The 92,361-nt window shown below is 71.5% G+C and carries 83 protein-coding genes and 2 pseudogenes; 48 read left to right on the top strand and 37 right to left on the bottom strand.

Annotation, left to right across the window (positions count from 1 at the left end; translation table 11 throughout):
- Both ACWBNA_RS18700 and ACWBNA_RS18695 read left to right on the top strand, forming a co-directional pair.
- Positions 1–535 (top strand): annotated as a pseudogene (locus tag ACWBNA_RS18700) (hypothetical protein); the annotation flags it as partial.
- A gap of 44 nt (positions 536–579) precedes the next feature.
- Positions 580–1,266: a maleylpyruvate isomerase N-terminal domain-containing protein gene (locus ACWBNA_RS18695; protein ID WP_482705506.1), complete on the top strand. Its 687-nt coding sequence runs from the start codon at positions 580–582 to the stop codon at positions 1,264–1,266.
- Here the strand turns inward: ACWBNA_RS18695 and ACWBNA_RS18690 are convergent.
- The 6 genes from ACWBNA_RS18690 to ACWBNA_RS18665 form a co-directional block, all read right to left on the bottom strand.
- Complete coding sequence (locus tag ACWBNA_RS18690) at positions 1,259–2,404, bottom strand: hypothetical protein (RefSeq protein ID WP_482705505.1); 1,146 nt, start codon at positions 2,402–2,404, stop codon at positions 1,259–1,261. The two genes, ACWBNA_RS18695 and ACWBNA_RS18690, sit on opposite strands and share 8 nt — an antisense overlap.
- Before the next feature lie 364 nt (positions 2,405–2,768).
- Positions 2,769–3,011 (bottom strand): hypothetical protein, encoded by a 243-nt coding sequence (locus tag ACWBNA_RS18685; protein WP_482705513.1) that lies wholly within the window; start codon positions 3,009–3,011, stop codon positions 2,769–2,771.
- Between the two features lie 317 nt (positions 3,012–3,328).
- Complete coding sequence (locus tag ACWBNA_RS18680) at positions 3,329–4,693, bottom strand: FAD-dependent oxidoreductase (RefSeq protein ID WP_482705504.1); 1,365 nt, start codon at positions 4,691–4,693, stop codon at positions 3,329–3,331.
- A gap of 132 nt (positions 4,694–4,825) precedes the next feature.
- The gene (locus ACWBNA_RS18675) at positions 4,826–7,618 is read right to left on the bottom strand and encodes a SpoIIE family protein phosphatase (RefSeq protein WP_482705503.1); all 2,793 of its coding nucleotides are present in this window, start codon (positions 7,616–7,618) and stop codon (positions 4,826–4,828) included.
- Positions 7,619–7,729: 111 nt separating this feature from the next.
- On the bottom strand, positions 7,730–10,261 hold the full coding sequence (locus ACWBNA_RS18670; protein ID WP_482705502.1) for a SpoIIE family protein phosphatase: 2,532 nt from the start codon (positions 10,259–10,261) through the stop codon (positions 7,730–7,732).
- A gap of 121 nt (positions 10,262–10,382) precedes the next feature.
- Positions 10,383–10,946 carry an AMIN-like domain-containing (lipo)protein gene (locus ACWBNA_RS18665; RefSeq protein ID WP_482705501.1) on the bottom strand — a complete coding sequence of 188 codons (564 nt, stop codon included), beginning with the start codon at positions 10,944–10,946 and terminating at the stop codon, positions 10,383–10,385.
- A gap of 143 nt (positions 10,947–11,089) precedes the next feature.
- On the opposite strand from ACWBNA_RS18665, the pseudogene ACWBNA_RS18660 reads away from it, so the two are divergent.
- Together ACWBNA_RS18660 and ACWBNA_RS18655 are read left to right on the top strand one after the other, a co-directional pair.
- A pseudogene (locus ACWBNA_RS18660) lies at positions 11,090–11,242 on the top strand (endo-1,4-beta-xylanase); the annotation flags it as partial.
- 158 nt (positions 11,243–11,400) lie between these two features.
- The gene (locus ACWBNA_RS18655; protein ID WP_482705500.1) at positions 11,401–11,928 is read left to right on the top strand and encodes a hypothetical protein; all 528 of its coding nucleotides are present in this window, start codon (positions 11,401–11,403) and stop codon (positions 11,926–11,928) included.
- 12 nt (positions 11,929–11,940) lie between these two features.
- On the opposite strand, the gene ACWBNA_RS18650 is transcribed toward ACWBNA_RS18655, so the two are convergent.
- Positions 11,941–12,504 (bottom strand): hemerythrin domain-containing protein, encoded by a 564-nt coding sequence (locus tag ACWBNA_RS18650; protein ID WP_482705499.1) that lies wholly within the window; start codon positions 12,502–12,504, stop codon positions 11,941–11,943.
- Positions 12,505–12,654: 150 nt separating this feature from the next.
- Here ACWBNA_RS18650 and ACWBNA_RS18645 point away from each other — a divergent pair, with 150 nt between their 5' ends.
- Positions 12,655–13,863 (top strand): amidohydrolase, encoded by a 1,209-nt coding sequence (locus ACWBNA_RS18645; protein WP_482705498.1) that lies wholly within the window; start codon positions 12,655–12,657, stop codon positions 13,861–13,863.
- A 21-nt stretch (positions 13,864–13,884) separates the two neighbouring features.
- On the opposite strand, the gene ACWBNA_RS18640 is transcribed toward ACWBNA_RS18645, so the two are convergent.
- Genes ACWBNA_RS18640 through ACWBNA_RS18630 form a run of 3 tightly spaced genes read right to left on the bottom strand, consistent with a single transcriptional unit; the run spans position 13,885 to position 15,595 of the window.
- Positions 13,885–14,613 carry a metallophosphoesterase family protein gene (locus tag ACWBNA_RS18640; RefSeq protein WP_482705497.1) on the bottom strand — a complete coding sequence of 243 codons (729 nt, stop codon included), beginning with the start codon at positions 14,611–14,613 and terminating at the stop codon, positions 13,885–13,887.
- Entirely contained in the window at positions 14,610–14,906 is a 297-nt protein-coding gene (locus ACWBNA_RS18635) for a BON domain-containing protein (RefSeq protein WP_482705496.1), read from the bottom strand. The genes ACWBNA_RS18640 and ACWBNA_RS18635 overlap by 4 nt, the downstream gene beginning before the upstream one ends.
- Positions 14,903–15,595, bottom strand: a complete 693-nt coding sequence (locus ACWBNA_RS18630; RefSeq protein WP_482705495.1) for a hypothetical protein — start codon at positions 15,593–15,595, stop codon at positions 14,903–14,905. The genes ACWBNA_RS18635 and ACWBNA_RS18630 overlap by 4 nt, the downstream gene beginning before the upstream one ends.
- A gap of 119 nt (positions 15,596–15,714) precedes the next feature.
- On the opposite strand from ACWBNA_RS18630, the gene ACWBNA_RS18625 reads away from it, so the two are divergent.
- Positions 15,715–16,026 (top strand): hypothetical protein, encoded by a 312-nt coding sequence (locus tag ACWBNA_RS18625; protein ID WP_482705494.1) that lies wholly within the window; start codon positions 15,715–15,717, stop codon positions 16,024–16,026.
- A gap of 13 nt (positions 16,027–16,039) precedes the next feature.
- On the opposite strand, the gene ACWBNA_RS18620 is transcribed toward ACWBNA_RS18625, so the two are convergent.
- Entirely contained in the window at positions 16,040–16,540 is a 501-nt protein-coding gene (locus tag ACWBNA_RS18620; RefSeq protein WP_482705493.1) for a DUF1360 domain-containing protein, read from the bottom strand.
- Positions 16,541–16,732: 192 nt separating this feature from the next.
- Here ACWBNA_RS18620 and ACWBNA_RS18615 point away from each other — a divergent pair, with 192 nt between their 5' ends.
- Entirely contained in the window at positions 16,733–18,391 is a 1,659-nt protein-coding gene (locus ACWBNA_RS18615; protein WP_482705492.1) for a catalase, read from the top strand.
- A gap of 57 nt (positions 18,392–18,448) precedes the next feature.
- Here ACWBNA_RS18615 and ACWBNA_RS18610 read toward each other — a convergent pair whose 3' ends face one another.
- Positions 18,449–18,820, bottom strand: coding sequence for a hypothetical protein (locus tag ACWBNA_RS18610; RefSeq protein WP_482705491.1), 372 nt, complete (start codon positions 18,818–18,820; stop codon positions 18,449–18,451).
- A 146-nt stretch (positions 18,821–18,966) separates the two neighbouring features.
- Positions 18,967–19,500, bottom strand: a complete 534-nt coding sequence (locus tag ACWBNA_RS18605) for a DoxX family protein (RefSeq protein ID WP_482705490.1) — start codon at positions 19,498–19,500, stop codon at positions 18,967–18,969.
- Positions 19,501–19,697: 197 nt separating this feature from the next.
- Here ACWBNA_RS18605 and ACWBNA_RS18600 point away from each other — a divergent pair, with 197 nt between their 5' ends.
- The 6 genes from ACWBNA_RS18600 to ACWBNA_RS18575 all read left to right on the top strand — a co-directional run bounded on the left by ACWBNA_RS18600 (position 19,698) and on the right by ACWBNA_RS18575 (position 25,515).
- Entirely contained in the window at positions 19,698–20,111 is a 414-nt protein-coding gene (locus tag ACWBNA_RS18600) for an SRPBCC family protein (protein ID WP_482705489.1), read from the top strand.
- Between the two features lie 207 nt (positions 20,112–20,318).
- A complete protein-coding gene (locus ACWBNA_RS18595; RefSeq protein ID WP_482705488.1) occupies positions 20,319–22,286 on the top strand; it encodes a DUF1996 domain-containing protein in 1,968 nt (655 codons plus the stop codon).
- A gap of 73 nt (positions 22,287–22,359) precedes the next feature.
- Positions 22,360–22,635, top strand: a complete 276-nt coding sequence (locus ACWBNA_RS18590) for a hypothetical protein (protein WP_482705487.1) — start codon at positions 22,360–22,362, stop codon at positions 22,633–22,635.
- 83 nt (positions 22,636–22,718) lie between these two features.
- Positions 22,719–23,372: an SAM-dependent methyltransferase gene (locus tag ACWBNA_RS18585; protein ID WP_482705486.1), complete on the top strand. Its 654-nt coding sequence runs from the start codon at positions 22,719–22,721 to the stop codon at positions 23,370–23,372.
- A 91-nt stretch (positions 23,373–23,463) separates the two neighbouring features.
- Positions 23,464–23,637 (top strand): CsbD family protein, encoded by a 174-nt coding sequence (locus ACWBNA_RS18580; protein ID WP_482705485.1) that lies wholly within the window; start codon positions 23,464–23,466, stop codon positions 23,635–23,637.
- Positions 23,638–23,790: 153 nt separating this feature from the next.
- Positions 23,791–25,515 (top strand): hypothetical protein, encoded by a 1,725-nt coding sequence (locus ACWBNA_RS18575; RefSeq protein ID WP_482705484.1) that lies wholly within the window; start codon positions 23,791–23,793, stop codon positions 25,513–25,515.
- Positions 25,516–25,783: 268 nt separating this feature from the next.
- Here ACWBNA_RS18575 and ACWBNA_RS18570 read toward each other — a convergent pair whose 3' ends face one another.
- From ACWBNA_RS18570 to ACWBNA_RS18530, 9 genes are all read right to left on the bottom strand, one after another.
- Positions 25,784–26,425: a cutinase family protein gene (locus ACWBNA_RS18570; protein ID WP_482705483.1), complete on the bottom strand. Its 642-nt coding sequence runs from the start codon at positions 26,423–26,425 to the stop codon at positions 25,784–25,786.
- A 149-nt stretch (positions 26,426–26,574) separates the two neighbouring features.
- The gene (locus ACWBNA_RS18565; RefSeq protein ID WP_482705482.1) at positions 26,575–27,804 is read right to left on the bottom strand and encodes a PucR family transcriptional regulator; all 1,230 of its coding nucleotides are present in this window, start codon (positions 27,802–27,804) and stop codon (positions 26,575–26,577) included.
- A 122-nt stretch (positions 27,805–27,926) separates the two neighbouring features.
- Entirely contained in the window at positions 27,927–28,871 is a 945-nt protein-coding gene (locus ACWBNA_RS18560) for an alpha/beta hydrolase (protein ID WP_482705481.1), read from the bottom strand.
- 21 nt (positions 28,872–28,892) lie between these two features.
- Positions 28,893–33,059, bottom strand: a complete 4,167-nt coding sequence (locus ACWBNA_RS18555; RefSeq protein WP_482705480.1) for an acyltransferase domain-containing protein — start codon at positions 33,057–33,059, stop codon at positions 28,893–28,895.
- Positions 33,056–34,813 carry a fatty acyl-AMP ligase gene (locus ACWBNA_RS18550; protein ID WP_482705479.1) on the bottom strand — a complete coding sequence of 586 codons (1,758 nt, stop codon included), beginning with the start codon at positions 34,811–34,813 and terminating at the stop codon, positions 33,056–33,058. Before ACWBNA_RS18550 ends, ACWBNA_RS18555 begins: the two co-directional genes overlap by 4 nt.
- 73 nt (positions 34,814–34,886) lie before the next feature.
- Positions 34,887–36,458 (bottom strand): acyl-CoA carboxylase subunit beta, encoded by a 1,572-nt coding sequence (locus ACWBNA_RS18545; RefSeq protein ID WP_482705512.1) that lies wholly within the window; start codon positions 36,456–36,458, stop codon positions 34,887–34,889.
- A 236-nt stretch (positions 36,459–36,694) separates the two neighbouring features.
- Positions 36,695–37,144: a hypothetical protein gene (locus tag ACWBNA_RS18540; RefSeq protein ID WP_482705478.1), complete on the bottom strand. Its 450-nt coding sequence runs from the start codon at positions 37,142–37,144 to the stop codon at positions 36,695–36,697.
- 153 nt (positions 37,145–37,297) lie between these two features.
- Entirely contained in the window at positions 37,298–38,224 is a 927-nt protein-coding gene (locus tag ACWBNA_RS18535) for a GNAT family N-acetyltransferase (protein ID WP_482705477.1), read from the bottom strand.
- A 162-nt stretch (positions 38,225–38,386) separates the two neighbouring features.
- Positions 38,387–39,184 carry a carbonic anhydrase gene (locus ACWBNA_RS18530; protein WP_482705476.1) on the bottom strand — a complete coding sequence of 266 codons (798 nt, stop codon included), beginning with the start codon at positions 39,182–39,184 and terminating at the stop codon, positions 38,387–38,389.
- Between the two features lie 244 nt (positions 39,185–39,428).
- On the opposite strand from ACWBNA_RS18530, the gene ACWBNA_RS18525 reads away from it, so the two are divergent.
- Positions 39,429–40,967, top strand: coding sequence for an MFS transporter (locus ACWBNA_RS18525; protein ID WP_482705475.1), 1,539 nt, complete (start codon positions 39,429–39,431; stop codon positions 40,965–40,967).
- Positions 40,968–41,310: 343 nt separating this feature from the next.
- Complete coding sequence (locus ACWBNA_RS18520; RefSeq protein ID WP_482705474.1) at positions 41,311–41,970, top strand: YceI family protein; 660 nt, start codon at positions 41,311–41,313, stop codon at positions 41,968–41,970.
- A 21-nt stretch (positions 41,971–41,991) separates the two neighbouring features.
- Here ACWBNA_RS18520 and ACWBNA_RS18515 read toward each other — a convergent pair whose 3' ends face one another.
- Entirely contained in the window at positions 41,992–43,107 is a 1,116-nt protein-coding gene (locus tag ACWBNA_RS18515) for an SGNH/GDSL hydrolase family protein (RefSeq protein ID WP_482705473.1), read from the bottom strand.
- A gap of 359 nt (positions 43,108–43,466) precedes the next feature.
- Between ACWBNA_RS18515 and ACWBNA_RS18510 the strand changes: the two genes are divergently transcribed.
- Both ACWBNA_RS18510 and ACWBNA_RS18505 read left to right on the top strand, forming a co-directional pair.
- Complete coding sequence (locus ACWBNA_RS18510; protein WP_482705472.1) at positions 43,467–44,846, top strand: diacylglycerol/lipid kinase family protein; 1,380 nt, start codon at positions 43,467–43,469, stop codon at positions 44,844–44,846.
- Positions 44,839–45,414 (top strand): phosphatase PAP2 family protein, encoded by a 576-nt coding sequence (locus tag ACWBNA_RS18505; RefSeq protein ID WP_482705471.1) that lies wholly within the window; start codon positions 44,839–44,841, stop codon positions 45,412–45,414. Before ACWBNA_RS18510 ends, ACWBNA_RS18505 begins: the two co-directional genes overlap by 8 nt.
- A 449-nt stretch (positions 45,415–45,863) precedes the next feature.
- On the opposite strand, the gene ACWBNA_RS18500 is transcribed toward ACWBNA_RS18505, so the two are convergent.
- A complete protein-coding gene (locus tag ACWBNA_RS18500) occupies positions 45,864–47,066 on the bottom strand; it encodes an erythromycin esterase family protein (RefSeq protein WP_482705470.1) in 1,203 nt (400 codons plus the stop codon).
- A gap of 58 nt (positions 47,067–47,124) precedes the next feature.
- Between ACWBNA_RS18500 and ACWBNA_RS18495 the strand changes: the two genes are divergently transcribed.
- The 3 genes from ACWBNA_RS18495 (at position 47,125) to ACWBNA_RS18485 (ending at position 50,816) form a co-directional block, all read left to right on the top strand.
- The gene (locus ACWBNA_RS18495; protein WP_482705469.1) at positions 47,125–47,892 is read left to right on the top strand and encodes a TioE family transcriptional regulator; all 768 of its coding nucleotides are present in this window, start codon (positions 47,125–47,127) and stop codon (positions 47,890–47,892) included.
- Positions 47,893–48,120: 228 nt separating this feature from the next.
- On the top strand, positions 48,121–50,178 hold the full coding sequence (locus ACWBNA_RS18490) for a galactose-binding domain-containing protein (protein ID WP_482705468.1): 2,058 nt from the start codon (positions 48,121–48,123) through the stop codon (positions 50,176–50,178).
- A gap of 38 nt (positions 50,179–50,216) precedes the next feature.
- Entirely contained in the window at positions 50,217–50,816 is a 600-nt protein-coding gene (locus tag ACWBNA_RS18485) for a TetR/AcrR family transcriptional regulator (RefSeq protein WP_482705467.1), read from the top strand.
- A 94-nt stretch (positions 50,817–50,910) separates the two neighbouring features.
- On the opposite strand, the gene ACWBNA_RS18480 is transcribed toward ACWBNA_RS18485, so the two are convergent.
- On the bottom strand, positions 50,911–51,318 hold the full coding sequence (locus ACWBNA_RS18480) for a RidA family protein (protein ID WP_482705466.1): 408 nt from the start codon (positions 51,316–51,318) through the stop codon (positions 50,911–50,913).
- A 142-nt stretch (positions 51,319–51,460) separates the two neighbouring features.
- Here ACWBNA_RS18480 and ACWBNA_RS18475 point away from each other — a divergent pair, with 142 nt between their 5' ends.
- The gene (locus tag ACWBNA_RS18475; RefSeq protein ID WP_482705465.1) at positions 51,461–51,841 is read left to right on the top strand and encodes a winged helix-turn-helix transcriptional regulator; all 381 of its coding nucleotides are present in this window, start codon (positions 51,461–51,463) and stop codon (positions 51,839–51,841) included.
- Between the two features lie 30 nt (positions 51,842–51,871).
- Here ACWBNA_RS18475 and ACWBNA_RS18470 read toward each other — a convergent pair whose 3' ends face one another.
- On the bottom strand, positions 51,872–52,903 hold the full coding sequence (locus ACWBNA_RS18470) for a saccharopine dehydrogenase family protein (RefSeq protein ID WP_482705464.1): 1,032 nt from the start codon (positions 52,901–52,903) through the stop codon (positions 51,872–51,874).
- Between the two features lie 103 nt (positions 52,904–53,006).
- Here ACWBNA_RS18470 and ACWBNA_RS18465 point away from each other — a divergent pair, with 103 nt between their 5' ends.
- Positions 53,007–53,969, top strand: coding sequence for a helix-turn-helix domain-containing protein (locus ACWBNA_RS18465; RefSeq protein ID WP_482705463.1), 963 nt, complete (start codon positions 53,007–53,009; stop codon positions 53,967–53,969).
- A gap of 24 nt (positions 53,970–53,993) precedes the next feature.
- Here ACWBNA_RS18465 and ACWBNA_RS18460 read toward each other — a convergent pair whose 3' ends face one another.
- Positions 53,994–54,848 (bottom strand): Rossmann-fold NAD(P)-binding domain-containing protein, encoded by an 855-nt coding sequence (locus ACWBNA_RS18460; protein WP_482705462.1) that lies wholly within the window; start codon positions 54,846–54,848, stop codon positions 53,994–53,996.
- A gap of 7 nt (positions 54,849–54,855) precedes the next feature.
- On the opposite strand from ACWBNA_RS18460, the gene ACWBNA_RS18455 reads away from it, so the two are divergent.
- Complete coding sequence (locus ACWBNA_RS18455) at positions 54,856–55,152, top strand: MmyB family transcriptional regulator (protein ID WP_482705461.1); 297 nt, start codon at positions 54,856–54,858, stop codon at positions 55,150–55,152.
- A gap of 85 nt (positions 55,153–55,237) precedes the next feature.
- Here ACWBNA_RS18455 and ACWBNA_RS18450 read toward each other — a convergent pair whose 3' ends face one another.
- The 5 genes from ACWBNA_RS18450 to ACWBNA_RS18430 form a co-directional block, all read right to left on the bottom strand.
- Entirely contained in the window at positions 55,238–56,509 is a 1,272-nt protein-coding gene (locus tag ACWBNA_RS18450; RefSeq protein ID WP_482705460.1) for an Nramp family divalent metal transporter, read from the bottom strand.
- A gap of 234 nt (positions 56,510–56,743) precedes the next feature.
- Positions 56,744–57,430: a GntR family transcriptional regulator gene (locus ACWBNA_RS18445; RefSeq protein WP_482705459.1), complete on the bottom strand. Its 687-nt coding sequence runs from the start codon at positions 57,428–57,430 to the stop codon at positions 56,744–56,746.
- A 140-nt stretch (positions 57,431–57,570) separates the two neighbouring features.
- Positions 57,571–58,284, bottom strand: coding sequence for an alpha/beta hydrolase (locus ACWBNA_RS18440; protein ID WP_482705458.1), 714 nt, complete (start codon positions 58,282–58,284; stop codon positions 57,571–57,573).
- 19 nt (positions 58,285–58,303) lie between these two features.
- Entirely contained in the window at positions 58,304–59,380 is a 1,077-nt protein-coding gene (locus tag ACWBNA_RS18435; protein ID WP_482705457.1) for a maleylacetate reductase, read from the bottom strand.
- Between the two features lie 128 nt (positions 59,381–59,508).
- Complete coding sequence (locus ACWBNA_RS18430; RefSeq protein WP_482705456.1) at positions 59,509–60,465, bottom strand: VOC family protein; 957 nt, start codon at positions 60,463–60,465, stop codon at positions 59,509–59,511.
- Positions 60,466–60,661: 196 nt separating this feature from the next.
- On the opposite strand from ACWBNA_RS18430, the gene ACWBNA_RS18425 reads away from it, so the two are divergent.
- From ACWBNA_RS18425 to ACWBNA_RS18380, 10 genes are read left to right on the top strand one after another with little or no spacing between them, the layout of a single operon-like run.
- The gene (locus ACWBNA_RS18425; protein ID WP_482705455.1) at positions 60,662–61,507 is read left to right on the top strand and encodes an N-acyl homoserine lactonase family protein; all 846 of its coding nucleotides are present in this window, start codon (positions 60,662–60,664) and stop codon (positions 61,505–61,507) included.
- Positions 61,504–62,430: an NAD(P)-dependent oxidoreductase gene (locus tag ACWBNA_RS18420; protein ID WP_482705454.1), complete on the top strand. Its 927-nt coding sequence runs from the start codon at positions 61,504–61,506 to the stop codon at positions 62,428–62,430. The genes ACWBNA_RS18425 and ACWBNA_RS18420 overlap by 4 nt, the downstream gene beginning before the upstream one ends.
- Complete coding sequence (locus tag ACWBNA_RS18415; protein WP_482705453.1) at positions 62,427–62,834, top strand: cupin domain-containing protein; 408 nt, start codon at positions 62,427–62,429, stop codon at positions 62,832–62,834. Before ACWBNA_RS18420 ends, ACWBNA_RS18415 begins: the two co-directional genes overlap by 4 nt.
- Positions 62,831–63,265 carry a carboxymuconolactone decarboxylase family protein gene (locus ACWBNA_RS18410; protein ID WP_482705452.1) on the top strand — a complete coding sequence of 145 codons (435 nt, stop codon included), beginning with the start codon at positions 62,831–62,833 and terminating at the stop codon, positions 63,263–63,265. The genes ACWBNA_RS18415 and ACWBNA_RS18410 overlap by 4 nt, the downstream gene beginning before the upstream one ends.
- A complete protein-coding gene (locus tag ACWBNA_RS18405) occupies positions 63,258–64,178 on the top strand; it encodes an NAD(P)-dependent oxidoreductase (RefSeq protein ID WP_482705451.1) in 921 nt (306 codons plus the stop codon). The genes ACWBNA_RS18410 and ACWBNA_RS18405 overlap by 8 nt, the downstream gene beginning before the upstream one ends.
- Positions 64,175–64,984 carry a carboxymuconolactone decarboxylase family protein gene (locus ACWBNA_RS18400; RefSeq protein WP_482705450.1) on the top strand — a complete coding sequence of 270 codons (810 nt, stop codon included), beginning with the start codon at positions 64,175–64,177 and terminating at the stop codon, positions 64,982–64,984. Before ACWBNA_RS18405 ends, ACWBNA_RS18400 begins: the two co-directional genes overlap by 4 nt.
- Complete coding sequence (locus ACWBNA_RS18395; protein ID WP_482705449.1) at positions 64,981–65,847, top strand: SDR family NAD(P)-dependent oxidoreductase; 867 nt, start codon at positions 64,981–64,983, stop codon at positions 65,845–65,847. The genes ACWBNA_RS18400 and ACWBNA_RS18395 overlap by 4 nt, the downstream gene beginning before the upstream one ends.
- The gene (locus ACWBNA_RS18390) at positions 65,847–66,935 is read left to right on the top strand and encodes a zinc-binding dehydrogenase (RefSeq protein ID WP_482705448.1); all 1,089 of its coding nucleotides are present in this window, start codon (positions 65,847–65,849) and stop codon (positions 66,933–66,935) included. The genes ACWBNA_RS18395 and ACWBNA_RS18390 overlap by 1 nt, the downstream gene beginning before the upstream one ends.
- Before the next feature lie 25 nt (positions 66,936–66,960).
- A complete protein-coding gene (locus tag ACWBNA_RS18385; protein ID WP_482705447.1) occupies positions 66,961–68,070 on the top strand; it encodes a zinc-binding dehydrogenase in 1,110 nt (369 codons plus the stop codon).
- A 37-nt stretch (positions 68,071–68,107) separates the two neighbouring features.
- A complete protein-coding gene (locus tag ACWBNA_RS18380; protein WP_217238015.1) occupies positions 68,108–68,815 on the top strand; it encodes a GntR family transcriptional regulator in 708 nt (235 codons plus the stop codon).
- 51 nt (positions 68,816–68,866) lie between these two features.
- Here ACWBNA_RS18380 and ACWBNA_RS18375 read toward each other — a convergent pair whose 3' ends face one another.
- A complete protein-coding gene (locus ACWBNA_RS18375; RefSeq protein WP_482705446.1) occupies positions 68,867–70,108 on the bottom strand; it encodes an acyl-CoA dehydrogenase family protein in 1,242 nt (413 codons plus the stop codon).
- 219 nt (positions 70,109–70,327) lie between these two features.
- Between ACWBNA_RS18375 and ACWBNA_RS18370 the strand changes: the two genes are divergently transcribed.
- From ACWBNA_RS18370 to ACWBNA_RS18345, 6 genes are all read left to right on the top strand, one after another.
- On the top strand, positions 70,328–71,497 hold the full coding sequence (locus ACWBNA_RS18370) for a flavin reductase (RefSeq protein ID WP_482705445.1): 1,170 nt from the start codon (positions 70,328–70,330) through the stop codon (positions 71,495–71,497).
- A 79-nt stretch (positions 71,498–71,576) separates the two neighbouring features.
- Entirely contained in the window at positions 71,577–72,818 is a 1,242-nt protein-coding gene (locus ACWBNA_RS18365; RefSeq protein ID WP_482705444.1) for an acyl-CoA dehydrogenase family protein, read from the top strand.
- Positions 72,819–72,872: 54 nt separating this feature from the next.
- The gene (locus ACWBNA_RS18360) at positions 72,873–73,892 is read left to right on the top strand and encodes an alpha/beta fold hydrolase (protein WP_482705442.1); all 1,020 of its coding nucleotides are present in this window, start codon (positions 72,873–72,875) and stop codon (positions 73,890–73,892) included.
- A complete protein-coding gene (locus ACWBNA_RS18355) occupies positions 73,889–75,499 on the top strand; it encodes an FAD-binding oxidoreductase (protein WP_482705441.1) in 1,611 nt (536 codons plus the stop codon). Before ACWBNA_RS18360 ends, ACWBNA_RS18355 begins: the two co-directional genes overlap by 4 nt.
- Complete coding sequence (locus tag ACWBNA_RS18350) at positions 75,496–76,335, top strand: SDR family NAD(P)-dependent oxidoreductase (protein ID WP_482705440.1); 840 nt, start codon at positions 75,496–75,498, stop codon at positions 76,333–76,335. Before ACWBNA_RS18355 ends, ACWBNA_RS18350 begins: the two co-directional genes overlap by 4 nt.
- Entirely contained in the window at positions 76,335–76,748 is a 414-nt protein-coding gene (locus ACWBNA_RS18345; protein ID WP_482705439.1) for a nuclear transport factor 2 family protein, read from the top strand. The genes ACWBNA_RS18350 and ACWBNA_RS18345 overlap by 1 nt, the downstream gene beginning before the upstream one ends.
- Before the next feature lie 64 nt (positions 76,749–76,812).
- On the opposite strand, the gene ACWBNA_RS18340 is transcribed toward ACWBNA_RS18345, so the two are convergent.
- Positions 76,813–78,402 (bottom strand): FAD-binding oxidoreductase, encoded by a 1,590-nt coding sequence (locus tag ACWBNA_RS18340; protein ID WP_482705438.1) that lies wholly within the window; start codon positions 78,400–78,402, stop codon positions 76,813–76,815.
- Positions 78,399–79,361 (bottom strand): SDR family oxidoreductase, encoded by a 963-nt coding sequence (locus ACWBNA_RS18335; RefSeq protein WP_482705437.1) that lies wholly within the window; start codon positions 79,359–79,361, stop codon positions 78,399–78,401. Before ACWBNA_RS18335 ends, ACWBNA_RS18340 begins: the two co-directional genes overlap by 4 nt.
- A gap of 248 nt (positions 79,362–79,609) precedes the next feature.
- Here ACWBNA_RS18335 and ACWBNA_RS18330 point away from each other — a divergent pair, with 248 nt between their 5' ends.
- The 5 genes from ACWBNA_RS18330 to ACWBNA_RS18310 all read left to right on the top strand — a co-directional run bounded on the left by ACWBNA_RS18330 (position 79,610) and on the right by ACWBNA_RS18310 (position 85,393).
- Positions 79,610–81,157: a sugar ABC transporter ATP-binding protein gene (locus tag ACWBNA_RS18330; protein ID WP_482705436.1), complete on the top strand. Its 1,548-nt coding sequence runs from the start codon at positions 79,610–79,612 to the stop codon at positions 81,155–81,157.
- A complete protein-coding gene (locus tag ACWBNA_RS18325) occupies positions 81,154–82,173 on the top strand; it encodes an ABC transporter permease (protein WP_482705435.1) in 1,020 nt (339 codons plus the stop codon). The genes ACWBNA_RS18330 and ACWBNA_RS18325 overlap by 4 nt, the downstream gene beginning before the upstream one ends.
- Positions 82,170–83,228: an ABC transporter permease gene (locus ACWBNA_RS18320; protein WP_482705434.1), complete on the top strand. Its 1,059-nt coding sequence runs from the start codon at positions 82,170–82,172 to the stop codon at positions 83,226–83,228. Before ACWBNA_RS18325 ends, ACWBNA_RS18320 begins: the two co-directional genes overlap by 4 nt.
- Positions 83,229–83,319: 91 nt before the next feature.
- A complete protein-coding gene (locus ACWBNA_RS18315; protein WP_482705433.1) occupies positions 83,320–84,609 on the top strand; it encodes a substrate-binding domain-containing protein in 1,290 nt (429 codons plus the stop codon).
- 7 nt (positions 84,610–84,616) lie between these two features.
- Positions 84,617–85,393: an SDR family NAD(P)-dependent oxidoreductase gene (locus ACWBNA_RS18310; RefSeq protein WP_482705431.1), complete on the top strand. Its 777-nt coding sequence runs from the start codon at positions 84,617–84,619 to the stop codon at positions 85,391–85,393.
- A gap of 66 nt (positions 85,394–85,459) precedes the next feature.
- Here the strand turns inward: ACWBNA_RS18310 and ACWBNA_RS18305 are convergent, their stop codons facing one another.
- Positions 85,460–86,212 carry a GntR family transcriptional regulator gene (locus ACWBNA_RS18305; RefSeq protein WP_482705430.1) on the bottom strand — a complete coding sequence of 251 codons (753 nt, stop codon included), beginning with the start codon at positions 86,210–86,212 and terminating at the stop codon, positions 85,460–85,462.
- Positions 86,213–86,509: 297 nt separating this feature from the next.
- Between ACWBNA_RS18305 and ACWBNA_RS18300 the strand changes: the two genes are divergently transcribed.
- The 4 genes from ACWBNA_RS18300 (at position 86,510) to ACWBNA_RS18285 (ending at position 90,379) form a co-directional block, all read left to right on the top strand.
- Entirely contained in the window at positions 86,510–87,268 is a 759-nt protein-coding gene (locus ACWBNA_RS18300; RefSeq protein WP_482705429.1) for an IclR family transcriptional regulator, read from the top strand.
- A 97-nt stretch (positions 87,269–87,365) separates the two neighbouring features.
- A complete protein-coding gene (locus ACWBNA_RS18295; RefSeq protein WP_482705428.1) occupies positions 87,366–88,610 on the top strand; it encodes a PP2C family protein-serine/threonine phosphatase in 1,245 nt (414 codons plus the stop codon).
- A 241-nt stretch (positions 88,611–88,851) separates the two neighbouring features.
- Complete coding sequence (locus ACWBNA_RS18290; protein WP_482705427.1) at positions 88,852–89,823, top strand: ABC transporter substrate-binding protein; 972 nt, start codon at positions 88,852–88,854, stop codon at positions 89,821–89,823.
- 82 nt (positions 89,824–89,905) lie between these two features.
- Entirely contained in the window at positions 89,906–90,379 is a 474-nt protein-coding gene (locus ACWBNA_RS18285; protein ID WP_482705425.1) for a hypothetical protein, read from the top strand.
- Between the two features lie 35 nt (positions 90,380–90,414).
- Here the strand turns inward: ACWBNA_RS18285 and ACWBNA_RS18280 are convergent, their stop codons facing one another.
- Entirely contained in the window at positions 90,415–92,109 is a 1,695-nt protein-coding gene (locus tag ACWBNA_RS18280; RefSeq protein WP_482705424.1) for an NAD-dependent malic enzyme, read from the bottom strand.
- Between the last annotated feature and the right edge of the window lie 252 nt (positions 92,110–92,361).

The raw sequence follows: 92,361 nt of genomic DNA, 5'->3' as shown, positions 1-92,361 counted from the left end.
GGCGGCGAGGGCGGACGCGTGGCCGGCCGACGAGGACGGCGGACCCGCCGCCGCCGGTCCCCGGCCGGACCGCCCCGCCGGTCCGCGGCCCCGCCGCACCCCCAAACGGGCCGCACGGCCGGCGTTCTGGCCCGGCCGGCTCGCCGCCCTCGCCGTCTGCGCACTGCTCTGCTTCCCACCACACCGGGACGGCGCCTCCCTGCGCGTCTACGGGTTCGCCCTCGGCGTCTCGACCCTGTGCCTGCTCCTGGCCCTCCTGCTGAGCGCGTGGCCCGCCGTGCCGCTCCTCGCGGTGGCGGTGCTGGTGCCGGCGGGGCCGGCCGCGGCGCAGCTGTTCGAGAGCCGCTTCCAGTCGGCGGGGCTCTCCCGGGCCCTGGACCTCTCCCTCGCCCCGGACTGGCTCGTCGGTACGGCTGCCGTGTGCGCGTCGCCGGCCGCGCTGACGGCCCTGCTTGTACGCCTGACGTCGCCGCAGTCGCCGAGAAGCGCCGGGGCGGAACGCCCGATGGCCGAGGCGAGCCGCATCGCCGACTGAGAACCTCACCGCGTGCCCCGGCGCCGCCTGCCTAGGCTGCCTTCATGACTGCGCATCACGTGAACCGCGACCACCCCGCCGAGGTGCTGCGAGCCGCCTACGAGGCCTTCGCCGCCGTGGTCCGTCCCCTCGGGGACGAGGAGTCCTGGCTGCCCACGGACTGCGCGGGCTGGGCGGTCCGCGATCTGGTGTTCCACTGTGTCGCGGACGCCCAGCGCGCGCTGGTGGCCCTGCACACGCCCGCCGCCGGGCCGGCCGACCGCGATGCCGTCACCTACTGGCGGGACTGGGCCCCGGACCCGGCCGGCGCGGCCAACGGGCGGCGCTGGAACCGGGTGAGCGCCAGCATGTTCCTCGACTTCGGGCAGCTGAAGGAGCTGTACCTGCAGACCGCGGCGGCCACCGTGACCGCCGCGTCGGCGGCCCGGCCGGACGGCCGCGTCACCACGCAGGGCCATGTCCTGACCGCCGCGGACCTGATGGTGACGCTCGCCGTCGAGGCGAGCATCCACCACCTCGACCTCGTGCTCCGGCTGCCCGCGGCCCCGGGACCGGCGCCGGCCGGCCTGGCCGCCGTCCGCGCCACGCTGGACGGCCTGCTGGGCCGGCCCGTCCCGCCGGAGTGGAGCGACGAGCACTACGCCCGCGCCGCCACCGGCCGCACACCCCTCACGGAGGCGGAGCGACGCGCCCTGGGACCGGACGCCGACCGCCTCCCGCTCTTCAGCTGACCTCGCGTCCGGACGTTCCCGGCGGGTCCTCGGCGTCGGCTTCCGCGCGGGCGGGGCGCGGGGTTCTGGTGGAGCCCTTGAGACGTTCGAACGTCCGGGTCAGCTGCTGGAACGCGGATCCGGCGGGCGCACCGGCCGAGGCGTCGAGCGCCGGGCCCGGCACGGCCTCGCGGTAGGCCGCCAGCGCCTCGTTGGCCTGCTCGGCGGCCTCCCGGTACAGGTCCCGGGACCTGGTCATGGCCTCCAGCGCCTCGGCGTACATGGCCACCAGCCTGCGCTCGCGGTCGAGTTCCTCCTCCACGGTCAGCAACTGCCACTGCTCCCGCAGCGCGGTGAGCGCCTCGCCGGCACCTTCCGGCAGAGGCTTCGGCAGGGCGGCGTAGCGCGTCACGGCCTCGATCAGTTCGGTCGGCTCCGACCCGTCGAGGAAGACGCTGCGGACGGCGAAGTCTCCCTCGTGGTAGCCGGGCGGCACCGGTTGTCCGGGCAGGATGACGGCCCCGCCGCGCGGCACCTCCACCTTGAGGCCGCGCAGAGCCCAGTTCACGACCCGCAGCTGGTCCGGGGCCGCCCGGTGCTCGACCACGCGGTGCCGCAGGCTCGGCGGCAGCAGCCGGGTCAGCGGGCGGCGACCGCGTTCGTCGGTGGTCATGGCCTCGTGGACGACGACGTGGACGGCCCAGCCGCGTACGGCGTCCTTGAACAGACGCCGTATGGCCTTGTCGTCCGACGGCAATGGGGTGAGGTCCCCGAAGGGCAGGCCGGTGACGGCCTCGTGGTCCCAGGCGGCGTCCGGCGTGTCGGGCCAGAACATGGTGGCGGGCGAGGGCCAGGACTGGTCCCACGGCTGTTCCGCCTCCGCCACCAGCGTCCACTGGGACGCGTCGTCGGACGCGGGTACGAGGGTCAGCCGGGCGCGCACGGTCACCTGGCCCGGCACCCGCCATCGGGCCTCGAAGATCCGCTCCGGGGCGTCCTCGGCCGCGGGCAGTTCCGCGAAGTCGTCGAGGATCTCGTCGTCCTTGAGGCGCCGCAGACGGTGCCGGAGCACGTCGTCTGCGTCGGGTCCGGCATGACGGCCGCGCGCCGGCCACAGGGTGGGGGGAGTGGCGGGGCGGTCGGTGGGAGAGCTTGGCATGGATCCATCTGTGAGTGGGGGTGGGTGCGGGTGCCAGTATCGTCGCCGCGGGTGGGTGGAGATCAACCGGGGGTCCGGCCCGTGGACACGCGCGGCGTCCTGCGGTGGTGCCCCGCCTGTGGTGACCCGGACCGTCGGCGCTGCTCGCGGTCGGCCGGGGTTCCGCCAAGGGGACGGCCAGCAGTGGGGTGCACCGTCAACGCCGTGATCGCCGGGTCCACCCACACGGAGGGCGTCGGGGACCTCGTATCTCTCCCCTGGCCCGCGCGCACTCGGGGCGCGAACCGTGCGCACCCGTCGAGAGCGGTTCACGCCTGCCCCGCACTCGGCACCCCCGGCACAATGACTCCCGAACGGGGCCCGCTCACCATCCGCATTGGGGCGGGCCCTGTTCACCACGGCTCGCCGCTACTCGCGGGTGAACGTCGAGTCCGTTCCCGTCGAGGGCCTCGACCGTCACCCGGGTCGCCTTCCCGTCCCTGACGTCGCGGAAGGTGACGCCGGACGGGCCGGTGGCGTTCTCGCCGGTCGTCTCGAAGCTGAACGTGTCACCGTCGTAGTGGGCCAGACGGAACGTCTTCGACTGGGGGCCGAGCCGCATGGTCAGGGGGCCGTCCGCCGCGGTGACGGTCAGGGGGCCGTAGCAGTCGTTGGCGTAGGTGCCGGATCGAAGTCCCCGCTCGGCACGTTGTCCTGCGGAGCGGCCGCCGTGCCGACCAGGGCACCGCGGCCGGCGGGGCGGCCTTTGCCGTGCTGGGCCCGCAGATCCTCGCGGTCCGCGGCGCCGGCCGTGGTGGGCGGGCGCGACCTGACCGCGCGCCGAGTGGTCGGTGGACCGGGTGGTTTCGGCCGGGGCGGCGAAAAGAAAAAGCGGCCTCGACGGGTCCGGAGGAATCCGGCACCGTCGAGGCCGTCGTCGTCGTGCTACGCGCCGCTCGCCTTGAGCATGTCCTCACGCTCGACGAGCTTCACGCGGGCGCGGCCCTGCGGCTCGCCCAGCGCCTTCTCGGCGGCGTCCAGCTTGTACCAGCCCTCCCAGGTGGTGAAGCGGACGTCCCGCTCGGCGAGGAACGCGTCCACGGCCTCCGGCTCGGGCGAACCCGGCGTCTGCAGACGGCCGTTGGTGTAGTCGTCCAGCAGGTTCGACACCGTCTCGTTGGCGTCGCCCTTGGTGTGGCCGATCAGACCCACCGGACCGCGCCGGATCCAGCCGGTGACGTACGTGGACTGCAGGTGCTCGCCGCTCTCCTGGAGGACCCGGCCGCCCGCGTCCGGCACCGTGCCCGAGTCGATGTCCCAGGGCAGCTTGGGCAGCTTGTCGGAGAGGTAGCCGACCGCGCGGTAGACCGCGGTGACGTCCCAGTCCTTGAACTCGCCGGTGCCCTTGACGTTGCCCGTGCCGTCCAGCGCGGTGCGCTCGGTGCGCAGGCCGACGACCTTGCCGTCCTCGCCGAGTATCTCCGAAGGCGACTCGAAGAAGTGCAGGAAGAGCTTGTGCGGCCGGTCGCCGACGTCGCGGATCGCCCAGTTCTCCAGGGTCTTGGCGACCATGTCGGCCTGCTTGTTGCCGCGCCGGGTCTCGATCGAGCCCGCGTCGTAGTCGATGTCCTCGGGGTCGACGATGACCTCGATGTTGGGGGAGTGGTCCAGCTCCCGCAGCTCCATCGGGCTGAACTTCGCCTGCGCCGGGCCACGGCGGCCGAACACGTGGACCTCCATGGCCTTGTTGGCCTTGAGTCCGTCGTGGACGTTCGGCGGGATCTCCGTCGGCAGCAGTTCCTCCGCTGTCTTGGCGAGGATGCGCGCCACGTCGAGCGCGACGTTGCCGACGCCGAGCACGGCGACCTTCTCGGCCTCCAGCGGCCAGGTGCGCGGCACGTCCGGGTGGCCGTCGTACCAGGAGACGAAGTCCGCCGCGCCGTACGAGCCGTCGAGCTCGATGCCGGGTACGGACATCTCGCGGTCGGCGGTCGCGCCCGTGGAGAAGATCACGGCGTCGTAGAACGCCCGCAGGTCGTCCAGGCTGATGTCAGTCGGGTAGTCGACGTTGCCGAAGAGACGGATCTGCGGCTTGTCGAGCACCTGGTGGAGGGCCGTGATGATGCCCTTGATGCGGGGGTGGTCGGGGGCGACACCGTAACGGATCAGGCCGAACGGGGCCGGCATCCGCTCGAAGAGGTCGATGGACACGCCGGGTTCGGCGGCCACGTCGGACTTGAGCAGGGCGTCGGCGGCGTAGATACCGGCGGGACCGGCTCCGACGATTGCTACCCGCAGGGGGCGGGGCATGATCAGGTTCCCTTCGAGCGGTGACAAGGCGACTCGACGGGAAGCCTAAGCTAAGGCAAGCCTTAGTTGGTACGCGGGTCCGGTCTATGAGCTCATAAGCTCACTTTATGAGCAGGGTCGGCGGTGTGGGGCTCACGACAGGGGCTGCTCGGCCCAGATGACCTTGCCCTCGGGCGTGTAGCGGGTGCCCCAGCGTTCGGAGAGCTGCGCGACGAGGAACAGGCCGCGGCCGCCCTCGTCGGTCATGGCCGCGTACCGCAGATGCGGCGAGGTGCTGCTGCTGTCGAAGACCTCGCAGATCAGGGTCCGGTCGTGCAGCACGCGGACGTGGATGGGGTCGCCGCCGTAGCGGATCGCGTTGGTGACGAGCTCGCTCAGGATCAGCTCGGTCGTGAACGTCAGCTCGTCCAGTCCCCACCGGGCGAGCTGGCGGCTGACCTGGGCGCGTACCTCGCCGACCGCCGCCGGATCGCCCGGCACCCGCCACTCGGCGACCCGGTCGGCGGCCAGCGACCGGGTGCCCGCCACGATCAGGGCGATGTCGTCGCCGGCCCGGGCCGTGAGCCGGGAGTCGAGGACGACCCGGCAGGTCTCCTCGGGTGACTTGCCGGCCCCCTCCAGCGCGGTGCGCAGCAGTTCCAGGCCCACGTCGATGTCCCGCTCCCGGTCCTCGACGAGCCCGTCCGTGTAGAGCACGAGGCGGCTGCCCTCGGCCAGTTCGAGGTCGGCCGTCTCGAAGGGCAGCCCTCCGAGCCCGAGCGGGGGACCGGCCGGCACCTCCGGGAACTCCACGCTGCCGTCGGGGTGGATCACGGCGGGCGGTGGATGGCCGGCCCTGGCGATCGTGCACAGCCGGGAGACCGGGTCGTAGATCGCGTACAGACAGGTCGCCCCGGTGACGGGGGCGTTGGCGCCCTCCGCCGCCTCGTCCTGGTCGATCCGACCGACCAACTCGTCCAAGAGCGCGAGGAGTTCGTCAGGCGGCAGGTCCAGGGCGGAGAAGTTGTGCACCGCCGTCCGCAGGCGTCCCATGGTGGCCGCCGCGTGCAGCCCGTGCCCGACGACGTCACCCACCACGAGCGCCACGCGGGCACCGGACAGCGGCAGTACGTCGAACCAGTCGCCGCCGACCCCCTCCTGCGCGGGCAGATACCGGTAGGCGATCTCCAGGGCGTCCTGCGCGGGCAGGTTGCGGGGCAGCAGGCTCCGCTGCAGCGTCACCGCCATGTTGTGCTCGCGCGTGTAGCGGCGCGCGTTGTCGATGGAGACCGCGGCCCGGGTGACCAGTTCCTCGGCGAGGGCCACCTCGTCCACGTCGAACGGCTCGGGCTTCTCGGACCGCCAGAAGCTGACCACCCCCAGCACCGCACTGCCCGCGCGCAGCGGTACCGCGACCAGCGAGTGGATGCCGTACGCCACCACCTGGGCGGAACGCTCCAGGTCCTGCGCCTGCCAGCCCGCGGCCTCGCTCAGCCGCGGCTCGACGACCGCCTGCCCGGTGGCGAGGGCGCGCGCCTGGGGTGACGTGTCGACGAGCCGGATCCGCTCGTCGACCGGATACAGCGGGGCGTCCTTGCGGATCCCGTTCACGGCCGTGCGGCTCAGCGCGGTCGTCGCCTGCGGCTGGCCGCCGCTCAGTACGGCGTCGAACAGGTCCACCGTGACGAAGTCCGCGAACCGGGGGACGGCCACCTCCGCCAGTTCCTCGGCGGTGCGGGTCACGTCCAGGCTCGTCCCGATGGCCACTCCGGCGTCGTACAGCATGTTCAGCCGCTCCCGCGCCGTCTCGGCCCGGCCGGACAGGGCACGCAGCTCGGTGGAGTCGCGCAGGGTGGCGACCGTGCCGGGCGGGCCGCCCTGGGAGTCGGTGGTCCGCTGGTTGATCGCCAGCAGCCGGTCCTTGACCAGGTGCACCTCGTCCGTGGCGACCCGTCCGGAGGCCAGCAGACCGGCCGTGTCGGGGGCGAGGCCGAGGTTCAGTACATGCTGTCCCTCGGCGTCGTCGGGCAGGTCGAGCAGCCGGTGCGCCTCGTCGTTGGCCAGCAGCAGGGTGCCGTCGTCGCCGACGATGAGCACGCCCTCGCGCACCGAGTGCAGCACCGCGTCGTGGTGCTCGTACATCCGTGTCATCTCGTGCGGGCCCAGGCCGTGCGTCTGCCGCAGCAGCCGTCTGCTCACCAGCGCCGTGCCCGCCGTGGCCAGGGCGAGCCCGGCCGCGGCGGCGACCAGCACCAGCGGGAGCTGCTGGTCGGCGGCGCCGCCCACGCTCTCGGTCGTGATGCCGGCCGACACCAGGCCGACCACCGTGCCGTCGTCGGCCTTCACGGGCACGACGGCCTGCACCAGCGGGCCGATCGTTCCGGTGATCTCCTCGGTCACGGTCTTCCCGGCCAGCGCCGGGGCGATCGTCCCGACGAACTTCTTGCCGATGCGGTCCGGCTTGGGGTGGCTGTAGCGGATGCCGTCGGTGTTCATGACGACGATGAAGTCGACCTTGGTCGCCTTGCGGGCCGCCTCGGCGCGCGGCTGGAGCAGCGCCGACGGGTCGGGGGAGCGCAGTGCCTCGCGGGTGCCCGGCGCGTTGGCGAATGCCTCGGCGACGGCGACCGAACGGTTGCGGGCCTCCTTGGTGCTGTCGTGTCGTACCTGGAGCACCAGGGCCACCACCGCGGCCACGACCAGCAGCAGCACGATCACCACTTGCAGGACGAACACCTGTCCGGCGACGCTGCGCCCGCCGAGAGCCGACGGCAGCCCCGGCCGGCCCCCGCCGTGCTGCCGCGGGGCGGGCGGACCGCCCGGCTGTCGCCGGGTTCGCCGCGGATGCCCGTCGGGCGCTCCGGGAGCGCGGTCGGGCGCGTGTGAAGGGCGCGGACCACTGGGGCGACGGGTCGACGCCCCGGATCGACCCAAGAGCCGGACCATGTGCCCATGTCTACACTGCCGGGCCCTCAGGAGGCGAGGGGGCCTCAGGGCGGGACAGCCCGGTCTCCCGACGCCGACGGGTGTGGCCGGCCCCCCGGGCATCTGTCGGTTTCACCGCGCGGGACGGCGTGCGGCGAGCAGGAGGGCGATGTCGTCGGGGCGGTCGACGGCCTGGCGGGCCTGCGCGGTGAGGCGGTCGGCCACGCCGGCCAGTGCGCCTCCGCCCGGGCGGACGCCGGGGCCGCCGCACTTGGCCAGGGCCACGCGCAGGGCGCCGATGCCGTCGTCGATGTCGCCGCCGGGCTTCTCGACCAGCCCGTCGGTGTACAGCGCGAGGATGGCTCCGGGGTCCATGCGCAGCTCCGTCACCGGGTAGTGGGCGCGCGGGTCCACGCCGAGCACCACTCCGCCGGGCAGGTCCAGGGTGTGGGTGCGGCCGTCCGGGCGGCGCAGCAGAGGGGGCAGGTGCCCGGCACGGGCCGCCCGGGCCGCGCCGGTGGCGGGGTCCAGCCGGATGTAGCAGCAGCTCGCGAACAGTCCGGGGTCGAGGTCGATGAGGAGGTGGTTGGTGCCGCTCATGACCTCGTCGGGCGGCCGGTCGCCGAGCGCGAACGCCCTTACGGCGCTGCGCAGTTGCCCCATGGTCGCCGCCGCCTGCACCCCGTGCCCCTGTACGTCGCCGATGACCAGGGCGATGCCGTCGCCGGACTCCACGACGTCGTACCAGTCCCCGCCCACCTCCATGCCCTGGGTGCCGGGCAGATAGCGTCCCGCGGTCTCCACTCCCGGGTGCGCGGACAGCCGCCGGGGGAGGAGGGCCTGCTGGAGTCCGCGGGCGAGGGCGGCCTCGGTCTCGTAGCGCTGCGCCTTGTCCATGGCATGGGCGATGAGCCCGGCGAGCGCGGTGAGCACCGTACGTTCCTCGGTGCTGAAGCTGCGGGGCCGGTCGAAGCCCAGGATGCAGGAGCCCACCGGGCGGCCGGAGGCGATCAGCGGCAGGAAGGCACGGGCGCCCTCCTCGGCGTCCAGCTCGATTCCGGGGTAGGCGGCGGCCAGCTGCTGCATGGAGTCGAAGAAGAGCGGCCGGCCGGTGGTGAGCGTCTCGACGCCCGGTAGCCGTGCGTCGAGCCCCACCCCTTCGAACGGGGCGAGGAACCCCGTGGGGAAGCCGTTCTCCCAGGCCAGGTACAGGTGCCGGTCCTGGAGCAGGTAGATGGCGAGCCGACGGCCGCCGAACGCGGGCAGCAGCTCCCGCATCACGACGGCGGACACCTGGCGGGCGGTGACCGCCTCCGTCAGCGCGATCGCCAGGACGATGGGGCGGTACACGGGCGCCGGCGGTGCGGGGCCGTTCCCGGTCGCGAGGTCGGCCGGGGCGGTGTCCGCCACCCGGCTCGCCGGACGGACGGTGCAGGTCAGCCGGTCCGGGCCGGGATACACGGAGAGGGCGAGCCAGTCGCCCTCGGAGGGCTTGGGCGCGGGCTCGGCGGTGTCCGTGGCAGGTCGCTCGACGTGGAAGTGCACCGGGTCCGGCGACAGCAGGGCCCCGCGCAGATGGTCCTCGACGTCGGGCCGGATCCACGGCACGGCGTCCCACAGGGGCCGGCCCAGCACCTCGGTCCGCGGCCGGCGCAGCAACTGTGCGGCGCGCGGGTTGGCGTAGACGACCAGGCCCGCCCGGTCCAGACAGAACACACCGTCCGGCAGCAGGTCGGCCGCCGCGTCGGCGGTGGCGCCGAGACCCGGGTCGAGCACGATGCCCCGCACCGGGCCCGCCGCGGACGGCACGGCGGCCGGAGCGGTCACCTCGTGCGAGAGCCAGCCCATCCCCTCGTACGGGCTCCACAGATCCATCAGCCGCAGTTCACCGTCCGCCGCCCGCAGGTACAGCGGCAGCGTCGGAGGTCTGCCGGCGGCCGTGTCCCGCAACGCGACCAGGATCCGGTTCGTCTCGGACGGGGCCACGGCCTCCGCGAACGCCTGCGGGGTCCCGGCGAACTCCGTCGGCGTGACGCCCAGCAGGGCATGCAGGCCCGCGTCCCCGGTCACCACTCCCGTCTCCGGCGTCCACAGGAAACGCCCGATGCGTGCGAGCGGCGGACGCTGGGCGGGCGGCCGCACCGACAGCGGCTCCTGGTCCCAGCAAAGCGGAGCCGCCTCGTCGTCCTCCAGGCTCCGCAGGGCCGCGCCCAGATCCTGGGCCAGCCGGGTCAGACGGTCCCGCTCGGCCACCACCTCGGCGGCGTCGGGGACGGAGGGACGCAGCACGGTGATGACGCCGTAGGAGTGGGAACCGGCCACGACCGGCGCGTGCAGGGAGCCGAACTGGAACGGCAGGCCGGCCGAGAACTGGGGGTAGCGGCGCATCGTCTCGGTGGCGTTCGACAGGACGACCGGGACGCCGAGCCGATGGGCGTCCGCCACGGGGAACGGACTGTCCACGTGCAGCCGCCACCAGGGACGGAACAGCGGGCCGGGCAGCCCGGCGAGTACGGCCAGGCGTAGCAGGCCGGGGGCGGAAGAGCGCAGGTAGACGCCTCCCGCCTGGCCGCCGGCGGCGCTGATCGCCTCCGTCGAGGCGTCGATCAGCAGCGCCGCCAGCCGTCCGGGCTTCGGCTGTGCGTCCTGGGAGCTCCCAGTCATCGGCCCTACCTCGTCCGTGCGCCAGTCACGCGGGCGACACTGCAAGAATGCGCCACGACCGGCCCGGACCGCACCTGGGCGGCGAAGGTGAGCGACTGCTCCCCCGGGGATGCGGGCGGCGTCAGCGGCTGCCGGTCCAGTTGTGGGCGACGTCCACCACGACCCGGTCGGCGAGCTGCTGCACCCGGAACGGCAGCCGGGAGCGGACCCCCAGCCCGATCTGCGTCTCGCCCTCGAAGCTGCCCGCGAACCGGGTGTCCCGGAAGGTGCGGTAGCCCGAGATGTCCACGCCGGGCAGCGGGCGGGCCACCCGTCCGGGATACGAGGGTGCCCCGGTCTCGGGGTGGTAGGCGGGTGCTGCCACCCGTACCTCCAGGACGGCCCCGCCCGCGACGGGGACGACCCGACCCGACCCGTCCTGACGGAGGCGGTCGACGTAGCGCACCCAGTAGCCGAGTCCGCCACCGCCGGGGACGTCGATGACCATCCGGTCGTAGCAGGCGTGGCTTCCGGTCCTGACGTTCTTCACCGGCGCCGTCGTCCCGGCGGCGCGGGACTTGCCGAGGCTGCCCCAGCCGGTGGGGCACGCCGTGGCCGCCGGGGCGGCGTCCGCCGGCATCGTGCTCGCGGTCAACGCCGCGCCCATGAGTAGTGCTGCGGCCCATGCTGTTCTGCTTCGTCTCATGATGTCCCTCGAGACGTGGATGTGAGTGGTAACGGGTGAGACATCCGAGTTGGCTGAAAGGTTGCGCTATTTCTCACTGCCTTCAGGTCAATGTCGAAACATTCGGACGTCGTGCAGACTGCTGAGTTGCCCCTGCTGCCGACACGCCCACCCGGGACAGCAGCGGCAGCGTCATGACGATGAAGCCGAACGGCAACGGCAGCCTGGCCGCCGGAGCGTCGACGAGCTTCGGCTTCACGGTCATGAAGAACGGCAGCGGCGCGGCCCCGGTGCTGGGGTCCCGCACTGCGTCATGACCGCGCCCGCGTCCGGTCCCGACAGAGCCCGGGCCTCCCCGGCCGATGTGGTCGAAGCCACGTCACCAGGGAGACCCGGGCCATGTCGTGCGGCGGGATTGGCGGGCTACCGTTTCGCGCAGTCCCCTGTCTCATCACCAGCATCGGGCGGCCCGGCAGTGCAAGCAGATCTCTCCCCGGTCATAGCGGCCACCGCCCAGTGGCTGACCTGCGCCTACCCCTCGGGCGGCGGCGCCTTGGCCTCCGCCCTGTGCGAGGTGCAGGCGCGGCAGGCCGTGACCGTCGCGGCCTGGCTCAGATATCCGACCCTGATGGACGCCGCACTGGTCGGCATGGCCGGGCCCGGTGGTTCGGCCCGGCTCGACTGGGTCACGGGCGCGGACGGGGCCGGCGCCCGGGACGCGGACGGGCACGCCTGGCGCACCTGGGTCGACGAGGTCGTCGCGAGCTGGGCGGCCTGCCTGCTCACCGACCCGGAACTGGCCGGCCGGGCGGTGGCCGCACTGGCCGGGGGCGGTCACACGAACGGGGCGCCGACCGAGTTCCGCCGCCTGCTGGCGCCCGACGAGGAGGACCGCCGCGCGGCGGTCCTCCTGCGTCACCCCGACCTGCTGGCCCCCGTGGCCGAACTCCATCACTCCCAGCTCGTGGAACGCCTCAAGCCGGGACAGGCACTGATCGCCTGAGGCCGCCGGCCGTCAGTCGTGCTTGCCGCGTCCGGTCAGCGCGTCCCGCATCCGGTCGACCAGTCCGGCACCCGGTGCCAGCAGTTTGTTGGCCGGAGGCGTGTCCGGGGCGGACGGGTGCGGCCGGGTCGGCGCCATCTTCTTGGCCATCCGGACCTTGTCGCCCAGCTTGTCGAGTGCCTCCGGCGGGCACGCCACCCGCAGTTGCGGGAAGAGGTTCTCCTCCTCGTCGGCGATGTGCGAGCGGATCTCGCTCATCAGCGTGCCGATGAGCCGGTCGAACTCGGGGTCCTCCGCCTCGCAGCCCTCCAGGTCCTTCATGATCTGCTCGGCCCTGGAGTGGTCCTCGATCTCCTGGTCCGCCATGGTGTTCCCGTTCACCAAGTGCTCGCGCACGGCCGGGTAGAGGTACTCCTCCTCGGCCACCGAGTGCCGGATCAGCTCCATCGTGGCCTGTTCGGCGTACACCTTGCGGTCCTTGTCACCGGGCGGCAGGGCCTCGATACGGCCGAAGATGTCCTCGACCTCCCGGTGATCGGTCACCAGTTCGGCGATGACGTTTCCTCCGTGTCCCATGCTCTTCACCTCCAGCCAGGGGGGCGACGGCTCCGGGGCGGAGCCGCCACGGCACCCGGGTGCCCCCCGCCGCCCGCCCTACGCCCGGCCAAAGCGTGCCCGGACGGGTGTGGGCGGGGCGCATCGAAGGAACCCGCACCGGGACACAGCATGCGACGCTGCCGGGAGGCCGACGTGACCGACGCTCTGGACGAGGTGTTCGCGCGAGTACGCGGGGAAGTGGCCGCGAGGGCCGAGCGGCTGTGGGACGTCGCACTGACCCTGCACAACGAGCCCGAGTACGCCTTCGAGGAGCACCGGGCGGCGGCACTGCTGTGCGGCGAACTCGCCTGGGAGGGGTTCACCGTCGAGCGGGGCGTCGCCGGACTGCCCACCGCCTTCTCCGCACGCTGGGGCTCGCGGTCCCGGCCCGCGGTGGCCCTGCTCCTGGAGTACGACGCGCTGCCCGGCCTCGGGCACGCGTGCGGGCACAACCTGATCGCCGCGGCCGGCCTGGGAGCCGCGCTCGCGGCACGGGCCGTTCTGCCCACCGACGCGGGAACCATCCGGGCCGTGGGCACGCCCGCCGAGGAGGGCGGTGGCGGCAAGGTCACCGAGGTCGAGGCCGGGCTGTTCGACGACGTCGACGCCGCGCTGATGTTCCATCCCGGCGTGTACAGCTGGCGGTGGGCGCCGCTGACCGCGCAGGCACAGTACCGGGTCGCCTTCCACGGCCGCGCCGCGCACCCCACCGGGAACCCCACCGAGGGCATCGACGCGCTCGCGGCCCTGATCCAGCTGTTCAACACCCTCGCCGTGGTCGGGCGCCGGCTGCCCGAGGGCTCCCATGTCCAGGGCATCATCACCCACGGCGGCCGGGCGACGAACATCGTCCCCGAGTACGCCCAGGGCGTGTTCGGGCTGCGCGCCGCGACGACCGCCGTCCTGGAGGACCTCGCGGGAGAACTCCTCACCTGCGCACAGGGCGTGGCCCGGGCGACGGCGACCACGGTCACCGTCGAACGCGCCACACCGCGCTACGAGCACTTCCGCGACAGCGGGGTGCTGTCCGAACGGTTCGCCCGGCACCTGGTCGGCACGGGCATAGGGATCACGGCCCCCGAGCCGGGCGTGTACCTCGGCTCCTCCGACATCGGCAACGTCAGCGGACGCGTCCCGGCCATCCACCCCTTCGTGGCGATCATGGATCCGGACGGCTCCGACCACACCCCCGAGTTCGCCGCCGCCGCGGCGTCCGACCGCGGCCGGGCAGCGATGCTCGCGTCGGCGGAGGCACTGGCGTGCACGGCGGTCGAGGTGCTGCTCTGCCCGGACGTGCGGGAACAGGCGTGGCGGGACCACACGGCCGCCGCGCTGTGAGTAAGGGAACCGTCCGCCGGGTCAGTCGGTTGTGTGCAGCTGGTACACGTTGAACGCCCGCCGGATCACCGGCTGGGCGACATTGCGCACCCGCACGCCACCGGCCGTCATCCCGTGCTCTGTGCCCCGGTGGGCGTGGCCGTGGACGGAGAGGTCGGCACCGGCCGTGTCGATCGCCTCCGCCAGCAGGTAGCTGCCGAGGAACGGGTAGATCTCGGGCGGCTCACCGGCGAGGGTGTCGGCGACGGGGGAGAAGTGGGTCAGGGCGACCCGCAGCTCGCAGCCCTCTTCCTCCAGCTCCTTGAGCGCGGTGTGCAGGGTGTCCGCGCAGCGCCGCGTGTAGCGCACGAACTCCTTCATCAGCGGCTCGCCGAACTCGCCGGCGCTGCGTCCGACGAACCCGCCGCCGAAGCCCTTCGTACCGGCGACACCGACGCGCGATCCGCCGCACTCGACGACCGTGCCCTCGCCCTCCAGGACCGTGACGTCCGCCTCCTGGAGGATGGCGGTGACCTTCTCGGGCCGCTCGTCGTGATGGTCGTGGTTGCCGAGCACCGCGACGACCGGCACCGGAAGCCCTCGGACCTCATGGGCGACCACCCGGGCTTCCTCGGGTGTGCCGTGCCGGGTCAGGTCGCCCGCCAGGAGCAGCAGGTCGGCACACTCGTCCAGGGTGTCGAAGGCGGGGCGCAGCAGGCCCTGGCTCTCGGGGCCCATGTGGATGTCCCCGACGGCGGCGACGCGGATCATGGCAGGTCCTCCGCATGGTCGGGGGAGTCGGTCTCCGCCACCACGACGTCCGTGTGCACGGCGATCCCGGCCAGCTCCTCGTGGACGGTCCGAAGCAAGGTCTCACGGCACTGCGCGGACGGCACCGTACCGGTCACCACGACCGATCCGGCCCGCACCTCGATCCGTACGCCCAGTTCACCGAGCTCCTCCGCGGCCAGCCGGTCGCGCAGGTGGGCGACCCGGTACTCGACGTTCTCCGCGGCAGGGGCATGGACGCCTCCTTGGGCCCGCCCCGCGCCGGACTCGCTCATCGCCGTTCCTCCCTCGGCCTCGGATCGATGACCTCCAGCCGCTCCAGGAAGTAGAAGAACGCGTCGGGCATCGGGTCGTCGCCGCAGGCGCGGCGCACCGTCTCCCAGTCGACCCTCTCGCGCAGCGTTCGGGCGATCGGGAGGACCGCCCCGAAGTCGCAGTGGTGCTCGGAGAAGGCGGCCACCAGACTGTGCACCAGGTCGGTCGGCGACAGCACCGGCATGAACACCGAGTCGACCGACAACTCCTGTGCCCGCTCAAGCAGTTCGGTGGTGACCGGCTGGTGCGCCAGCTCGAAGATCAGGTCGACCTGCTGTCCCAGGCAGCTGGACTTCAGCAGCCAGTCCTCCGGCGGCGTGTAGATCGGCAGTCCGGCTTCGCGCAGGGTCTCGGCGACGGCCTGCGCGTCCTCGGGACGGAAGCAGAAGTCGACGTCGTGCTGCAGGTTCTGGGCGCTTCCGTGCGCGTACACCGCGACGCTCCCCGCGAGGGCGAACGCGTGCCCCTTCCGCTTCAGGATCGAGCCGACCTGCTTGGCGGCCTGCAGGATCGCCTGATTGCGGTCCAGGGGCAGGTCCCCGGCGAGCGCGCCGTTCTGCGGGACGAGTTCCGGATCTCCCGTCGCCAGACGCAGCTCCGCGACGCCCGCAGCCTGATCCACAGCGTCGTTCTCCGCATGCCGCGTCATCGCTGTCCCCTTCCTGGTCGACGGCTCAGGCCCGAGTACCCGGCGTGCCGGCGTCGACACGACCGTCCTGCGCCACGGTGGGAGTGTCACTCTTCGGTGTTCGCGGGAACCCGGTCCTCATGAACGGCAAGGACACACCTCAGCAGACCTCGCACGAGGAACACCGGATCGTCGAGCGAGTGGTGCCGGCCTGGCTGGAGGAGACCGAGCGGCACGACGGCGCCGCGGCCCGCGAGGCCCGCCGGGGCTGGGAGCACGGATCGCTGTCGGACCGGTCCGCTCAGGACCTGGCCCACTGGGTCACCGCCCGGGTCACCGACACGGGCTTCAACGAGGACGAGGGCCCGTACGTCGAGGGCCCCGTCCGGATCACCCCCGCGGACAAGGAGGCCGTCCACCGCTGGCTCACGGCACAGGGCCACGACATCTGACGACGTGCCCCGCTCAGCCGTCGGTGTCTTCTGTCTTCTCCTCGGTCCAGGTCCACGCGTGCTGCAGCCAGTCCGCCACCGTCACGGCACTCAGCCCCGCGCAGACCAGACGGGCGGCCCGCGGCGTGGCGGCGTAGCAGGCGACCAGGCTTCCGGCCACCCATGCGGCGGTGCAGAACGGGCAGGTCACCAGCTCTCCGACGGCTCGGCGGACCCCGCTGCCGCGGGGTGCGTCGTTCACCTCATCGCCCGGCCCCTCCTCTTCGCGGCGCGTGAACGGCGCCCGTACGAAGCTGGTGATCCGGTCCTTGGACAGCAGCCGGGACGCCTTGAACGTCGCGGTGCCGAGCAGTGCGACGTCCCAGGGCGGAACACGGTCGGGCAGCCGCACGCCCCGCCGCCGTGCCGCCACGGTGAACAACACCGCACCCGCGGCGAACGCCGAGGCGAGAGTCGCGTAGCCCGCCAGGGGCGCCTCGTCCTGGTCGTCGTAGCGTCCGTCGGCAGTGGTCATGCGGCCTCGAGTGCCCGGTCCGCGCAGCGGCACACGTGGCGCCTCGCGCGCGTCCGCAGCCGGATCACCGGCCGGTGTGACGGACCAGACGGGCCGGGTACCCGGTGGCCGCACGGCTGTGACCGGTCGGCGGCGTGCCCAGCGGCCCGGTCCACGCGTCACAGCAGCCACGAGTCGAAGGAGCCCACGAACATGACGGACGTGTCGAGCACGGGGCCCCCTCCGGACGACGACCGGAAGGTACTCACCAACCGACAGGGCCACCCCGTCCACGACAACCAGAACCAGCGCACGGTCGGCGCGCGCGGTCCGGCGACCCTGGAGAACTACCAGTTCCTGGAGAAGATCAGCCACTTCGACCGGGAGCGGATCCCGGAGCGGGTCGTCCACGCCCGGGGCGTCACCGCGTACGGATACTTCGAGGCCTACGGCGCCTGGGGCGACGAGCCGATCAGCCGCTTCACCCGGGCCAAGCTCTTCCAGGAACGCGGCAAGCGGACCGACCTGGCCGTCCGCTTCTCCACCGTCATCGGAGGGCGCGACTCCTCCGAGGCCGCTCGCGATCCACGCGGCTTCGCGGTGAAGTTCTACACCGAGGACGGCAACTGGGACCTGGTCGGCAACAACCTGGGTGTCTTCTTCATCCGGGACGCGATCAAGTTCCCGGACGTCATCCACGCCCTCAAACCCGACCCCGTGACCTTCGAACAGCAGCCCCGGCGCATCTTCGACTTCATGTCGCAGACCCCCGAGGCCATGCACATGCTGGTCAACCTGTTCAGCCCGCGCGGCATCCCGGCGGACTACCGCCACATGCAGGGTTTCGGCGTCAACACCTACAAGTGGGTCAACGAGGAAGGGCGGACCGTTCTGGTCAAATACCACTGGATGCCCAAGCAGGGCGTGCGCAGCATGACCGAGGAGGACGCGGCGAACGTCCAGGCCGAGGGCCTCGGCCACGCCACCAAGGACCTGTACGAGGCGGTGGGCCGCGGCGACTTCCCGGAGTGGGAGCTCCTCGTGCAGATGATGGACGACCACGACCACCCGGAGCTCGACTTCGACCCGTTGGACGACACCAAGACCTGGCCCGAGCAGGAGTTCCCGCCCAAGCCGGTCGGCAGGATGGTGCTCGACCGGATGCCGGAGAACTTCTTCGCCGAGAACGAGCAGATCTCCTTCGGAACCGGCGTCCTCGTCGACGGTCTGGACTTCTCCGACGACAAGATGCTCGTCGGCCGCACCTTCTCCTACAGCGACACCCAGCGCCACCGCGTCGGCCCCAACTACCTGCAACTGCCGGTGAACCACGCGAAGAACGCCGACGTACGCACCAACCAGCGCGACGGCGCGATGACCTATCACGTCGACGGCGCCGGCGAGAACGCCGACGTCAACTACGAGCCTTCGATCCGGGGCGGTCTGCGCGAGGCCGAGTACCCCACGCACGACGAGCAGGGACCGGAGATCAACGGGCGGCTCACCCGCAAACGCATCCCCCGCACCAACGACTATCTGCAGGCCGGCCAGCGCTACCTGCTGCTGGAGGAGTGGGAACGCGAGGACCTGATCAAGAACTTCACCGGACTCCTCGCCCAGTGCGACCGGGCGGTGCAGGAACGCATGGTCTGGCACTTCCTGCTGGTGGAGAACGACCTCGGTCTGCGGGTCGGCGACGCCCTGGGCATCAGTCCCGACGACGTCTCGGGTCTGGAGCCCCTGGCCTCCCAGGACCTGACCGACGAGGACCGGAAGCGTCTGGCCAACCTCGGCAAGAACCCGCCGCGCGACGTCGAGGGCCTCACCATGACCCACTGCGTCCCGGACGAGCGGCACGTCGTGACCCGGTGACCGGCCAGGTGCCGGGCGCGGCCCGACGACCCGCCCGGCACCTGGTCCCGCGTGACCTCAGCCCGCCCTTTCTCCGGCTCGCGCGGCGTTTCCCGCGGCCGGGGAGTAGGCGTCGGTGTCCAGATCCCGGTGGCCGCCCCGCAGTTCGTAGCGGGTGCGCAGCACGGCGGCGGCCTGTTCCCGGGTGGCCGAGGTGAGAGCGAAGTGCTGGCGGGCGTACTCCAGCACGTCGTCGACGTTCACCCGGCCGCGCAGCAGCCGTTCGCCCGCCCCGTCGTGACCGACGTCCTCCAGCCGGGCCGCCAACGTCTTGCGCTGCGCGGCGATCGCGATGTCCGCCGCCACCCCCAGCTGTGCGCGCAGGTGGCGTGCGCGTCGCGCGGCCACCTCGCGCGAGGTACGGCCGCGCCAGTGCACCAAGCGCCTCATTCCCAACCCCCTGACGGATCGGCGCCGCCCGGGAGGTCCCGGGCGGCGCGTGCGAAGTCGTGACCCGTCCGACTACCCGCACTGCAGGCATCCAGGCGGACGATTTCCGGCAGGGTGCGGGTCGGCGGAGGCGAAGCCGTGGCCGGTCAGGCGGGCAGCCTGGCCCGCAGGCGGCCCGCCGCCGCGGCGGGCCCGGCGGTGGCACGGATGGAACGGCGCACCAGATGCGCCTCGCGCCGCAGGTCATGGGCGCTGTGGCGACCGCGCCACCACACCGAGGGATGCCCGGCGGTGTCGTCCGCCGCGATGAGCAGCCCACCGAGCATCGAGAGGTTCTTCAGGAAGTGGATGCGCTGCTGGGCGCGGTCCGAGGGGTCCTCGGCCTCCCAGAAGCGGTGCCCGGCCAGCGTCGTGGGCACGAGCGTGCCGGCGATGGCCAGAGCCGCGACCCGCGGGACACGGCCCATGCCGAGCAGGACTCCCGCCGCCACCTGTACGGCACCGCTGAGGCGTACGACCTGTTCGGTACGGTCGGGCAGCGCCTCGACGCGCTCGGTGATCGGCTGGACGACGGGCTCGGCCACGGGGGCCACCGCCTTGGGATCGCGCACTGAGTTCAGGCCGCCGGCGATGAACATGGAAGCGAGCATCGGGCGGCCGGCCATACGCAGAAGACTCATGGCCTCTCCAGGGGTGTGGGTGCGAGCGGTGTGGGGTGCAAGCTGCGCTCCCCGGGTTCCCGGCCGGTGCCGGCTCATTCGATGCCGGCCCTCCCCCGCGGAACGTCCGGTTCGGTTCCGGCAGGCCGGGAACGCGGTCCGTCGTACGACGAGGATTCGAGGCCAGGAAGAAGAGGCCAGGAAGAAACGGTGTACCGATGACCGAGTACGAGCGTTCCCGCACGATGCCGGCCCAGCCGGAGCACGTCTTCGACCAGGCCGCCAAGGTCGAGCAGCTGGACGCCTGGCTGCCCGAGGCCCTGCACGTGCACGCCGACGACCCGCCCGCCGTCACCGTGCACGAGGACCGCGCCGACCACGACACCCGGGCGCTGCTCCAGTGCCGTCGCGAACAGATGCGGCTCGAATGGGGAACGCGCGACCAGGGCAGCTACGCCGGCTGGCTGCAGGTCGCCGGGCTCGACAGCGGGGCCAGCGAGGTGACCGTGCACCTGTCGTTCTTCGACGACAGCCACGACCCCGGCCGGCAGACCGTCCACGACGCCCTGGACAGCAGCCTGCGCCGCCTGGAGGAACAGGTCCGGCTGCGCGTCGACCATGCGGCGGGCTGATGACCGTCGCGTAGGAGTTTTCTGTGAATTTCCGGGGCGCTTGAACACCCGGGGCTTCTCCTGCGTATAGGGCCGGGGGATTTCCATGCCCGTACGGACGAACCGCGCAGGAGTACTTCCGTGGGACACAACAGGCGCAGACGCCCAACAGGCGCACGACGTGCGACCTTTGCCGCAGTGGCACTGATGCTGGGCGGAGGTGGGCTGATGGCGGCCAACGTGTACGCCTCGGCGACCGGCGGCGGCTCGGGCGACCAGGGGTCCGCAGAGGCCCGGGTCCTGGGAGCCGCGACGATCTACTGTCCGGACGTCGGTGCCCAGTTGACCACCGTGCCCGACGAGGCGCGGGCCGACGTCGACAAGGAACTCGCCTCCCTGGACCAGCAGGTGGCCGAGGCCTACCGGCAACTCCAGGACCCGGCACGGAACACGCAGCCCGACAGCGGGATCATGGACCCCCTCAAGGAGGACCGGGCCGCGACGATCGGGCGGATATCCGCCGCCATCGACCGGACGGGAGACCGTCCCCAGGGCATCGACGCCATGGCGGACTGCACGCTGCGTGCGCCCGACAACCCGACCGACGAGCAGAGCGGCGGCGGGGAGCAGCAACAAGGCGAGGAGCAGCAGCAGGGCGACGGTCAGGACCAGGGCGACGGTCAGGACCAGGGCGACGGTCAGGACCAGGGCGACGGCGCCCAGCAGCCGGGCAACGGCGGGCAGGCGGGCAACGGCCCCGTCGCCGCCGACTTCGCCGACATCACCAGTGTGCAGCCCGCAGCGGCTGCCCCCAATGCCCAGGCGGACGCCTCGCGCGGCACGTTCGTCACCAGTTGCGGCGTGAACGAGGGCGGCCTGTTCAACTCGGACAACGTCATCGTCGCCCCGGGTGTCTCCAACGGTGCCCACCACTTCCACGACTACGTCGGCAACCAGGCCAACGACGCCTTCGCCGGCGACGACGACCTCGCGAACGCCGACACGAGCTGCGAGGACAAGGGCGACAAGTCGTCGTACTACTGGCCCGTGCTGCGCCTGCAGAACGGGCAGCAGGAGCAGGACGCGGCCGCCCCGGGCGGCGGCATCGAGGGCAACGCCGGTGAGATCGTCACGCCCCGGCAGGTCACCCTCACGTTCGTGGGCAGCCCGCGCGGCGAGGTCACGGCCATGCCGAGGCTCCTGCGCATCATCACCGGCGATGCGAAGGCGTTCGTCAACGGAACCGCCAACGCCAACGCGTCCTGGAGCTGCACCGGGTTCGAGGACCGGCAGCTGAAGGACAAGTACCCGCTGTGCCCGCAGGACAGCGACGTGGTCCGCACCTTCACGTTCCAGAGCTGCTGGGACGGACGCAACATCGACAGTGCCAACCACCGCACCCACGTGGCGTTCGCCCAGGCCGACGGCGCCTGCCCGGCCGGCTTCCAGGCCATCCCGCAGCTCGTGCAGCGCATCGTGTACGACGTCGACGCGCCGAGCCTTCAGGACGGCGGCCGTACGACCCCGCTCTTCGCCGTGGACTCCTTCCCGGAGCAGCTGCACAAGCCCGTCACCGACCACGGCGACTTCATCAACGTCTTCGACGAAGCCCTCATGCGGGACATGGTCGACTGCATCAACGAGGGCCGTCAGTGCGGCCCCGGCTCGGACCAGGACCCCGGCAACGGCGAGGACCCGCAGGATCAGCCGACGGACCAGCCGGGCGACCAGCCCTCCGAAGAGCCGCAGGAGCCGCCGTCCGAGCAGCCCTCCGAAGAGCCGCAGGAGCAGCCGACGGCCACTCCCGCCCCCTCGGCCGGTGAGAACGGCGAGCAGGGCGAGGGCGAGAACGGTGGGGCGAAGCCCGACGCCTCACCCACCGCGCCGGCCGGTGACGAACCCAAGGTCTACGCCACGCCCACCCCCTCCCGGAGCGCCACCGCCACGCTCCCCGAGGCCTGGTCGAACGACCTGGTCGAGACCGGGACGGACGAGACCGGGGCTGAGGCCACCGCCTCCGCCGCACCGACGATCGGAGCGGCCGCGCAGTCACCTGCCGGCGCACAGACCGAACCCCAGACGGCCGGTGGCTCACTGGCCGAGACCGGAAGCCAGCTGTGGCCGGCCGCGGCCGGGGCGGTTCTCCTCATCTGCGGGTTCGTACTGCTGCGTCGCACCAGGCGAGGTTCCGTGTAGACCGGCAGGCGCGCCCGTCGGCCCGTCCGGCTCGACGCGCGGAAAGCCGGCATCCTGCCTACGATCACTTGACGTGGGACACACTTTCGAAGAGCTCGTGGAGAAGCAGCGCGCGGCCGACCAGGCGCATCATCGGGTCGAAGACCTGAGCCGCGCCTACGGGCCGCCCGCCGAGCACAAGTGGTCCAAGAAGCAGACCCTCACGTACGAGACCGCGTTCCGGGCCTGGCGTGACCTGGATCGCGACATCCGGTCCGCGGTGGCGGAGTTCGCGAAGGAACAGGGCCGGGCACGGCAGCAGGTGGAGGCGGACGTGAGGACGGCCGTGGCCCGCACGGAGGCGGAGTAGTGAACCGGTACGGCGGAATCGGGTTTTTGCCGTACCGGCAACTCTCTTTGCCTGCTGTTCGGGCGCGTCGCAGGCTTGGCACCATGACTCACAGCCACTCGACCACTCACCCCGTCCCCCCGACCCAGGCCGCCGAGTTCTGGGAAGCCCGCTACCAGGACAGCGAACGAGTCTGGAGCGGCCGCCCCAATCCGCTCCTGGTACGGGAGGCGAGCCACCTCCCCGCGGGCACCGCCCTGGACCTCGGCTGCGGCGAGGGGGCCGACGCGGTGTGGCTGGCAGCGCGTGGCTGGCAGGTCACCGGCGTCGACATCTCGCACACGGCCCTCGAGCGTGCCGCCTCGCACGCCGCCGACGCGGGGGTGGGCGACCGCACGACGTGGGAACGGCACGAGCTGGGCACGACGTTTCCCGAGGGCGCCTTCGATCTGGTCAACGCCCAGTTCCTGCAGTCCCCGGTACGCCTCGACCAGGAGAAGATCCTGCGGCAGGCGGCCGCCGCGGTCGCCGGGGGAGGCACGCTCCTGATCGTCATGCACGCCGGATGGCCGTCGTGGCAGAGCGAAGCGCCCGTCGAGATGGAGTTCCCCACGCTGGAGGGCACGCTTTCCGCGCTCGCACTTCCGGAGGAGAACTGGAGCGTGGAAACCATGGCCGCCGTGCGCAGGGAATGCGTCTCCCCCGAGGGAGTCGAAGGCTTCCGCGAGGACAACGTATGGCGGATCCGACGCACCTGAAGCGCGACGGGGGCTGCGTTTGGGGAAGACGGTGCGGGTTACCCGATACGCAGACAAACCGCCAGTCAACAGCGGCTTGGAGTGATGGAACGTGGCCGGAGACCAGAAGGCCAAGGCGAAGAAGGAACAGGCCAAGGGAAAGGCCAAGGAGGCGATCGGCCGCACCACGGGCAATGAGCGGATGGAGGCCGAGGGCCGGGGCGGGCAGTCGAAGGGTGACGCCCGACAGGCAAAGGAGAAGGCGAAGGACACCTTCAAGCACTGACACGGCATCGACGAAAACACTCAGCGGGATCCCTTTCCACACCTCGGGGATCCCGCTGACTGCGCTGTTACCAGATGACAAAGGAAACGAAAGCCGCTGCGTTCCCGTGAGCACTGCCTGAGAGCACCGAACTCACGGTCCTACCGTCCGGCTATGAACCTGAGTCGCAGCGAAAAGAGAACGTGGCGGAGCGCCGCGGCGGCGGTGCTGTTGATCGTGGGAGCACTCACGGCCGCCACACCGGGTGACGCGCAGGCACGCACCGAGCGGACCGAGACGCCGGTGGCGTCGACGTCACCGGTCGCCGGGGTGACCGAGTCGGTGGTGCGCGTGAAGGTGCCGCTGCCCGCGTCGGCGGGCGCCCGTCCGGCGGCGTGCGACTGGCTGTCGTACCTGCGCTACCGCTCCTCGGCCGGACCGGACGCCTCGGCCGACGCCGACCGGATCCTGGTGGCCCAGCCGGGCATCCTGGAAGGAGCCGGGGCGTTCGACAGCGTCGCCCGCAACACGGTGGCACGGGCCGCCGAGCAGGGCAGCCACATCGAGTTCTGGGCCCTGGACCGCCGCTCCAACTGCCTGGAGGACCGCACCGGCATCGCCTCCGGCGACCAGCACACGGCCATCGACTACTACTACCGGGGCAAGCAGGTCGAAGGGCGGACCTTCGACGGGTACGTCGGCAACGCCCGCCTGGGCTGGATGGCGAAGCTCGGCATCGAGCAGACCGTCCGCGACCAGTACGACCTGCTCGCCGCCGAACTGCCCGACCCGTCACTGCGCAAGCACAAGGTGCTGTGCGGCGGCCACTCGCTGGGCGGCGTGATCACCGGCTACTTCGCGGCCGCCGACTTCGACGGCGACCGCACCACCACCGCGGACGCCGGCTTCAACCAGTGCGCCGGCTACTTCGCCCTCGACACCACCGTCTCCACCTCGCTGGCCGACCTCAGCGGCAGCATCCCGGACGACACCAACCTGCCCGACATCGGCCTCGGCTACGGCGCGGTGCAAGCCGGGCTCGACAGCGGGGTGCTGCCCCGCTCTCTGTCCGCTCCGGTGCTGCTCAACCCCGAGACCATGACCGTGCTCGCCGTCGCCGGCCTGGGTGCGCTCCGGGCCCCCGACGCCGAGGCCGACCTGCCCCGCTACCTGCCTTCGAACGTCAACATCGAGGCCACCAACCGCTTCCTGTTCTCCGAGGACACCGCCACCTTCCTCACCGGCTCACCCACGGTGAAGGACTTCCGGCTCACCAACGCGGCGATGCTGGGGGCGCTGATGGACGACAACTCCGTACCGCTCGCGTTCCTGCAGAGCAGCGTGGGCTTCTTCGACGGCGGGCCGGTCGTCGACAAGAGCTTCCCCGTCGCCAACGGCGGTGACCAGCAGGCGGGCCCGTTCGGCACCGACTACAAGGCCATCCCCGACCAGCCGAACGGCCCGCTGTACACATGGCGCAATTACGACCGTGTCGGCGACAGCGACGACCCCGGATACCGGTCCGCCGACGGCACGCCGTTCACCTCGGCCGCCAAGGAGGTCACCGACATCCAGGGGCTCGCCCGCAGCATGGCCGAACAGCCGCTGGACTTCACCGAGCAGTACTTCCCCACCAAGCTGGTCACCGACATCCAGCTGGCGACCTCGCCGCAGGTGAAGCGGCTCGTCGTCCACCCCGAGGGGCTCACCGCCAACCCCACGCTCACCGTGCTCGCGGGCGACGGACTGCTGGCGGGCCGCGCACCGGCCGACCTGGACCCGGTGATCGCCGAGGGCTACCAGCACCTCGACGTGCTGACCGCGGCGCCCGTACAGAACAACGGACTGCCCGAGCCCGTCTCGACCAGCCTCACGCGCTTCGCGCGCTCGCCCGAATAGGAGCCCCATGGGAGTCCCGTAGGAGTCACTTGGGAGTCCCGTAGGAGTCCCGTAGGAGTCCCCANACAGAACAACGGACTGCCCGAGCCCGTCTCGACCAGCCTCACGCGCTTCGCGCGCTCGCCCGAATAGGAGCCCCATGGGAGTCCCGTAGGAGTCACTTGGGAGTCCCGTAGGAGTCCCGTAGGAGTCCCCACACCACAAGAGTGGGCCCGGGAGGTGATCACCTCCCGGGCCCACCGGCTTGTGCGGCTCAGACCTTGCCTGCTCAGACCTTGCCGGCGGCGAACGTGGCCGCCTCCGCCGCGTTGTCGCGGTAGCTGAGGTGGGCCCCCGTGTCGCCTCCTCCGGACTCGCAGACGGGGTCGCCCTCTGCGCAGATGTCGAGGGTGCGGCTCTGGTAGGTGCCGGTGACGCTCTTGCCGATGGCCCGGATCGGGTTGCCGAACAGCAGCACGGCGGAGACCTTGGGTTCGAGGGTGGCGGGGATCGTGGCGACGATGGGGCTGCCGACCACCGCACCCGCGCTGCTGATGCCTATCGAGTTGTCGACGACATTCGCGCCCTGCGAATATCCCACCAGAATGAAGCGCTGATTGGGACACGCCGCCGCTTGGCTTGTGACGTGGTTGACGAGATCCCTGTTGCCCTGCGCGGCCGAGGTCAGGGAAAGGTTCGCGGGATAGTCCACGCTGTAGCTGGACAGGGTTTTGCCGGTGATTTTCTTCCGGAGTTCCGAATACACCGGGTCTCCGACGATGAAGCCGAGCGTGCCCGGCTCGAAGGTGCCTCGGGCCGATACGACATCGACGTCTGTGCAGGCGGCGGCTGTTGCGGTGGGTGCCGAGACAGTTGCCAGTCCTGCCCCGCCGGCCAATGAGAGCGCGGCGAGGCACAAGCGGATACGCATGGGGAATCCTCCGCGTGTGGGGCGCGGGATGCGCCGGGGAAGTGGGACGGCCCCGAACGTATTCGCTTCACCGGTGGAGTGTTATGCAGAGGATTATGGAATTGTCGCGGCTTTTTGAGCTGTCGTGAGCATCGTTTTCGACGGGTATCTCACCGGCTGTCGGGCGACTGCTCCCGCAATGCCTCGGCGCGCAATGCCAGCACGAGGTCCAGCCGCGTGTCGGGATCGTGCAGGGCGTCCTCGAAGAGCTTCTCCAGCTGCCTGAGGCGGTAGCGGACCGTCTGCGGGTGGATGTGGAGCCGTGCGGCGACGTCGGGGACGTTGCTGCCGCTGAGCAGCCAGGCGAGCAGGGTCTCGGCGAGACGGGGGCGCTGCCCGGCCGAGACGGTGTCGAGCGGGGCCAGGACCCGTGCCTGCAAGTGGGCGAGCAGGGGCTCGTCGCCGTGCAGCAGCAGTGTCGACAGATGGTCGGCGCAGTGCACCACGCCCTGCCGGGGAAGGATCCCGCGGCCCATCAGTCCCAGGGCCCGGCCGGCCCAGCGCAGTGACCGAGCCGCCTCGGTGACGCCGACCGTCGGGCCGATCGCGGCCGGCCGCCCGCGCAGCGCGAGGGCGAACGCCCGGCCGCCGAAGCGGCCGGACCCGTCCGGGTCGGGCACCAGCATGCGCGGCGGCCGTGACTCCATGTCCACCAGCGCGCCGGCGGCGGCCAGCGGACGCTCCTCCTCGCGCTGGTCGGGCCCGGTCGCGAGGGCCACGACCGCGACCTGCCGCGGCACCGGCCACCGCGCGCCGTGCGCGAGGTCCTGTACGGCCTCCAGGGACACCGGCCCTTCGCCCAGCAGCAGGTCGAGCAGGCGCTTGCGACGGCGTTCCAGCTCGTCCGTGTTGTGCGACCGGGCCTCCGCGTAACCGGCCGCGGCCGCCTCCGCGACCTCGTGCACGGTCTGGAACGCGAGTTCGCCGAGCGCCGACACGGCTGCCGAGTCCAGCCCGAGCTGTTCCGCCGTACGGCCCATCAGCCGCCAGGCGTGCAGCCCTCCGACGCGCAGCGCCGACTGCAACGCGTCCAGGCTGCGGCCCTCCAGGGCCTCGCCGCGCCCGAGTTCGTAGTACGTCGCGGCGATCGCGTCGCTCCGGCCGCGCGGGTCGGCGATGTGGTCGACGAACAGCGTCAGCGCCTGCACCACCCCGGCTCTGAGATTGCGCCGGTCATCCCTGTCGGCCAGGCGAAGGTACTCGGGAACCTGTCTGCGCACCTCCTCCTCCACCTCGTCGGCGACGGATTCGAGCTGAGCACGCAGCAGTTGGGCCAGATCGGGCGGCACCGGCCCGGCTGTGGGGCCGGCCGGCACGCCGTGCGGGACGGGGACCGCCATCGCGGACACTCCTTTCACCCGGAAGCGGCTCACCCACGGGTTGTTTCCCATGGGGCGAGTGGGACGTCCTGGATTGGACGGACGATCCCTGCGCTCCGTTCCGTGCCCCGCCGGCTCCGACATCACTCGGGCAGACCCAGCCCACGGGCGAGCATCGGCCACGACGCGGCGAACTCCCCCTTCCAGTAGGCCCAGCTGTGTCCCCCTCCCGCGTAGAAGTGCGTGGTCACCGGGACACCGCGGCGCGCGAGGGTGTCCGTGAAACCGTGCGCGGAGGGCCACAGCGCGCTCTCCAGCACCCCGGGCAGCGGATCACCGCTCCCGCCGGCCAGTCCGCTGCCGTTGGAGACGTACAGGGCGGTGCCGCGCAGCCCTTCCGCGCGGGCCCGCGGGTTGAAGTCGCGCCAGGTCAGGAGGTTGAGGATCGGGTTGCCCCACAGGGAGTGGGCCGCCAGGTTCTCGCGGGCCACGATGGCGTCCATGATGTTCGGCACGCCGGGCGCCGTGGTGTCGAGGATGCCGCTGTAGGAGGCCGCGGCGGTGAACGCGCCCGGGTGCCGGGCCGCGTGCGCCATGGCCCCGTACCCGCCGGTGGACACCCCGGCCACGGCCCGTACGCCGGAGGCCCGGTAGGAGCTGCGGAGCAGGGCCGGCACCTCCCGCACCTGGAAGGTCTCGTAGTCGGGTCCGTCGCGCCAGGCGGTGGGGATACCGGTGGGGCCCGCGTCCGGCATCGCCACGATCAGGTTCCGGCCCTCGGTGAAGGCCTCGATGTCCGTCTCCCGGGTCCAGGAGGTGTAGTCGTCGTGGGCGCCGTGCAGCAGGTACAGCACGGGGTAGGTCCGGGTCGGCTGCGTGTCGAATCCCGACGGCAGGATCAGCCGCACCGCCGCGCTGCGGCCCAGCGCGGCGGAGTTCACGGACACGTCCAGGGTGCGTGGCCCGAGCCGGGTCGCGGCCCGGGCACGCCCGGTGGCCGTCCCGGCTCCGAACAGGACGGCCAGACCGACGGCGGCCGCCGCCCTGGTGACGGCGCGCCGGGGCACTTCGGTGGTGCGGTCAGGCATGGCGGCTCCTCGGATCTCGGTTCAGTTGGTCTGCTCGGCTCTTCCGGCGGCGTACGCCGGTGCGCCGGGAAGTCGCCGAAGATGTAGGGCGATCTCGTCGACGTGCGGCGGGTCGAGCAGCGACAGATGGTGTCCGGCAACGGGGACGACTTCCAGGCGCGAGCACACCTCGTCCCAGCCCAGCGCCTCGTCGTCCCGTTCGTACGCGGGGTCGCGCACGGTGTGCGGCGCGGGCTCGGTGGCCCGGTACAGGACCACCCGCCCGCCGTAGGTGCCCGGCCGGTGTGCCTCGCCGATCGTCAGGTCCAGATAGGAGGACCGCTGATGCTCCAGCGCCGCCGGGGGCACGTCGACGGCCTCGCGCAGCGCCCGCAGCACGGCGTCGATACGCTCCCCGTCGTCGTCCGTCGCCACGAGTTCGTCGTACGGCAGCTCCAGCCGGGCACCGTAGGTCTCGGCGACATGCCGGGCGAAGCCGGTGAAGTGGTCGCGGATCCGGTCGGCCCGGGTGCGTCCCGGCTGGGGGAGGGGCCGTACGGAGTCGATGAGGACCACCAGGTCGACGTCCCGCCCGGCATCGGTCAGCTGCCGGGCGGTCTCCTGGGCGACGAACCCGCCGAAGGACCAACCGCCCAGCAGACAGGGTCCGTCGGGGTGGGCGGTGGTGATCGCCTCCGCGTAGCGGCGGGCCTTCTCGGTCACCGTGCGCGCCGTTTCCACCCGCTCCAGCCCGTACACCGGCCGGTCGTCCCCGAGCCGTTCGGCCAGCGTCCGGTAGACGTCGGTGGGACCGCCGGCGGCATGCACGAGGAAGAGCGGGGCTCCGGATCCGGCGTCCCGCAGCATCCGCAACGGCGAGCCCTCGCCCACCGCCCGCCGGACCCGCGCGGCCGCCTCCTCGACGGTGGCGGTGCCGAGCAGGTCGCGCAACGGCAGCTCGATACCGAACTCGCGCTCCACGGCCGTACGGATGCGGACGGCCATCAGCGAGTCCAGCCCGAGGTCCGCCCACGCGGCCGCCGGCGTGATCCGGGCCACCGGGTGTCCGGTGACGGCGGCGACGTGGTGGCTGAGCCGGGCGAGCACGGAGGTGGACCCGGTGTGCGGGGCGGCGACCGGCGCATCGGCCGACCCGGTTGCCACGGGCACCTGCGCCGGCCTCTTCCCGGCCACCGGCGCCTGCGCCGCCCCGTTCCCGGCGGCGGCCGGTGCCTCCGCCGACCTGCTCCCGGTGGCGACGGGCGCCTTCGCCGACCAGCCCTCGGCGGCAACGGGTGCCTGCGCCGACCGGTCCCCGGTGAGAGGCGCCGACCCGTCGCGGCCGCGAGCGCCGTCCGTCCACCAGTGCCGCACATGCCGCCAGCGCGGTGCGGGCAGGTCGACGACACGGCCGGGCGGCAGGGGCAGCGGCACTCCGGCGGCGTACAGGGCACCGAGTTGCCGGACGAACCCCGCCGAGCCGTTCGCGTCGCGCCGCAGCGTGCCCACGGTGAGGGCGTCGGGCACGGTGTCGACGACGGCCCCCGTCAACACGGGGTGCGGCGAGATCTCCACGAAGGCGGTGTGGCCGTCGGCGGCGGCCGCCGCCAGCGCCCGGTCCAGCCGCACGGGCCGCCGCAGGTTGGCCGCCCAGTGCGCGGCGTCGAACTCGCTCTCCCCGCGCGGATCGTCCAGCACGGTGGAGTACACCGGCACCCGCGGCCGCCGCCCCCGCAGCCCGGCCAACGCCTCGGTCAGCTCCGGCAGCAACGTGTCCACCTGGGGCGAGTGTCCGGCACCCACCACCCGCATGGCCCGGGCCGCCCGGCCTTCCCGCTCCAACCGCCGGACGAGCCGAGCCACCTCCGCCTCGTCGCCGGTGACGACCTTGTGTCGCGGCGAGGAGTGCACGGCCACATGGACCCCGGGCAACTCGTCGGCCAGCGCCTCCAGTTCACCGTCTTCCAGGTCCACGACCGCCATGGCGCCGCCACTCAGCCGGCTGAGCAGCCGGGCCCGTACGGCGATCACCCGGGCCGCGTCCGGCACGTCCAGGGCGCCCGCGCACACCGCGGCCGCCACCTCGCCCATGGAGTGGCCGATCACGGCGGCGGGTTCGACACCGTAGGAACGCCACAGCTCGGCGAGGGCCACCTGAAGCCCGAACAGGACGGGCTGCGCGACCTCCAGTCGGTCCAGGCCGTCACCGGAGGCCAGCCGGGCGTACAGGGACAGGCCGCATTCCGCGGCCAGTTGGGGATCGAGCTTCTCCACGGCGGCCGCGAACGCCGGTTCCTCCTCCAGCAGCCGCCGGCCCATGCCGGCCCACTGGCTGCCGTACCCGGAGAAGACCCACACCGGCCCGCGCCCGAGGGCACCACGCTTGCTCGTGACGAGCCGCGCATCGGTCCGTCCTGCCGCCAACGCGTCCAGGGCGTCGGCGAGTTCACCCCGGTCGCGGGCGGCGACGGCGGCCCGCAGCGGCCCGCGGCCGGTGCGCCCGGCGAGTGTGCGCGCCACGTCGGCCAGGCGTGCGGCGTGGCCCTCGCCCGTGCGGAGCCAGTCGGCGAGCCGGGAAGCGGTGTCGTGGAGGCGTTCGGTGTCGGCGTCGGAGAGCGGGTACAGGCGGGCCGCGGGCTCCTGGCCGGTGCCGGACAGCAGGGCTCCGGGCCGCCATTCCTCCAGTACGGCATGGGCGTTGGTGCCGCTGAACCCGAAGCCGGAGACGCCGGCGACGGCTGTGCCGCCGTAGCGGGGCCACGGCTCGGGCTCGGTCACCACGCGCAGGCGGGCGTCGCCCAAGGCGCCGGCGGCGCAGTGCAGGGAGGACGGGATGCGGTCGTGGTGGAGGGCGAGGACCGTCTTCACCAGGCCGGCGATGCCCGCGGCGGACTCCAGGTGGCCGAGGTTGCTCTTGACGGAACCGAGCAGCAGGGGCTGGTCGGGGTCGCGGCCGGCGCCGAGGACGGCATCGAGCGCGCCCGCCTCGATCGGGTCGCCGAGGGGGGTGCCGGTGCCGTGCGCCTCGACGTAGTCGACGCGCGCCGGATCGAGCCCGGCCCGGGCGTACGCGCTCCGCAGCACGGCCTGCTGGGCGGCGGGGTTGGGTGCCATCAGGCCGCCCGAGCGGCCGTCGGAGTTGACGGCGGTCGCGCGGATGACCGCCAGCACCCGGTCCCCGTCACGTTCCGCGTCGGACAGCCGCTTCAACAGCACGGCCGCGCACCCCTCACCACGGCCGATCCCGTCGGCCGTCGCCGAGAACGGCTTGCACCGGCCGTCCGGTGCCAGCGCCCCGGCCCGCCGGAACGCGACACCGACGGTGGGGGAGAGCAGCAGGTTGACCCCGGCGGCGATCGCCGTGTCGCTCTCGCCGGTCCGCAGGCTGACGCAGGCCTGGTGCAGGGCGACCAGCGAGGAGGAACAGGCCGTGTCGACGGCCACGCTCGGCCCGTGGGTGTCCAGGACGTACGCCAGGCGTCCCGCGGCCACGCTCAGGGCCGCCCCGGCCGGCGCCCACGGATCGACGGCGGCCGGGTCGGCACCGGTGAGCTGCCCGTACTCCGGGGCGGAGATGCCGACGAAGACGCCGGTGGCGGTACCCGCCAGGGACGCGGCGGGGACGGCGGCGTGGTCGAGCGCCTCGTGGACGACCTCCAGCAGGATCCGCTGCTGAGGATCCATCACCGCCGCCTCACGCGGGGTGATGTGGAAGAAGTCCGCGTCGAACCCCGCGACGTCGTCGAGGTAGCCGCCGTACGGGGACGCGTCGGCGGGCGGAAACGCGGTGAAGTCGCGCCACCGGTCCTCCGGCACCCGTCGGATCGCGTCGACGCCCTCGCACAGCAGCCGCCAGTAGTCGGCCGGCCCGTGCACCCCGCCGGGCAGCCGGCAACCGACCCCGATGACCGCGACGGGCTCACCGGGCGACACCGTGGAAGTCACCGGGAGCGGGGTGACCTCCTCCGCCCAGCCGCACAGACGGGCCACCAGTGCCTCGCCGGTCGGCGTCTCCCACAGGAGGGTGGAGGGCAGTTCGCGACCGAGGGTGTGCGAGAGCTCTCCGGCCAGGGCGACCGCGTCCCGTGAGGACATGCCGAGGTCGGCGAGCGGCCGGTCCATGGGGACGTCCTCGGGTGCCATGTCGTTCCAGGCGGCCACCCGCTCGGCGATCAGCCGGCGCAGCGTCGCCTCGTCGACGGCCGTCATCCCGCGCCTCCCGCCGCCCCGGCGGGCCGCCCGTAGGCGCCCTCCAGGTAGCGCGCCCGCGTGAGCGCCCGCGACACCTTCCCGCTCGACGTACGCGGCACGGTCCCCGGAGCCACGAGCACCACGTCGGCGGGCCGCAGCCCGTGCCGCACGGAGACCGCGGCGCGCACCGCCCGCACCAGAGCCGGCAGGTCGATCGCGTCGAGGCGCGCCGTGCGCGCGTGCTCGGCCACGAGCACGACCCGTTCGCCCTCCGGACCGGGCACGGGGAAGGCGGCGAGCCGGTCGCGGCGCACGGCCGGATGCGCCTCCTGGGCCGTGGCCTCCACGTCCTGCGGATAGTGGTTGCGCCCGTCGACGACGATGAGGTCCTTCAGCCGCCCGGTGACCAGCAACTGCCCGTCCAGCACCGTCCCCAGGTCGCCGGTCCGCAGCCAGCGGCCGCCGGCTCCGGGATCGGCCAGTTGCCCGCCGAAGACGTCCCGGGTCTCCGCGGCCCGGTTGCGGTAGCCGCGGCCGACGTTGGGCCCCTGCACCCGGATCTCACCGACCTCCCCCTCCGGCAGGACGACGCCCGTCGCGGGGTCGGTGATCCGCACCCGCTGGCCCGCCGGGGTGCCGCAGCCGGCCAGCAGCACGGCCCTGGGGTCGTCCGGCCGCGCGGGCAGGGCCTTGCCGGCGGCGAGGGCGTCCCGGTCCAGAGCGAACCGCCGCAGCGGCCGGCCGGGCCGGGCGGCACTGACGAACACCGTCGCCTCGGCAAGCCCGTACGAGGGACAGTGACGGTCCGGCGGCAGGCCCTGCTCGGCGAACGCGGCGTGGAAGCGGTCGACGGTGCCGGGTCGCACCGGCTCGCTCCCGTTGATCAGCGCGGCCACACCGTCCAGCCGCAGATCGGCCTTCTGTTCGGCCGTGACGGTGGCGGCGCAGTAGTCGTAGGCGAAGTTGGGCGCGGCGGTGAGCGCCCGCGGATGCGCGGCCAGCAGCCGCAGCCAGCGCACCGGCTGGTGCAGGAACGCCGCCGGGTCCATGAGCACCGACAGCAGTCCCCGCACGACGGGAGCGGCCACACTCAGCACCAGCCCCATGTCGTGGTACAGCGGCAGCCAGCCGACACAGGTCACCGGGTGCGCGTCGGCACCGTAGGCGGTCAGCGCCTGCCGCGCGTTGGCGACGACATTGCCGTGCGTGATCTCCACGCCCGCCGGCGCCCGCGTCGACCCGGAGGTGTACTGCAGATAGGCGACCGCCTCCGGGTCGACGGCGACCGGCCGAAAGTGCTCGGCGGCGGCGTCGGCGACCTGGTCCGCGCCGACGACGCGCACGGACGCGTCCGCGCAGAACTCCCGTACGGTCTCCACCTCGCGGCTGGTGGTCACCACGACGGTGGGGGACGCGTCGGCCAGCACCCCCGCGAGCCGGTCGGCGTGCCCCGGAAGACCGGGCGGGTACAGCGGTACGGCGACCATCCCGGCCGCCAGCGCCGCCAGGAACCCGGTGACGTACTCGACGCCCTGCGGGCACAGCAGTGCCACGCGCGCTCCTGGTTCGGCCTCCTCGGCGAGCCGGGCGGCGAGCGCCCGTACCCGCAGGTCCAGGCGCCGCCAGGTCAGGGTGCGGTGCACGCCGCGCGAGTGCGGGGCGGGATGGTCGACGAAGGTGAAGGCCCGTCGGTCGGGGGCGGCTTCGGCCCAGTGCCGCACGTACTCCGGCAGGGTCCGGCACGCGGGCGTGAGCGGGGGGCGGCTGTCCATCAGGGGGGTGGCTCCTCACGTCGCGGAAGCGTCTTGCGGGGCGGAGGCGTTGCGCGGTGGAAAGGACCGGGGCTCAGAGCGGGATGTTGCCGTGCCGTCGCTGCGGCATCGGTGCCCGCTTGCCCCGCAGGGTGCGCAGGGCGCGGCAGATGTGGGCGCGGGTCTCGCGCGGCGCGATGACGGCGTCGACGTATCCGCGTTCGGCGGCGAGATAAGGGGTGCCGTACGTGCTCTCGTACGCGGCGACGAGTCGGGCGCGCAGGGCCTCGGGATCGTCGGCGGCGGCCAGTTCACGCCGGTGCAGCACCCCCACCGCCCCCTCCGCGCCCATGACGGCAATCCGCGCGGTGGGCCAGGCGAGGTTGACGTCGGCGCCCAGATGCTTGGAGCCCATCACGGCGTAGCCGCCGCCGTACGCCTTGCGGACGACCACGGTCACCTTGGGAACGGTCGCCTCGGCATAGGCGTACAGCAGCTTGGCGCCCCGCCGGATGATCCCGCCCCGCTCCTGCCGCACACCGGACAGATAGCCCGGGACGTCGGCGAAGGTCAGCAGCGGGATGCCGAACGCGTCGCAGAACCGCACGAAGCGCGCGGCCTTCTCGGAGGCGTCGATGTCGAGCACCCCGGCCGAATGCAGCGGCTGGTTGGCGACGACCCCGACCGAACGGCCCTCGACCCGGGCCAGCGCACAGATGATGTTCGGCGCGAACAGCTCCTGCACATGGAGGAGTTCACCGTCGTCCACGACCGCCCGCAGGATGTCCCGCATGTCGTAGACCTGCCCGAGCCGGTCGGGGACGATCTCGTCGAGCCGGTCGGCGGCGGGCGCGGCTCCGGGCGCGTAATCGGGGGGCCGTTCGAGATTGTTGGCGGGCAGGTACGACAGCAGTTCCCGTACGGTCTCCAAGGCGTCGCCCTCGTCGGCGGCGAGGAAGTGCGCGTTGCCGTTGACGGCGTTGCTGGCACGGGCGCCGCCCAGGTCCTCGGCGGTGGTGCGCTCTCCGGTCACGGCCTCGATGACGTCGGGCCCGGTGACGAACATGTGCGAGGCGCCGTCCACCATCACCGTGAAGTCGGTGATGGCCGGCGAGTAGGCCGCCCCGCCCGCGCACGGCCCCAGCACGACCGAGAGCTGCGGGATCACCCCGGACGCCTGCACGTTGCGGCGTACCAGCTCGGCGTAGAGGGCGAGCGAGGCGACGCCCTCCTGGATGCGGGCGCCGCCGGAGTCGTTGAGCCCGACGACCGGGCAGCCGGTCTTCAGGGCCAGGTCCATCAGGGCGACGGTCTTCTCCCCGAAGGCCTCGCCCATGCTGCCGCCGAAGACGGTGGAGTCCTGGGCGAACACACACACCGGACGGCCGTCGACCGTGCCGTGCCCGGTGACGACCCCGTCACCGTACGGCCGGCGCCCCGCGCCCTCGGTGGAACGGGCCCGGACGAACTGTCCCGTCTCGGTGAAGGACCCTGCGTCGAGCAGTCGTTCGATCCGCTCCCGGGCCCCGAACTCCCCGCGTCTTCTCGGACCGCCCGGTGCCACCGCCGCCGCTCGGCGGCGTTCCAGGTCGGCGACACGGTCGACGGTTCGGTCGGTCGAGCACCCCGTCTCCGCTGCCTCGGGTGTCGTCACCTCTGTCGTCACAGCCACCTCCGAAGTCGCCTTCGAATATGGCAGCGACCGCGGGGAGGACCGGGCAGATCGGTGGTGCGTTTGCCTGAGGTGAGTGCGGAGCGACGCCGCTTAGTCCCGGAGTGACAAGTGGCCCCTCACGTTCCCCCAAAACAGCGCCGCCGCGGTGCTGGATCGCCGGGAAAGCCGGCGAGGCCGCCACTCGGCGCGGGAGTGGCGACCTCGGCCGCTATCGCGTCCGGCACGGGTCAGGCCGGGTTCCCGGCGACCCTGTTGCGGCGCGCCATGTACAGACCGCCGCCCGCGACCGCCAGGACGGCCAGCCCACCGGCGGTCACACCCGGCGAGGCAAGCGCGCCGCCTCCGGTGTGCATCCCTCCGCGGGGCTTGTCGTGGCCGCCCTTGGAGTGGCCGCCGCCGTAGGAGTCCTTGTAGGTCTCCGGGTCGTGCTTGGGGTCCCGTGCCGTGCCCCACTGCTCGTCGTCCGCCACGGTCAGCGCGCCGCCACCGGTGTGCATGCCACCGCGCGGCGCGTCGTGCCTGCCGTCCTTGCCGTGCTCCTTGCCGTACGAAGAGCTTTCATGACTGCCCGAGGACTTCTGGCCCCAGTCGCCCTCGGCCGCGTGGGCGCCGGGGGCGGCGATCCCGACGACCGCCGCGGCCGCCGCCGCGGCCAGGAGCATGCGTGTAGAGCGCATCTGCATTCCTTCCGCCTCGGCCGGGACAGCTGCCACTTCGTCAGCCGACGTGACCCGACCTCGACGTGATCCACCGTCAGCCAGCTCCCGGGATCCCACCACTGGAGAGGCGCACTCGGGCGAACGGCGCGGTCACCCTGACCGATGCCGGTCTCACGTGAGAGTCACCTCCCAGGTGTCGACGGCGTAGTGCACGCCCATCCCGTTGCGCTCGTACAACTCGGGCGCCCCCGTGGCGTTGGCGGTGTCCACGCCGAGTCCCACGGCATCCCGTCCCCGCCCGGCGAAGGCGGCGAACGCGTGCCGCAGCAGGAACCCGCCCAGCCCTCGCCCCCGGGCCTCGCGCGACACACCGACACTGCGGATCCACCCCATGGCCTCGCGGTCGTCACGGGCGATCAGGAACCCCACGTCCCCGAGGTCGTCGGTGCTGAGGACCCACACCAGCGACCAGTCGAGCCGCTCGCCGTCGACGTCGTGCAGCCACTGTCCGTACGCGCGCGGCCGGAAGTCGAAGTGCTCGGCGAACGAGGCCTGGTACAGCTCGTGCACGCGCACCCGGTCCGCCTCGGCCTCGCAGGACCGCACCCGCACTCCGGCGGGCGCCGTCGGCGGTGGCACCTCGCCGGGACCGAGGGCCCGCCGCAGCACGTGGTACCGCCGTACGACCGTCCACCCCCGCGCGCGCAGCAGCCCGGTGTCCAGCGTGGGCGCCACGTTGAGATGCAGGTGCACCACGGCCCGCTCGGCACCGTTGGCACGCGCCTTTTCCAGTGCCCTGGCCTCCATCGCCGCCAGGATCCGCTCCCCGGCCGGCTGGTGATCGGGCAGCACGTAGTGGTCGGCGTCGATGCGTTCGCCGTTCGACTCGTCCCACAGCAGCCCGTACGCCACCAGCCGCTCCCCGTCGAAGGCCAGCCAGGAGTCGCGCCCCAGATCGGTCTCCGGATGCGTGAGATCGGCTTCGACCGTGTGCAGATCGGTCTCGCCCCGGCCGATCTCGATCAGGTCGACGGCGTTCAGCAGATCGGTGATGACCGGGGCGTCGGCGAGTGAGGCGGGGCGCGGCAAGGAGGACATGGGGTCAGGGTCCGGGGGAGGGAGGGCTGCCGCAACGGATTTCCGGGCCGGCACGCCACTGCGCCTGGTGCCGCGAGAAGGGTTGGCGTCGTCGGGCGGTGCGTCGCACCCCCGGCGTGCGGGGCGCGCGGACCGTGAAGCCCGCGCGCCGGGTGTGGTGGGTCAGGCGATGTGGTGGACGAGCTGGCTCGTCAGTTCGTAGCGGGCGCCGACGACGGCCAGCTGACCGGTGCTCACCTTCGCGGCGAGATCCGGTTCGGCGGCGAGCCGGGTGCGGACGGCCCGGATGTTGGCGTCGATGGTGGAGTCGACGCGGGCGTCGCCGTCCTTGGTGCGGTCGATGTTCGGTGCTATCTGGTCGGCCAGATACTGGATGTGGGCGGGCAGCTCCTCGCCGGAGGTGTCCGCCTGGACGGCCGCCTTCACGGCGCCGCACGACTGATGACCCAGCACCACGACCAGCGGGATCCCGAGTTCGAGGACACCGAAAGCGACGCTGCCGAGCACTGCCTCGTCCAGGACCTCCCCCGCGGTGCGCACGGTGAGCAGATCACCGAGGCCCTGGTCGAAGACGAGCTCCGGCGGTACCCGGGAGTCGACGCAGCCGAGGATGACGGCGAAGGGCTGCTGTCCCGACGTCAGACTCTGCCGGACGGTGGGGGTTTCGTCCGGGTGCCTCTCCCGGTAGGTGCGCCAGCGCAGGTTGCCCGCCGCCAGTTCCCGCAGGGCTTCTGCGGGAGTGCCGGGACGACGGCTCGTGCCGCGGCTCGCGGCGGAGGCGGGGGCGGAGGCGGAGGCGGGGGCCGCGCCCAGGGTGACGCCGGTCCCGAGGGCCGCGGCCCCCGTGAGCCCGGCGCGCAGGAAGCCGCGGCGGGCGGGACGTGAGGCGGCGAACCGCGCGCGGACGGAGGTGGCCTGCTGCGGGCCAGTGGGTCTGAGGGGGGTGTCTTCGGTCTTCACGGAGAGGAACGTATGTCCGAGTCGGAGATTGATCCTTCGCGTTACCCAACCATGGTCTGACCGGGGAAAGTCATCGGCGGATGTTGGCCTGCTCTTGGGGATACCCAGCGCTTACCTTGACCAGCCGGGCGGCCGGTGAGCGGGAGGGATGTCTCCCGTGTGCCGCGCGCGAACTCGGGCAGCAGCTCTGACGTGCGCCGGGCGATCGGCGCGGTACAGGTGATGTCGGGAGAAAGGCGGCAGCGTGGTCGAGTCGACGCCCGAGGGGCAGTCCAATCCGCCGAGCAGGGGGAACATCCCGAAATCAGTCGCCAATCTGCCCCGGCAGGTCCGGGAGGAGCTGACCCGACGGCTCCGCCGGAACAAGGGAGCCTTCCGTGAGGAGGACGTCCAGGTCGTCGAACCGCCCCTGCTGAGGCGCGCGGTCGGTGCCTCCGCGCTCGGCAACTGCATGGAGTGGTTCGACTTCGGCGTCTACAGCTACCTCGCCGCCACCATCGGCAAGGTCTTCTTCCCGGGCGCCTCGCCGGCCGCCCAGGTGGTCTCGTCCTTCGCGACCTTCGCCGCGGCGTTCGTCGTCCGGCCCCTCGGCGGCCTCGTCTTCGGACCGCTGGGCGACCGGATCGGCAGGCAGAAGGTGCTCGCCACCACCATGATCATGATGGCGGCCGGTACCTTCGCCATCGGGCTGATCCCCAGTTACGACACCATCGGCATCGCCGCCCCGGTGCTCCTCCTGCTCGCCCGCATGGTCCAGGGCTTCTCCACCGGCGGCGAGTACGGCGGCGCCACCACCTTCGTCGCCGAGTACTCCCCGGACCGCCGCCGCGGCTTCCTCTCCAGCTGGCTCGACTTCGGCACCTTCACCGGCTACGCCCTCGGCTCCGCCCTGGTCACGGTGCTGAACCTGCTGCTCAGCGATGCCGAGATGGTCTCCTGGGGCTGGCGCCTGCCGTTCCTCATCGCCGGGCCGCTCGGCGTCATCGGCCTCTACATGCGGCTCAAGCTGGAGGAGTCCCCGGCGTTCCAGCAGCAGTTGGACGAACACGAGAAGAACCTCGCCCAGGAGTCGGCGGGCAGCGAGCTGCGCACCATCGTCAGGGACCACTGGCGGCCACTGCTGATCTGCATGGGCCTCGTGCTGCTCTACAACGTGACCAACTACATGGTCACCGGGTTCCTGCCCACCTATCAGACGGAGACGCTGCACCGCTCCAGCGGTTCCGCCGACGTCCTGGTGCTGATCGGCATGGTGTGGATCGTGCTGCTGATCACCTTCCTCGGGCGGTTCAGCGACCGAGTGGGCCGACGGCCCGTCTACGCGGTCGCGGCCGCCGCGATGATCGTCCTCGCCGTCCCGTCCTTCCTGCTCATCAAGGCGGACGGAACCTGGGCGCCGATCCTCGGCGTACTGATCCTCTCCACCCTGCTGGCCTGCTTCGCCGCGCCGAGCGCCGCCACCCTGCCCGCCCTGTTCCCGACCGCCGTCCGTTACGCGGCCATGGGCATCGGCTTCAACTTCGCCGTCGCCGCCTTCGGCGGAACCACGCCCTTGGTGACCGAGGCGCTGGTCAGCGTCACGGGCGATGACCTCGTGCCCGCCTACTACCTGATGCTGGCCGGTGTCATCGGCCTGGTGACGGTGAGGTTCCTGCCCGAGAGCGCCCAGGTCCCGCTCAACGGCTCACAGCCGATGGTCGGTTCGCGGGAGGAGCAGCGGGAACTGATCAGCACCTCCACGGACCTGTACCGCGTCGAACGCCGGCACACCGGGGTCCGCTGACGACGTGGTGGGGCCGGGGCCGGTCAGGGCGGGCCGAGTCGTGCGCTAATGGAGACAAACCTGACGTGAGAGAAGGTGGGAACCTCTTCCGGGCGGCGCCCTTTTCACAGGCCGATCAGAACTGGGGTTTCGAGACGTTTGGACCGAGAAGTCGTACAAGTGTGGGCCGACTCGCGGTCGCCCCATTCCCTTCCGTTTCTTTGCAGGCGGATGGCGAATGTGTGGAGTTTTCGTTCGCTGACCATGCCGAGGCGGTGCGCAGGTTGTGCGATACGTCTCCGAAAAGCTCCCACGCCAGATGCGGGCTTGCGACAACTTCTTTTGTGCAGTACTCAGGTGAATCATGAATTTGTTCAGCCGTGGCACCTCGTTCCGCCGCCCGGAGTCCGCTGCCGCTTCCCAGCCCGCCACCGCGTCACAGGCTGCCGCCTCCGCAGTTCTTCCGGATCCCGCTCTGGCGCCTCTCACCGGGGAATGGGTCATCGACCCCGCGCACAGCAGGATCGGTTTCTCCGTCCGGCATGCCATGGTGACCACGGTGCGCGGCGCCTTCACGGAATACCAGAGCCGCCTGTACTTCGACGGCCGTGACCCGGCCCGCTCGCAGGCCGAAATCATCCTGAACACCGCCAGCGTCGACACGGGTGTGGAACAACGGGACGCCCACCTGGTCGGTCGCGACTTCCTGGACGCCAGAAATTACCCGCGCATGCGATTCACCAGCACCGCCGTGCGACTCGCGGGCCCCGACGTCTACCGCATGACCGGCGACCTCACCATCAAGAACAGGACCCGCCCCGTCGTCCTGGAACTCACCTACATAGGCCACGTCACCGACCCCTTCGGATACGAGCGCGCCGGATTCGACGGCACCACCACCGTCAACCGCTCCGAATGGGGTCTGACGTACAGCACCAAACTGGCCGAAGGCGGCGCGATGGTGAGCGAGAAGGTGCGGCTCCAGTTCGACATCGCCGCGATCCGTACGCCGCCCGCCGGCTGACGGAACCGAATCTCCGTCCGGTCACCAGCGCAGGGGCAGGCCGGCGAGGTGGTCGTCGAGCAGACCGGAGAGGATCCGGTGGTCGTTGAGCGAGGGATGCCAGTCGCAGCCGAGGAAGTCCAGGCCGGGATCGTCGTAGTACCAGTGGCGGACCCGGTTGTCGCCGCGCCGGTTGCGCTCCTGGACGATGCGCCGGGTGGCCTCGGCGAACGCGGTGGTGTTGTGGAGGCGGGTGGCGCTGACCACGACGAAGGTCCTGGGGCCGTACCGGGCGCGCAGCTTGTCGAGGAAGCCGTGGTAGGCGGCTTCGTAAGCGGCGACCAGATCATCCTCCGTGGTCCAGCGCTCGCCGGGATGGAGGGGCGTGGAGAAGTCGTTGATACCCAGACCGACCACGACGACCTGCGGTCGCCAGGTGCCCGGATTCGACCAGACATCACCGTCGACGTTCAGCAGGGCCCGGTCGTAGTACGTGCGGAAGTCGGCCTCGGGGCTGCTGCCGTTGTAGTTGCGGACCATGCCGCGGCCGGAGAAGGCGTTGAGCTGGTAGTCGGCGTTCAGGTTTCGGGCGGTGAGGGCGCCGAAGGCGAGGTCGGCGTCACTGTTCCGGTTCACTCCGCCGTTGCTCGAACAGTCGCGGGTGCCGGAGACATTGCCGTAGCCGGCGGTGAAGGAGTCACCGATGAACTCGATCTGTCTGCTCCGCGCCCGGGGTTTCGGGAGGATCGCGCCTCCGGAGGCGGCCACGAACCCACCGAACCGGCCTGCGGCCCACGGGCTTTCGGTGCGCTTGACGAGCCGCACCGTGTGCTCTGTGTCGGGGAGGCCGTCGGCCCAGGAGACGGTCCGGCCCGGGGTCACCAGCGTGCCGTGGGGGGTTCCGTCGATCTGCACGTCGTAGTCGTTGTCCAAGTCGTCGAGGACGATGCCGACACCGGTACCGCGGAACCGGCCCTCGAAGTAGATGCCGGGCCAGGTGTACTGCACGAAGCCGTCGGCGGCGCCCTTGACCCGGCCCGCCGTGTGGTACCGGGTCCGCGCGCCGGATGCCCGCGCGGGGGCGGCGACGGCGGTGACGACGCCCGCGACGGCGGCCGTGACCAGCGTCCTCCGGGATAAGCGACCAGGCGTGTGCATGGGGCCTCCTTGGCCAAGTCGAGAGGATCCGCGCTGCGTGGGAGCGCTCCCAAATCCGGGTGTTATCGAAGGTGACCGTCACACAGGCACCCGTCAACCCCTCGCGAAGACATCTTCACCGTCCCGGGCGCGCAGCCCTCGGCCCGGCGGACGGCGGCCCCCGTGAGATCGTTGGCCCGCCGGCCGAGGAGACACCGGCCCGCCCGGTCGCGCGACACCGGTGCCACGGATGTCGGGCTGCCGAGGCGGTCGGCCGTAACGACCATGGAGGGAGAGCCAGGGCGGGCCCGTAAGCAGGCAGGGAGACCGATGACACCGTGCACGCGGACACGGGAACCCCACGGCCCGTCCGACGCATCATGAACGCGACCCGAACGACGAGCGAGGCCGGGCCGGACGGCTCCGCCAGACACGAGGGGGCGGCGCGAGCGCTCGCCCGGCTCGCCCTGCTGTGCGTTGCCGGTGCCATCGCGGCCGTGGTGGCCGGCGCCGGCCAGTGGTTGATCCTGCTGGTCGGCCTGGCCGGACTCGCCCTGGCCGGCGCCGGCGTGTGGTGGGCCCTCGCGCACCGGGGAGTGGCGCGCCTGCTCGGTGCCCTGCTGGCCCTGGCCGCGCCCCTGGGCGTCCTGGTCCTGTACGCCGTATCAGGCCTGTGGGTGGTGGCGGTGGCGGCGCTCGGCTCGTGGGTGGCGGCGCTGGCCTGCGCCAGGAGCGCGCTGCGCCGTCTGCGCACACCGCACGGCATGCGCTCCCGTTCGGTCCGGCCGCCCAAACGACCGGTGCTGATCATGAACCCGCGGTCCGGGGGCGGGAAGGTCGGCCGGCACGGGCTGGTGGAGCGGGCCGAGGCGCTGGGCGCCCGGGTCATCCTGCTCGACCTCGACGCCGACCCGGATCCGGTGGCTCTGGCCCGACGGGCCGTGGCCGAGGGCGCGGACCTGCTCGGCGTGGCGAGCGGTGACGGTACGCAGGCCCTGGTGGCGGGGGTGGCGGCCGAGCACGGTCTGCCGTTCGTGGTCCTGGCCGCCGGGACCCGCAACCACTTCGCCATGGACCTGGGCCTGGACCGCGAGGATCCGGCCGGCGGCCTGTACGCCCTTACGGACGGCGTGGAACTCGCCGTCGACCTGGGCGACGTGGCCGGGCGGCCGTTCGTCAACACGGTCTCGTTCGGGGCGTACGCGGAGATCGTGCAGAGCCCCGACTACCGGGACGCCAAGGCGGCCACCGCGCTCGACCAGCTGCCGGACCTGCTGGTCGGCGACGCCGGCACCACCCTGGAAGTCCAGGCCGACGACGCCCGTCTGCACGCCCCGCAGACCCTGCTGGTGAGCAACAACCCCTACGGACGGGCCGATCCCCTCGGCGGCGGACGAAGACCACGGCTCGACGGGGGCACGCTGGGCGTGATCGCGATCCGGGTGGACAGCGCCGCGCAGGCCGCCGAGCTGGCGCTGCGCGGTGAACGGGCCAGCAGCATCACGGCGCTGACGTCGCGTCGCGTGGTCGTCGAGGCGGACGAGGACCTCATCCCCGTGGCCGTCGACGGCGAAGCGCTCACGCTGCGCCCTCCCGTGGTGTGCACGGTGCGACCCGGCGCACTGCGAGTGCGCGTGCCCAGACAGCGTCCCGGCGCCGCGTACGTCGCCCCGTCCGTCGACTGGCGGCGCGTGGTCCGTCTCGCGCTCGGCCACACCCCCCTCCCCTCCCACAAGAACCAGGAGCAGAGCGATGCTTGACCGCCCGCTGCCGGAACATCGGGCCCAGCGAGGTCTGATGCGTGATCTCGCCGCCCTCGACCAGGCGCTCTACGAGGCCGTGACGGTCACCCAGACGCCCACGCTCGACTCCGCGCTGCGGCGGCTGTCCGCGGCGGCGGACCACTCCAAGATCTCCTTCGTGGTCGCCGGGTTGCTCGCGCTGCGTCCCGGCCGGTCGCGCCGCGCCGCCGCCCTCGGCCTCGCCGCCATCGGCGTCGCCTCGACGAGTGCCAACCTGCTCGGCAAGCGCCTGGTCCGTCGGCCACGACCCCACCGCGCCGAGGACTCGCCGTTTCCCGGAAGGCACGTGCCCATGCCGGAGTCCGCGTCCTTCCCCTCGGGGCACACGGCCTCGGCCGTCGCCTTCGCCGCGGCCGTCGGACCGGCGTTCCCGGCCGCCACGGTTCCCCTCGGCCTGCTGGCCTGCGCGGTGGGCTACTCACGGATCCACACCGGCGTGCACTACCCGGGCGACGTCGTCGCCGGCGCCGTACTGGGAACCGGGGCGGCGGCCGCGGTCCTCGCCGCCGCCCGCTGGGACGACTGAACGGGCACGGGTGCGCGCCGCCGTGCCGCTGGGCGGCTCGCTCGGCGGGCCCGATGGTGAGGGAGTGTGCGCGCCCTTCGCGTGGCGGCACGGATGGCACGTGTGGGGGAGCGCAACCTCCGGGCGGCTCGGGAACCTTCCTCTTCGGGGGTTGCCATGCGGACTGAGCCCGGATCGCTTACGCAGCCGACGCGGCGGGCCGGAGCCGGACCTGTCCTGGCCGGCCACGGCCGTGCCCCGTCGACGACGCGGACGGGGCCGGGCCATCGTCTCCGCCGTCACGTCAGCCGTGAGGTTCCGGGCCGCGTCGCGCGGTACGCCGTCCGTGCACGTCGGCGTACCGCTTCCCGAACCGCGGCAGCCGCCCTGGACGCGGGCCGGCCATGTCCTGCCATGCCGGCACCCGCCTGTCACACCCGCTGCCCGCGCGCCGATGCCGACCGGCGGCCCTAGCCCTGCGTGACGTCCTTGAGGAACACCAGGCCGTCGCTGTGCATCAGGTGGGCCGGGTCGAGCGGGGCGTAGCCGAACCAGGGGGATACGCGGGGCGCGGGCGGCGTGTCGCCGAGGGCGGTGTCCAGCCCCTGGGCGTCGATGAGGTAGCGGTCCTCCGGGAGCGCGTACAGGAGTCCCTCGACGGTGTCCGGCGGCGGCGCGTCCACTCCCCGGTGCCTGATCGTGCCGAGGGCGGTGGCCACGAAGGCGTACCCCTCGCCGAGGCGGGCGCTCACCAGCGCGCCGGCACTCCACCACTCCAGCGGCATCCCGCCCATGCGCATCGAGCTCTTCTCCCGTTGGAGATGGCTGTTGTGGGCGTGGACCAGGGCCGGGCCGCGTTCGGCGAGGGCGAGGAGGTTGTGGGCCATCATCTGGTCCCGCACACTCACCAGCCGGGTCATGCGGGCCGGTGAGGTGTCGGCCATCGAGTGGTGGTAGCGCAGCAGACCGGTGGCGGTACGTCCGTACAGACGCGCCCGGTCCCAGTCGTCCCGCGAGGTCGCCGTGATCAGGTGCGGAGTCTGCGCGTCGAGCAGCGCCACCAAGTCGTCGGCGAGCAGCCGTAGTTCCCCGGCCTCGGCCGACCGCCCCACGGACTCGGCCGGGTTCATCATGGCGGCGGGATTCGTCCACCGGTCGTCGGCGCCGAGCAGGCGGTCGAGCCTTTCCGCGGAGTGGGGGAGCAGGTCCGCGTCCACGTGGGCCGCGAGGTAGTCGTGGAGCGCGGTGAGGGCCTGTCGGGGGCTCGCGGCGGCGGTCATCTCCAGCGGGCCGTCGACACCGGCGAAGCGGAGCCGCTCGGACGCGGGCCGGCCGTCGTTGAACGCCCGTGTCCACCGCACGAGTTCGCGGTTGGCCGCGGACGCCCCCCACCCGTGGCTGAATCCGCGCTCCATGGCCTCGTCGAGGGTGCCCTTGCCCGAGGTGACGTAGTCGTCCACGACCAGGCCCCTCACGCAGTCGCTCTCGATCGCGATCGTCCGGTAGCCCTCCTGCTCGACGAGTTGCCGGAAGAGGCCGTTGCGCAGGTGGAGGAGCGTGTCCTCGCCGTGGGTGGGCTCTCCCAGGGCGAGCAGCCGCGGCCGGGCCGGGAGCAGCTTCATGACGGCGGCGGCCTCGACGGCATGGGCGGTGTCCCTGATGTCAGTAGGCATGACCTCAACCGTATCGTTGAACCTTCGGTGGAAACTTTCCCGCGATATCCTCGCCACCGTGGGACGAAACCTTCAAAGCGACGGACAGCTCAGGCCGATCGATCTGGCGCGCGGGCATGGCCTGTCCACGCAGGCGATCAGGAACTACGAGGACGCCGGCATCCTTCCGGTCGCCGACCGGACCCCCCACGGCTACCGCACTTACACGCGGCTGCACGTGCGGGCCCTGAGTGCGTTCCTCGCCCTGGTGCCCGGCCACAGCCACCAGACGGCGACGTCGATCATGCGGGCCGTGAACCAGGGCGCGCTCGACGAGGCGTTCCGCCTCATCGACGGCAGCCACGCCCAGCTGCTCGACGACCGGCGGACCCTCCAGGCCGTCGAGAGCGCCCTGCGTGACCTGGCGTCCACCGCGGCGTCCGACTCCGACACCGTGTCCGAGCCCGGCACCGTCTCCGAGCCGGCCGTGGTGTCCGGGCCCGGCGGCCTGTTCATCGGTCCGCTGGCAAGGCAGCTCGGCATCCGGTCGGCGACGCTGCGCAAGTGGGAGCGGGCCGGGCTGGTGTGCCCGCGCCGCGACCGGCTGACCGGGTACCGCGTCTACGACGAGGCCGACGTACGGGACGCCCGGCTGGCCCACCAACTCCGGCGGGGAGGGTACCTGTTGGAGCAGATCGCGCCGCTGATCGCCCAGGTGCGTGCGGCCGGCGGGCTGGAACCGCTGGAGGCCGCGCTGCGCGACTGGCACGGCCGGCTGTCCGCCCGCGCGCGGGCGATGCTGGCCGGGGCCGCCGAGTTGGAGGCGTACCTCCGCGAGCGCGGCTGACCCTTCGGACGCCGGACGAGAAGACCAAGCGGCACCAACGGGTCCGTTTCGTACGTGAAACGCGACCGCCTTTCAGGTCAACTGTCCCGGACCCTTGACTCGGAAACCGGGAGTCGCGATCCTCGTCGCATATCTTGCGCCGGTCATGACAATCCAGCCTTCGGTTCCCCGGACGGTCTGGCTCCTCGACCGCGCCATCCCGCAGACCGAGGGACGTGGGTAGTGACCATGGCTCGACGCCCGTACCGCCAACGCAAAGACGTCACCGTCGTGTCGCTGCTCCTCCTCGTGCTGGCCATAGCCCTTGGCCCCACGCCGAGTTCGGCTGCCGGAACCGACTGGTGGGTCCCGACCGCACGACCCGCGCCGGACTCCCAGATCAACGTCACCGGCGAGCCGTTCACGGGCACCAACGCCCAGGGCGAGGTGCGCGGATTCGTCGACGCGCACAACCACCTGATGTCGAACGAGGCCTTCGGCGGCCGGCTCATCTGCGGCAAGACGTTCTCCGCGGCCGGCATCGCGGACGCGCTCAAGGACTGCCCCGAGCACTACCCCGACGGAACCCTCGCGCTCTTCGACTACATCACCCACGGCGGAGACGGCAAGCACGACCCGGTCGGCTGGCCGACCTTCAAGGACTGGCCGGCCTACGACTCGATGACCCACCAGGCGAACTACTACGCCTGGGTGGAGCGCGCCTGGCGCGGCGGACAGCGGGTACTCGTCAACGACCTCGTCACCAACGGCATGATCTGCTCCATCTACCCGTTCAAGGACCGCAGTTGTGACGAGATGACCTCGATCCGCCTCCAGGCGAAGCTGACGTACGACCTGCAGGCCTACATCGACAAGATGTACGGCGGCACCGGCAAGGGCTGGTTCCGGATCGTGCTCGACAGCGCGCAGGCGCGTGAGGTCATCAAGCAGGGCAAGCTGGCGGTCGTCCTGGGCGTCGAGACGTCCGAGCCGTTCGGCTGCAAGCAGATCCTGGACATCGGGCAGTGCAGCAAGGCCGACATCGACGCCGGACTGGACGAGCTGTACGGGCTCGGCGTGCGCAGCATGTTCCTGTGCCACAAGTTCGACAACGCGCTGTGCGGGGTCCGCTTCGACGAGGACGGCCTCGGAACGGCCATCAACGTCGGCCAGTTCCTGTCGACCGGCACCTTCTGGAAGACGGAGAAGTGCACCGGCCCCCAGCACGACAACCCCATCGGGGGAGCCGCGGCGCCCGAGGCCGAGGCGGACCTCCCGGCGGGCACGAAGGTCCCCTCGTACGCCGCGGACGCCCAGTGCAACGTCCGCGGGCTCACCGACCTGGGCGAATACGCGGTACGCGGCATGATGAAACGCAAGATGATGCTCGAGATCGACCACATGAGCGTCAAGGCCACCGGTCAGGCGCTCGACATCTTCGAGGCCGCGAACTACCCCGGCGTGCTGTCCTCGCACAGCTGGATGGATCTCAACTGGACCGAGCGGGTCTACTCCCTCGGCGGCTTCGTCGCCCAGTACATGCACGGCTCCCAGGCGTTCGGCGAGGAGGCCGAGCGCACCGAGGCGCTGCGGGACAAGTACGACGTCGGCTACGGCTACGGCACCGACTTCAACGGCATCGGCGACCATCCCGCCCCGCGCGGAGCCGACGCCGCGAACAAGGTCACCTACCCCTTCAAGAGCGTCGACGGCGGCTCGCTGATCGACAAACAGACCGTCGGCACGCGCACCTTCGACTACAACACCGACGGCGCCGCCGACGTCGGCCTGATCCCCGACTGGATCGAGGACATCCGGCTCGTCGCCGGGCAGGACGTGGTGGACGACCTCTTCCGGGGCGCCGAGTCCTACCTCGGCACCTGGGGCGCGTCCGAGCAGCACCAGGCCGGGGTCAACCTCGCCAAGGGTGCCCGCACCACGGCAAGTTCCGCGGAGTCCAACCCGTTCACGAGCTATGCGCCCGGCCAGGCGGTGGACGGCAACGCGGACACCCGTTGGGCGAGTGACTGGAGCGACGACCAGTGGCTGCGGATCGACCTGGGCGCCACGAACCGGGTCGGACGGGTCACCCTCGACTGGGAGCGCGCGTACGGCAAGTCGTACCGCATCGAGCTGTCCACCGACGGCGTGAGCTGGCAGACCGCCTGGTCCACGACCTCCGGCGACGGCGGCCTGGACACGGCACGCTTCGCCGGCACCCCGGCCCGCTACGTCCGTGTCCTGGGTCTCGACCGCGGCACCGACTGGGGATACTCACTCCAAGAGGTGGGCGTCCACAGCAGCTGACGCCCCACCGGTCACCAGCACCAGGACAGGACGCGCACATGGCTCGGATGCCGTTGGCCGAACGGCGCCGACAGCTGACGGAGGCGGCGATCAAGGCGATGGCCCGGGACGGCGTCGCGAAAACGACGACCCGGTCCATCGCCGCCGAGGCGGACGTGTCCCTGAGCGTCTTCCACTACTGCTTCGACTCCAAGCAGACCCTGATCGAGTCCGTCATCACCACCATCACCGACCACTACGTGATCCTGGTGAAGGAGGCCCTGCGGCCCAGGGCCACGCTGGAGGAGACCGTCCGGGCCGGCTTCGAGGCGTACTGGGACCATGTCCGCGCCCACCCCGACGAGCACATGCTCACCTACGAACTCACGCAGTACGCCCTGCGCCAGCCGGAGTTCGCGCATCTGGCGCGACGCCAGTACGAGCTTTACGCCGAGGCGTACACCGAACTCATCGACCAACTGCGCCGGGACATGGACCTGCGACTGCGCGTGCCCGTTCCCGTACTGGCCCGCTACCTGGCCGCCATGACCGACGGCCTGACCCTCAACTACCTGGTGCTCGGCGACGCGACCACCTGGACCGACATCCTCGACACGGTCACCGCCCACATCGCCGGCCTGGTCCAGGACGCTCCGTAGTCGGGGACCGACGGCTACCGGTGCAGTGCCTCGCGGGCGGCGGGGCGGGCGGGCAGGGGCCCGCGGTTCGGGCGAGGTCAGGCGCCCTCGGAGTTCAGTCGATGATCGCGGTGGCTTCGACCTCGACCAGATGGTCGGGTACGTCCAGTGCCGCGACGCCCAGCAGCGTGGCCGGCGGTACGGGGGCGACTCCCAGTTGCGCGGCCGCCCGAGCGATCCCTTCCAGGAGCAGGGGCATCTTGTCGGGGGTCCAGTCGACGACATAGACGGTCAGTTTCGCCACGTCGTCGAAGGAAGCGCCGGCCTCGGCCAGGGCGGTGCCGATGTTGAGGTAGCACCGCTCGACCTGAGCGGCGAGGTCACCTTCGCCGACCGTGGTCCCCTCGGCATCCCAGGCGACCTGCCCGGCGATGAAGACCAGCTTCGACCCGGTCGCGATCGACATCTGCCGGTAGGCGTCGATCTTCGGCAATCCGGTGGGGTTCACCAGGGTGATGGTCATGTCGGCTGCCTCCTCGTCACGAGAGCGCACAGGCTCCCTTCCACCGAACCAAGAAGTCCTTGGTTTCTTGTGGTTACTCAGAAACCGTAGGAGAGTGAGCGCTGACATGGAAGAACGCACTTTTCAGTGACTGGGGAACCTGATGGTGACCAAGCAGTTCAGCGGCTCGCCCGAGGAAGCGGACCTGACGCGTGCGGACTCTCTGGCACGCGAGATCTTCTCGGACGTCGCCAACAAGTGGGCGCTTTTGATCATCGACGTTCTGGGCGAGGACACCCTGCGCTTCGGGGAGGTGCGCAACGGGATCGAGGGCATCAGCCACAAGATGCTCACCCAGAACCTGCGCATGCTGGAGCGCTACGGCCTGGTGGATCGGAAGGTGCACCCCACCGTGCCGCCGCGCGTGGAGTACACCCTCACCGAGCCGGGCCGAGCCCTGCGCGAGACGGTCCACAGGATGTGCGACTGGACCCATCGGTACCTGGGCCACATCGAGGCCTCCCGCGATCGCTTCGACGCCTGACGCCGAGCCCTGGAGCGCCCGCTCGGTCCGCTACCGACTCAGTTCGAGCGAGAGGTGCCCGGACAGCGCGCGCAGGACGTCGGGCGCGTCGAAGATCTCGCCCGCGGAGACCACCCCGACGGCCCTGGTCCGCCCCGTGAGGATGCGGTGGACCGCTTCCACCGCGAGCGGCGCGCTGACCGCGTAGATGTCCTGGCCCCTGGCCACGGCCCGCCGTTCCACGCCGCCCGAGCGTACGACGACGTCGACGAGGAAGGTCTGTGAGGAGCGCCCCCGCTCGTCGGCCGCGGTCGGCGTCGGGGTGTCCGGTGCCGACAGGTCCCTGGCCGCCTCGCTCGTCATGTAGGTGCGCACCTCGGGGATGGAGAGGTGGCGGGGAATGGTGACGACGTCGGCCATCGTGAACTCGCCGATCACCGTCCGGGTGCCCAACGGCTCGGGAAACGACCACTTCGTCAGTGGCGGGGCGTCATCGCGGTACTCCAGCCGCCCGTTCGTGTAGACGACGCGTCGGCCGTTCCGCCGCTGTCCGGAGACCTTGCCCGCGGCGCGGGTGCCGGCCGTGGGGAGCCAACTGTTCAGTCCGTACGCGATGTGCGCCTCGTCGGCCGCCGTCCAGTCGCCCATCGCCGCGGTGGCCAAGAGGTCGCCCAGGCCGCCGAAGAAGGCCATCGCGGGGACGATCACCGCTCCCGCGGCACGGGCACGGTCCGTGAAGTGCGCGAACGTGTCGACGTTGGCCTCGATCTCGGCCGCCACGTCCACATACGGGATCCCGGCGCGCAGTGCCGCCTCGATCACGGGGGCGGCGGTCGTGGCGAAGGGCCCGGCAGCGTTGATCACGGCCGCCGCACCGTCCAGCGCGTGGTCGAGCGAGGCCGCGTCGTCGACCGACGCCGGCCGGACGTCGAGCCCGGGTTCGGACGCCGCGAGTGCCCGCAGCTTGTCCGCGTCGCGGCCGGAGAGAACCGGGACGAACCCGCGGGCCCGCAGCTCCGCCACCACGAACCGCCCGGTGTGCCCGTACGCGCCGAACACCGCCACCTTGCGTCCCGACTCCATCACTTCTTCTCCCCGCGTTCGAATGATCAGCTACGGACATCCTGCCGAGGGCGACCGCCCCATCGTGAGTGTCCGGAACGCCATGGTGCGTACAATTACGGACATGAGTACTGTCGCGCTGGCCGTCACCGACGGGATGCTGCACTTCGAACTGGCCGTCGCCTCCGAGGTGTTCGGCCCTGCCCCGGCCGGCGTCACCGGCCCCTGGTACGACCTGGCCGTCTGCGGGTCGGACGCCGTGCGGGTCGGCCGGTTCCGGCTGGAGCCCGACCATGGTCTCGACCGGCTCCGACGCGCCGACACCGTGATCGTCCCCGGCTGGGCGGACGTCGACGAGGACCCGCCCGCCGACCTGGTCGACGCGGTGCGAGCGGCCCACGAGGCGGGCGCGCGTGTGGCCTCCCTGTGCACGGGCGCGTTCGTGCTGGCCGCGGCAGGCCTTCTCGACGGCAGACGGGCGACCACGCACTGGGCGCACACCGAGGCCCTGGCCGACCGCTACCCCCGCGTGGCGGTCGACCCGGACGTGCTCTACGTGGACAACGGCACCGTGCTCACCTCCGCCGGCAAGGCCGCCGCGCTGGACCTGTGCCTGCACCTCGTCCGCCTCGACCACGGCTCGTCGGTCGCCAACGCCGTCGCCCGCCGCCTGGTCGTGCCGCCGCACCGGGCCGGCGGCCAGGCGCAGTTCGTCGCCGCCCCGATGCCCACCCGGCACGACCACCCGCTCTCGGCGCTGTTCCCCTGGGTGATCGAACGCCTTGACCACCCGCTGACCGTGGCGGACCTGGCACGCCAGGCACGGATGAGCTCACGCCACCTGGGCCGGCACTTCAGGGCGGCGACCGGCACCACTCCGCTGCAGTGGATGCTGACGCAACGAATCCGCCGTGCACAGGAGTTGCTGGAGACCACCGACGACAGTGTCGACGCCATCGCGACAGCGACCGGCATGGGCACCGCCACGACGCTGCGCCGCCACTTCCACCGCACCGTCGGCGTGCCCCCCGACACCTACCGGCGCACCTTCCGCGACACCAACGGCTCCGAGCCGGCGTACGCGTGAGGCGTCCTCGGCGTAGGCGGCCCGTCACCCGGTCCGCCGACCGTCGGCTGCAGTGCCCGCGCCGGCAGCGTAGGCCCCGGTGAACCGTTCGGCGGCATCGAAGAGTTCCCCTTCGCGCCGTGGGTCGTAGGACTCCTCCGACGAGCGGTCGGCGTGGCCGCGGTCGACGTAGGAGCCGGTCGGCGCCTCGGTCGCGCCGAGGACGACGTCGGCGAGGTGACGCCCGGCCGCACTGCGGCAGGTGGCGAGCGGAGTGAGGCTCAGCACCGGCAGGACGCGCCGCATCGCGAACCGGGAGAGGGGGCCGGCGTTGCGGGCGAGGCCGGTGCCGGGGACGAAGCCCGGGTTGTAGGCGAGCGCGTCGATCCCGGCCGGCAGCCGGCGCGCGTACTCGTGCACGAGGTAGAGGGCGGCCAGCTTGCTCGTCGAGTACGCGGTACGCCCGGCCGTGGTGGTGTGCGGCTCGGGGAAGGCGCCGGCGCGGGCCAGGACCGCCGGGGACTGCCAGGACGGTCCGGGCACCATGCCCATGTTGTGCCTGAGGTCGCCGAAGTGGGTGTCGCTGACGGTGATCACGATCCGGGCGGGAGCGGCGAAGCGACCTTGGAGCAGACGCACGAACAGGTGGTTGGCGAGTACGTTGACGGCGAAGGTGGACTCGAACCCCTCGGGTCCCGCGGTCAGCGCGTTCGTGTACTGCGTGCCCGCGTTGCCCACGAAGCCGCGCAGCGGCGGCAGGTCGCCGGCATCGAGCCGGTCGCGGATCCCGATGGCGGCCGAGCGGACGCTCTCCAGCGAGCCGAGGTCCGCCGTGATGCTTCCCGTCCGGTCGGAGCACGGCCAGGACGCCTTCGAGGCGTCGATCGTCGCCGACCTCAAGGACGCCGTGTCCCGTTATCCCGGGGACGTCCAGCTCGGTCGTCTCGTGCGACAACTGCGAGCGGTATCCGACGACTTCGGACATCACTGGGCCGGGCAGACGGCCGCCGCCCAGCACACGAGCGACCGCAAGACGATGCCGCACCCACAGGTCGGCGACATCGTGCTCGACTGTGACGTCCTCGTCGTCCCCGGCGCGGATCTGCGCATGGTCACCTACACGGCAGTGACGGGAAGCAGCGACGCGGGGAAACTGGAGCTTCTCCGCGTCACCGGCAGCCGTACCGCCTCCGCGCTTCCTTGACCGGCGATGACCTACGTTTCCTGCCCTCAGGCACGGGCACGACGGAAGAACAGCCGGAACTCCCGGCGCAGCCGCACGGCCCGGCTCAGCCGAAGAAGATCTGCTGCAGCAGATAGACGTTGATCCCGGAGATGAGCAGTGCCGCGACCCACCCCAGGAACGTGGTCACGGGCCGGTTGACCAGGTCGCCCATCAGGTCCCTGCGACGGCTGATGAGGACCAGCGGGATCAGCGCGAAGGGGATGCCGAACGAGAGCACCACCTGCGACATCACCAGCACGTTGTCCGGCGACACCCCGAGTGCGAGGACGACCAGCGAGGGCGCCATGGTGATGGCCCGTCGGAGGAACAGCGGGATCCGCATCCGCAGGAAGCCCTCCATGATGACCTGGCCGGAGTAGGTGCCCACGCCGGACGACGAGAGGCCGGACGCCAGGAGCGCGGCGGCGAAGGCCAGCGCGGCGCCGCCGCCGACGATCCGGGCGAAGCCCTGGTGGGCGCCGCCCAGGCTGCCGTCGAAGCCGCCCGCGGCGCCGTGGAAGACGGCGGCCGCGACGCAGAGCATCGAGAGGTTGATGAGACCTGCCATGGTCAGGCCCAGCGTGGTGTCGACGCGCAGCGTGCGCAGGGCTCGCTTGCGCTCGGCCGGTCCTTGCGGCGCCTGTCGTTGTGCGGTCAGGGCCGAGTGCAGGTAGATGACGTGGGGCATCACCGTCGCACCGATGATGCCGATGGCCAGGACGACCGAATCGGTGCCGTGGAAGGCGGGCAGCATCCCCGACGCCAGCTCCGAGGGGGACTGACGGCCGGCGGCGAGGAGGGTGTACGCGAAGCCCAGGGCGATGACACCGAGCAGGAACACGATCGCCAGCTCGAACGGGCGGTAACCGCGCCGCTGGAGGGCCAGGATCGCGAAGCTCACCGCCGCGGTGATCAGCGCGGCGGGCAGCATGGGGATGCCGAAGAGCAGATAGAGGCCGATCGCGGCGCCCACGAACTCCGCAAGGTCGGTGGCCATGGCCACGACCTCGGCCTGTGCCCACAGCCCCACGACCACCGGCCGGCGGAAGTTGTCCCGGCACAGGGTCGGCAGGTCACGGCCGGTGGCCAGGCCCGTCTTGGCGGAGAGGTACTGGATGAACATCGCTACCGCACAGGCCGAGACGAGCACCCAGACGAGCAGGTAGCCGTGCCGGGCTCCGGCCTGGAAGTTGGTCGCGAAGTTGCCGGGGTCGACATAGGCGACGGCTGCGACGAAGGCCGGGCCGTAGAAGGCGAGCCGACGACGCCGGACGGAGCGGCGGAGCACAGCTCCTTGTACGAGGGCGGGGGCCGCCGCGGAGGTACCGGTGCTCATCAGTGGGGCTCCTGTGAGTCGGGGAACGGCCAGGGATCGACCACCCACATGGGTCGGACGACGATCTGTATTATCGTCATACAATATCGATGACTGCGACTCAGGGCAATGGGTGGGGCCGTATCCGCTGACCGGAGCGGGCGATGGACCAGGGCCTTCGGCGCCCGGCGAGCATCACGAACCGCGGGACGGTCCAGGCCCTCCCGAGGCTCTGGGGCTGCCGGTGGCGGGCGTTCAGTCCCGGGTTTCGCCGGGCCGCGGTCCGCCGACGGTCTTCAGCGCCTGGAAGCCCGCCTCATAGGACCGGTCCACGTGGGTGCTGCAGGCCAGGACGGCCCGTTCGGCATCCCGGTCGGCCAGTGCCGCGTAGATCTCGCGCAGCTCGGCCCCGGCGAGGCGAGCGCGGCCCGGCGCGCACAGTGAGGCGCACATCAGCACGATGATCCGGGCCCGCAGCTTGACCAGGGCGTCCAGGGTGGCCATCACGCCGGCGGCGCGCAGCAGCAGGCCGTAGAAGTTGTCCCTGGCCTGCAGCAGGGCGGCGGGATCCGGGGGGAGCAGCGCGAGGTCCTCGAACTCCAGCAGCGTCGCGTGCAGTGCCCGGAGCTGGGAGTCGGAAGCCTGTACGACGAAGCGGCGTACCGTGACCTCCTCCAGCGCGCGCCGGACCTCGTCGATCTCCAAGGCCTCCTCCGGCGAGGGCACGCACACGACGCAGCCCTCGTCCCCGGTGGTCAGCCAGCCCTGCTCGGAGAGGTCGCGGAGGGCCTGATGCACCACCCGGCGCGAGACGCCGGTCTGCACCATGACCAGGTTCTCGTCGAGGCGTTGCCCCGGTGCGAGCCGGGACGCGCAGATGTCCTCGCGCACTGTCCGCAGGACGCGCTGCCGCAGGTCGGCCATCACCACGGCCGATTCCATGCGCGAGTCGGGCTTCTTTGCCCACGAGCCTTCATGCTCCACGCCAGTGAGGCTACGGCCGGCTCGTCATACAATCAATGGATACGCTGGCGCGATTTCGACGTATCCGTCGACCTTCGACTCCCCCCGACGGCCCGCGATCACTGCTCGGCCCGCTCGAGCAGGCGGGAGCGCAGCATCCGGCGCAGTCGCACGATCGAGTCCTCGTTGAGCCGGTGCAGCGGGTCGTCGTACGTGGTGAGCTCGATTCTCGCGCCGAGTGCGGCCAGGCTGCCGGCCGTCTTCTCGACCCGGACCAGCGGAACGAACTCGTCCTCGGCCGCGCACAGGAGCACGATCTCGGTTCCGGGCAGGCCTCCACCCGGTGCGGCTGACAGGGGACGGGCCTCCGGACCGAGGTAGCCGCCGGTGTGCAGGAACACGCTCGCGCACGCCGGCTGGTCCCGCAGCAGGTACTCGGCGAGCAGACAGGCTCCCTGGGAGAAGCCGAAAAGGACCACGTCCCGCGGCGCCCGGCCCATGCGTCCCAGGTCGGCGAGGTGCGTCCGCACCGCGTTGAGTGCGTGGTCCAGGTGCGGCTGGTTCTCCGCCGGTGGTGCCAGGAAGCTCCTCGGGTACCAGGTGTCGGCCTCGGCCCGCGGCGCCACCCACGCCACTCCGGGGAGACCGACGCGGTCCGCCTGCTCGACCATGAAGGCCGGACCCTGGCCCCGCCCGTGCACCGCGTACACCACCAGTTCCGCCTCGGCCAGTGGTGCGCCGTGCAGCACCGGCGGGCGGGACAGGTGCGGGTTGTCGGATGCGGTGGTGAAGGCCGTCGTAACCGTGCCCTCAGTGCTACCGGTGACACCCATGTCATCCATCCCCTCCATGTCAGGTCGCCTTTCGGTCCCGGGCGGGCTCGCCCGACCACGCGCGGGTGAGCAGGTCGGTGAGTGTCTCGACGCCGACCGGGGCAGGGTTGTCCGACGGCACGTACGGCAGGACCTGCCGGGCCGCCTCGGCGATGTCCTCGCGCCGCATGCCGTGGTCGGCCAGCGCGCGCGGGGCGTCGAGCTCCTCGCGGAGCGCGTTCAGTCCGGCCACCGGTGTGGCACTGCCCAGCGCGGTGGCGATGCGGTGTGCCGCGTCCGGTGCCTCCGGGGCGTTGAGTTCCAGAACGTACGGCAGCACGGTGGCGTGGGTCTGTGCGTGCGGCAGGTCGTACGCGCCGCCCAGCACATGGCAGATCTTGTGGTGGAGCCCCGAGCCCGCGGAGGCGAAGGCCACCCCGGACAGGTAGCAGCCGTACAGCGTGGCGTCCCGCCCCGCGATGTCGTCCGGCTCGCGGACGACGCGCCGCAGTCCCTCGGCGACGGCCCGCAGGCCCTCCATCGCGAAGGCCCGGTTGAGGGGATTGGCGCGCGGGGCCCACATGGAGTCGACGCAGTGGGCGACGGCGTTGAGTCCCGAGGCCACCGAGAGGTCGACGGGCAGCGACAGGGTGAGCTGGGAGTCGTACACCACGGTGGCCGGAAGGACGGCGTCGTCGACGCCGGTGGTCTTGCGGGAGGCATCCGTGAGACCCCAGACGTTGGTGGCCTCCGACCCGGCGTACGTCGTGGGTACGGCGACGATCGGCAGCCGCGTGGTGAGCGCCACCGCCTTGGCCAGTCCCGTGGTGGACCCGCCGCCCACACAGACCAGGAGGTCGGCGCGGCACTCGGCGGCCGCGGCCCGGGCGGCCTCGGCCTGTTCCACGGGCACATGGGGACGTACGTCGCTGTGCCGGAGCACCACCGGCAGACCGGCGGTGACGCGGTCGGCGATCTCGGCCTCGGACGGCGCGGCGATGACCATGACCCGGCGGGCGCGCAGGCGGTCGACCTCCGTGCCGAGATGTCGGGCGGCACGGCCGTATCCGAAGAGGACGCGTTGGCCGAGCGTGATGTTCTCGAAGGTGAGGCTCACTGTCTCGTTCCTGGTGCGGATGGGTGGACGGGTGCCGGCGCAGGCGGGAGGCGTCACGAAGGCCGATACCGGGCAGGCCCGGGCGCAGGTGAGGCGCCCGGGCCGGACCGCTGCCGTCGCCGCCGGAGTCAGTCGGTGGTGACCGGCTCCAGGCGCGCGAGGATGCTGTCCCGTTCGCTCTCGAACTGCGGCGGCAGCATGAAGTTCTTGCCGAGCTCCTCGGGAGACTCGTCGCAGTCCCAGCCGCCCTCGTCGTCGGTGACCGCCAGCTCGAACAGGGCGCCGCCCGGGGTCCGCACGTAGTGGGACTTGAAGTAGGTGCGGTTCTTCAGCTCGGAGATGTCGGTGTAGCCGGCGCCCTCGATGTCGAACCGCACCGCGGCCTGGTTCTCCAGGGTGTCGAGGTTCCAGGCGAAGTGGTGGTAGGTGCCGGCACCGTAGCGCCAGGTGCCCTGTTCGTCGCTCCGGTTCCCGCGCAGTTCGATGAAGTTGCCGAACTCCTGCGTACCGACCTGGAAGGAGGCGAGGTCGCCCTCCTCCTGGACCTTGCCCTGCGAGAAGAACGCCTCGTTGCCGAAGTCGACCATGCGGTCCTGGTCGTAGACGTGGATGCCCATGCCGTGGATGCCGTGGATCGCGGCTTCGGGGGACACGCCGTTTCCGGAGAAGCCCTCGCGCGGGTCGTTCTCGTTCGCGACGAGGACGTACTCGATGCCGGACGGGTGGTGGAAGGCGACCCGGCCGCGGCCGAGGGCCTCGAACCGCGTGGCCTCTATGCCGTGTTGGGTCAGCCGCTTGACCCAGTAGTCGAGCGAGCCGGCCGGGACCGACAGGAGGACCTCGCGCGCCTGGTTGGTGCCCCGCTTGCCGTACACCCCTGCCTGGGCCCACGGGAAGGTGGTCACCACCGACGACGGATCGCCGTTCGCGTTGGAGTAGTAGAAGTGGTAGATCGGCGAGGAACCGTCGTACAGGACCGTCTTCTTGATGAAGCGCATGCCCAGGACTCGCGTGTGGAAGTCCACGTCCTCCTGCGCACCACCCACGGACAGGGTCACGTGGTGGGAGCCGACGAGATACGTCATTGCTCGGTTCTCCTTGTCTGGTCGTGCCGGAGCGGAGCTCGGCAAGCCGCATGATTGTCATACGATATTATGACCGGGTCAAGACGGAGTTCCGCCTCGACGTGGGCCTCGGGGTTCCGGGCGACCATTGCGAGGGGGTTTGATCTGCGCTAACGTGCTGTCGGGATTGATTGTCTGACAATCATACGGAGTGACCGTGAGTCAAACACCCGCCGACGACACGTACGAGGTCCTGATCGCGCGCTACGCGTCCCGCACGACCACGCGCGGACAGGTCTTCCTCAACCACCACCTGTACGGCGAACCGGACGGCCCGATCGGGATGGACTACTACGTCTGGGTCCTGCGCAACGCGCGGCGCACGATCGTCGTCGACACCGGCTACAGCGAGCTCGGCGGACGCAACCGCGCACGCGGTCACCTCATCCACCCCGCGGACGCGTTCAGCCGCCTGGGGATCGAGCCGGCGGAGGCCACCTTGGTCCTCACCCACGCCCACTACGACCATGTGGGCAACGTGGACCTGTTCGAGGACTCGAAGGTGATCGTGCCGCGCACGGAGTTCGACTTCTGGACCGGCGACTGCGGCAGACGCTTCCAGTTCCACCACTCGGTCGAGGACAGCGAGATCGACCACCTGCGGGACGTCCACCAGCAGGGCCGCATGGTGTTCCACCGCGGCCACGAGGAGATCGCGCCGGGCGTCGAGATGATCGAGCTCGGCGGCCACTCGCCGGGCCAGGCGGTGCTCACCGTCAACACCAGCGAAGGCCTGGTGCTCCTCGCCTCCGACGCGACGCACTACTACGAGGAACTCGAACGCGATCTGCCGTTCCTCGTCGTCGCCGATCTGGAGGCGATGTACCGGGGCTTCGACTACATGAACCAGCTCATCGCGGACCGTGACGCGATCCTCGTCCCCGGCCACGATCCGGCCGTCCTCGACCGCCACCGGCGGCTCGACGGCCCGATGGGGGAGTTCGTCGCCGTGATCGGCGGTCCGCAAAGCCCCCGAGGGCCCCAAGGTGGAGGAACAGCATGACCAGTACGACGTCGCCGGTGGGCTTCATAGGCCTCGGCAACATGGGCGGGCGGATCGCCCGACGCCTGGTGGACGCCGGGTACACCGTCCTCGGCCACGACACCCGCCCGGAGAACGTCACCGCGTGCGGTGCCGCCGCGGCGGAGTCCGTGGCCGACGTGACGCGTGCCTGCGATGTCGTCCTTCTCTCCCTGCCGGAGAGCAAGGTCGTCGAGGCGGTCGTCCTGGGCGAGGACGGAGTGCTCGCCCACGCCCGGGACGGACAGACGGTGATCGACCTCAGCACCTCGGCCCCCGCCTCCACACTGCGCCTGCACGGCCAACTAGCCGAACAGGGCGCCACCTTGCTGGACGCGGGCATCTCCGGAGGCGCCGCGGCAGCCGAGAAGGGGACGCTGACCCTCATGGTCGGCGGGGACACCAAGACCCTCGACCAGGTACGTCCGCTGCTGGCGGCCTTCTCGGCCCACGTCTTCCACTGCGGATCCGCCGGGGCCGGACACACGGCCAAGCTCCTCAACAACTTCCTCAACGCCGTCGCGCTGTCGGCGACCGCCGAGGTGATGGTCGCCGGGCGCAAGGCCGGCCTCGACCTCCAGGTGCTCCTCGACGTGCTCAACACCAGCTCGGGCGTGAACTTCGCGACGCGGAACAGGTTCCCGAAGATCATCCACGGCGACTACCTCAAGGGCGGTCTCACCAACGCGCTGATGACCAAGGACGTCCTCGCCTACGTCGACCTCGTCGCGGGCCTGGGCGTCGCCAGCCCCAACTCCTCCGCCCCGCTGGCCTCCTTCGGTCTCGCCCTCCAACTGGGCTACGCGGACGACATCAGCAACACCGTCGTCGACGCGATCGGAGACGTCTCGGGGCGGGTCCGCATCCACGACGGCGCGTACGACGCCGGAAAGGACAGGTCGTGAAGCTCATTCACGGAACGACCCAGCACGGCGTCGGCACCAAGACCGGCTCGCGGTTCACCGGCACGGTGCACGCGTACCTCACCATGCCCGCCACCGACGGCGTGACCATCAACACCGTCAACTTCACGCCCGGCGCCCGCACCTACTGGCACACCCACGAGCACGGCCAGATCCTCCAGGTGCTGGCCGGCAGCGGTTACGTCGCGACCGAGCAGGACGGCCCGCGCCCCCTGCGCGCCGGGGACGTCGTGTGGTGCCCGCCGGGCGAACGGCACTGGCACGGCGCCGCCCCCGACTCCTTCATGACCCACACGGCCATCTCGCTCGGGGCGACCGCCTGGGCCGAGGAGGTCGGCCCCGAGCAGTACACCGCGCCCCTCACCGAACAGGACCGAACCCCATGACAACCGAGCCCCTGACCACAGACATCGCCCCCAACGCGCCAGGCACCACGCACCGCGACACCTACGAGGCCGGCCTCGCCGTACGCAAGGCGGTCCTGGGCGCCGAGCACGTCGAGCGATCGCTCGCCCAGGTCAGCGAGTTCTCGCGGCCGATACAGGAGCTTGTCACCGAGTACTGCTGGGGCGCCGTGTGGACCCGTCCCGGGCTCGAGCGGCGCACCCGCAGCCTGGTCAACCTCGCCATGCTGACCGCCCTGGGCCGCAACCACGAGCTCGGTGTGCACGTCAAGGGAGCCCTCACCAACGGCGTGACCGTCGAGGAGATCCAGGAAGTCCTCCTCCAGTGCGCCGTCTACGTCGGCGTCCCGGCCGCGCTGGAGTCCTTCCGCGTCGCCGAGCGCGTGATCGAGGAGGTCAAGGGCGATGTCTGACACCTCCGCACCGCATTCCCCGCTGCCGTCGGTTGCCTTCGTCGGGCTGGGGAACATGGGGGCGCCGATGTCGGTGCGCCTCGTCGGGGCCGGATACGCGGTGACCGGATTCGACCTGAGTGAGGACGCCCGGGCGGCGCTGGCCGCCGCCGGCGCTCGTACCGCCGAGACCGCGGCCGGGGCCGTCCGCGGCGCCGACGTCGTCGTCCTCATGCTTCCCAGCAGCGCGGTCGTCGAGGCCGTACTCGGCGACCCGGCGGTCCGCGAGGCCCTCGCCGTGGGCAGCACCGTCGTCGACATGAGTTCCTCCGACCCGATGTCCACCAGGCGGCTGGCCGCCGACCTCGACCGCCGTGGCGTCACCCTGGTCGACGCGCCCGTCTCCGGAGGAGTCAAGGGCGCCGAGAACGGCACGCTCACGATCATGGTGGGCGGCGCCGAGGGCGCCGTGGAGCGACTGTCTCCCCTGTTCACGGCGATGGGCACGGCCCGCCGCGCGGGCTCCGTGGGTGCCGGGCACGCGCTCAAGGCCATCAACAACCTGCTCTCCGCCACGCATCTGCTGGCCACGGCCGAGGGCGTGCTCGCCGGTGAGCGTTTCGGGCTCGACCCCGCCGTCATGGTGGAACTGATCAACACCTCCAGCGGCCGCAGCGGATCGACGGACAACAAGTTCCCCAACTTCGTGCTGCCGGGCGGCTACGACTCCGGCTTCGGCATGCGGCTGATGGTCAAGGACATGCGCATCGCCGTCGATCTGGCCCGCCAACTAGGCATCGCGAGCCCGCTCACGGAGAGCGCCGTGGCCCTGTGGGAGCGCGCGCTCGAGGAACTGCCCGACACCGCAGACCACACCGAGATCGCCCGCTGGACGTTCGAGCGGGCGGCCGACCGAGAGCTGGTGACGGGATGAGCGCGCAGGCGCCTTCGGCACAGGAGCTGAGGGACGCCGTCGTCGAGGTGCACGGCGCCTGGGACGAGCAGTGGGAGGCGGTGCTCGAGCTAGCCCCGCAGCTCCTCGGGGCGTACGTACGACTGGCCGGTGTGCCCCTGGGCAAGGGCCATCTCGATGCCAAGACCCGCGAGTTGGTGTACCTGGCCGTCGACGCGGCAGCCACCCACCTGTACGCCCCCGGGGTGCGCCGGCACATCCGCCGGGCCCTCGAACTCGGCGCCACCCCCGGCGAGATCACCGAGGTCGTCGAACTCACGACGACCGTCGGGATCCACGCGATGAACATCGGCGTGCCGCTGCTCGCCGAGATCCTCGCGGAGCGCGGCCTGCGCGACGGTCCCGGCGAGCTCGACGCGTACCAGAAGGAACTCAAGGAGCGGTTCACCGCCAACCGCGGCTACTGGCACGAGTTCTGGGACGAGATCCTCGAACTCGACCCGGAGATGTTCGAGGCCTACACCGACTTCTCGTCGGTGTCCTGGCAGCACGGCGGTCTGGAGCCCAAGGTCAAGGAGTTCGTCTACACGGCGTTCGACTGCGCGTCCACCCACCTGTACGTGAAGGGGTGGAAGGCGCACATGGACAACGCGCTGGGCTACGGCGCCACCGTCGGCGAACTGCTGGAGGTCATGGAGATCGCCGCCACGATGGGCATGCAGAGCGCGCTCCAGGCCCTGCCCGTACTGCGGGAGGAGCTTCTCGCGAGAACGGCGCCGGTGACCGTGCACCACACCCCTACGACAGACGTGAGGCGATCAGGATGACACTGCGTGGACTGGCCGGGAAGGTGGCCGTCGTCACCGGGGCCGCGGGCGGCCTCGGACGAGCCACGGTGGAACGGCTCGCCGCGGAGGGCGCGAAGGTCGTCGCCGTGGACCTCGACGCCCACGCGGCGAAGGAGGTCGCCGCGGCGCTGGGCGGGTCGGCCGTCGGAGTCGGCGCGGACGTGACCTCCGAGGACGGTGTCGACGCGTACATGCGGGCGGCCGTCGACGCGTTCGGACGGGTGGACCTTCACCACCTCAACGCGGGCATCGCGGGCTCCCTGGCCGAGCTCGTCGACGTGTCCGTCGAGGAGTGGGAGCGGGTCATGGCCGTCAACCTGCGCGGCCCGTTCCTCGGCGTACGGGCCGCCTTCCGCCACTACCTGGAGCGCGGCAGCGTGGGCTCCGTCGTCGTCACCTCCTCCATCGCCGGTCTGCGCGGGAGCAACGACCTGCTGGCGTACACCACGTCCAAGCACGGCACGGTGGGTCTGGTCCACGGTGCCGCCGTCTACGGCGGTCCCATCGGCGTGCGGGTGAACGCCGTGGCCCCGGGCATCGTGCCCACGCCGATCTTCGGGGAGGCGGGGATGGCCGACATGCGCCGGCGTGCGGGGACCTCGCCGCTGCGACGCGCCGGCCGGCCGGACGAGGTGGCCGCGACGGTGGCGTTCCTGCTCAGCGACGAGGCGAGCTACGTCACCGGCGAGATCTTCTCCGTCGACGGCGGTGCCAATGTGCAGAACACCAACCGCCGTGGCGGGGGAGCGGGGCTGTGGGACGTCTCGGTGACGGACCGGGCGATCCTCGAACGGCACCGGGCGGGGCCGGCCGGGTCGGACGCGGCTCAGGGAGCCCTGTGATGGCGACGATGCGAGCCGCCCTGCTCCGCGGCTTCGAACAGCCCCTGACCGTCGAGGAGGTCGACCTGCTCGACCTCGCCCCGACCCGGGTGCTGGTCCGCACGAAGGCGACGCCGTTCTGCTCGACCGACGTGACCAGCTTCCACGGCCGGCTCGGGAAGGTCCCGCCGACGATCCTCGGGCACGCCTCCGCGGGTGAGGTCGTCGAGGTCGGCGGCCAGGTTCGCGGCATCGAGGTGGGGCAACGCGTGGTCGTGCCCGGAACACCCGAGTGCGGCCACTGCTTCTACTGCGGCATCGGCCGCCCGGACCAGTGCTCGGAGCTGTTCGACCTCGGCGGGGTCTACCCCGACGTGGCCCGCACCTCGGACGGCCTGGTCGTGAACGCGGCCGGATGCGTGGGCGGATACGCCGAGTTCATGAACGTCTCGCAGAACCAGGTCTTCCCGGTCGAGACCGACCTGCCGTGGGAGGTGCTCTCGCTCCTGGGGTGCGGCGTCACGACCGGGGTGGGCGCCGTGCTCAACGTGGCACGCGTGCGGCCCGACGAGGTCGTCGCCGTCGTCGGCGCGGGACACCTGGGCCTCTGGGCGATCCAGGCGGCGGTCCTGGCCGGTGCCCGTGAGGTGATCGCGGTCGAACCGAACGAGGAGCGCCGCCGAGTGGCGGAGTCGCTCGGGGCGACCCGGGCCGTCGTCCCGGAGGACGCCCTGGAGGCCGTACGAGCCGTCACCCGGGGGCGGGGGGCCGACAAGGTCGTCGAGGCGGCCGGGCCGCCCGCTTCCCAGCGGCTGGCGCTGGAGATCTCCCGTCGGGCCGGCACCGTCGTCCTGTCCGGCCTCAAGGACGTGGCCGGAGAGGTCACCTTCGGACAGATCCCGCTCGCGGTCCAGAGCCGCCAGGTGCTCAGCACCCAGAACGGCAACGTCCGCATGCGGCGCGACCTTCCCGCCTACATCCGCCTGCTGGAACGCGGCGCGCTGGACCCGAAACCGATCGTCACCCGCTCCTACCGGCTCGACGACATCAACACCGCGCTGCAGCGCTCCGAACGGCTTGAGGACCTCTCGGGCGTGTTCGTCTTCTGACCATCGACCGGATGAGGAAGCCCACATGAGAGCAGCCGTGCTGGAGGCGTTCGGCGCCCCCATGCCGATCCGGGAGCTGACCTTGCGCGCTCCCGCCGAGCACGAGGTGCTGGTGCGGACGGTCGCCGCGCCGTTCTGCTCCACCGACTGGCTGGGGTGGCGGGCGATGCGCGGCAAGACCTTGCCGGTCGTGCTCGGCCACACCGCGCTGGGCGTGGTGGAGCGGTGCGACGGCGACGCCCGCGGCCACGAGCACGGCGCCCGCGGGTACGACTACGGCGTCGGTGACCTCGTGGTCGTCGCGGGGACTCCGCAGTGCGACGAGTGTTTCTACTGCGGCGTCGGCCGCCCCGACCAGTGCGCCCTGCTCTTCGAGAGCCCCGAACCGGTCCTGGCGACCGACCACGTGGGCCGGCCGGTGCGCGCCGCGGGCCGCGTCGGCGCCTACGCGGAGTTGGTCGTCGCCGACCGGAGCCAGGTGTGGCGCGTCGACAGCTCGCTGCCCGCCACGCATCTGAGCCTGCTGGGCTGCGGGATCACCACCGGTCACGGCGCGATCGTCAACGTGGCGGAGGTCGGGCCCGGCTCGTCCGTCGCGGTGGTCGGTCTGGGACATCTGGGCCAGTGGTGCGTGCAGGCCGCGCGGGTCGCCGGTGCCGGGCGGATCATCGGGGTCGACCCGCTGGCCGAACGCCGTGCGACGGCCGCCGCGCTCGGGGCGACCGACGTCGTGGATCCGACGGAGCACGACCCGGTCGAGCAGGTGCGGTCCCTCACCGAGGGGCGTGGTGCCGACGTGGTCGTCGAAGCGGCGGGACCCGAGCAGGCGGTGCAGCAGGCGGTCGCCATGTCCCGGCGTGCCGGGACCGTCGTGCTGACGGGCGTGCAGTGGGCTCAGGGGCAAGTCTCCCTGCCGCAGAACGCCATCGCGATCCACGGCCGGCGCATCCTGTCGTGCCAGAACGGCCAGAGCGTCATGTCCCGTGACCTGGCCCGGTGCGTGGCCCTTTTGGAGAGCGGGGAATACGACGCCCGGCCGATCGTCACGGCCGAGTACACCCTCGACCAGGTCAACGAAGCCCTCTATGCCTCCGGTGAGTTCCGCGACCTCAGCGGAGTCATCACCGCCTTCTGATCCCTTCAAGTGCTGTCCCACGCAAGGCAGGGAGACCATGTCCACGACCTCGAACTCGCTCGCCTCGGCCTGGGCCACGAGCCCGGTCGGCCGTGTCGCCGCGCCCTTGCGCGAGCAGGTTGTCACGGCTCTGCGGGAGGCGATCTGGGACTTCCGTCTGGAGCCCGGGCAGCGTCTCGTCGAACGGGAGCTGGTCGAGCAGCTCAACGTCTCCCGGACCACCGTGCGTGAGGCGCTCAGGGAGCTGACCTCCGAGGGGCTGATCACGGTCGTGCCCCAGAAGGGCGCCGTGGTCGCGGCGCCCACTCTGGAGGAGGCCCGCGACCTCTACGAGGTGCGGGCGGCGCTGGAGAGCCTGGTGGTGCGGCGGTTCGTCGAGAAGGCGCCCCGCTCTCAGGTGTACGCCCTGGAGGCGGCGGCGGAGCGGTTCGCCGAGGTCGCCTCGGAGGAGTCCGTCGAGCCGCGCCAGGTCCTCATGGCGCGCCGGCACTTCAACGACGTCCTGATCGACGGGGCCGGCAGCGAGGTGCTGCGTCAGCTCGTGGAGAGCGTCCAGGCGAAGGTGCGGGTGCTGCAGCTCAAGGGCATGTCGACCAGCCACGCCGAGGTCATCCAGGAGCTGCGCGCCATCGTCGCGGCCATCCGCGAACGGGACGCGGACACGGCGGCCGGCGTCACCATCACGCACATCCGGCGCGTCGCGGGCAACGCCCTCGACAGCCTCAAGGAGATGCAGGACCGGTAGGTCACCGGTCCCACCTCCGTGCGGGGTGGGACGCCCGTGGCAGCGGGCGCCTCAGAAGGTCAGCGGCTGCCCGAAGTGATAGCGCGACACCGACCCGTACGTGACGTCCCACTTGGCGGCGATGTGCGTCTTGAACATCGCCACGTCCCGGTAGTACTTCTCCATCGGCGACCCGAGCCGTGCCGCGCTGGACCCGGCCGTGGAGAAGGCCAGGTCGACCGCCTGATTGGCCAGTTGGGCGCCCTGCAGGATCACGCCACGCAGCCTCGCGTCCTCCTCGGGCGTGAACTCCTGACGCGTGCGTTCCCAGCGCCGCCCCAGCTCGGTGTACTGGCGCATCGCGCCGAGCAGCAGGGTCTCGGCGGCGTCGATCTGGCCGAGCATCTTGCCGTACCAGCGGTGGTACTCCGCGGAGTCGGTGCGCGCCATGATCGGCGGGAAGCTCGTCGGACGTCCGGCCATCAGCTCGTCGAACTGGTCGAAGGCCGCCCAGGCGGCGCCGACCTGGGTGGCGACGAGCTCGCAGTTGAAGAAGGCGATGGTCCGGCCCAGGTACACGGGATTGCCGTGCAACCGGTAGCCGGGTGTTCCCTCCTCGCCCAGGGTGTGGTCCTTGAAGTCGTAGAGCACGCTGAGGTGTTCCGGGACCAGCGCGTCCTCAACCCGGATGGAGTTGGAGCTGGACGCCCGCATGCCGAGGACGAGGTCGCCGCCCCAGTCGTCGAGGATCTCGTACCGGTCCCGCGGGACGACGAACGCGCGCAGCCCGAGCGGCACGTCCGCCTCGGTGAAGGTGGGGGCGACCAGCATCGCGTGGGTGCTCCACATCGAGCCGGAGCAGTAGTCCCAGGTGCCGGTGAGCCGGTAGCCGCCGGCGGTGCGGACGGCCCGCCCGCGGGGGATGGTGCGGCCGGGCGCGATGAGATCGCCGGCGAACAGCTCCGCCTGGGCTTCCTCGGGGAAGAAGGAGGCGATGTGCCACGCGTGGCCGGCCCCGAGGACGAACGACCAGCCGACTCCCGGGTCGCCGCGCGAGATCTCGACGCCCACCCGGAGGAAGTCCTCCAGTGGCAGCTCCAGACCGCCGTACTTCTTCGGCTGGAGCATCCGGTAGAAACCGGCGTCGAGCAGTTGCTTGTGGATGGCCTCGGAGTAGCCACCGAGCGCCTCGTGCTCCGCCTGCGCGGCCCTGAGGACGGGACGAAGCCTGGCCGCCACCTGCAAGAGGTGGTCGGCCGTGCCCTCCGCCGCAGGGTGGGGCGCGGAGTCTGCGGCGTACAGGCTTGCGCTCATCGAGCTCTCCTCTCGACACGGAACTTTGTATGACGATAATATAGGCAGGCAGAGTACGACGCTAGTCGCGGCCACCTCTCAGTCCATCGGTTCTGATGGTCGGCCCCTCGCACCCCTCTTTACGCCATTGTGCGATCGTCATACAGTCCAGCGGCGAGTTCGTGCAGAGTTCACCCGGAGCCCGCGGCTTGGCACGGGTCTCCAGAGGAGTTGGTTGTGATGTCCACGCCGTCCCCCGTCACCCAGTCCGGCCCCCGCCCGGTCACCGCGCGCGAGTTCCGCGACGTCATCGGGCGGTTCGCCACCGGCGTCACCGTGATCACGACGGAGTACGACGGCGTCCGGTACGGCAGTACCGCGAGCGCGGTCAGTTCCCTGACCGACGATCCGCCGATGCTCCTCATCTGCCTCAACCGGAACTCGGCCACCGCCGCGGCGGTACGGGACAGCGGAGCCTTCGCGGTGAACGTCCTCGCCGAGGACCACGTGGACCTGGCCACACGCTTCGCCTCCCGCGTCCCCGACAAGTACGAGGGAGTGCCCACCGAGACCGCGTCGAACGGCTCGCCCCTGCTGGTCGGCGCCATCGCGCACCTCATCTGCCGGGTCGCCGAGCAGGTGGAGGCGGGCACCCACGACGTGTTCCTCGCCCACGTCGAGGAGGCGAGTTCCTACTCCGGTCATCCGCTCGCCTACTTCCGCGGCCGCTTCGGCCGGATGCAGACGGCCCCGGAGGCATCCGTGCTGCGCGAGGTGCGCACCCGGGTGCTCGACGCGGGCAGCGACGTCGAGGAGGTCATCGACACCGCCCGCTGGGCCGGGGAACTGGGGGTGGACGCCAACCGCATCCACCGCGCCCTGGTGGCCCTGGCCGACGAGGGGCTCATCCGGCGCCAGAGCGGCGAGTACCTCATCACACCCGTGCCCGACTCCATCATCGACGAGGTCTACAAGGCGAAGCTGGCCATCGAGACCGGCGTCGCGGAACTGACCGTCGGCAAGGCGAAGCCCGCCGAACTGGCGCGGCTGCGCGCACTCATGGAGGACACCCTCGGCTTCGTCCAGGACGGCCGCTTCACGGACCCCGAGGGCTGGGTGCGCGCCAACGAGCGCTTCCACGAGTACATGGTCGAACTCGCGGGATCGACGATCCTGTTGGACACCTACCGCCGCCTGTGCCTGCCCGGACTCAACCTGCGCGCGCTCGACCGGGGAAGCTACGCCTCCGGCTCCCTCCTGGACGACCACCGCGAACTCGTCGAGGCCTACGAAGCCGGTGACGTGGTCAGGGTCGCCGCCGTACTCCGAGCGCACGCACGGCGCCCGCTGGAGATGCGCCACCAGGACCAGCTGCGCAGGGGTGCCGACGCCGTCGACCGGACCACCTGACCCCCGAACCCCTCAAGAACCCACTGCCGCAGCGCCGGCAGTCGAACGTGATGTGTCCCCCGGGCGCTTAGGAGAAGCGATGACCACAGCACACGCCGCCGCGCGGCCCGACCTGACCGAGCCCTCGCAGGAGGAACTCGTCGGACGGGCGAGGGCGATGCGGGAGGAACTCCTCGCCCGCCAGGAGGAAGCGGAAAAGCTCACGCACATCCCCGCGGACATCCATGAGAAGTTCCTCGCGAACCGCTTCTACGACATGTTCGTGCCGAAGACGTACGGCGGCCTCGAGGTCTCGCCCGGCACGTTCTTCGAGGTGTGCAAGGAGCTCGCCCGAGGTGACATGGGCAGCGCCTGGTGCTTCGCGCTGGCGGCCAACCACGCCCTCCATGTCGCCTCCTGGTACCCCAAGGAGGTCCAGGACCGGGCGTTCGCGGGCGGCGACTTCCGGGCGGCCTCGGTGTCCGCGCCGACGGTCAGGGCGAAGAGGACCGACGGCGGTTACGTCCTCGACGGCACCGTGGACTACTGCTCCGGCATCCCCTACTCCACGTGGTACCTCGGCCAGTGCATGGTCGAGCAGGAGGACGGCTCGGCCCCCGTGATGGGCATGTTCCTGGCCCCGGAGAAGACCTTCGAACGCCTGCACAACTGGGGCGAGTCGACGGGCCTGAAGGCCACGGGCTCGGAGAGCATCCGCTTCACCGACGCCTTCGTGGAGGCGGACCTCGTCATCGAGGACGCCAACATGATCGACATCCCGGTGAAGGACGGCACGGTCGGGTCCCGGCTGCACGCCAACCCGATGTACGCCGGCCGCGGACTGCTCACCTTCACGGTGTCCCTGGCCAGCCTGGCCGTCGGCGGGCTCTACCACGCCCTCGACGAGTTCGAGCGGCTCATGCGCACCCGCAAGACCCCGCTGCCCCCCGTTCAACTGCGGCTGTACGACGTGGACTACCAGCGTCACTACGGAGCCGCCTGGACGAAGATCAAGACCGCCGAGCTGGCCCTCGACGGGGTCATCGCCAAGCACATGGAGCACTGCCGCGCCACGGTCGACGGCAGCCGTGAGTACACCTTCGTCGACGACTGGAGCCTGGCCTGCGCGGTCCGCGAGATCATCGTCCAGCTCTGGGAGACGCTCGAACACGACCTGCTCCGTGTCGTCGGCTCGGGGTCCATGCGGCAGGGCGAGCGGTTCGACCGGATCTTCCGCGACATGAGCTCGCTGCTCACCCACCGCAACGCGATGCTGCGCGAGCAGGCGTTCCGCAACACCGCGTGCCTGCTGCTGGAGATCCCGCCGCCCGAAGCCCGGTGACCGCAACGACCCCACCGCCCCCGCCTGTTGTGCCGCCGTGAGACAGGACCGACCATGAACATGAAACCGCCCCACCTCGACGACGCGGTGGAGCCGATCACGATCCGTACCGGGTTCTTCTGGATCCCGGGGGAGCGGATCTCCACCCCGCAAGGCACCCTCCCGCGCGGCCCGCTCCACGTCGCGTGGCTGGCGCCGGTCGAGGTCACCCGGCCCCACCCGCTCGTCCTCGTGCACGGCGGCGGCGGACAGGGCACCGACTGGCTCGGTACCCCGGACGGCCGCCAGGGCTGGGCCTACGACCTGGTCCGGGCCGGCTACGCCGTGTACGTCGTCGACAGGCCCGGCCACGGACGTTCCCCGCACCACCCGGACGTGCTGGGCCCGGTGGCCCCGCCGCTGCCACTGGAGTTCGCGAGCTTCCTGTTCGCTCCGGCCGACGCCGCCGACACGCACACCCAGTGGCCCTGGGACCGCGCCTTCGACGGGGAGGAGTTCCAGCAGCTCACCTCGGCGATGGGCTTCTTCCTGGCCGACTTCGCCGAAGGGCAGCGGCTGGACGGCGACCGGCTCGCCGCACTGCTGGACCGGATCGGTCCGGCGGTCCTGGTCACGCACTCCGCGGGCAGCCCGGGCGGCTGGCTGGCCGCGAACCGGCGGCCCGGCCTGGTCAGGGGAATCGTCGCGGTGGAACCGATGGGCCCGCCCTACGCCGACTTTCCCGGGCTGGGGGAGATCACCTACGGCCTCACCTACGCCGAGCTGACGACCGAGCCGGCGATCGAGTCCCCGGACCAACTCAAGGCGGATCCCGCCCACTACCGCGTCCCCGGCCTCAGCGGCACCCCCGTCGCGGTCGTGACGGGCAGCGCGTCCGGCAGCGCGGCCCAGTCGCCGCCCCTGGTCGAGTTCCTCAACTGTGTGGGCGCGCAGGCCGAGCTGATCGCCCTGGAGGACGCCGGCATCGTCGGCAACGGCCACGGACTGATCCTGGAGGCCAACTCCGCCGACACCGTCAAGCCGGTCATCGCCTGGCTGGAGCAGCTGTCCGGTGCCGAGGAGGAAACACGATGACGACCACCGGCGAACCCCCGACCCCCGCCGCCGAGCCTCTGGACCAGGAGGCGGTGCGCCGACTGGTGGAGATCGTCGGCGCCGACGCGCTGCTGCTGTCCGACGACGAACGGGACTCCTACCGGGACCCCTACTGGTTCCAGGGCGACCGCACCTACGACTCCTCCGCCGTGGTCTTCCCCACCTCCACCCAGCAGGTGCAGGCGGTCCTGCGGGTCGCGAACGAGTACCGCATCCCGGTGTGGACGTCCTCCCAGGGCCGCAACAACGGTTACGGCGGCCCGTCCCCGCGGGTCCGGGGCTCGCTCCTGATCAGCTTCCGCCGGATGAACCGGGTGCTGGAGATCAACCGCGAGCTGGCGTACGCCGTCGTCGAGCCCGGGGTGAGGTGGTTCGACCTGTACGACGCGCTCAAGGACTCGGGCAACGAGGACCTGTGGTGCTCCATCCCCGACATCGGCTGGGGCAGCGTGATCGGCAACTCCCTCGACAACGGCGTCACCTACGGCCCCAACGGGTCGGACTTCCAGAAGATCTGCGGGATGGAGGTCGTCCTCGCCGACGGCGAGCTGCTGCGGACCGGCATGGGGGCCCTGCCGGACAACCCGTCCTGGCACGTCTACCCGCGCGGTCTCGGGCCGGTGCTCGACCCGCTGTTCATGCAGTCCAACTACGGCGTCGTGACGCGCGCGGGCGTGTGGCTGCAGCGCCGTCCGCAGGCCTACGCCCCCGTCTACCTCACCGTCCCCCGGGACGACCAGCTCGCGCAGGCCGTCGACATCATCCGCGAACTCCGCCTGGACGGTGTGATCGAGGGCGTGCCGAACCTGCAGAACACGATCACCATGTCCGCCCAGTTCCCCGAACTCCTCGGTGAGTTCATGGGGGCCGAGGGCCCGATGAGCGAGGACGCCCTCGAAGAGCTCGCCGCTCGCGCCGGCGTCGGGCGCTGGGGGCTGCGCACCGCACTGTGGGGAGACCTCCCCGTCGTCGAGCACCGGCTGCGGCGCATCCGTGAGGCGTGGGCGGCCGTCGAAGGCTCGCGTGTCGACCACCACCGCACGTTCCTGCGGGACGAGTGGGGCGAGTTGAGCACGTTCATGGAGAAGGTCCAGGCCGGGATCCCGAGCATGGACATGATGGAGGTGCTCCCGGACTTCGTCGGGCACATCGGCTTCTCGCCCGTCGTACCGCTCACCGGCGGCGAGGTGCGCCGCGTCGTCGACGTGATCGAACGGCTGGTCACCGAGCGGGCCGGCACGAACTTCGTGTGCGCGATCTTCCCCATCAACGACCGCAGCGCCATCGTCGTGAGCAGCCTCAGCTTCGACACCCGTGACGAGAAACAGGTCCGCGCGGCGGTGGACACCGCGAAGATGCTGGTGAGCGAGGTGGGGGCGCTCGGGTACGGCGAGTACCGCGCCCACCTGGAATTCATGGACCTCGCGGCCGACCAGTACTCCTTCAACGACCACGCCTACCGGCGCTTCGTCGAGCGCATCAAGGACGCGGTCGACCCCAACGGGATCCTCTCGCCGGGACGGCACGGCGTGTGGCCCGGCGCCCACAGAACCCAGGGCCCGATCGACGGAGAGGCACGCTCATGAGCGCGATATCGGACGTAGCCGGCCTGGTCGCCGTGGTGACCGGCGGTGCGTCGGGCATCGGACGGGGCATCGCGCAACGGCTGGTGGAGCACGGCGCGCACGTGGTGATCGCCGACATCGAGAAGGGCCCGCTCGACGCGGTGGCCGAGGAGATCGGGGCCGTGGGCCTGCGCACGGACGTCTCGGACGCCGCGAGCGTGCGGGCGCTCGCCGACCAGGTCGTCGACCGCTTCGGCAAGGTGCATCTGCTGTTCAACAACGCCGGCGTGGCCCCGGAGGCCGGCATCGCGGAGATGACCCTCGCGGACTGGAGGTGGATCCTCGACGTCAACCTTCACGGCGTCATCCACGGCGTCCACGCGTTCCTGCCGCTGCTCAAGGAGCACGGCGAGCCGGCCTACCTGGTGAACACGTCCTCCATGGGCGGCTTCGTCGCCGACATGCCCGGCCTCGGTGCGTACGCCACCACCAAGTTCGCCGTCATGGGCCTCACCGAGGCGCTGGCACACGAACTGGGGCGCGAGGACTCGAACGTGACGGCCGCGGTCCTCGCGCCGGGAACGGTCCGCAGCAACATCGCCCAAAGCCTGCGCACCAGACCCGCCGACACGGACACCAGCAGCTTCGTGCAGAACGACATCTCGCAGAACGCGGAACTCGCCGCGCTGCGCTGGCTGGACCCGGCCGAGGTGGGTGACATCGTGCTGGCCGCCCTCGCTCGTGGTGAGAGCCACATCGTCACCCACCCGGAGTGGTATCCGATGGTCGCCGAGCGCTCGGCCCGGATCGAGGCGGCATTCGGCCGTGCGGCGGCCACGCGAAAGGGAGAACTCTGATGGCCACTGATGCCAAGGACGTGGTCCGGGCATTCGTCGACGCGCTCAACCGACATGACTGGGAGCGCGTCGCCCGGCTGATCACACCGGATTTCAGCTACACGATCCAGGCGTACGACCTGCCGGGCGCGGAGAAGCCGATGGACGGCGCGACCATGCTCAAGGTGCTCCCGGAGATGCTTGCCCTGTTCGACGGGGCCGGTCCTCAGATGGAGATCACGCGCCTGGTCGGGGAAGGGACCTGGGTCGTCGCCGAGGCGCGGGGAAGCGGATCCTTCCGCGACAAAAGCCCGTACGACAACCGGTACGCCAACGTGTACGAGGTCGTCGACGACCGGATCAGGACCCTTCGCGAGTACATGGACACCCAGCACATGGCACTGTCCTTCGCGGCGGCGACATCCCCGGCGTGAATCGGCCGAGACGTGGGGCCCCGGCTCGGACGAGCCGGGGCCCCACATCTGTCTGTCGCACACCTCAGCCGCGGTCGGCGAGATGCCGCAGTTTCTCCGGCCAGATGCCGTGGCGTCCCGGGGACAGGATGCCGTTCGGGTCGACCGCGTCCTTGATCGTCTCGCAGAAGCGCCGGTAGGCGTGGTCGTTGAAGGAGTACTGCGCCGACGCCAGGTCCATGAAGTCCAGGTGGGCGCGGTACTCGCCGTATCCACGCTTGCCCGCCTCGGCCACGAGCACCTTCACCGCGTCGTAGGCCTTGCGGCACTGCTCCGCGTCGCGGTAGTCGTAGTTGAGGCCGGTGACGTAGAGGGCCGTGCGCTCATTGATGATCAGCAGCCCGCCGGCGACGTTGACGCCGACCTTCTGCCTGACGATCCGGTCGAAGAGGTCGACGACCTCGCGCACGTCGGTCCCGACCAGCGGGACGGCGGGGGAGAAGCCGATGTGGGCGATCCCTTCCGGCATGGCCTCGATCAGGTCGAGGCCGGGCAGGCCCGCCTGGCACTTGTCGGGGATGGAGCGGATCTGGTCGTACTCGTCCGGGCCGTAGGTCCGCTCGAAGAGGACCTTGCCGCCGGGAATCGCGCTCCATGCCGTGCGGATCTTGTCCAGCTGGTGGCCGACGACAGGGGTGTCGCCCCACAGTGCTCCGCGCAGGGCCCACCGGCCCAGGCCGGTCGCGTCGGCCATCTCGTCGAGGGTCTCCTCGCTGAAGGCCCCCTCGGCGCCGGCGAACCGTCCCATCACCTCGGGGAACTGGGCCGCCAGCGTCACGGTGTTGTACATGCTCGGTACGCCGCGCAGGGTGCCGTCGAGACGGAGCCTGCGGATGATGTCGACCGCCTGGTCGAGGTGCTCGTCCCGCGGCACCGTGAGGAAGAACGGCGCGTAGGCCTCCGGCCGGGGCATGAGCCAGTAGCCCATCCTCGTGACGATGCCGAAGTTGCTCTGCATGAACAGGCCGTCGAGGACCGGGCCGAGGCCGCGCTTGTAGGTGTGCCAGGACTTGTTGTCCGGGATGGCACCCATGCCGGTGCGCAGCAGTTCGCCGTTGGCCAGCACGACCTCCATCCCGCACGGCGCCATGAAGTCCGCGCCGTACGGCTGGTAGGTGATCCCGCAGTCGAGGGAGTTGCCGATGACGCTTCCCCAGCCGATGTCGGGGACGGTCACCATCAGGTCCTCGTTGCCGGACTCCTTCAGGGCGTCGTGCAGGTCGAACCACCGCACGCCCGGCTCGACCACCGCGTAGGCGAGGTCGCGGTTGATCTCCAGGACGCGGTTCATCCTGGTCAGGCTGACCACGACGGTTGCCTTCAGGCGCGGGGAGGAGCCGCCGTATCCGTAGTTGCGGCCCTGCGAGGACGTCCAGATCGGCACCCCGAACTCGTTGGCGATCCGGACGACGGCCTGTACCTCCTCGGTGCTGCGGGGCAGCAGGACCGCGGCCGGGTCGTAGGAGTCGTCGTCGCGGTGCCAGTACTTGTCGCGGTACTGCTCGTGGAAGCGGCCTTCACCGAGGACGACACCGTCCTCGCCGAGCACGTCGACGAAGCGCCGCAGAGCCTGCTCGGTGAGGTACGACGTGTCCTCGGCGGGTGAGGCGGTCACAGCGCGGCCTCGGCGACGCTGTCGGCAGCGGCCGCCTGCAGTGCGGCGCCCGCGGGCGGCCAGGTCGCGGCGGCCTCCTCCAGCACCGAGCGCATCGAACGGGGGGCTCGGCCGGCGAGTTTCTGGACGGTGTCGCTGAGGGACGACATGTGACCCACGCGGATCGCGCGGCTGAAGGACACCATGTCGTCGCTGTTCCAGGGGATGGGGGAGGAGGACATGTCGCTCTGGTACTCCCGGGGCACGCCCATGGCGTCGAAGATGGCGTACTGCTCCTCGTCGGCGATCGGCACGTATCCGACGTCGGCGCCGCTGATCTCGCTGACCATGGCACAGATTTGACGGTACGTCAGTTCTTCCGGGCCGGTGACCTCGTAGGCCCGGTTGTCCTCGCCGCGGCCGAGGAGCGCGCCCACGGCGGTCGCCGCGCAGTCCTCCCGGGCGACGAAGCCGACGGTGCCCTCACCCCAGGCGCCGACCATCTGTCCCATGGCGACCGCGCCCGGAGCGATGAAGTGGGCCACCGCCTCCGCGTACTGGGAGTCGCGCAGCGCGTTCCAGCGCAGTCCCGAGTCCCGCAGCATCGCCTCGGTCGCGCGGTGTTCGATGCAGACGACGGCGTCGTTCTCCTCGGTGCCGGCGCCCACGATCGAGGTGTAGGCGAGGTACTGGACCCCGGCACGTCGGGCCGCCTCGATCGCGTTGCGGTGGAAGCCGATCCGCGAGCCGACCTGGGCGGTGGACACGAGCAGCATCCGCTGGGCCCCCGCGAAGGCCGACTCCAGGCTGTCCGGTGCGGCGAAGTCGGCGTACCGGACGTGGGCGCCGCGGTCGGCGAACGTCTGGAGCTTCTCGGGCGCCCGCGTCGTCAGGATGACCTGGTCGGCGGGAACCGACTCGAGCAGCAGCTCCGCTGCGGTCTGTGCCAGACCTCCGCTGGCACCGGTGATGAGGTACACGCGCGCTCCTTCGTTCGTCGCCGGCCCGGCCCGCCCGGGCGGTGTGGACGACGCGGGCCTGCGGCATCCGACGTCGGCCCGGGCAACGCTACTCTTTGTATGACGAGACGACAATCCCGTGATTCCCAACGTTTCCGCCTATGGACGTGGCTTCCCTGGCGCGCTACGGTCTCCTCGCTCCCCCCACTTTGTATGACGGAACGACAATCACACGTTCTGACGAACGGTCCCAAAGTCAGGAGGGGTCAGTGTCGACCCACCCGCTCACCGACCAACCGGACGCCGTCCTGGCGGTCGACGGCCTGCGGAAGCACTTCGGCCCGACGGTCGCCCTCCGGGACGCCGCGCTGCGCCTGCTTCCGGGCGAGGTGCACGCCCTCGTGGGGGAGAACGGCTCGGGGAAGAGCACCCTGGTCAAGATCCTCAGCGGTGTGCACCGGCCCGGAGCCGGCTCCATGCGGGTCGGCGGCCGTCCCTTCGCCCCGCGCACCCCGGCCCAGGCGTTGCGGGCGGGCATCGACACGGTGTTCCAGGAAGTGCTCGGCGTCGAGAACCGGAGCGTGCTCGACAACCTCTGGCTCGGCGCGGACGGCCTGCTGCGCCCCGTCTCCCGTGACAGGGGCCGACGCGAGAAGGCGCAAGAGGTCCTCTCCGCGCTACTCGTCACGCCGCCGCCGCTGGACGTCCCTTTCGGCGCGTTGCAGCTCAGCGACCGCCAGGCCTGCGGCATCGCCCGGTCGCTGCTGCGCGATCCCAAGGTGCTGATCCTCGACGAGGCGACCTCCGCGCTCGACCACGACACCCGCACCCGGCTGTTCGCCCTGCTCAAGCACCGAGCGGAACTGGGCATGAGCATCGTCCTCATCACCCACCGGATGGACGAGATCCGCGAGATCGGCGACCGCGTCACCGTGTTGCGGTCGGGGAAGACGGTGGGAACCCTGGGCGCGGACTGGAACCCCGACGAGATGATCCGGCTGATGACAGGCGGCACGCACCTCGTCCAGGAGCCGGTCCTCGCCGCCGCGGACGCCGCCCTCGGCGAAACCGCCGGCCGCCCGGTCGTCCAGCGCGTGCGCGGCTCCCGCCTGCGTCCCGGCGCCGCGCCGTGCGAGGCGGAGTTCCGTCGCGGCGAGATCGTCGGGCTCGCCGGGCTCGAGGGCCACGGCCAGGACGAGTTCCTGCGCCTCCTCCTCGGACACGGCGACACCGAAGGTGTTCTGCGGATCGAGGGCGACCAGGAGCACCGGGTGACCGGCCCGGGGCGAGCGCGGGACCTCGGCATCGCGTACGTGGCGCGGGACCGGCGCGGGGAGTCGGTCCTTCCGTGGATGTCCATCCTGGACAACTTCGCGATCGCCACCGCCCGCCGGGACGTCACGCGGGGGCTGCTGTCCGCGGACTCGGCGGAGAAGCGGTTCGGCCACTACGTCCGGCGACTCAACATCAAGTACGGCCGCTCCTCGGACGCGATCACCACGCTGAGCGGCGGCAACCAGCAGAAGGTGGTCATCGCCCGCTGGCTGGCCGCCGGTCCCGACATCCTGCTGCTCAACGACCCGACGAGGGGTATCGACGTGGGCGCGAAACGCGATCTCTACCGGCTGCTGCGCGAGCTGTCCGAGGCCGGGCTGACCATCGTCATGCTCTCCTCGGAGGTCGACGAGCACGTCGAACTGATGGACCGCGTCCTGGTCTTCCGCGAGGGTTCGCTCGCCGCGGAACTCGGGCGGGCGGAACTGAGCAGGGAACGGCTCGTCGACGCCTTCTTCGGCGGCGTGGCGGTGACGGCATGAGCACCACCGACCGGACCGCTCCCGCCTCCGCCCCGCGGCACACCCGAACGACGGGTACCGCGTCCCGACGCGGCAGCCTCAGGGCCCTGTTCGCACGGCACACCTATCTGTTCGCGCTGATCCTGGCGGCGGTGCTGCTGATCGCCAACCTCGCGAAGCAGCCCGGCTTCGGGAGCACCGCACAGCTTGCCGCCCTGGCCCCGCTCGGCATCGCCGCGATGGCGAGCGTGCCCTCGATCATGAGCGGTCGCGGAGGCATCGACCTGTCGATCAGCCCTCTGATGACGCTCAGCGGCCTGCTCTACGCGACCCAGCTCCAGCCGAACGGCCTGGGCGGCTACGTCGCCCTGCCCGTCCTCATGATCGCGGGCGCGCTGGTCGGAGCCCTCACCGGCCTGCTCATCGTTGTCGGCCGGCTCCAGCCGATCGTCGTCACCCTCGCGATGTTCTTCGTCCTCACCGGGCTCGACCTCAAGCTGGCGCCCAGCCCCACCACCGTCGCCGGCACCTGGATGGCGGGTTTCGCCGGGTCCATGGGCCCGGTCCCCGGCGGGCTGGTCGCCCTGGCCGTCCCGGCGGTCCTCTGGCTGCTGGTCACCAGGCTCACGACGTACGGCAGCCTCCTGCGCTCGGTCGGCGGCAACGACGTCACGGCGTTCACCAGCGGCGTGCCCGTCGGCGCCGTCCGCGTGCTCGCCTACGCCCTGGGCGGCGCGATGGCGGCCGTGGGCGGCCTGGTGCTCATCGGGCTGGCGTCGACGGCCGAGTCCGGCACGAGCTCCGCGTACACCCTCATCGCGATCGCGGCGGTCGCGCTGGGCGGCATCCCGCTCCAGGGCGGGGGCGGCGGCATCGCCAACGCGCTCGCCGGCGCCGCCGCGATCTACCTGCTGCAGAGCCTGCTCGGGGTGCTGCAGGTCTCGCAGACCTGGCTCCAGGTGATCTACGGGGCCCTGCTCATCGGTGCGGTCCTCTTCGGGGCGATCGCGGCACGAGAACTGAAGGAAGGCCGATGACGACCACCCAGCAAGGCTCGCTAGGAACGGCGCCCGCCGCCCCCGGCGACGACGCGGCGACACCGGTCGTCGAGCGCCCGGCCCCCTCGACCGGACAGCTGCTGCTCTCCTGGCAGCGGCGGTTCCCGCTCGTGCAGATCCTGCTCACCCTGGCCGTCCTCGCCTGGGGCGCGGCCGCCATGCCGGGCTTTCTCGAGCCGACGAGCATCCGCTCCGTCCTCGTGCTGTGCGCGCTGACCGGTCTGGCCTCCATCGGGCAGACCCTGGTCGTGCTGATCCGCGGCATCGATCTGTCCCTCGCCGGATTCATCGTCGCGGGAGCGGTCACCGTGACCCAGTTCAGCGACGTCGCGGGCGTACCGCTGCCCGTCATGCTGGGCGCCGCGGTCGCCTGCGCCGCCACGATGGGCGGCCTCGTGGGGTACGTGTGCCACCGCTTCGCCGTCCACCCGATCATCGTCACCCTCGCCGCGGGCTCGATCGCCGTCGGAGTGACCGCGGTCCTCAGCCAAGGCGGCACCGGCGTCGGCGCGCCCGGCTGGGTGGCCCGCCTGAGCGCGCCCATGTCGTCCACCTTCGGCCTCCCGGTGCCGCCGGTCGTGGTGATCTGGGTGCTGGTGATCGCCGTGGTCTCCGTGGTGCTGCACCGAACCCTGCCCGGCCGTCGGCTCCTCGCGACCGGCGCGAGCCCGGTGGCCGCGGACCTCGCGCACATCAGTACCCGCCGGGTCTGGATCACCGTCTACGCCGTCTCCGCGGCCCTCGCGGTCCTCGCGGGCGTGGTGCTGGCCGGCTTCGCCGGGAGCGTCGACAACCGGCTCGGCAACCCGTACCTCTTCCAGAGCATCGCCGCGGTGGTCCTCGGCGGCACCGCGTTCGGCGGGCCGGGGAGCTACACCCGCACCACCGTCGGCGTGCTGCTGCTCACCGTCGTCTCCACCGTCCTCGTCGGGCTGGGCTTCCAGGAAGCCGACCAGCAGATCCTCAACGGCGTCGTCATCCTCGCCGCGATGGCCGTCTACGGCCGGGAGCGCAGGCTCCGCGACCAGGTCTGAACCCGCCCCTCAGCAAGCTTCCACTCTTCACCCGCGCGGCACAGGGCTGGGACGCCCGGCCGCAGCGGCACCCATCCCAGAAAGGCACCCCATGAACAGATCCACCTCCCGGCGCGCCCGCACGCGCGTCGTGGCCTCCTCCACCGCGATCGTCCTCACCTTCGTGCTCGCCGGCTGCGGCGGGGCGAGCGGCGCGGTCGGCGGCGGCGCGGCCGGCGGCGGCACGACGGACACGAAGGGGAAGGCGGCGGCCGACTGCGGACAGGTGCCCACCGTCGCGCCCAAGGACCCCGACGGCGCCGTCAAGGCACTGCCTTCGGACGTCCAGAAGGCCTACAACGCCTACGGTGAGGAGGTCTTCGCCAGCGCCTGGCGCGACAAGAAGGCGCTCGGCCGCCCGGCCAAGGTGGGCTTCTCGTACCTGCCCGCCTCCAACCCGTACGCCGCGGCCGTCGTCCAGCAGGTCGAGGCGAGCTTCGCCGACGCCAAGGCCCAGGGCCTGGTCCAGGGCAAGCTGGTCAAGCGGATCATGACCGATCCGGCGACCATGACCCCGGCCGAGCAGATCCGCGGCTACAACGAGTTGGTCGACTCCGGCGTCGACATCATCTACGTCACGCCCCTCTCGGGAGAGGCGATGGTCTCCGCGGTCGACGCCGCGGGCAAGAAGGGTGTCGTGACGGTCGCGCTCTCCTCGACCATCCGCTCCAAGTACGCCGTCAACGTGGCCGAGAACGCCTACCTGAACGTCGCCGAGCCGACGGCCCTGGTCGCCAAGCAGCTCGGCGGAAAGGGCGACGTCGTCATCGTCCGCGGCTTCCAGGGACTGTCCGCGGAGACGATCGGCTACCAGGCCGTCAAGGACATCCTCGCCGCGTGCCCCGACATGAAGACGATCGGCGAGGTCAACGGCGCCTACGTCGCGCCGGTGGCCAAGTCCGAGCTGCTGAAGTTCCTCTCCAGTCACCCCCAGAAGATCGCCATGGTGGCCCAGCTCGGCGTGATGGGCTCCGGGGTCTACGCCGCCTTCGAGTCGACCGGGCGGGACGTCCCCAAGGTGGTCGACGCGGGTGCCTCCGCCTCCTCCCTGGCCTCCTGGAAGAAGCTGGCGGCCGACGGCTACGACAGCGCCGGCACGGGCGGCAACGGCACCCAGCAGGCGAAGGCCTGGTTCACCGTCGGGATGATGGTGATGCAGGGAGCGGGCCCCAAGGCCGGCACCCTCACCCGCGAGCCGTCGGTGATCACCAAGGCGAACCTGGCCGACTACCTGCCCACGGGCGCCACCCCGAGCGACCAGGGAGAGGTCAACGACGGCGAGGCGTGGATGCCGCGGGAGTACCTCGACAAGTTCTTCGACAACCCCGCAGCCGCGAAGTAGGGACGGCATGGACGTCACCTCGGGAGGGGGCCGCCGCGATTGCGACGGCCGCCTCCGCGGGAAAGCCGCTCTCGTCACCGGTGCCGCCTCGGGCATCGGCCTGGCCACCGTCCGCCGGTTCGTCGCGGAGGGAGCGCGGGTCGCGGCGGTGGACCTCGACGCCGAAAGGACGGCCGAGGCCGTGGCCGGATGCGACGGCGTCGTCCCCCTCGGGGCCGACGTACGGGACAGCGGTCAGGTGGACGCCGCCTACGAACGCGCTCTCGCCGAGTTCGGACGGCTGGACGTCGCGGTGAACGCCGCGGGCATCTCGGGCGCGCAGGCCGACATCTGCGACCTCACAGACGAGGACTTCGCGGACGTCATCGCGGTGAACCTGGCCGGAACGTTCTACTCGGTGCGAGCCGCCGTACGTGTGATGCGGCGCAACTCCCCCTCGGGCGGCTGCGTCGTCAACGTCTCCAGCGTGGGAGCGCTGGCCAACTTCCCGTTGCCGGCGATGTACCCGGCGTCCAAGGCGGGCGTCCTGGGGATGACCCGCGCGGTGGCCGCGCTCGTGGCGACCGACGGGATTCGCGTCAACGCGGTGGCACCCGGGGCTACGGACACCGGCATGCTGCCCCAGGACCAGCAGCTCCGGCGTGCCGTCGTCGAACTGGGGGTGCTGCGTCGGGCGGCCTCCCCGGAGGAGATCGCGCACACGATCCTGTTCCTCGCCGGCGACGAATCGGCGTTCTACACCGGGCAGACGCTCTCACCGAACGGCGGGTACGTCATGCACTGAACGGGATACGCCCTGCTCCGAGCCGCCATTCTCCGAGCCGCCGGAGGGCGGCTCGCGGCGCGGCTCTCAGAGCGAGGCGCCGCTGAACGGCAGCCCGCTGGTGGCGGACAGGCCCTCGAGGCCGGCCCGCTTGGCCTGTTCGATGTGGTGGTTGCAGGCCCGCACGGCGGCCTCGGCATTGCGGGCCTCGACGGCCTCGACCATGGTGCGCAACTCCTGGACGCTGCGTGCGGTGCGCCCGGGCTGTGCCAGGGACGTGGCTCGCAGCAGGCTCAGCCGGGCCTGGACGCCGCCGAGCGTGGAGTGGACCGAGCGGTTGCCGCAGCCGCGCAGCAGGACGTCGTAGAAGTGGTCCTTCGCCTTGAGGATCCGCAGGGTGTCACCCTCCCCGCCCCCGCCGGCGGCCTCGGCCAGCTGCTCGAACGCCGCACGCAGCTCCGCCACCTGCTCGTCCGAGGCGACCTCGGTGAACCGGCGTACCGCCAGCGCCTCCAGGACGGCACGCAGCTCGTACAGCTCCAGGGCCTCCTGCGGCGAGGGCACCACGACGACGGCGCCCTTCTGCGGAATGGTCTTCACCAGGCCTTCCGCCGCGAGTTCCCGCAGCGCCTCGCGGATGGTGGTGCGCGAGACGCCGATCTCCTCGATCAGCTCCCGCTCGATCAGCCGCTGGCCAGGGGCGTAGTGGAAACTGAGGATCGCCTGACGCAACACATCCAGCACCTGCTGACGCAGAGGTGCGGCGACCCGACCCACCTGGGAGGCCAGATCGGTGGGTTCGACGGAGCTGCGGGGTGCTGAGTTGCCTGATACGGTCACGCACTCAGAATACGGTAAGGCGATCGTACAACCCAGCGGCGTTCGCTCCTGGGGCGGAGAATTTCAGCCGCTGACTCGGAATGTTCAAACGAGAGACACATGCGCCGCCTCGGGTGGCGCGGTGGCAGGGGGCGAGGCCGCTGCGCACCCATGTCCAGTGATTGTATGACAGCCCTACAAGCAGGGGAACAGCTTCCCGTCCTCTCTTCTCCTCGGGCCGGGCCTCCTGACCCCTCCGGGCGGCCTGGGAACCGTACCCACCTTGCCCGCACCGTGTGTCTGGCGCAGGCTGTTCATATGCCTGGGCGCGACGGCCCCACGTTGATCACCTCCGTCCAGCGGGCCTTCCGCCTGCTGGAGGTGGTGAGTGCGCACGAGAACGGCGCGCCGGCGAAGCAGCTGGCGCGCGAGACGGGCCTGCCGCTGGCCACCGCCTATCACCTGCTGCGGACGCTGGTCCACGACGGATATGTGCGGAAGCTGGACGACGGCGGGTTCATCCTGGGCGACAAGGTGCAGGCGCTGCACACCACGGGCCGTGGACAGGCGCTGCTCAGCCGGGTCCGTCCCACGCTCGCCGCGCTGCGGGACGAGCTCGCGACCGCCGCCTACCTCACCTTCTACGAGGAGGGCGAGATCCGGGTCGCCGAGATCGTCGACGGCCCCCGTGCGCCCCGCGTCGACCTCTGGGTGGGCTTCGAGGACGCGGGCCACGCCACCGCGCTGGGCAAGTCCGTGCTGCGTGAGCTGGACGACGAGGCCCGCAAGGACTACCTCTCCCGTCACCACCTCGCCGACCTCACGCCGCGGACGATCACCAGCCGGCCGGAACTGCTCCGGCGCCTGGACGCCTCGCCCGTGGCCCCGGCCGTCACGGACCTGGAGGAGTACGCCCTCGGCACGGTCTGCGTCGCCGTCCCCGTCTACAGCGGGGACACGCTCGGCTCGCTCGGTGTCTCCCTGCCGGCGGACCGGCTCTCCAGGCTCCCCGAGATCCAGGCGCGGCTGCTCCCGACCGCGAGCCGCGTGACCAGGGGCCTGTCGCTCACTATCTGAAAATCCACTCCTTGTGGCGTACGCATCGAACACGTTTCCTGGATGAAACGGTCATTTCCGGATGGTGCCCGCTCACAAGTGAGGATTGCGGACAGACATGAGTCAGGCCCGAGACCATGGTGACGACCACTGGCCGATGCGGCCGTTCAGAAACCGAGTGGGCGGCCCCGGGGCCTCGGTATGCAGGCGAGCCTTCGCGCAATTGGCCGCAGGTGTGCCCGTGCTGCCCGTGCTGATCGTTTCCCTCGTCGTGCTGACCGACCTCGCCGACGGGGCGGGAATGATCTGGCTGCCGTTGCTCGCGGCCGGGCCCGCGCTGGCAGCCACCACCAACGGGCCGCGCGGGGTCCTCTGCGTCGGCCTCCTCGCCGTCGTGCTCGGCGCGACGCTCGGAACGCGGGAGAGCGTTCCGGGCCGCGAACTGGCGGCCGTACTGTCCGCCCTGGTGGCCGTCACCCTGGCGAGCGGCCTGGCCAGCGCGCTGCGCGGGCGCCGCGAACGGGTGCTCGCCGCCGTCCGATCGGTCGCGGAGACCGCCCAGCACGCACTGCTCAAGCCGGTGCCGGCGACCGTCGGCCCGTTCCAGGTGGCCGTCCGCTACAGCGCCGCGGCGGCCGAGGCCCGTATCGGCGGAGATCTGTACGCACTGATCCCCTCCCCGTACGGAGTGCGGCTGATCGTCGGCGATGTGCGCGGCAAGGGGTTGCCGGCCGTGGGGACCGCCGCACTGGTACTCGGTGTCTTTCGTGAGGCCGCCTACGACGAGCCCGATCTGATCGCCGTCGTCGACAGGATCGAGCGGAGTCTGGCGCGCAATCTCGGCCATGACGACTTCGTCACCGCCGTAGTCGCCGGATACCCGCGGACAGGGCAACTGGAGGTCGTGAACTGCGGACACGCACCCCCGCTGCTGGTCCGCGCGTCCGGTGCCATCGCGGCGGTGGAGCCCACGGCCCCGGCCCCACCCCTCGGGCTGCGCGCCCTCACGGACCATGCGCCCGACCTCCAGGTCCTGCCCTTCGCCGACGGGGACCAACTGCTGCTCTACACCGACGGTGTCACCGAGGCCCGCGACCACGGCCGCGCGTTCTATCCCCTCGCCGAAGGGCTGGCACGCCACGTGACCCACGAACCGGCACGAACCGTCGGCGCGCTCCACGACGAACTGCTGGCACACGTGGGCGGACGACTGCACGACGACGCGGCGCTGCTCCTGATCCGCAAACCGGCCCTGCTCGAAGCGGCTATTCCCGAGCCGGCGTCCGAGGCCGGTCGCGACAGCGCGGCCCCGGCCGCCGAGCTCTGTGACCACCGGTCCGAGGGGAGTCGTGGAACGCCGTGACGTGGGTCAGGGCGGACCGCACGGCCTGGTCGCGGAACTCCCTTTCCGCCACGCCGTGTTGCGGGATTCGAGGCTGTAGGCGCCTCTTCTGTCCGGAGTGCTGACAGGGCGAAGATGGATATGTACATTGCGGCAGTCAAGAAGCTGCACAACATCTTCAGCTCCCGTGTGCTGACGAGTCGTCGTGGGTGTTCGCTGGCCTCCGACACGGGTTCACAGGTGCTTCCGTCAGGAGGGGCCCATGCAAAGGCGCGTTCTCGGGCTTGCATTAGTGATGATCACGGCCGTCGGTACGGCCGGATGCGGGTCGTCGGACTCGGCGGCCGGCGGTTCGTCGTCCTTGGGAGGGACCACCAAGGTCAAGGTCGGCATCATCCCGATCGTCGACGTGGCGCCGCTCTATCTGGGCCAGGAGAAGGGCTTCTTCAGCAGCCGGGGCATCAAGCTGGAGATGGTGAGTGCCCAGGGCGGCGCCGCGATCATCCCCGGCGTGGTGAGCGGCCAGTTCCAGTTCGGCTTCAGCAACACGACGTCCCTGATGATCGCCCAGGTCAAGGGAGTGCCGGTCAAGTCCGTGGCCAACGGCGCGGCCTCCAACGGCAAGGTCGGCGCCGACGTCACCGGGGTGGCGGTGAAGAAGGACAGCTCGATCAAGTCGGCCAAGGACCTCGCCGGGCACACGGTGGCGGTGAACACCCTGCAGAACATCGGCGACACCACGGTCCGTCACTCGGTCCGGGAAGCCGGCGGTGACCCCTCGAAGGTCAAGTTCGTGGAGATACCGTTCGACCAGATGCCGGCCGCACTGGACGACGGGCGGGTGGACGCCGCCTGGATGGGCGAGCCCGCCTCGACGATCGCCGAGGCGCAAGGTGCCCGCGTCGTCGCCTCGCCGTTCGCCGAGACGGACCCGAAGCTCACCGTGGCGACGTACTTCACCTCGACCAAGCTCGCGCAGGACAACCCCGACCTGGTGAAGAAGTTCAGCGCGGCCATGGCCGAGTCCCTGCGCTACGCCACCGACCACCCGGACGAGGCCCGCCAGATCCTCGCCACCTACACGAAGATCAGCGGCGACGTCCTGAAGAACCTCACGCTGCCCAGTTGGCCGGCGGAGGTCGACATGCCCTCCCTGGAGAAGCTGGCCGCACTGGGGGAGAAGGACGGCCTGTTCGGCGACAAGAAGCCCGACCTGAACACGCTGTTCTCATGACCAGCGGTCCCGTGCCGGTCGCCCCGAGGTGTGGGGACGTCTGTGGTGGCCTCGTCATGCCCGGGCGACAGCGTCGGCCGGCATGGCTGACATCTATGAGCTCTCCGTCGCGCTGAACCTGCGCGAGGACTTGTCCGACGAGGAACTCGCGGAGCTTCGATGGCATCTCGGTCTGGGTCCCGAGCCGGCGGTTCTCCGCATCGTGGCCGAGTTTCCGAGCGTGGTGGAGGACGACTTCGGTGAACCCGTCATAGAGAACCTCCCCGTGCCTCTTCTGGGCCGGCACGGCGGCGCGTGGAAGGTGGGCGGGGCGCTCACGTCGGTACTTCTCCGGCCGGAGGACCCCACGACGGGGGCATGGGCGCTCACCGTCCGCCAGGAGATCCACCCTGACCGGTTCGACGTCGTCGCCGAACTCCTCACCTGGCTGTCCACCAAGGCGGACGACCGACACCGCCGCGAGAACGGGACGGTCCAGGTGGGCTGGACCAGGTTCCATGAGTCGGACCGGTTCGAGCCCCTGCTCATCCGGGACGGCTCGGTCGCGTGGCCGTAGATTCCGTTCTCGCTTGCCTGCCGCCCGTCACGGGGTCAGTCGTACTCCGGCTGCCACATGGCGTCCTGGATCTGCTGGATCACGTCGTCGAGGCGGGCCCGGGCGACGCCGTCCGCGTCGGCGCGGCGGGCGACGGCAGCGGCGACCACGGCCGACGAGGTGCGCAGGTTCTCCACTTCCGGCAGCAGGGCGGCGCCGGGCTCCGACAGGTCGGCGAGGCCGGCGACGGCTTCCGCCGCGGCCTGGAGCATGCCGTCGGTGATCCGCTCGGCACGGGCCACCACGGCACCCAGCCCCAGCCCCGGGTAGAGAAGGGCGTTGTTGGCCTGGCCGATGACGTACGTGGTGCCGTCCAGCTCCACCGGGGGCACCGGGATGCCGACGGCGACCAGAGCCTTGCCGCCGGTCCACCGCAGTACGTCCGACGGCATGGCCTCGATCTTCTCCGTGGGGTTGGACAGCGGCAGGACGACCGGCCGCTCCACGTGGCGGGCCATGGAGCGCACGACCTCCTCGGTGAAGGCGCCGTGCTGGGTGGAGGTTCCCACCAGCACGGTCGGTCGCACCTGGTCCACCACGCCCGGCAGGTCGTCGGGCCGGTCGTCGGGCCACTCGTCGTCGGGGCGCGCGTACGGTTCCTGGTAGTCACGCAGCCCTTCCGTGGACCGCCGCAGCAGGCCCTGGCGGTCCACGCACCAGATGCGCCGGGTGGCCTCCTCCCGGTCCAGTCCGTCGCGGACCATCGCGTCACGCAACTGGTCGGCGATGCCCACGCCCGCCGTCCCGGCGCCGAATACCACGACCCGCTGGTCCCGCATGGGCGTGCCGGTGACCCGCACCGCGTTCGTGACGCAGGCCAGGGTGATCGCACCGGTGCCCTGCATGTCGTCGTTGAACGTGCAGATCTTCTCGCCGTACTGCTGGAGGATGCGGCGGCCGTTGCCGGGGCCGAAGTCCTCCCAGTGCAGCAGCGCGTGCGGGAACAAGTCGCCCGCCGCCTCCACGAAGGCGGCGACGAACGAGTCGTACGCCTCGCCGCGCACCCTGCTGTGCCGGTTGCCGATGTACAGCGGGTCGTTGAGCAGCGCCTGGTTCCCGGTGCCGACATCGAGCATCACGGGGAGGGCCCGGCCCGGATGGATGCCCGCGGCGGCGGTGTAGACCGCCAGTTTGCCGACCGAGATCTGCATGCCGCCCACTCCCCAGTCGCCGATGCCGAGGATTTGTTCCGCATCGGTCGCCACCACCAGGTCGACGTCGTCGGCGCCCAGGCCGAGCGCCTCGAACGCGGGGCGTACGTCCTGGGGTCGGTCGACGGACAGGTACACCCCGCGCGGCCGCCGGTATTCGTGGCTGTACCGCTTGATCGCCTCGCCCACCGTCGGGTCGTACACGATCGGCAGGAGTTCGGTGAGGTGATCGGAGAGCAGCCGGAAATAGAGGACCTCGTTGCGGTCGTGGAGCTGCTCCAGGCACACGTTCTTCGCCAGGTCGTCGGGTTGCGCCCGCAGTTGCTCCCAGGCGCGGCGCGCCTGGAACTCCAGGGACAGCACCGCGGGCGGCAGCATCCCTACCAGGCCGTGCCGCTCCCGCTCCTCCTGGGTGAAGGCGTTGCCCTTGTTGCCCAGCGGGTCGGCGAGCAGCGCGCGGCCGCCCGGCTCCCTGCTACTGGTGTGCCCCTTCCCCCTCCCATTGTGGCGATCAGGTGCACTGTTCCGGGGCGGGGCCATCGGCTCTCCTTACGTCGGCGCCTGCCGTCAAGGCACTTCTGTGCCAGGCGCCCCGGGTACCCCGGCAGGCGCGGCAGGGACGCCGCGGGCCCGTCCTTTGCCGCACTTTTGACGTGGCCCCGCACCTCGGCCGGTCTCCTCCCGGGTCGCGGCCACCTCGTCGACGTGCGCGGACGCCGACGCGACCGCGCACGGGCCGGCTCCATACGGTGGGCGGATCACCGGCGAGGCGCGGTCGGGCCGCGTCGGCTG

It is taken from the genome of Streptomyces sp. Q2, from assembly GCF_056820935.1.
The sequence above is the reverse complement of the archived record's forward strand: the minus strand, read 5'-3'. Positions and strand labels throughout refer to the sequence as shown.

What these genes read in the sequence shown, in the direction of transcription:
- ACWBNA_RS18430 (WP_482705456.1), bottom strand. Translation starts at nt 60,465, where the DNA reads ATGACGTATCTCGTCGGCTCCCACCACGTGACCCTGTCCGTGGGTGGT.
- ACWBNA_RS18565 (WP_482705482.1), bottom strand. Translation starts at nt 27,804, where the DNA reads ATGGCGGTCCCCGTCCCGCACGGCGTGCCGGCCGGCCCCACAGCCGGG.
- ACWBNA_RS18280 (WP_482705424.1), bottom strand. Translation starts at nt 92,109, where the DNA reads ATGGCCCCGCCCCGGAACAGTGCACCTGATCGCCACAATGGGAGGGGG.
- ACWBNA_RS18665 (WP_482705501.1), bottom strand. Translation starts at nt 10,946, where the DNA reads ATGAGACGAAGCAGAACAGCATGGGCCGCAGCACTACTCATGGGCGCG.
- ACWBNA_RS18480 (WP_482705466.1), bottom strand. Translation starts at nt 51,318, where the DNA reads ATGACCATCACCCTGGTGAACCCCACCGGATTGCCGAAGATCGACGCC.
- ACWBNA_RS18570 (WP_482705483.1), bottom strand. Translation starts at nt 26,425, where the DNA reads ATGCGTATCCGCTTGTGCCTCGCCGCGCTCTCATTGGCCGGCGGGGCA.
- ACWBNA_RS18575 (WP_482705484.1), top strand. Translation starts at nt 23,791, where the DNA reads ATGAACCTGAGTCGCAGCGAAAAGAGAACGTGGCGGAGCGCCGCGGCG.
- ACWBNA_RS18405 (WP_482705451.1), top strand. Translation starts at nt 63,258, where the DNA reads ATGTCTGACACCTCCGCACCGCATTCCCCGCTGCCGTCGGTTGCCTTC.
- ACWBNA_RS18440 (WP_482705458.1), bottom strand. Translation starts at nt 58,284, where the DNA reads ATGGGTGTCACCGGTAGCACTGAGGGCACGGTTACGACGGCCTTCACC.
- ACWBNA_RS18450 (WP_482705460.1), bottom strand. Translation starts at nt 56,509, where the DNA reads ATGAGCACCGGTACCTCCGCGGCGGCCCCCGCCCTCGTACAAGGAGCT.
- ACWBNA_RS18595 (WP_482705488.1), top strand. Translation starts at nt 20,319, where the DNA reads ATGGCGGCCAACGTGTACGCCTCGGCGACCGGCGGCGGCTCGGGCGAC.
- ACWBNA_RS18295 (WP_482705428.1), top strand. Translation starts at nt 87,366, where the DNA reads ATGAGTCAGGCCCGAGACCATGGTGACGACCACTGGCCGATGCGGCCG.
- ACWBNA_RS18605 (WP_482705490.1), bottom strand. Translation starts at nt 19,500, where the DNA reads ATGAGTCTTCTGCGTATGGCCGGCCGCCCGATGCTCGCTTCCATGTTC.
- ACWBNA_RS18635 (WP_482705496.1), bottom strand. Translation starts at nt 14,906, where the DNA reads ATGAGCGAGTCCGGCGCGGGGCGGGCCCAAGGAGGCGTCCATGCCCCT.
- ACWBNA_RS18310 (WP_482705431.1), top strand. Translation starts at nt 84,617, where the DNA reads ATGGACGTCACCTCGGGAGGGGGCCGCCGCGATTGCGACGGCCGCCTC.
- ACWBNA_RS18540 (WP_482705478.1), bottom strand. Translation starts at nt 37,144, where the DNA reads ATGCGCTCTACACGCATGCTCCTGGCCGCGGCGGCGGCCGCGGCGGTC.
- ACWBNA_RS18520 (WP_482705474.1), top strand. Translation starts at nt 41,311, where the DNA reads ATGAATTTGTTCAGCCGTGGCACCTCGTTCCGCCGCCCGGAGTCCGCT.
- ACWBNA_RS18360 (WP_482705442.1), top strand. Translation starts at nt 72,873, where the DNA reads ATGAACATGAAACCGCCCCACCTCGACGACGCGGTGGAGCCGATCACG.
- ACWBNA_RS18365 (WP_482705444.1), top strand. Translation starts at nt 71,577, where the DNA reads ATGACCACAGCACACGCCGCCGCGCGGCCCGACCTGACCGAGCCCTCG.
- ACWBNA_RS18385 (WP_482705447.1), top strand. Translation starts at nt 66,961, where the DNA reads ATGAGAGCAGCCGTGCTGGAGGCGTTCGGCGCCCCCATGCCGATCCGG.
- ACWBNA_RS18585 (WP_482705486.1), top strand. Translation starts at nt 22,719, where the DNA reads ATGACTCACAGCCACTCGACCACTCACCCCGTCCCCCCGACCCAGGCC.
- ACWBNA_RS18465 (WP_482705463.1), top strand. Translation starts at nt 53,007, where the DNA reads ATGAGTACTGTCGCGCTGGCCGTCACCGACGGGATGCTGCACTTCGAA.
- ACWBNA_RS18535 (WP_482705477.1), bottom strand. Translation starts at nt 38,224, where the DNA reads ATGTCCTCCTTGCCGCGCCCCGCCTCACTCGCCGACGCCCCGGTCATC.
- ACWBNA_RS18355 (WP_482705441.1), top strand. Translation starts at nt 73,889, where the DNA reads ATGACGACCACCGGCGAACCCCCGACCCCCGCCGCCGAGCCTCTGGAC.
- ACWBNA_RS18515 (WP_482705473.1), bottom strand. Translation starts at nt 43,107, where the DNA reads ATGCACACGCCTGGTCGCTTATCCCGGAGGACGCTGGTCACGGCCGCC.
- ACWBNA_RS18490 (WP_482705468.1), top strand. Translation starts at nt 48,121, where the DNA reads ATGGCTCGACGCCCGTACCGCCAACGCAAAGACGTCACCGTCGTGTCG.
- ACWBNA_RS18645 (WP_482705498.1), top strand. Translation starts at nt 12,655, where the DNA reads ATGCGACGCTGCCGGGAGGCCGACGTGACCGACGCTCTGGACGAGGTG.
- ACWBNA_RS18485 (WP_482705467.1), top strand. Translation starts at nt 50,217, where the DNA reads ATGGCTCGGATGCCGTTGGCCGAACGGCGCCGACAGCTGACGGAGGCG.
- ACWBNA_RS18695 (WP_482705506.1), top strand. Translation starts at nt 580, where the DNA reads ATGACTGCGCATCACGTGAACCGCGACCACCCCGCCGAGGTGCTGCGA.
- ACWBNA_RS18505 (WP_482705471.1), top strand. Translation starts at nt 44,839, where the DNA reads ATGCTTGACCGCCCGCTGCCGGAACATCGGGCCCAGCGAGGTCTGATG.
- ACWBNA_RS18650 (WP_482705499.1), bottom strand. Translation starts at nt 12,504, where the DNA reads ATGGGACACGGAGGAAACGTCATCGCCGAACTGGTGACCGATCACCGG.
- ACWBNA_RS18670 (WP_482705502.1), bottom strand. Translation starts at nt 10,261, where the DNA reads ATGACTGGGAGCTCCCAGGACGCACAGCCGAAGCCCGGACGGCTGGCG.
- ACWBNA_RS18290 (WP_482705427.1), top strand. Translation starts at nt 88,852, where the DNA reads ATGCAAAGGCGCGTTCTCGGGCTTGCATTAGTGATGATCACGGCCGTC.
- ACWBNA_RS18615 (WP_482705492.1), top strand. Translation starts at nt 16,733, where the DNA reads ATGACGGACGTGTCGAGCACGGGGCCCCCTCCGGACGACGACCGGAAG.
- ACWBNA_RS18375 (WP_482705446.1), bottom strand. Translation starts at nt 70,108, where the DNA reads ATGAGCGCAAGCCTGTACGCCGCAGACTCCGCGCCCCACCCTGCGGCG.
- ACWBNA_RS18350 (WP_482705440.1), top strand. Translation starts at nt 75,496, where the DNA reads ATGAGCGCGATATCGGACGTAGCCGGCCTGGTCGCCGTGGTGACCGGC.
- ACWBNA_RS18315 (WP_482705433.1), top strand. Translation starts at nt 83,320, where the DNA reads ATGAACAGATCCACCTCCCGGCGCGCCCGCACGCGCGTCGTGGCCTCC.
- ACWBNA_RS18445 (WP_482705459.1), bottom strand. Translation starts at nt 57,430, where the DNA reads ATGGAATCGGCCGTGGTGATGGCCGACCTGCGGCAGCGCGTCCTGCGG.
- ACWBNA_RS18325 (WP_482705435.1), top strand. Translation starts at nt 81,154, where the DNA reads ATGAGCACCACCGACCGGACCGCTCCCGCCTCCGCCCCGCGGCACACC.
- ACWBNA_RS18285 (WP_482705425.1), top strand. Translation starts at nt 89,906, where the DNA reads ATGGCTGACATCTATGAGCTCTCCGTCGCGCTGAACCTGCGCGAGGAC.
- ACWBNA_RS18625 (WP_482705494.1), top strand. Translation starts at nt 15,715, where the DNA reads ATGAACGGCAAGGACACACCTCAGCAGACCTCGCACGAGGAACACCGG.
- ACWBNA_RS18400 (WP_482705450.1), top strand. Translation starts at nt 64,175, where the DNA reads ATGAGCGCGCAGGCGCCTTCGGCACAGGAGCTGAGGGACGCCGTCGTC.
- ACWBNA_RS18345 (WP_482705439.1), top strand. Translation starts at nt 76,335, where the DNA reads ATGGCCACTGATGCCAAGGACGTGGTCCGGGCATTCGTCGACGCGCTC.
- ACWBNA_RS18475 (WP_482705465.1), top strand. Translation starts at nt 51,461, where the DNA reads ATGGTGACCAAGCAGTTCAGCGGCTCGCCCGAGGAAGCGGACCTGACG.
- ACWBNA_RS18420 (WP_482705454.1), top strand. Translation starts at nt 61,504, where the DNA reads ATGACCAGTACGACGTCGCCGGTGGGCTTCATAGGCCTCGGCAACATG.
- ACWBNA_RS18675 (WP_482705503.1), bottom strand. Translation starts at nt 7,618, where the DNA reads ATGGTCCGGCTCTTGGGTCGATCCGGGGCGTCGACCCGTCGCCCCAGT.
- ACWBNA_RS18600 (WP_482705489.1), top strand. Translation starts at nt 19,698, where the DNA reads ATGACCGAGTACGAGCGTTCCCGCACGATGCCGGCCCAGCCGGAGCAC.
- ACWBNA_RS18690 (WP_482705505.1), bottom strand. Translation starts at nt 2,404, where the DNA reads ATGCCAAGCTCTCCCACCGACCGCCCCGCCACTCCCCCCACCCTGTGG.
- ACWBNA_RS18380 (WP_217238015.1), top strand. Translation starts at nt 68,108, where the DNA reads ATGTCCACGACCTCGAACTCGCTCGCCTCGGCCTGGGCCACGAGCCCG.
- ACWBNA_RS18680 (WP_482705504.1), bottom strand. Translation starts at nt 4,693, where the DNA reads ATGCCCCGCCCCCTGCGGGTAGCAATCGTCGGAGCCGGTCCCGCCGGT.
- ACWBNA_RS18390 (WP_482705448.1), top strand. Translation starts at nt 65,847, where the DNA reads ATGGCGACGATGCGAGCCGCCCTGCTCCGCGGCTTCGAACAGCCCCTG.
- ACWBNA_RS18640 (WP_482705497.1), bottom strand. Translation starts at nt 14,613, where the DNA reads ATGATCCGCGTCGCCGCCGTCGGGGACATCCACATGGGCCCCGAGAGC.
- ACWBNA_RS18500 (WP_482705470.1), bottom strand. Translation starts at nt 47,066, where the DNA reads ATGCCTACTGACATCAGGGACACCGCCCATGCCGTCGAGGCCGCCGCC.
- ACWBNA_RS18610 (WP_482705491.1), bottom strand. Translation starts at nt 18,820, where the DNA reads ATGAGGCGCTTGGTGCACTGGCGCGGCCGTACCTCGCGCGAGGTGGCC.
- ACWBNA_RS18395 (WP_482705449.1), top strand. Translation starts at nt 64,981, where the DNA reads ATGACACTGCGTGGACTGGCCGGGAAGGTGGCCGTCGTCACCGGGGCC.
- ACWBNA_RS18300 (WP_482705429.1), top strand. Translation starts at nt 86,510, where the DNA reads ATGCCTGGGCGCGACGGCCCCACGTTGATCACCTCCGTCCAGCGGGCC.
- ACWBNA_RS18320 (WP_482705434.1), top strand. Translation starts at nt 82,170, where the DNA reads ATGACGACCACCCAGCAAGGCTCGCTAGGAACGGCGCCCGCCGCCCCC.
- ACWBNA_RS18470 (WP_482705464.1), bottom strand. Translation starts at nt 52,903, where the DNA reads ATGGAGTCGGGACGCAAGGTGGCGGTGTTCGGCGCGTACGGGCACACC.
- ACWBNA_RS18550 (WP_482705479.1), bottom strand. Translation starts at nt 34,813, where the DNA reads ATGGACAGCCGCCCCCCGCTCACGCCCGCGTGCCGGACCCTGCCGGAG.
- ACWBNA_RS18555 (WP_482705480.1), bottom strand. Translation starts at nt 33,059, where the DNA reads ATGACGGCCGTCGACGAGGCGACGCTGCGCCGGCTGATCGCCGAGCGG.
- ACWBNA_RS18410 (WP_482705452.1), top strand. Translation starts at nt 62,831, where the DNA reads ATGACAACCGAGCCCCTGACCACAGACATCGCCCCCAACGCGCCAGGC.
- ACWBNA_RS18560 (WP_482705481.1), bottom strand. Translation starts at nt 28,871, where the DNA reads ATGCCTGACCGCACCACCGAAGTGCCCCGGCGCGCCGTCACCAGGGCG.
- ACWBNA_RS18510 (WP_482705472.1), top strand. Translation starts at nt 43,467, where the DNA reads ATGAACGCGACCCGAACGACGAGCGAGGCCGGGCCGGACGGCTCCGCC.
- ACWBNA_RS18620 (WP_482705493.1), bottom strand. Translation starts at nt 16,540, where the DNA reads ATGACCACTGCCGACGGACGCTACGACGACCAGGACGAGGCGCCCCTG.
- ACWBNA_RS18630 (WP_482705495.1), bottom strand. Translation starts at nt 15,595, where the DNA reads ATGACGCGGCATGCGGAGAACGACGCTGTGGATCAGGCTGCGGGCGTC.
- ACWBNA_RS18370 (WP_482705445.1), top strand. Translation starts at nt 70,328, where the DNA reads ATGTCCACGCCGTCCCCCGTCACCCAGTCCGGCCCCCGCCCGGTCACC.